Source organism: Ruegeria sp. CL6 (assembly GCF_056536465.1).
The window spans coordinates 110,758-213,843 of sequence record NZ_JBQFPR010000006.1 but is presented as its reverse complement, the minus strand read 5'-3'; the positions used below and the strand labels follow the sequence as shown (position 1 = coordinate 213,843).

Here is a 103,086-nt window from a genome sequence, read left to right as displayed (position 1 = left end):
ACCGAAATACTTGGTGATCGCTGCGGTCAGCGTCGTCTTACCATGGTCAACGTGGCCAATCGTGCCGATGTTGACGTGCGGTTTTGTACGCTCAAACTTTTCCTTTGCCATGATGGCCTCCTTTTTCGGTAATGAAGGGAGCCCGTGGACCGGGCTCCCTCAAATCTTCGCTTATGCGTATTTCGCCTGAATCTCGTCCGAGATGTTCTGCGGAACCGGATCGTAGTGGTCGAACTGCATGGTGAACTGGGCACGGCCCGACGACATCGAACGCAGAGTGTTGATGTAGCCGAACATGTTCGCCAGCGGAACGAACGCGTCGATCGCGATCGCGTTGCCGCGCGGTTCCTGACCAGACACCTGGCCACGACGCGAGGTCAGATCGCCGATGATACCGCCGGTATATTCTTCCGGGGTGATCACTTCGACCTTCATGATCGGTTCCAGCAGTTTCGCGCCAGCTTTGCGCATGCCTTCGCGCATACACATACGGGCCGCGATTTCAAACGCCAGAACGCTCGAGTCAACGTCGTGGAACTTACCGTCCAGCAGGGCAACCTTGAAGTCGATCACGGGGAAGCCAGCCAGAGGGCCGCTGTCCATAACCGACTGGATGCCTTTTTCGACACCCGGGATGTATTCCTTCGGAACGGCACCACCAACGATGCGGCTTTCAAACGAGTAACCTTCGCCCGGCTCTGTCGGAGTGATCTCGAGTTTAACCTCACCGAACTGACCCGAACCACCCGACTGTTTCTTGTGGGTGTAGGTGTGCTCGACCGGCATCGAGATGGTTTCGCGATAGGCCACCTGCGGTGCACCAATGTTCGCTTCAACCTTGAACTCGCGCTTCAGACGGTCAACCAGGATGTCCAGGTGAAGTTCGCCCATGCCCTTCATGATGGTCTGACCCGATTCCAGGTCGGTTTCCACGCGGAAGGACGGGTCTTCGGCGGCCAGACGGGCCAGACCCTGAGACATTTTTTCCTGGTCGCCCTTGGTTTTGGGCTCAACTGCGATCTCGATCACCGGATCGGGGAAGGTCATGGTTTCCAGAACCACCGGATCCTTCGCATCACACAGGGTGTCACCGGTGGTGGTGTCTTTCAGACCCGCCAGCGCGATGATGTCGCCTGCAAACGCTTCTTCGATCTCTTCCCGGTTGTTCGAGTGCATCATCATCATACGACCGATGCGCTCTTTCTTACCTTTGGTCGAGTTCAAGATCGAGTCACCCTTGTTCATGGTGCCCGAGTAGATCCGAGTGAAGGTCAGCGAGCCAACGAAGGGGTCGTTCATGATTTTGAACGCCAGACCCGAGAAGGCCATCTCGTCGTCTGCACGACGGGCGATGTCACGAACTTCTTCCTCGTCGCCGGGTTTGAAGCCCATGTAATCAACGACGTCCAGCGGGCTGGGCAGATAGTCGATCACAGCGTTGAGCAGCGGCTGAACACCTTTGTTCTTGAACGCAGAACCACCCAGAACCGGAACAAACGCGATTTCCAGAGTACCTTTGCGCAGCAGGGCGCGCAGGGTCGGAACGTCGGGCTCATTGCCTTCCAGGTATTCCATCATCGCGTCGTCGTCCATTTCGACGGCCGCTTCGATCATCTTGCCGCGCCATTCGTCAGCCATGTCCTTCAGGCTGTCGCGGATCGGAGCTTTGATCCAGCTTGCGCCCAGATCTTCGCCCTGCCACAGCCACTCTTCCATGGTGACCAGGTCGATCAGACCTTCCAGCTCGGTCTCAGCGCCGATCGGAATACCAACCGGAACAGCACGTGCGCCGGTGCGGTCTTCGATCATGTTGACGCAGTTGAAGAAGTCAGCGCCGATCTTGTCCATCTTGTTGACGAAAACCATACGCGGAACCTTGTAGCGGTCAGCCTGACGCCACACGGTTTCGGTCTGGGGCTCAACACCGGCGTTTGCGTCCAGAACGCAGACGGCACCGTCGAGAACCGCCAGCGAGCGTTCAACTTCGATGGTGAAGTCAACGTGGCCGGGGGTGTCGATGATGTTCAGGCGGTGCTTTGGGGTTTCGGCGGTCTTACCGTCTTCGGTGCGTTCCCAGAAGGTGGTGGTCGCAGCCGAGGTGATGGTGATGCCGCGTTCCTGCTCCTGCTCCATCCAGTCCATGGTGGCTGCACCATCGTGCACCTCACCGATGTTGTGGGATTTACCAGTGTAATACAGGATACGCTCCGAGCAGGTAGTCTTACCTGCATCGATGTGCGCCATGATACCGAAGTTACGGTATAGTTCGAGCGGATATTCGCGTGCCATTTTGGATAAGCCTCTGGATTACCAACGGTAGTGGCTGAAGGCTTTGTTCGCCTCGGCCATCTTGTGGGTGTCTTCGCGCTTCTTCACGGCAGTACCGCGGGACTGTACAGCGTCCAGCAGTTCACCGGCGAGGCGTTCTTCCATGGTGTTTTCGTTGCGGCCGCGCGCAGCGGTGATCAGCCAGCGGATGGCCAGAGCTTCGCGGCGCTCGGGGCGGACTTCGACCGGAACCTGATAGGTTGCACCACCAACCCGGCGCGAGCGAACCTCGACCGACGGTTTGATGTTGTCGAGCGCTTCGTGGAACACTTCGACAGGAGCGCGCTTTACCTTGTTCTCAACGCGGTCAAACGCGTTGTAGACGATGCGCTCTGCGACCGACTTCTTGCCGTCGATCATCAGGTTGTTCATGAATTTGGTCAGAACCTTGTCGCCAAATTTGGCGTCAGGCAGGACTTCGCGTTTTTCGGCGGCGTGACGACGTGACATATCAGCCTCTCCTTCTTACTTGGGACGCTTCGCGCCGTATTTGGAACGACGTTGCTTACGATCTTTGACGCCCTGAGTATCCAGAACACCGCGCAGGATGTGGTAACGCACACCGGGAAGGTCTTTCACACGGCCGCCACGGATCAGAACAACCGAGTGTTCCTGCAGGTTGTGGCTTTCACCGGGGATGTACGAGATGACCTCGAACCCGTTGGTCAGGCGCACTTTGGCAACCTTACGCATAGCCGAGTTCGGCTTTTTCGGTGTGGTGGTATACACACGGGTGCAGACGCCGCGTTTCTGCGGGCACTGCTCCAGGTGCATGGACTTCGAGCGTTTTACTTTGGGCTGCCGCGGTTTGCGGATCAGCTGTTGAATAGTTGGCATTCCGGTTTCTTCCCCGTTTTGCAACACACATGACATGCACGCGCATTGCGTGCGGTTAAACTTTGCTGCGCTCATGCGTCCACAAGCGCAAAACCCGCGAGCGTTCCCATTCCGAGGTGAACGTCGCGGTTGGTTATCAGAGGACGCGAACTGCAAAATTGTCCGGGTCTTGACCAGTCCATTACTGAGATCGGTTTTGGGGCGGCCCCCGGTACCGAGATGACGCGCGTAATAGGGGGAGTCGGCCCAAGTGTCAACAGCACACCTGACATGACACCGGTCCGGCCGGTTTGCATTGATTTATCCCGTTTCGCTGGATGGTTCCAGCACAACTGCCGTTGCAGGCAGCCGGTCGTGTCGGCATAGTCCGCAGCAACGCTCTGCCTTACGGATGAAACATGCAAGTCATCGGCCTGTGCCGCTTTTCCTATCCCGCATATGGTGGCTTTCAGATCGAACATGACTCGATCGAAGAACGCCGGGCCTATCTTTATAACCCGGATCGTCTGGAAGAGCGGTTTCGCCTGTTCGAGACGACCACTCTGCCCTGTTTCAGGGAACAGACCGACGAGGATTTTCAACTTCTCGTCGTGATTGGTGAATGCCTGCCGAAACCAGCCCTGGACCGGCTTCATGACCTGACAGCTGGCGTGAAACAGATCAGGATCATCGCCCGGGAACCCATGCGACAGCGCCGCGTTATGAAAGAGGTTCTGAACGCCGCACGCCAAAACCCCGACGCGCCTTGTCTGCAATTTCGTCATGACGACGACGACGCCGTTTCCGTTGATTTCATAGAACGGCTGCGCATTGCCTCAGAAGACGGCAAAGGCTTGATCGAAAAGAACAAAACCGTCGCCATAGACTACAACAACGGCTTTCTTGCGCGTTTCGGACCCGATGGAATACTGGCCGCTCAGAAATTCCAACCGCTGTTGGGCGTGGGGTTGGGTATGTATGTCCGCGGCGGGTGCGACCTGACGATCATGAACTTCGCCCATCACAGGATCGGGAACTTCATGCCGGTGATCAGCTATCCTGACGCGCCAATGTGGGTTCGGACCCTGAACCAGTTCAACGATTCGCCACATGCGCGCCACAACAGGGCGGAGCTTTCCCCCCTCACGCCGGAACTTGAGGGCGAATTCATCGCACGTTTTGCAATCGAACAGGACGCTGTCCGACGCGTTCACGGAACAGGGTGAACAATCCGGTTCCGACCACCAGCACGGCACCCAGCATAGTGATCGCGTCCGGCCAGTCGCCGAACACGGCCCATCCCAAACCCAAAGCCCAGATCAGGCTTGAATAACGGAAGGGAGCGATAAACCCGACCTCGCCTTCGCGCATGACCATGACGCTGAACAGGTACCCCATCAAAACAAAAACAGCCGCCGAAGCAATCAATATACCCGCATCAGCTGGAACAGGCTGCCAGCCCTTTACCAGCGTCACGAAACTTGCCGATACCGTAATGGTCAGGGTCGTCGCCAAGGTGACGACCAGCGAAGGGACATGGCTGGACATACGCCGCGTGATCAGGTCCCTAACAGTAACCGCTGCTACGGCAATCAGGGCATATATTGAATAGACGCTGAATCCGTCCGGCCCGGGACGCACGATTAGCAGCATCCCGGCAAATCCCATCATGATCGCCACTATTCTGCGCCAACCGATATGCTCGCGGAAAAACAGGGCCGCGCCCAGCGTCACGGTCAGCGGCAATGCCTGCAGAACGGCCGTCACGTTGGCCAGTGGCATGTGCAATAGCGCCGTCAAAAAGAAGAATGTCGCCGAAAGCTCGGCAAGGCACCGCGCGGCGACAAGCCATTTGTCATGACGCGGGAAATTCAGGTGAAGCGCACCAAAATGGCGAACCAGAATAAACACAAGAACAGTCGCCAACGCCCCGCGCATCGCCACCATCTGAAACAGAGGCACTTCTGCCCCCGCGACTTTGACCAACGTATCGTTGATAGTAAAGGCAGCCATGCTACCCATCATCAACAACGCACCTTTGACATTGGGCGTCATTCTTTTCCGGTCCCTTGCGGTTGAATCTGCGGCACTTGCCCGCTCTTTGATGATTACCCAAGCAAAGCGTAAAACGCGATAGCCTGACGCAATCCTCCACCACCCGGCAGGTATGACGCGGGACGAGAGGTCCACGCGCAAAAGAAAAGGCCCCGCGAAAACGCAGGGCCTGATCTTCATTTCTGAGCTTCGCTTACTCGCGGCTTTCCGGTGTCTCCACCATCACGTCCAGCTCGTCACCGACCATGTCGTCGTCAATGACCGGAGCAGCCAGAGCAGCGGCGGCTTCGGCCTCTTCCCGGCGGGCTTCGATCACTACGTTGTCACGCGATTGCGCAACCTGACGCACGGCCTGAGTCGCACCACCGGTACCGGCAGGGATCAGGCGACCGACGATGACGTTCTCTTTCAGGCCAACCAGCTTGTCCTTCTTGCCCTGCACCGAAGCCTCGGTCAGAACGCGGGTGGTTTCCTGGAACGACGCCGCCGAGATGAACGAACGCGTCTGCAGCGAGGCCTTGGTGATCCCCAGAAGGATCGGCTCGCCCTGTGCCGGACGACCACCGCGCGCGATGGTCTTCTCGTTGGCCGCGTCGAACTCTTGCTTGTCGACATGTTCGCCTTTCAGCAGGGTGGTATCGCCTGAATCCAGGATCTCCCACTTCTGCAGCATCTGGCGCACGATGACCTCGATGTGCTTGTCGTTGATCTTCACGCCCTGCAGACGATACACGTCCTGCACCTCGTCGATCATGTAATCCGCCAGCGCTTCGACACCCATGATGGACAGGATGTCATGTGGAGCCGGGTTACCGTCCATCAGGTATTCACCCTTCTGGATGAAGTCCCCTTCGGCCACCGGGATGTGCTTGCCCTTGGGTACCATGTACTCGATGGTCTCCATGGACTCGTCAGCTGGTTCGATGCTGATGCGGCGCTTGTTCTTGTAGTCGCGGCCAAAGCGCACGTAACCATCTGCTTCTGCGATGATCGCGTGATCTTTCGGACGACGAGCTTCAAACAGTTCAGCCACACGCGGCAGACCACCGGTGATGTCCTTGGTCTTGGCGCCTTCACGCGGGATACGCGCGACAACGTCACCGGCTTCGACGGTCTGGCCATCTTCAACCGACAGGATCGCATCCACCGACATCGGATAGTGAACCGGGTTGCCCGCATCGTTGCGGACCGGTTCGCCATCTTCGCCGACCAGAATGATCTCGGGCTTGAGGTCGCTGCCTTTGGGGGCCGCGCGCCAGTCGACCACGATCTTCTGGGTCATACCGGTTGCTTCGTCGGTCTCGTCACGAACGGCAAGACCCGAAACAAGGTCAACGTATTTCGCGGTACCGGCTTTCTCGGCGATGATCGGCAGGGTGTAGGGATCCCACTCGAACAGCTTGTCGCCACGGGCGACGGTTGCGCCATCCTTGACGAACAGCTTCGAGCCGTAGCCCAGCTTGAAGCTGGCACGCTCTTCGCCGTGTTCGTCGTTGATCACCAGCTTCATATTCCGGCCCATGACCAGGCTTTCGCCTGCTGCATTGACCAGAATTTGCGGGTTCTCGAACGCAACAACACCGTCTTGGTTGGCTTCCTGGAACGACTGCTGACCACCTTGAGCAACACCACCGATGTGGAAGGTCCGCATCGTCAGCTGCGTACCGGGTTCACCGATGGACTGGGCGGCGATGATGCCGACAGCCTCACCCGTGTTCACCATGGTGCCACGTGCAAGGTCACGACCGTAGCAGGTTGCACAAACGCCTTCCTCGGACTCACAGGTCAGAGGCGAACGGATGCGCATCGAGGCAACTCCAGCTTCGTCAATAGTGTCGGCCATACGTTCATCGATCAGCTGACCTGCGGCCACGATCACCTCATCCGTGCCCGGACGCAGAACATCATCAGCCGCCACACGGCCCAGCACACGTTCGGCCAGCGAGGCAACAACCTCACCATCGTTCACGGCGGCTTCGGCTGTGATCGCACGCTCGGTGCCACAGTCGATCTCACGAACGATGCAGTCTTGCGCCACGTCCACCAGACGACGGGTCAGGTAACCCGAGTTCGCCGTCTTCAGAGCGGTATCCGACAGACCCTTACGGGCACCGTGGGTCGAGTTGAAGTACTCGAGAACGGTCAGACCTTCTTTAAAGTTCGAGATGATCGGCGTTTCGATGATGTCACCGTTCGGCTTGGCCATCAGGCCGCGCATACCGCCCAGCTGTTTCATCTGAGTGACCGAGCCACGCGCACCGGAGTGGGCCATCATGTAGACCGAGTTCGGCTCCATGTCCGACCCGTCTTCGGCCTTGGCGACGTCCGAGATCGTGCTCATCATCGCGTCAGTTACGCGGTCGTTACACTTCGACCAGGCATCGACAACTTTGTTGTACTTTTCACCCTGAGTAATCAGGCCGTCCATGTACTGCTGTTCAAAGTCCTTCACCTGATCGCGGGTGTCATCGACGATGCCCCACTTATCGGTCGGGATGACCATGTCGTCCTTACCGAACGAAATGCCCGCCTTGAACGCTTCTTTGAAGCCCATCGACATGATCTGGTCACAGAAGATAACCGACTCTTTCTGACCGCAGTAACGGTAGACGGTGTCGATGACCTGCTGGACTTCTTTCTTCCGCAGCAGACGGTTGACCAGCTCGAACGGAGCTTTGTTGTTCATCGGCAGCAGGGCACCCAGACGCAGACGGCCCGGAGTGGTTTCATAACGCTTTTGAACTTCGTTGCCTTCCTCGTCGATCTGCGTGATCCGAGCGGTAATCTTGGTGTGCAGATGTACCTCGCCGGAATCCAGCGCGTGCTGAACTTCGTCGATCGAACCGAACACCTTGCCTTCGCCGGGCATGCCTTCGCGTTCCAGGGTCACATAGTAGAGACCCAGGATCATATCCTGCGACGGAACGATGATCGGCGCGCCGTTTGCAGGCGACAGAACGTTGTTCGTCGACATCATCAGAACACGGGCTTCCAGCTGCGCCTCAAGGCTCAGCGGGACGTGAACGGCCATCTGGTCACCGTCGAAGTCGGCGTTAAAGGCCGAACAGACCAGCGGGTGCAGCTGGATGGCTTTACCTTCGATCAGGACCGGCTCGAACGCCTGAATGCCAAGACGGTGCAGCGTCGGCGCACGGTTCAGCATGACAGGGTGTTCGCGGATCACCTCGTCGAGGATATCCCACACTTCGGGACGCTCTTTCTCGACCAGTTTCTTCGCCTGTTTCACGGTCGAAGACAGACCCTTGGCTTCAAGGCGCGAGTAGATGAACGGCTTGAACAGTTCCAGCGCCATCTTCTTGGGCAAACCACACTGGTGCAGTTTCAGCTCTGGACCGGTCACAATGACCGAACGACCCGAGAAGTCGACGCGCTTACCCAGAAGGTTTTGACGGAAGCGGCCCTGCTTGCCTTTCAGCATGTCCGACAGCGATTTCAGCGGACGCTTGTTAGCGCCGGTGATCACACGACCACGACGGCCGTTGTCGAACAGAGCATCCACGGATTCCTGCAGCATCCGCTTTTCGTTACGGACGATGATGTCAGGCGCGCGCAGCTCGATCAGACGCTTCAGACGGTTGTTCCGGTTGATGACGCGGCGATACAGATCGTTCAGATCCGAGGTCGCAAAGCGGCCGCCATCCAGCGGAACCAGCGGACGCAGTTCCGGCGGAATGACCGGGATCACGGTCATCACCATCCATTCAGGCCGGTTGCCCGACTCGAGGAAGGATTCAACAACCTTCAGACGCTTGATGATCTTCTTGGGCTTCAGTTCGCCGGTTGCTTCGGCCAGATCAGCACGCAGCTGCTCGGCTTCGGCTTCCAGATCGATCTGGGCCAGCATCTCACGGATGGCTTCAGCGCCGATATTGGCGGTGAACGCGTCCATGCCATAGGCATCCTGCGCATCCATGTACTCTTCTTCGGTCAGCATCTGGCCGTAGGTCAGGTCGGTCAGACCGGGCTCGATGACGACGTAGTTTTCAAAGTACAGAACGCGTTCGAGATCGCGCAGCGTCATGTCCAGCATCAGACCGATGCGGGACGGCAGCGATTTCAGGAACCAGATATGTGCGACGGGCGCGGCCAGTTCGATATGGCCCATACGCTCACGGCGGACTTTCTGCAGGGTGACTTCCACACCGCATTTCTCGCAGACAACGCCGCGATACTTCATCCGCTTATATTTGCCGCACAGACATTCGTAATCTTTGATCGGGCCAAAGATACGCGCACAGAACAGACCGTCACGCTCGGGCTTGAACGTCCGGTAGTTGATGGTTTCGGGTTTCTTGATCTCGCCATAGGACCAAGACAGAATCCGCTCGGGCGACGCCAGCGAGACCTTGATCTCGTCGAAAACCTTCGGGGGCGTCAGCGGGTTGAACGGGTTGTTGGTGATTTCCTGGTTCATTTGTTACCTCAAATCTTGCGGAAGGGGGGACGGGAGAAAGGGCAGCGCCCTTACTCCTCAACCTCCGCATCCAGGAGTTCCATATTCAGGCCGAGGCCACGGACTTCTTTAACCAGAACGTTGAACGATTCCGGTACGCCCGCTTCAAAGTTATCCTCGCCCTTGACGATCGACTCATAGACCTTGGTCCGGCCGGCGACGTCATCCGATTTCACGGTCAGCATCTCCTGCAGGGTGTAGGCGGCGCCGTAAGCTTCCAGAGCCCAGACTTCCATCTCACCAAAGCGCTGACCACCGAACTGCGCCTTACCACCCAGCGGCTGCTGGGTCACCAGGCTGTACGGCCCGGTCGAACGCGCGTGGATTTTATCATCCACAAGGTGGTGCAGTTTCAGCAGGTACTTGATGCCCACAGTCACCGGACGAGCAAACTGCTCACCGGTGCGACCGTCGAACAGAACCGACTGACCGCTTTCCGAGAAGCCCGCACGCACCAGCGCGTCGTTGACGTCTGCTTCCTTGGCACCGTCGAAGACCGGGGTTGCGATCGGAACACCGCGGGTCACGTTGCCCGCTGCCTCGATCAGACCATCCTCGTCCAGACCGGTGATGCCTTCTTCGTAGACATCTTCGCCATAGGCCAGCTTCATCGCTTCGCGCACCGGGGTCAGATCGCCAGAGCGACGATATTCACCCAGAGCGTCATCGATGTTCAGACCCAGACCGCGCGCGGCCCAACCCATGTGGGTTTCAAGGATCTGACCAACGTTCATACGCGAAGGCACGCCCAGCGGGTTCAGACAGAAGTCAACCGGAGTACCATCGGCCAGGAACGGCATGTCTTCCATCGGAACAACCTTGGAGATCACACCTTTGTTCCCGTGACGACCGGCCATCTTGTCGCCCGGCTGCAGCTTGCGCTTCACGGCGATGAAGACTTTGACCATCTTCATCACACCCGGCGGCAGGTCGTCGCCACGGCGGACCTTCTCGACCTTGTCCTCAAAACGGGCGTCCAGAGCACGCTTTTGCACTTCGTACTGCTCGTTCAGAGCCTCAACGATCTGTGCGTCCTGCTCACCTTCCAGTGCCAGCTGCCACCACTGACCACGGGTTAGGGTTTCCAGCAGCTCCTCGGTGATCACCGACCCTGCCTTGACGCCTTTCGGGCCTTTGACAGCGGTTTTACCCAGGATCAGACCTTGCAGACGCGCATAGATGTTGCGGTCCAGGATCGCCAGCTCGTCGTCCCGGTCACGGGCCAGACGTTCGACTTCCTCACGCTCGATCTGCAGCGCACGCTCGTCTTTCTCGACGCCGTGACGGTTGAAGACGCGGACCTCAACGACCGTACCGTAGTCGCCCGGCTTCACGCGCAGCGAGGTGTCGCGCACGTCAGATGCTTTTTCACCAAAGATGGCGCGCAGCAGCTTTTCTTCCGGGGTCATCGGGCTTTCGCCCTTCGGAGTGATCTTGCCGACCAGAATATCGCCCGGCTCAACATCCGCACCGATGTAAACGATGCCCGCCTCGTCGAGGTTGCGCAGCGCTTCTTCACCGACGTTCGGGATGTCGCGGGTGATTTCTTCCGGGCCCAGCTTGGTGTCACGGGCGGCGACTTCAAATTCCTCGATATGGACCGAGGTAAAGACGTCATCACGCGCGATACGTTCCGAGATCAGGATCGAGTCTTCGTAGTTGTAACCGTTCCACGGCATGAACGCGACGACCACGTTCTTGCCAAGGGCCAGTTCACCCATATCGGTCGACGGACCATCGGCAATGACTTCGCCCTTCTGGACGGTGTCACCCACCTTGATCAGCGGACGCTGGTTGATGCAGGTGTTCTGGTTCGACCGCTGGAATTTGCGCAGACGATAGATGTCAACGCCAGCGTCGCCCAGTTCCAGATCTTCGGTGGCGCGGATAACGATACGCTGGGCATCGACCTGGTCGATGATACCCGCGCGTTTCGCCTGAATCGCAGCGCCCGAGTCGATCGCGACCTTTTCCTCGATCCCGGTACCGACCAGCGGCGCTTCGGCGCGCAGCAGCGGAACCGCCTGACGTTGCATGTTCGAGCCCATCAGAGCGCGGTTGGCGTCGTCATTTTCAAGGAACGGGATCAGCGATGCAGCGACCGAGACCAGCTGTTTCGGCGACACGTCGATCAGATCCACATTCTCGCGCGGGGCGAGGGTGTAGTCACCGGCCTGACGGGTCGAAACCAGATCGTTGATAAACTTGCCATCAGCGTCCAGAGTCGCGTTGGCCTGCGCCACGGTGTGACGCATTTCCTCGGTCGCGGACATATAGTGAACCTCATCGGTCACCTCGGCGTCTTTGACGACGCGGTATGGTGTTTCGATGAAGCCATACTTGTTCACACGGGCAAAGGTGGCAAGCGAGTTGATCAGACCAATGTTCGGACCTTCCGGCGTTTCAATCGGGCACATCCGGCCATAGTGGGTCGGGTGCACGTCGCGGACCTCAAAGCCCGCACGCTCACGTGTCAGACCACCGGGGCCAAGCGCCGAGAGGCGGCGTTTGTGGGTGACTTCCGACAGCGGGTTGGTCTGGTCCATGAACTGCGACAGCTGCGACGAGCCAAAGAATTCACGAACAGCAGCCGCAGCCGGTTTCGCGTTGATCAGATCCTGAGGCATGACGGTGTCAATCTCGACCGACGACATACGCTCTTTGATCGCGCGTTCCATGCGCAGCAGGCCAACGCGGTACTGGTTTTCCATCAGTTCGCCGACCGAGCGCACACGACGGTTGCCGAGGTGGTCGATATCGTCCACGTCGCCTTTGCCGTCACGCAGTTCAACCAGCGCCTTGATGCAGGCCACGATGTCCTCGCGACGCAGGGTGCGCAGGGTGTCCGGCGCGTCCAGAGCCAGACGCATGTTCATCTTCACCCGGCCAACGGCGGACAGGTCATAACGCTCACTGTCGAAGAACAGCGTGTCGAACAGGGCCGAGGCCGCTTCGACGGTGGGCGGCTCACCCGGACGCATGACGCGATAGATGTCCATCAGCGCGCTTTCACGGTTCAGGTTCTTGTCCTGAGCCATGGTGTTGCGCATGTAGGGGCCGACATTGACGTTGTCGATGTCCAGAACCGGGATGTCGGTGATGCCCGCATCGATCAGTTCCTTGACGGTGCCGCCGATCAACTCTCCGTCTTTGTCGTATTCAAGGGTCAGCTCGTCACCGGCCTCGACATAGATCGCGCCGTTTTCTTCATTGATGATGTCCTTGGCGACAAACTTGCCAACGATGTGATCGAACGGAACCAGCAGGTCAGTGACCACACCTTCTTCGATCAATTTCTTGACCGCGCGCGGAGTGACTTTCTTGCCCGCTTCGGCAATCACTTCACCGGATTTTGAATCGACCAGATCATAGGTCGGGCGGGTGCCGCGCACACGCTCGGGGAAGAACGGGGTGACCCAGCCCTTCTTCTTGTCCAGCTTATAGGACACGGTGTTGTAATACGCGTCCATGATCGCTTCTTGATCCAGACCCAACGCATACAGCAGCGTGGTCACCGGCAATTTGCGGCGACGGTCGATCCGGGCGAACACGATGTCCTTGGCGTCGAACTCAAAGTCCAGCCAGCTGCCGCGATACGGGATGATGCGGCAGGCAAACAGCAGCTTGCCCGACGAGTGGGTCTTGCCCTTGTCGTGGTCAAAGAACACACCGGGCGAACGATGCATCTGGGACACGATCACACGCTCGGTGCCGTTCACGATGAACGTTCCGTTCGGCGTCATCAGGGGCATATCGCCCATGAACACGTCCTGTTCCTTGATGTCCTTGACCGAACGTGCGCCGGTGTCCTCATCGACATCAAAAACGATCAGACGCAGAGTGACCTTCAGCGGCGCGCTATAGGTCATATCGCGCTGCATGCACTCTTCAACGTCGTATTTCGGCTTTTCCAGATCGTATTTCACGAACTCCAGAACGGAGGTTTCGTTGAAATCCTTGATCGGGAAAACCGACTGAAACACACCTTTGATGCCCTCGCCATCGGTTGGCTGCTCTGCATCGCCGGAGCGGAGAAAAAGATCATAAGAAGATTTTTGCACCTCAATGAGGTTTGGCATTTCCAAAACTTCACGGATTTTGCCGTAATATTTACGAAGACGTTTCTGGCCAAGGAACGTTTGAGCCATGTCAGATGTCACCTTTCGATGTTCTCAGCGGGCAAAGACACCGTCGGGCCCCGGCATCTTGCACATTCGAGACGACACGTCCGGATCAATTCATGGCCACCGTCCCGAAGGCAGCCTCCCGATCCAAGAACCGCGTCTTAGAAAACACCCCAATTCATGAGGTCCTTTCTAAGACAGGTTCGGCTGGACCCGAATTTCTCCGGGCCCAGCCAAATTTCCGACGCATCAGCGATGCGCCATTGGACTGACTTAGGCCAGTTCGACCTCGGCGCCAGCTGCTTCCAGCTTGCCTTTGATCTCTTCGGCTTCGGCTTTGTCCACGCCTTCTTTGATCTTGCCGCCAGCTTCGACCAGCTCTTTGGCTTCTTTCAGGCCCAGACCGGTGATGCCGCGAACTTCTTTGATCACGTTGATTTTCGAAGCGCCGGCGTTCTTCAGAACGACGTCGAATTCGGTTTTCTCCTCAGCAGCTGCACCGCCGGCGTCGCCAGCTGCACCTGCGACCATGACGGCGCCGCCAGCTGCGGGCTCGATGCCGTACTCGTCTTTGAGGATGGTTTTCAGTTCTTGTGCTTCCAGCAGGGTCAGACCCACGATGCTTTCTGCGAGTGCTTTCAGATCAGCCATTGTATTAGCTCTTTCCGTTTTACAGTGTGTGTTCCAACGTCAGGGTATTCACCCCACGCAGATCATTCAGTGCCAACCGCTTACGCAGCTTCCGCCTTCTCTTCGATGGTGGAAAGGATGCTTGCGATATTGCTTGCAGGTGCGCCAATTGCACCGGCGATGTTGCTTGCAGGCGCGCCAAGCATACCAGCGATCGTAGCAATAAGCTCTTCACGCGACGGCATTTTCGACACGGCTGTAACACCAGCCCGGTCCAGAGCGTTCTCGCCCATTGCACCGCCAAGGATCTCGAACTTTTGGTTCTCTTTGGCGAAGTCCTCGGCCACCTTGGCTGCTGCCACGGGGTCCTCGGAATAGGTCAGAACGGTCATACCCGTCAGCAGGTCACCAATGCTTTCACATGGCTTTCCGTCGAGGGCGATTTTGGCGAGCCTGTTCTTGGCAACACGCACGGCACCACCCGCGTCACGAGCACGTGCGCGAAGGTCCTGCATCTCGGCAACTGTCAGACCGGCGTAGTGGGCAACCACTACGACGCCAGAGCTTTCGAAGATTTGGCCGAGTTCCTCGACCACTTTCTCTTTCTGGGCTCTATCCACAGTTCTCTCCAAGTTTGGGGCGATCACTCACCCCGGCTCATATTTGCCGTGGCATACGCCCCGGCGTTCAGGTCCGTTGTTACGGGATTGGCCAAAATGCGCCCGAGGATTGCGACCCTCAGAATTCTTTGGTCTTACCCGTCTCAGGCAGGAGATTAAGGGGCCGAATGGACCCACCCACCGTCTTGGACGAAACGAAATAAAGCGCACGACGAATCGCACGCTTTACTCCGCAGGTCTTATTAGGGCAGATGGCTGGGGTTTCCAAGGGGTAAATTGCTTTTGCAGGGCGGTTTTGATCGCTCTGTACAGCCTGTGCCCATGATCTGGTTTCCGCGCAAACCACGCATTGACTTGTCCAGCGGTCTGGGGTCCTGTCAAGCCACCCTTTCAACCCTATTCCAAGTCACTTTCACAATCACATGCCACGCCTTTCTGAACAAGAACACAAGCTGGCACGCGGCTACGTAGAGGAATTTTCCGAACAAGCGCTGACCGAAACCGTAAAAGGCTATCAGTGTATCTACAGATCTCACGATTTTGGCGACACACGGTTTTTGCTGAGGGTCGAAACCGCTTTCGGGGACTACGCCCTGAAAATTGATCTCGACTCCCCAATGACAGGACGATTGCGCAAGGAATATGAGCTTCTGACCAGGCTGGCGCGCTATTTTGAAGCCTCAAAAACGACCCGTGTCGTGCAACCTGTCTATGAATCGCTGGGCAACACATTTTTCGTGACCGAGTTCGTTGACCGGCCGACGGCTGCGGACATCATTCACAACAGCACCGACAATGAGCAGGTCGCGCAGATTTACCGGCGCGCCGGGGACTGGTTGCACGACCTGCACGGCCATCACCCCGCCAAAGACTATGGGTTTCGCCCCAAATGGATGACGGACAGCATTCAAGAGCTGCTGGACTTCGCCCCGAGGGACATTCGCACCGAGAGCCGCGAGATGCTTGGTGTCCTTTTGGCCGAAAGCCGAACCCTAAAGGGCACCCCCGAGACTCAGGTATTCTCGCACGGGGATTTTCACAGTCAGAACCTCATAGTCGGACAGGGCAAAATGATCGGCCTGGATTTCACCGAAGCGCGGGAAAAGCTGGCGGTTTACGACATAGTCGATTTCCTGAAGTCGGATATTTTCAGAAACGCCGAACCCAGTGAAGTTGATCGCAGTGGTATTCTGAAAATCAACAAGGACATGTTCTTTCGTCGTTACAGGCATCCGATCCACACAGGCATACTGGATTTCTGTATTCGGGGACGCCTTCTGAAAGACTGGCTCGTGCTCTGGCACGAAAATCACGACTGTAGCGCGTACGAAGAAGACCGGCGCGATCGGCTGGGTTACAGGCTGCGCATCGCCTTCGACATCGGGCGCTGACGGGCCACGTGTTCGCCCTCGATCGCTAGTCAGCGTGCTGAAGTATGTCTCGCAGGGCGGTTTGCGTGTCTGGACGATGTCCATTAGCAATCGCCGCACGAAAGCCCCTGCCCCATAGATGCAGACCGAACGTCGTAGGGGCCAGAAAATCGACCAGTTTGGAATCCGGTCGCGCCAAATCCGGCATCTGCTTGGCCGTTACGTTGTAAAACCCGGTGTGGTCATGCGCAAACGAGGCTTCACCTGTAGTATTCAATGCCTCGGTAAGAGCCATCGGCCCAGTTGCGCCCCACCTCAATTTCCCGAAGGGTTTCGGCTCTTGCTGGTCAACCGCATCGTTCAGCGCGAACAATCGCTTCAAACCGCTCCATGTATCCGAAATGCGTTCGTTCTCATCGAAAACTTCACCCAACATCAGCAGCGTTCGACTGTCGGCGGGTAGTCCAAAAACGGCATTGTTGAAGAATGAATGATACGAGCGGTTCTTGGGCGAGTCCTTCAACACAGCGCCGATGCAGAAACCTTTGCGGGCTGCAACAGAGTCCAACAACTCCGAGGCCGGTTTCACCATGAACATATCTGTGTCCAATCAAATCGCCCCGGTTTTCCTGACCATGTGGTAACGAAAAACGTCTGCGTGGATTGCAGGGCTATTATACCTGATGTGGCGAATGACCCGGTTCGGCTCGTATATCTCGCGCGCATCAACGACCTCGATGCCTTGAGGGACATTTTTCAGCGGAGAATAGGAATAAAGCAGCGGATTATATCCCTGCGACTGCATGGACTGCAGGCACGCGCGCTCTAAAAGACCCAGCTCATCGCCAAGCCATAATGTTCCAAAACCAGAAGTCTGCGCCGTCTCTGCTATCGGCTTGGCAGGTTGCGCAGTTGCAGGAACTTTCCGAGGCTTCAGGTGCAGCCAACGCATTGGGTACAGCCGACCTTCTGACGCCAAGATCCACGTCAGATCGTCAGGCAGCGCCAGTTCGGTACGAAGTTGCAATAGATCGCGCTTGGTGTCGTCGATGATTTCACAGTCAAAAAGGATAGCGGCATCCCGCAAAAGGCGTTCCTGCTTTTCAGCGTCCAGCCATTCGCCCCCGGCGTGAAGTTCAATCAGAAACTCCGAGGCTCGGTAGTTGGACAGAAATTCAAAGGTCAGCAGGTCAAACTCTGCGCCCTCAATATCAATGAGAAAGAAAAGTTCCTCGGACCGGTGTGTGTCGTGAAGGGCTTCGTCAATCGAGTTGCCTGTTGCCTCTCCGAACACAGAGACCTTGTCCGACACGCCATTCGCAGCCGCCGTTTTCTGGATCACACGACGGCCTCGCCGCTTTTGTTCAAAACAAATACTGCGCTCGAAATGTCCGGCCTGCACCAAGCCCACACCCCAATACCCATCCGCCGCGCCGAGATCGACCAGGGTAGGTTTCGAGCTTTGGGTAAAAATGTCCTGTTTTTGCTGCTCGTAGTACCCAATTAGCTTAGAGCAAAGATCCGCAGTGCCCCAACTGTGCTCATTCACGATCCGAAAACCGGTGAGACAGCCGCCCTGGACCACCCCTTCGACTTCCTCAAAGTACCGAAGGCTGACGTCGGTGCGGAACCGCGTGATTGTTCGCCGCAACTGCCTGAGTTCTTTAGCCGTTTTTTGAAGTCGCATCATGTCTTCTGCTAGCGAATAACCCTTAGACACCTGTAGTTGCTTTCTCGTCGGCGCGAAACCCCATTGATTGAATGCAAGCCCCGGGTCCGACTTAGATCGCCCACACCATGAATATAAGATCGCAAAAAGAAAAACGGGCGACACATGCCGCCCGTTTCAAAAAACAACAACTGCCTGAGGCTTATTCGCCCGCAGCGGCCGCCACATCCAGAGTCACGCCCGGGCCCATGGTCGAGCTCAGCGCGATTTTCTTCATGTAGGTGCCCTTGGCGCCCGACGGCTTGGCCTTGGCCACTGCCGAAACGAAAGCACGGACGTTTTCAACCAGCTTGGCTTCGTCGAACGACGCTTTGCCAACGCCAGCGTGCACAACGCCGCCTTTTTCCGCCTTGAACTGTACTTCACCGCCCTTGGCTGCTTCCACGGCCGCTTTCACGTCCATGGTCACGGTGCCAACCTTGGGGTTCGGCATCAGGTTGCGGGGGCCCAGAACTTTACCCAGACGACCGACGATCGGCATCATGTCCGGGGTGGCAATGCAGCGATCGAATTCGATGGTGCCGCCCTGAATGGTTTCCATCAGGTCTTCTGCGCCAATGATATCCGCGCCTGCTTCTTTCGCTTCGTCCGCCTTGGGGCCGCGAGCAAATACAGCAACGCGCATCGCTTTACCGGTGCCGTTCGGCAGGCCGACAACGCCGCGAACCATCTGGTCTGCGTGACGGGTGTCAACGCCCAGGTTCAGAGCGATTTCGATGGTCTCGTCGAATTTCGAGGTCGCGTTGGACTTAACCAGGGCAACAGCTTCTTCGATCGACAGGTTTTCCTTGCCGGCGACAGCTTCGCGCGCAGCGCGGGTGCGTTTACCAAGTTTTGCCATCTTACTTCACCTCGATGCCCATGGAGCGGGCCGAGCCCAGGATGATCTGCATTGCGCCTTCGACGTCGTTGGCGTTCAGATCTTTCATTTTGGCTTCGGCGATTTCGCGAACCTGCTTCGAGGTCACGGTGGCCACGGTCTCACGACCGGGGTTCTCGGCACCACGGGGGCGGTTACGCTTACCGACCGGCTTCAGGCCAGCTGCTTTTTTCAGGTAATAAGACGCGGGCGGCGTCTTGATGTCCATGGTAAAGGACTTGTCCTGATAATAGGTGATCACGGTCGGGCAAGGCGCGCCTTGCTCCATGTCTGCGGTCTTGGCGTTGAACGCCTTGCAGAATTCCATGATGTTGATGCCGCGCTGACCCAGCGCCGGACCAACTGGCGGCGACGGGTTCGCCTGACCTGCAGGAACCTGCAGTTTCATCGTACCAGCAAGCTTCTTGGCCATTTGGTTTTCCTTTCAACTAAGGCAGGACGCGTCCCACCCGGTTTATGTTGCGTGGTCCGGTCCGGGATCGCGATCCCAGCAACCTCCCACGAGAGAATCTCGCCCGAAGACGATAGAGGCGGCGTTTACAGGGGAATGGTGGGGTTGGCAAGTGGATACGCCATTTACCCCGCTTGCGCCCTTTCAACGTGAAGTAGCAACCAGCGATACCGACTTCCGTCGTCCGAAAGAGAATAGTCTCAGTCTGAGAAAATACCTAATGTAGGCGCAAATTATGATAGCATAGGGGCATAATGTTTATGAAATTGGCAGGTTCCATTTTGATAACCGTGCTCACGGTTGGTATCGTCGACCCCCTTGAGGCCGAAACAGTGACGCGCGAAGTTAAGAGCGGGAAATCGCCGCGAGAGGTAGTTGGTCGAGGGTTCCGGGATTTCGAGCGAGGAACTTGGCAGCCCGCCAAACCTTACGGCGCACAAATTGTGTCCGATCCGCCGGGTGGTCTCGATGGCAAGGCCCTTCGCATGGAGCTGCGGTATGGGGATTGCGGGCGTGAAAGGAAATGGGACGACTGCGCTCAAGGCAACGAGAGAGTAGAGTTTGCAAGGTACAACGCGTTTAAGCACGGACAGCGCAAAAAGTACCAATGGTACGTTTATTTTGCGCCGGGATTTACGGACAAAGGTTCTGAACAGATTGTTGTCACTCAGTTTTCAATGATGGGAGCCAATTCACACCCTTTCCAGTTCGCAGTTCGCGGCAATAAACTCATAGCTTTGAAACGTGTGGAGAGCACTGATTGGAACTATGAAAGTCTTGTCCGCACGATAATACCGGCGTCAAACCTGACCGGCCGGTGGCACAAGGTGAATGTAGATGTGAAATGGACCACTGGGGACAATGGTCACTTTCTGGTTTGGGTCAATGACGCTCCTGTTTATCAGTGGAAAGGGCGTACTTTGGGTACTGGAACCGAGGGAAAGGTTGCCATGGGCCTATATAGGAAAAAACCCCGAAGCCACGCACCACCAGCTGTGCTCTACCTTTCCGGGATCAAAGAAAATTAGAAAATGTATCTCTCCGGGAATTTGGTTTGCGCCCGAGGCCAAGAAATTGACTCAACAGAACGCCAAGTGCCAAAGCGTCCATTCGCAAAAGAGATCCCGGTACGACCAAAAAACTAGGCATCAAAAAAGCCGCGTGCGATTAGGCGACGCGGCTTTTTTGGAATTTTTCTCTGCCACTCAGCCCTGCTTGGTTACCTGCGTAAAGTCCAGCTCGACCGGCGTCTCACGACCAAAGATCGAGACCGAAACCTTCAGCTTCTGGTTCTCGTCGTCCACGCCTTCGACCATGCCGTCGAAATCCTCGAACGGGCCATCGTTGACTTTGACCTTTTCGCCGACCTCGAAGCTGATCATCAGCTTGGGCGCTTCTTCGCCTTCCTGAACGCGGTTCAGGATCTGGTTCACCTCGGCGTCGCGCATCGGCATCGGGCGGCCTTGTGGACCAAGGAATCCGGTGACGCGGTTGATCGAGTTCACTAGGTGATAGCCCTGATCCGACATCTCCATATGCACCAGCACGTAACCGGGCATAAAGCGGCGTTCGGTCGTGACCTTCTTGCCCCGGCGCACTTCAATCACCTCTTCGGTGGGCACCAGAACCTCGTCGATATCGTCCTCAAGGCCCTGCTCGGCGACGGACGTGCGGATTTGCTCTGCGATCTTCTTTTCAAAGTTGGAAAGAACGCTGACCGAGTACCACCGTTTCGCCATGAACCTGTCGTCCTTGTTTACCTTCGGCGCATCCGATCAATCAGACGCGGCCGTCATTGAAATTCCATCACGTGACCCGGAATAAAAAGCGGCGCACAGCCCGAATCGCCGCACGCCCATTCCGAATAGTCCCGCGTCACTACTCTGACATCGCGCGCGGTGCAAGGGGCAAGCGGTGTTTCCGCGCGCCTGAACGGGTTTACCCGAACGCACCCAGGATCAGCTGCAGACCGCCGCGAATGCCCAGATCGACCAGCGCAAAGAACACGGCGGTCAGGGCCGCCATGATGAACACCATGACCGTGGTCAGCAGAACCTCGCGGCGCGTGGGCCAGACGACCTTTGCAACCTCGGCGCGGACTTGCTGAATGAACTGGATCGGATTCATGGTAGCCATTTGGCGGTGTTCTCTCTGCTAGCGGATGGGCCGGACATAACCGGGCATTGCGGCAATTTCAAGGGCTGTCAGGGCTTGGGCTTGTCGTCCCATTCATCGCTGAGGATGCGTCGCGCGTCGCCTTCGGGATCGTCATACTGGTTTGAGCGCACCGTGTAGACAAACGCCACCAGCCCAACCCCGCCCAGAAACAGGGAAATCGGTATCAGATAGGCCAGAACTTCCATCGCTTTACCTTACACGCAGCGCGTTCAGAGACACGGTGATCGACGAGGTCGACATTGCCAAAGCCGCAATCAGGGGCGTGGCCAGACCGACCACCGCCAGCGGCACCGCGATGATATTATAGACGGTCGCGATGCGAAAGTTCTCGCGAATCCGTTTCGTTGCCTTTACCGCCGTGTCACAGGCGTCAGAGATCGGCGACAGGTCATTGCCCAGCAGCACGATGTCCGAGGCCACCCGCGCCGCATCCAGTGCCGAGGCCGGAGAGATCGACACATGGGCCGCTGCCAGCGCCGCCGTGTCGTTCAGACCATCGCCTACCATCAGCACATGACGGCCCTGATCGCTCAGGTTCTGCACGTGCTTGGCCTTGTCCTGTGGCAGAGCCTGCGCGATCCATTTCTGGATGCCCAACTTGTCCGCCAGCGCCTGAACAGCGCCTTGGGTATCGCCCGAAATCAGGATGACCTGTTTACCCGCATCGCGGAACGCCTGCACCGCCTCGGCAGCACCAGATCGCAGGCTGTCCGAGAACAGGAAGGCCACCGGTGGCTGCCCGGCGATGGAGAGCCACGCGGCGGCCTGATCCCCCTCCTCCGCGCCCGTCCATGCAGCCCGACCAAGGCGGACACGCTGACTGTGGTAAGTGCCTTCGGTGCCGTATCCCGGAACCTCGGTGATGTCTTTCAACGTAGCGGGCTTGATCCCAGCTTCGCGTGCCGCTTGTGTCAAGGCGACGGACAAAGGGTGCGACGACGCCTCGGCCAGAGCCAGCGCGACCTCAAGGTCAGCGCGGGAATGATCGCCCAGATTGGTCAGCTCGGGCGTGCCCGAGGTTAGCGTTCCAGTCTTGTCGAAAACGACCGTATCGACCTCGGCCAGACGCTCCAATGCGGTTGCGTGCTTGATCAGCATCCCCTTGCGGAACAACCGCCCCGAGGCCGCTGTGGTCACCGCAGGCACCGCCAGACCCAACGCACAGGGGCAGGTGATGATCAGCACGGCGGCGGCGATATTCAGCGCCGTCCGAACGTCACCGGAATAAATATACCACCCCACAAAGCTGAGCGCTGACAGGATATGCACCCCCGGCGCATAGAGCTTGGCCGCCTTGTCCGCCAACGACGTGTACCGCGACCGGCCAGATTCCGCGATGGCCACCAGATCGGCCATACGATGCAGCGAGGTATCCTCGCCTACCGCTGTCGCGCGAATGGTCAGGGGGCCGGTCAGGTTGACCTCCCCGGCACTGACGGTCAGGCCCGCTTCGGCAAAAACCGGCAGGGTTTCCCCGGTCAGCAGGGACCGGTCCAGTTGGGACTGGCCCGAAACAATTTCGCCATCAACTGGCATCCGCCCACCGGGGCGGACCAGAACCAGATCGCCGACATTAAGTGTCGCAACGGCGACTTCTTCCTCAACCCCGCTTACCACGCGGATTGCGCGGGGGACTTCCAACGCGGTCAGCTCCTCAGCCGCAGATCGGGCGGCGGCGCGGGTGCGGTAATCCAGATAGCGTCCGGCCAGCAGAAAGAAGGTCAGCGTCAGGGCGGCATCGAAATAAGCGTGCTTACCGCTGAGCGCGGTTTCCCACAGGGACGTGATCAGCGCCAGCAGGATCGCCAGCACGATCGGCACGTCCATGTTCAGACGGTGCACCCGCAAAGCCGACCACGCATTCGCAAAGAAGGGCTGCGCGGAAAAGGCGATCGCGGGCAATGCGATGGCCGCAGAAATCCAGTGGAACATATCCCGCGTTGCATCCGCCGCCCCGGACCAGACCGAGACCGACAGCAGCATCACGTTCATCGACGCAAACCCGGCCACCGCCAGCCGCATCAGCAGGTCCCGCCCTGCCTTGTCCGCTTGCGTCGCAGACAGCGCACCGGGGTCCAGCTCATGCGCTTCATAGCCTGCGCCTTCCAGAACCGGGATCAGGTCAGCCGCAGACAAGCCCGGTGCGGCTTTGACCATCGCGCGCTTCAGGGTCAGGTTGACACGCGCATCTTCTACGCCGGGGTGGGCATTCAGCTCACGCTCGACCGTGGCGATACAGGCCGAGCAATGGATGCCCGGCAGGGACAGCGCAATCTGCACATCTTCCGGGATCGGGCGCGCAGGTTCCGCAGGGCTTGCAATGCAACCCGGACAGGCGGCCGTGCCAGATGAAAGCTGCGCCGTCATTCCCTATCCCTTTACATACAGCGGCACGCGCTGAGCGAACTCGGCCCCGCTGTGATCTTTTGCGACCAAACGGATGTTCCAATTTCCCTTGCCCAGCGACGCGGGCGTTGCATAGGCAGTTCCGTCAAAGCTGAAGTCCGGAGAGAAGTCATCCTTTACATGCGTGGCCCGTCCAACGACGGCCTGCAACTCGGCCACTTCGACAGGCGCACCGGTCTGGTCTGTTATGTGCAGAATCAAAAGCCCACCGGACAGCTCAGCACGGATATCCCATCCCAGCGCCTGATGTTCTTGCAGGCGTTCGTTAAATTCCTGACTGGCGACGTAAGAGTTCTTGACCTCCAGCCCCGGAAAAGTCTTCACCGCGCTGTAGGCCAGTACAAGGTTTACCGTGATGATCACGCCAAATGCAGCCACAAAGACGGCCAGGGCATGTTTGCCGGTGAATTTACGTTCGGCCATGTTCAGTTCCCTTGCCCGTTAAAGGTTGTGTCCTTGAAGGCACGCTCTCCGCTTTGCAGGTCTTCGACCCAGATGCGCACCGGAGTAACGTCAGTTGACGCCGGGCCGGTTCCACCAGAGGCCACGATATAGACGCGCGTTAATTGTGCCGTATCTGCAGCGACATTGACAGTGTCACCGTCATTGCCTTCGATCTGAACCTGAAGGGCCGGGTCCCCTGCCAACGTCAGTTTGAACGGCCGCTCCTCGCCATGCTTGTTGCGCAGGCGCACGTCATAGGTGTTGCGGATCGTACCGTCGGACAGGGTCACAAAGGTCGGGTTCCGAACGGGTGCCACGGTCAGATCAATATCGGACCGGATGAACAGCGCAAACAACAGCGCAAAGCCGACCGCAGCCCACATCCCTGTGTACATGATCGTCCGGGGACGCAGAATGTGCTTCCAGACGTTCCGAGGCGGTTGACCCTCACGCTCGCGCGTTTCATCGCTCAGCGCCATATAGTCGATCAGGCCACGCGGCTTGCCGATCTTGGCCATCATGTCATCACAGGCGTCGATGCAAAGCGCGCAGGTGATGCATTCAAGTTGCTGCCCGTCGCGGATGTCGATCCCAACCGGGCAGACATTCACGCAGGCCATACAGTCGATGCAATCCCCCAACTCGGAATCAGCAGTACGCTTGCCCTTGCCGCGTGGTTCACCCCGCCATTCGCGGTAACCAACGACCAGAGTGTCCTCGTCCATCATCGCCGCCTGAATACGCGGCCAGGGGCAAGCATAGATACATATCTGCTCACGCGCGAACCCGCCAAACAGGAAGGTCGTGCCGGTCAGGATCAGCATCGTGGTATAGGCTACCGGGTGCGCATTACCCGTCACCAGATCGCGCAAAAGCGTTGGCGCGTCGGCGAAATAGAACACCCAAGCCCCACCTGTCGCCAAACCGATCAGCAGCCAGACGGTCCACTTCGTCACACGCAGCCGCGCCTTGCGGAAGTCCAGCTTCTCTTGCCGGTGTAGGCGCAAGCGCGCGTTTCGGTCGCCCTCAATCCAGCGTTCGACCAGAATATACAGGTCTGTCCAAACCGTCTGTGGGCAGGCATAGCCGCACCAGACACGCCCCAACGCCGAGGTAAACAGGAACAACCCCAACCCGGCCATGATCAATAGACCTGCAACAAAGTAGAACTCGTGCGGCCAAATCTCGATCCAGAAGAAATAGAAACGACGATTGGCCAGATCCAGCAGCACCGCCTGATCCGGCAGGCTGGGTCCGCGATCCCATCTGATCCACGGCGTCACGTAGTATATGCCCAGTGTGACAGCCATGATGATCCATTTCAGGTTGCGAAATGGCCCGGATACGCGCCGGGGAAAGATGGGCTCCCTTGCGGCGTAGAGGCTGGGGGCGGGGTCGGAATCGCTCACGGGCTGGCTCCAGATGTGGCAGTATTTGGCGTCTTTTTCCAGATCACAAAGGTAGGCTCTTTGACATGGGTCAAAAGCGCATCGTACAGACACCTTTTGTCACAGTCTGACGACTTGCCCCCTAAGCCAACTGACAAAGATTTTGGCGGCAGGACGAAGCGGTATTTCGCCCGTTACGATATAATAGCCGCTATTTTCAGGCTCGCAAAACAGTTCCACAAGCTGCCCAGAGGCGATGTCGCTCTCGACAAAATGCCGCGCCGTGACTGTCACGCCCTGACCGGCGCGCAATGCGTCCAGCAAAAGGTTTCCCGGCAAGGCGATCCGCCCGGCACCCGGGCCGTGTTCGACGCCATGTCGCGCCAGCCAGGTTGTTGCCTCGGTTGTGCCCAGTTCTTCCAGCCACGGGAGCTGGCTTAGCTCTTGCGGTGTCCACTCAACCCGACCCCCAAGCAAGTTCCGTGCAGCGACTATCACGATGGGGCTGCTCAGCAACAGGTCCGAGTCAATGCCGGACCAATCTCCGCTGCCGTACCGGATTGCCACGTCCACACCGCCGGGGCTTGGGTTGACCAGTTTCGGCGTCGGGTCCAGAGCCAGAGGAATGTTCGGAAATTCTGCTTGAAAGGCAGGCAGGCGCGGCATCAGCCAGGACGCAGCGAATGAGGGCGTCAGAGAAACGTGGACAGGACGGTCCTGATCTGTTTGCGTCAGGTCCGCAACGGCTGCTCCGATTGCGCCAAACCCCAGTCGGACTGCACGCGCCAGCTTTTCACCCTCGGGGGTCAGGGTCATGGATTTCCCTGATCGATCCAGCAACGAAACGCCCAAGTACTTTTCCAGCGTCCGCAACTGCTGACTGATGGCAGCGTGGCTGACATTCAACGCCGCACCAGCTTGGACAATGTTCTCAGCCTCGGCAAAGGCCGAAAATGCCCGAAGCGAGGCCAGAGGTGGCATTTTCATCCAGTTCATCTGTAAGCCCTGCTTACACAATAGAATTGTAATTGAGTCGCATTTTTCCGCCAGAAGTTCAATCTTTTCTGCATGCACAAACCGGAAAGGAGAGGCAAAATGCTCTCAATCCTTGCAAGAACCTTCATGGTCGCGACTCAAACCAGAGATCGCGATGAAAGTATCGACAAACCCCGCCTTGGGTCGCGGTCAAAGCACTGGTCGGCACATGATCATTGGAAAAGAAAAAGCCCAGCGCACGAAAAGGTGCATCTGGATTGCATCATTCGCGATTAGTAGTCTGGGAAATTAGCACCGGCTGTTCAGGAAACGCGCGAACAGATGGAACAGCCGGTGCCTCAACCTTCGGGCGGCGAACCGTCCGAAGGTATTCTTCAAACCTTACTGACCACCACCCAACTGGTGGACATAGGCAGTCACAGCGCGGATCTGCGCATCAGTCAGACGGTTTTCCCAGGCGGGCATCACACCGAAGCGGCTGTAAGTGACCGTCTCGGTCAGAGCTTCTTCGCTGCCACCATAGAGCCAGATCGCGTCGGTCAGGTTCGGCGCACCCTGGAACACGTCACCCGTGCCGTCTTCGCCGTGACACGCAGCGCAGTTGTCCTCAAAGACAACCTTGCCCGCTTGCGCCGCGACGTCATCCGTCTGAGCCTTGCTCAGAGACATGACGTACTGAACCACCTGCGTGATCTCTTCTTTCTCGAGAATCTCGCCAAAGGCCGGCATCTCGGAATAGCGTGCGTCGTCGCTTTCTTCGTTCCGAATACCGTGGGCAATGGTGAACTCGATATCTTCGAGCGTTCCGCCCCACAGCCACGCATCATCCAGCAGGTTCGGGAAGCCGGGCGCGCCCTGTGCACCGGAACCATGGCACTGTGCACACCAGGTGCGGAACACCGCGCCACCCGAGTTTACCGCGAATTGCTGCAATTCAGGATCCTTCGAGATGTCCTCAAGCGGTGTTTCCACCAGCTTGGCATTCCAAGGCGCGTTGGCCTCCTGGAAGGCAACCATTTCTTCCTGAACCATCCCACGAGAGGACCAGCCCAGAACGCCAGCGGTCGCGGATTGAACCAACGGCCACGCCGGATACATGATCGTATAAATCACGCCCCAGATAATTGTGACGTAGAAAGTCCACAGCCACCAGCGGGGCATCGGGTTGTCAAACTCTTCGAGACCGTCCCAGCTGTGTCCGGTTGTCTTCGGATCACCCGGCAGTTTTTCAGGTGTCTTGCTCATGGCCGCGCCTCCTTGGGTGTGGCGGGATTGTCGCCCCCTAGGGGCGCAGCTTTGTCGTCGCCCCGGAGGGGCGCTGGTGCGTCAGCGTGCCGGAAGGGGATGTTGGCAGTGTCTTTGTATTCCTTGCTGGCACCCGGGCGGAATACCCAGATCACGATGCCAACAAAGAAGGCAAACAACAGTAGCAACATCCAGCTATCCGCGAACTGCCTGAGGATTGTGTATTCTTCCATCACACCCTCCTTTAGCGGTTCGGATCCGGGGTGAAGGTCGAGAAATCGACCAGCGTTCCCAGCATCTGCAGGTAAGCGATCAGCGCGTCGGCTTCGGTCAGTTCAGGCTGACCATCAAAGTTACGCACGTTGACCTTGTCTCCATAACGTTCCAGCAGTCCGTCATAGTCGCTGTCCGGATCGGCTTGCGCACGGAAGTCCGCCTGGGCGTTGGCCAGCATTTCTTCTGTATAGGGCGTGCCCACGACCGCGTTGGCAGCCATGATGTCGCCGATATACTTGCCGTCCAGCTTTCGGTGCTCGAGGAAGCCATATTTGGGCATCACCGATTCCGGCACCACCGACTGTGCATCGCGCAGATGGTCCACGTGCCACTGGTCCGAGTAACGGCCACCCACACGGGCCAGATCAGGCCCGGTGCGTTTCGATCCCCACTGGAACGGGTGATCATACATCGACTCAGCCGCCAGCGAGTAGTGGCCGTACCGTTCAACCTCGTCCCGCATCGGACGGATCATCTGGCTGTGGCAGACATAGCAGCCTTCGCGCAGATAGACTTCACGACCCGCCATTTCGAGAGGGGTGTAGGGACGCATGCCCTCCACCTTCTCGATTGTGTTCTCAAGATAGAACAGCGGGGTGATCTGAACGATGCCACCGATGGTCACGACCAGAAAGCTGAATACCAGCAGGAGGGTCGCGTTGGTCTCGAGGATCTTATGTTTGTCGAGAATTGCCATTGCTCCGGCCCTCCTTATTCAGCCGGGACCGCGACGGACAGGCTGGCTTCTTTAGCCGGTGCCTTCCGCACAGTCATCCACAGGTTGTAGCACATGATCACACCGCCCGCGACGTAGAGCACACCGCCCAGCGCACGTACCACATACATCGGGAACTTGGCGGCCACGGTGTCAGCGAACGAGTTCACCAGGAAGCCGTTAGCGTCCACTTCACGCCACATCAGACCTTCCATGATACCGGTGACCCACATCGACGCGGCATAAAGAACGATACCGATCGTGGCGAGCCAGAAGTGCCAGCTGACCATCTGCAGCGAATACAAACGCTCACGCTTCCACAAGACAGGTACCAGGAAGTACAGCGCACCAAAGGTGATCATACCGTTCCAGCCCAGAGCGCCAGAATGCACGTGACCAATGGTCCAGTCGGTGTAGTGAGACAGGCTGTTCACAGCGCGGATCGACATCATCGGGCCTTCAAAGGTGGACATGCCGTAGAAGCCGACCGAGATGACCATCATACGGATGATCGGGTCGGTGCGCAGTTTGTCCCATGCGCCCGACAAGGTCATCAGACCGTTGATCATGCCACCCCAAGACGGCATCCACAGAACGATCGAGAACACCATGCCCAGCGTCGAAGCCCAGTCAGGCAGTGCGGTATAGTGCAGGTGGTGCGGACCGGCCCAGATGTACAGGAAGATCAGCGCCCAGAAGTGGATGATCGACAGCTTGTACGAGAACACCGGACGCTCGGCCTGTTTCGGGATGAAATAGTACATCATGCCCAGGAAGCCCGCAGTCAGGAAGAAGCCCACGGCGTTGTGGCCGTACCACCACTGGATCATGGCGTCCTGTACACCCGACCAGACGATGACCGATTTCGACCCCCAGATGCTGACCGGGATGGTCAGGTTGTTGACAACGTGCAGCATCGCGACGGTGACGATAAAGGCCAGGTAGAACCAGTTGGCCACGTAGATATGCGGCTCTTTCCGCTTGACGACAGTGCCCAGGAAAACGGCCAGATACGCAACCCAGACGATGGTCAGCCACAGATCGACGTACCATTCGGGCTCAGCGTATTCCTTGGATTGTGTTCCACCCAGAACATAACCGGTCGCGGCCAGTACGATGAACAGCTGATACCCCCAGAACACGAACCACGCCAGGTTGCCGCCCCAAAGACGCGCGGCACTGGTGCGCTGTACCACGTAGAACGAGGTTGCGATCAAGGCGTTGCCGCCAAAGGCAAAAATCACTGCAGATGTGTGCAGCGGACGCAAACGGCCAAAATTCAGATAGCCCTGCGCCCATTCAAAATTCAAAACGGGAAAGGCCAGTTGAAAGGCGATAAATGTTCCGGCGATGAACCCGATCACGCCCCAGAAGGCGGTGGCGATAACGCCATAGCGGATCACGCCGTCCATATATTCGGCCGAACGATCCACAAGAATATCTGGCTCGTCGGTGTTTCTAAGCGTCCAGATGAACAATCCGCCGGCGATCAGCATCACCAGAATTGCATGCACCTGATACGCCAAATCGCGTGCATAATTGGTCCCGATCGCGGCAAAAACCACGATAAGACCAAGCACGATCAGCTTGATGTAATTTGACATATTGCGTCCCTTTGCCATGCTCTGCGCGATTCTCTTATATCGCAGAACCTTATTGACTGGCTGCTCTTTTGTCGGACAGCCGCCTCAACTGCCTTGATCTGTGTCAAGACAAGCCGCCGAATACTATGACAATGCTATAGAAACGACTGGGCCAGAAAGTCGCATTTTGCAGTGGTCCGAAGGCAAGAGGTCAAAATGGCTTACAAATCTCTTCTTACTGTCATGACAAATACCGAACAATCGAACGCAGCGCTCACGCAGTTGGCGGCGCTTGCCTCGGCTCAGGATGCCCACGCCGAAGCCCTGTGCCTGGGGGTCGATCGCAGTCAGACAGGGTATTACTATGCGGGCGCAAACGCCCTGATCCTGCAAGAGACGCTGAGCCGCGCGAATGCAGAAGCCGAGGAGATCCTGGCCCACGCAAAAGAGTTTCTGGGCAAATCCGGCATCCGGTGGTCGGCCGAAAACGGAGTGGCGCAGATCGCGGACATCGGACGTCATGTTGCCCACCGTGCACGATTCTCTGATCTGGTGGTTTTGCCTCAGCCTTATGGCGAAGATCGTGGCGCAGAGTGTGAACCCATAGTAGAAGCGGCCATGTTCGAGGGTCACGCCCCCGTTCTCATCACTCCGGCAAACGCGCAACCGTTTGACCGGCCGGGCACCATACTGATCGGCTGGAACGAAAGCGTCGAGGCCATGCGCGCCATTCGTCGCGCCCTGCCCTTCCTGAAACAGGCCGAGCTTGTACGGATCGTCGTGATCGACCCGCCTCGCCACGGCCCGGACCGATCCGATCCGGGTGGGATGCTGTCGCAAATGCTGGCACGGCACGGCGTGAAATGTGAAATCGACGTTCTCAGCAAGACGATGACCCGTGTATCAGACATCCTGAATCGTCACGCCTCGGACACCGAAGCCGACATGATCGTCATGGGCGCTTACGGACATTCGAGATTCCGTGAGGCCATTCTGGGCGGCGCAACGCGAAACATGCTGGAACAATCGCCTGTTCCCGTATTTCTGGCGCATTGAGGCCAGCAAAAGAAAACCGCCCCAAGGGGCGGTTTTTTTATCCTCGCCGTACGAGACCGATCAGGAACAACAAAATGACTGCTCCGATCGTGGCAAACAAGATTGACGAGAACACACCGCCCCCAACCGAAAAACCAAGCGCCGGAAAGATCGTTCCCGCCAGAAACGCGCCGACAACCCCGACGATAATGTTTCCAAACAGGCCGAAGCCCCGGCCTTCCATGATCTTGCCGGAAAGCCAACCGGCTACGGCACCAATGAAGATCATGGCCAGTAGGCTGCTGAATTCCATGGTTTGCTCCTGAACTGTCTGCACTCAGCCCACTAAACCATGACTGATGCGTCAGGTCACGTCAGACCAGAAAACCACCGTCTGAGTCGTCGCCTGCTTCTTCCATCAGACGGCCCATGTCCGGGATGGTCACGTGGCGTTTGCCTTCAAGGCTAATGACGCCGTCCCGTTTCAGCGCTGAAATCTGGCGGCTGACCGTTTCCAGGGTCAAACCAAGGTAATCCGCCATAGCCTCACGCGTCAGCGGCAGGTCAAAGACAATCGGCCCGGCATTCCCCTTTGGACTGATCGAGGCATCCCGGCGGGCGATGATAGACAACAGGCTGGCGATCTTTTCGCGCGCAGTTTTGCGCCCAAGAACCAGCATCCATTCACGCGCTGCATCCAGCTCATCCAGCGTCATCTGCAGCAGGCGGTGGGCGATATGCGGGGTCTCGTTCATCAGTTCTTCAAAAGGCTTTTTGCGAAAGCAGCACATCACCAGATCAGTCGTAGCCTGCACATCGTAAGGCGCCGATTCGCGACCGGGCCGTCCGACAAAATCGCTGGGAAGCAAAAGCCCCACCATCTGTGTGCGGCCGTCTTCCATAGTCTGCGTCAACGACGCGATGCCAGACACGACCGATCCCACAAAATTCATCTGATCACCGGACCAGATAATCGTCTGACCAGCCTCAAAACTGCGGTAATACTTAATCGTTTCCAGCTCTTCCAGCTCATCGGCATCGCAATGCGCGCACACGGCCCGATGGCGGATCGGGCAGTCAGCACAGTTCGCATGGTCGATCTTGAATGTGGGTGTCATACACGTTTCCACTTGATCTCTATCAAGGTATCTTTGCGGGCCGTCCTTTAACGGTATCGCCATGATAGTTAAACCACAACTGGCACGGCTTGGACTATTTGACGCGAAAGTACCGCGTTACACAAGCTATCCTACCGCCCCTCACTTCAGCAATGACGTGGGGGCAAGTCTTTATGGGGACTGGATTTCCCGGATCAAGCCCGGTTCCGCCATCTCTTTGTACATCCACGTCCCATTCTGCCGCAGGCTCTGCTGGTTCTGCGCATGCCGGACGCAAGGCACCCAGACCGACAACCCAGTCATCGCCTATGTGGATGTGCTGAAAGCCGAACTGGATCTGCTGGCTGAACGTCTTCCACAAGGGGTGACCCTGTCGCGCTTGCATTGGGGCGGCGGCACACCCACCTTGCTGAGCCCGGATCTGATGCGTGATCTGGCAAAGCGTATTCTGGAAATTGTTCCCCTTGGCCCGAACGCCGAGTTCTCGGTCGAGATTGACCCGAACGAGATTGACGAAGCGCGTCTGGACGCACTGGCAGAGGCTGGAATGAACCGGGCTTCGATCGGGGTTCAGGATTTCGACGACGAAATTCAGAAAACTATTGGCCGGATTCAAAGTTACGACACCACGCGCAAAGCAGCGGAGATGATCCGCGCACGCGGCATTTCCAGCCTGAATGCAGACATCCTGTTCGGCCTGCCGCATCAGACCAAGTCGCGGATGACCGAAAGTGTGCAAAAGCTACTGTCGCTCAGCCCGGATCGCGTGGCGCTATACGGATATGCCCATGTTCCATGGATGGCCAAACGGCAGCAATTGATTCCGTCCGACGCGCTGCCCACCCCGGAACAGCGGCTGGACCTTTTCGACACGGCACGCCGCCTGTTCATGTGGGACAACTACGCAGAAATCGGCATCGACCACTTTGCGACGCAGGATGACGGCCTGACCCAAGCTCTGAAAACTGGGCGGCTCAAGCGGAATTTTCAGGGCTATACCGACGATCAGGCCGAAGTTCTGATCGGAGTAGGCGCAAGTTCGATCTCGCGCTTCCCGCAAGGCTACGCCCAGAACGCGCCCGCAACCTCGGCCCATACCAAGGCAATCCGCGAGGGGCATTTCTCGACATCCCGTGGACATGTGTTCAAGGGGCAGGACGTGCTGCGTGCCCGATTGATCGAGGCACTGATGTGTGACTTTCAGATCAACTCAGCCGAAATCCTGCGCGACCACGATATTTCTGCCGCTGAGTTGAACCAGATGTATCAGACCGCCAACACATCGTTTGATAATCTGCTTAGCGTTACCGAGGACGGCCTGTTCATCCCTACGGAAGCGCGGGCTTTGACCCGAATAATTGCCCGTAGTTTCGACGCCTATGACCTCAGCAAAGCAGGGCACAGTTCGGCGATCTGACGTCTTGCAGATTGCCCGGCTTTGCAGTCCGTCACCCTGAAATACGTGCAGGGGCTTGACGCAGGTATCCGATTTTCTCCACACTTGGGCTGTGCGATCCGCACCCTGAGGCAGGTGAATTCGCAGACAGTTCTTGCCGACGCATCCGCGTGGGACGGTCCTTTTCGTGCAGGTATTACTGCAACCTGAAAGAGGGACAGCACTCATGCGCGTTTTCACCGTCCTCGGCCCCAGTCAGTCGGGCAAGACAACCCTGGTCGAGGCCATTAGCCGCCTCGACGGTCGACCCACCACATTCGACGTATCCGGAACCGTGCACTTGCACGGTTTTTCTTATTTGGACGAACAATGGTGCGCCGTCGACGTCGATGGCGGAGGGGATAATCTGGGCTATGTCGGCCCGGCCATGGCCATTTCCGACGCGGCAGTTGTGGTTGTGCCTCCAGACCCGGACGCCGCCGTTCTCTGCGCCCCTTATCTAAGGCTGGTGGAGGAGGCCGGGATTCCCTGCTTTTTGTTCATCAACCGGATGGACAGCCCAAACGGGCGCATTCGGGACATCATCGCGGCACTACAGACCTATTGCGTTCATCACATCGCGTTGCGGCAAGTCCCCATCCGTGACGGAGACTCCATCGTTGGCGCGGTCGATCTGATTTCGGAACGGGCCTGGAAATACCAAGAGGGAAAGCCCTCGAATCTGATCGAGTTGCCCCAATCTGTGGAAGACCGTGAACAAGAAGCCCGAACCGAGCTTTTGGAAACTCTGTCCGATTTTGACGACAACCTGCTCGAACAACTGATCGAAGACGAACAGCCCCCCAGCGCCGAGATTTATGACCTTGCGGCGCAGGTGTTGCAGAACCATCAGCTTATCCCCGCCTGTCTGGGATCCGCCAGCCATGGCAACGGCCTGACGCGCCTGATGAAAGCCTTGCGGCACGAAGCGCCCGAGTTTGACATCGCAGCCGGTCGCGATGAGGCCGCCGAAAACGCGCGTGCGATCGCAGGGTTTGCCGATGTGAAAAAGCATATCGGCAAAATCATCGTCCTGCGCGGACTGGGAGACGGCGTAATAGCCCACGAGCCATTGGGAGGTGAAACCGTTGGAAATCTGACGAGTTTGGATGCAAAAACCCAGATCGACAAGCTGGACGCGGGACAGATCGGGCTGGCGGTCAAGTCTGACCACCTGAACCCCGGCAATCTCTATGACAGCAAAGAGGCCACGCCGCTGCCCGAGTGGGCCTCGTCCCATCCAGCGGCCCACCGTCAAGTGGTCTCGCCCGCGCACGAACGCGACGATGTACGTTTGTCCAATGCCCTGACCCGGCTGGTCGAGATTGACCCCGGCCTGCACATGGAACAGGACGAGCTGAGCGGACACTCAGTTCTGGGGTCTCAGGGTCCGCAGCATATGCGCCGTGTCAGCGCGAAATTGGCCGAGGATTTCGGGATCGAGATCGTCACCGACCCGGTTGAAACCGCATATCGGGAAACCATACGTACGCCGATTGAACATCGGCACCGCCATCGCAAACAGTCCGGCGGGGCCGGGCAATTCGCCGATGTCGTCATCTCGGTCGCGCCTATGCCGCGCGGGTCAGGATTCCAGTTTGAAGAGGTGGTCAAAGGCGGTGCCGTGCCGCGCAACTATATCCCCTCGGTCGAACACGGGGCCAAGGACGCGCTTGAACAGGGCCCCGAGGGGTTCCCGGTTGTAGATGTGAAAATCACGCTGAGCGACGGCAAACACCACAACGTGGACAGCTCGGACTATGCTTTCCGCACGGCCGGAAAAAACGCTGTGCGTGAGGCGCTGCCACAGGCCAAACCCGTGGTGTTGCAACCGATCCTGAACGCCGAGATTCACCTGCCGTCGGATTTCGTGGGCGATCTGGTGCCCACGATCAGCTCGCTTCAAGGTCAGGTTCTGGGCTTTGAGGGCAATCCCAACGCATCAGGGTGGGAGATTTTCAACGCGCAGCTTCCGGCGGTGGCCGAGGATGAACTGCACCGCAGTCTGGCCAGCGCCACACGCGGCACCGGTTGGGTCAAACTGAGCTTTGATCACTATGAGGAACTGCGTGGCCCGGTGCCAAAACAGGCGGCAAAGGAAAAAGCCAGCGCCTGAGCAAACGCAGGGCGGGCTTCAGCCCGCCGCTGCGATCAATTCCCGGGTGTAATCCGTCTGAGCGTTTTCAAACAAATCCTCGGCAGCGCCCATTTCAATCACGTCGCCATTTCGCATGACGATGACGTTATGGGACATGGCGCGCACGACTTTCAGATCGTGGCTGATGAACAGATAGGCCAGCCCGTATTTGCGTTGGAGGTCACGCAGCAGATCGACGATTTGAACCTGCACCGTCATGTCCAGCGCGCTGGTTGGTTCATCCAGAACCAGTAGCTTGGGCCGCAAGACCATTGCTCGCGCGATGGCGATCCGCTGACGTTGGCCGCCTGAGAACTCATGCGGGTACCGGTCCATTGCGGCCGGGTCCAGCCCGACTTCGGTCATCACCTCAGCCACCAGTTCACGCGGGGCGCGGTGCGGGTCAACTTTGTGGATCGCCAAACCTTCGGCAATGATCTGCTGGCACGTCATGCGCGGGCTGAGGCTGCCGAACGGGTCCTGAAACACGATCTGCATATCCTTGCGCAACCGGCGTAGCTGTCGCGTGGACCAACGCCGGACATCCTGATCGCGAAAGGTGATGCCACCTTCAGACGCGATCAGGCGCATGATCGCCAAAGCCAGCGTTGTCTTGCCCGAGCCGCTTTCACCCACGATCCCCAGCGTCTCACCCGCGCGCACGCTGAGCGTGGCGTCGTTGACCGCCTTGACGTGTCCCACGGTCCGCTTCAGGAACCCGCGCTGGATCGGGAACCAGACCTTGAGGTGATCAGTCCGCGCGACCTCTTCTGCATCCGAGGCCACCGCCTGTGGGTGACCGGACGGCTCGGCCGCCAGCAGCTTGCGGGTATAGGGGTGTTGCGGGTCGTCGAAAATCTCGGCCGTGGGGCCGGTTTCGACGATCTCACCATCCTTCATCACGCATACACGGTCCGCGATCCGGCGCACGATGCCAAGGTCATGGGTAATGAACAACATCCCCATGTTTTCGGATTTCTGCAACTCGGCCAGCAGTTCGAGGATCTGCGCCTGAATGGTCACGTCCAGCGCCGTTGTCGGTTCATCCGCGATCAGGATATCGGGCTTGTTGGCCAGCGCCATCGCGATCATCACGCGCTGCCGCTGTCCGCCCGACAGCTGGTGCGGATAGCTGTCCAGACGATCCTGCGGGTCGCGAATACCAACCTTTGTCAGCAGCTCGACAATTCGGTCACGCGCTGCATCGCCGGTCAGACCCTGATGCAAGGCCAGGGATTCCGCCATCTGTTTCTGGATCGTATGCAGTGGGTTGAGCGAGGTCATCGGCTCTTGAAAGATAAAGCTGATGTCGTTGCCGCGCACATCCATCAGCCTGTCCTCGGACGCGCCGATCATCTCATTCCCGTCATACCGGACGGAACCTTCGACGATCGCGCTATCGCCCAGCAGCGACACTGTCGACAAGGCTGTAACGGATTTACCCGATCCGGACTCACCCACCAAAGCCACCGTTTCACCACGGTCGACGGTGAATGACACCCCCTTCACCGCCGCGCTGACCTGCCCGTCCTGTTTGAACGAGACCTTGAGGTTGTTCACATCCAAAAGGCTCATGAGAAGGTCTTTCTGGGATCAAACGCATCGCGCACGCCTTCAAAGATGAAGACCAGCAGCGACAGCATGATGGCAAAGGTAAAGAACGCCGTGAACGCCAGCCACGGGGCTTGCAGGTTCTGTTTCGCTTGCAAGGTCAGCTCACCCAGAGACGGGGCTGAGGATGGAAGGCCAAAGCCAAGGAAGTCCAGTGAGGCTAACCCACCAATAGTGCCCGTGACGATAAACGGCATGAAGGTCAGCGTGGCGACCATAGCATTCGGCAGCATGTGACGGAACATGATGGTCATGTTTCCCACGCCCAGCGCACGCGCCGCACGCACATATTCAAGGTTCCGCGCCCGCAGGAATTCGGCCCGGACAACCCCGACCAACCCAGTCCAACTGAACAGGATCATCAATGCGACCAGCAACCAGAAACTTCGGCCCAGAATGGCAAACATGATGATGATCACATAAAGCGACGGGGTTGCGGACCATATCTCGATGATCCGCTGGAAAATCAGGTCCAGCCAGCCGCCAAAGAACCCCTGAATAGCTCCGGCGAAAATTCCGATCAGGCTGGCAACGCCGGTCACCATCAGGGTGAACAGGATCGACAGCCGGAACCCATAAATCACCCGCGCCAGCACATCGCGCTTGGTGTCGTCCGTACCCAGCAGGTTCTGGCCATTTGGAGGCAGCGGCGCGGCACCCGGCCGGTCAACGCTGGTGTTGAAGGAATAGGGGATCAAGGGCCAGATAGCCCAGCCGCGCTCGAACCCTTCGGCTTGGAACGTACCGGCGTCGATCTGCTCGATAATGCCCTCGGGGTCGTCGAAACACTGCTCCAACCCGCCGCTGTCGATCAGGCAACGCACTTCGGGATCGCGATAGATCGCTTCGGTCTGGAAGTCGCCCCCAAACTCGGTTTCGGCGTAGAAGTTGAAGACGGGCGTGTAGAACTCGCCCCGGTATTTCACGAGGATCGGTTTGTCATTGGCGATGAATTCGGCGAACAGCGACAGGCCGAACAGGATCGAGAAAATGATCAGCGACCAGAAGGCCCGGCCATTGCGCCGGAAATTGCGCCAACGACGTTGATTAAGCGGAGAAAGCGCCATCTAACCCTCCCGCTTTTCAAAGTCGATGCGCGGGTCGACCAGCACGTACATCAGATCACTGATGATACCGACTACCAGCCCCATCAGGCCAAAGATGAACAGCGTGCCAAAGATCACCGGGTAGTCGCGCGCAACGGCGGCCTCGAACCCCAATCGGCCCAACCCATCCAGCGAGAAGATCGTTTCAATAATGATCGACCCGCCAAAGAACACGCCGATGAACACAGCAGGAAACCCCGCAATCACGATCAGCATAGCGTTGCGGAACACGTGACCGTACAACACCTTGCCCTCGCTCAACCCCTTGGCGCGGGCCGTCATCACGTACTGTTTCTTGATCTCGTCGAGGAACGAGTTCTTGGTCAGCAGCGTCAGGGTTGCAAAGGCCGAAATGGTCAGGGCGATAATCGGCAACGTGATGTGCCAGAAATAGTCGGCGATTTTTCCCATCAGGCTTAGACTGTCCCAATTGTCCGATGTCAGCCCCCGCAGCGGGAAAATCTGCCAGTATGACCCACCGGCAAACAGCACGAGCAACAGGATTGCGAACAGGAAACCGGGAATAGCATAGGCCACGATGATCGTTCCGCTTGTCCAGGTATCAAAGGTCGATCCGTCCTTGATCGCCTTGCGAATGCCCAGCGGGATTGACACCAGATAGGCAATCAGCGTGGACCACAGACCCAGCGAGATCGAGACAGGCATTTTTTCGAGGACCAGATCAATAACGCTGATCGACCGGAAATAGCTCTCGCCGAAATCCAGTGTCAGGTAGTTGCCCATCATGGACAGGAAACGCTCCAACGGCGGTTTGTCGAACCCGAACTCTTTTTCCAGCTCTGTAATGAATTCCGGCGGCAAGCCACGGGCACCAACGTATTTGTCGTCGAACGAGCCTCCGGCGGGTTCGGCGGCGGCACCAGCATCTCCGGCACCCGCGAAGCCTGCGAAAACATCGCCCTGACCTTCGATCTGCGCGATGATCTGTTCGATCGGCCCGCCCGGTACAAACTGAACCAGCGTGAAGTTGACGATCATAATGCCCAGAAGCGTGGGAATAACCAGCAACAGGCGTCTTAGTATATAGGCGCCCATGTTACCGCAGCGCGCCCTTCGTCTTTAACGCAGCCTCTTTCTCGGGGTTGACCCACCAGAGATCAAGGTAGCCAAGCGAAAATGGCGGCAGGTTTTCGGGGTATTCATACATGTCGTAATAAGCCGTCCAGTAGTCCGCCACATATCCATCGGGAATAATGAAGAACTCATACCGCAGCACGCGATCCAGCGCCATAAGCGCGGCGTCCTGTTCGGCCTGATTTGTTGTGTCAAAAGACGCCTCAATCACGGCATCCACCAGCGGGCTGGCAAGCCCAGCCGGGTTGAACAAGCTGAACGCGGCTTCTTCGGAACCATACATCTGGCTCAAACCGCCGCCGGTCGACAGGAATGACCCATACCGGGTGGAATGAACCATGTCGTAGTCCCGCTCGCGCCTGCGCAGCGTGAACTGAGACGGGTCCACCTTTTCCGCCGAGGCGTCCACGCCGATCGACTGCAGGTTCTGCACAAAAGTTTCGATCATCGTCGCGGTCGAGGTTGGAATGCTGGACGCATAGGGGATGTTCACCTTGAGGGTTTCACCAGCCGCATTGCGGCGCAGATTGCCATCGCCCACAGGCCACCCGGCCTCATCCAGCAGTTTCGACGCCTTGCGCAGGTTGCGGCGGTCGTTCAAGCGCGCCGGGTTGGATTCATGCGTCGAAAGCGCCGGTTCGCTCAGAACATCTGCGGGGACCACGTCACCCAGCGCCTCCAGAAACGCCAGTTCCGCCCCTTCGGGCACGCCGGTTGCCTCAAGATGCGTCCCCTGAACAAATGAGTTCCGCGGCGAGTTCAATCCGAACATCAGCGATTCATTGGCCCATTCAAAATTGAACGCCAACGCCAAGGCTTTGCGCACGTTCTTATCCGCGAATTGCGGCTTACCCAGGTTGAAAACAAAGCCCGATGGCGTCGGAGGGCTGCCATCGACAATCTCATCTCGCACGACTGAACCTTCGCTCAGTTTTGGAAAATCATAGCTGGAGGCCCAGAGTTTGGGGTCACTTTCGATACGCATCGTATACTCGCCCGCCTTGAACCCTTCAAAAGCAGCAGTCTGGTCGGCGAAATACTCAACCCGGATGGTATCGTAGTTGTTGCGCCCAACATTTATAGGCAGGTCTTTCCCCCAATAATCGTCACGGAGCTTGTAAACGATGCGGCGATTGATGTCGTAACTGTCCAGCTTGTACGGCCCCGACCCTACCGCAACCTCAAGCCGGGGTTCATCCAGACGGCGGCTCTCGTCCGCTTCAAACCACGCTTTCGAGAATACAGGCGTTGATCCGACGGTCTCGATCAGCCCACGTCTTGTTACTTCGGGGCTAAAGGTAAATTTGACGGTGTGATCATCCAGCGCTTCGGACCCCGTAACCATCCGACCAACAGCTTGCGCATAAGATGGCAGGCCCTGCTCGATAAACAGGCGATGGCTATAGACCACGTCCTCGGCCGTTACCGGGGTGCCGTCCCAGAACGTCGCCTCGGGCCGAATGTGAAAGATCACGTAGTTGCGGCCTTCATCGTACTCCATGCTTTCAGCCAGCAGGCCGTAATACTGCCCGACGCTGTCCGCAGTGCTGTCGATCAGCGAGTCGTATTGCAGCGTCGTAAGCGCCCCGGCCCGGCCTTTGCGCGAATAGGGGTTCAGAGAATCAAACGTGCCGGAACCAGCCAGCGACAACTCTCCCCCCTTGGGGGCTTCGGGGTTCACATAGTTCAGATGCGGGTAGTCTGCGGGATAGTCGAGATTTCCGAAATACGAATAGCCGTGGCTTCGGGTTACATTTTCCTCGGCAGAATGGGCTTGGCTTCCAATGCCCAGCATGAACGCCGCTGTAATCCCCATCAGCGCCGCCCAAGGCCGAACATTCGATACGCGCGGTGCGGGCGGCAGGGGTTTCATGTGCTCATCCTCTGGATCGTTGACTTCTTTAACCTTGTAAGCGCCAGCTAAAAGACCAGCACTGTCATATGCAAGTTTAGAATGCGTGAACGCTTTGTGAAGTTCTTCTTAAACAAAAAATAAAGCCGCTGCGCGGGGCAGCGGCTTTGAATCTAGGCGATACCGAGTATGGGATCAGTTGCCGATTGTTTGCAGGTAAGCAATCAGGTCAGCGCGATCCTGCGGCTTTTTCAGGCCAGCAAAGCTCATGGAGGTGCCCGAAATATAGGCGCTTGGGCGTTCTAGGAACGCGTCCAGAGCTTCCGGCGTCCAGTTTCCGCCATGCGCCTGCATCGCGGCTGAATAGCCGGTAAACCCATTCGCCGAGGCAACCGGGCGGTCCACAACACCATACAGGTACGGGCCGGTGCCATTCGCGCCATCTTCCAGCTTGTGGCAGGCGGTGCATTTGCGGAACACCTTGGCGCCTTTTTCCACATCAGCGGCGGCCAGCATGTCTTCAAACACCACTTCTTCGCCGTCAGCGCTTTCGCCCGCGCTTTCGGTTTCGATGATATAAGAAGCCGTCTCGCCATGCGCATCGGCGTGATAAAGAACTTCGGCGCCCCATTTGGCCAGAAGCAGCACCAGGAAGGTGCCAAACAGGCCTGCGGCGGCCTTGGTAACTGTCATCGTGTCGAACATTGATCGCGAGTCCATTTCAGCTGTCTGCGGGGTGTCTAAGGCTTCCCCTGACAAGAGGCAAGGTATAGACACCGCGACTAAACGCCCAATTCGAGAACTTGTTGCACGGAATCGACCAAATGACCAAACGTATCGCATTTCAGGGAGAACCCGGCGCCTATAGCCACGAGGCTTGCCGCAATGCCCGCCCCGACATGGAGGCCCTGCCCTGCCGCACATTCGAGGATGTGATCGAATCGGTCCGCTCGGGCGAGGCTGATCTGGCGATGCTGCCCGTCGAAAACACGACCTACGGTCGGGTCGCCGATATCCACCGGTTGCTTCCCCACAGCGGTCTGCACATCATCGACGAGGCATTCGTGCGTGTTCACATCAACCTGCTGGCCGTTCCGGGGGCCACGCTTGCGGACATAACCGAAGCCCATTCGCATCTGGTATTGCTGCCTCAATGTGCGGGGTTTCTGAAAGAGCACGGGATTCGCGGACGGGTCAGCCCCGACAACGCCCGCGCCGCGCGTGAGGTTTCCGAGCAAGGTGATCTGCACTCGGCTGCGTTGGCCAGCGAACTTGCCGGGGAAATTTACGGCCTGAAGGTTCTGGCGCGCCATATCGAGGACCGTGACAACAATACCACGCGATTTCTCGTGATGTCCCGTCAGGCGGACATGTCCCGTCGTGGCGAGCACGGCATGATCACCAGTTTTGTCTTTCAGGTGCGCAACATCCCCGCGGCCCTCTACAAGGCGATGGGCGGCTTTGCCACGAACGGTATCAACATGACCAAGCTGGAAAGCTACATGGTTGATGGGTCATTCACCGCCACGCAATTCTACGCCGACATCGTCGGTCATCCAGACGACCGAAACGTAAAGCTGGCCATGGAGGAGCTGGAGCATTTCACCACAAATGTGGAGGTTCTGGGTGTGTATCCAGCCGCCCAACCGCGCGGATAAGACGCGTCGCGAAGTGAAACGCTTGACCTATCCACTATGGGCGGTGGGCCGCCCGCCAGCGGTCTCAGGCATTTCAGCGCGTCAGAGGCCGTGCCTGTGCCGTTCTTCCATTTCTCGGGCGAACTCACTCAACCGCGACTGAAAGCGCCGCCGGAACCGAGATTGCCCCAGTCTGAGTGACTGCAGAAAGAGGCGCGCCGGCAGGGATTTAGCTGCCAGGGTCATATCCAGTTTCAGCCTTGTTCTGCGCTGGGACAGAGCAAGGAATTCTATCACCGTCGTACCGCTGAGGCCTTTGCCGGTGGCCTCAAAGCGCATCTGGGACGGGGGCTCACACTCGGCCATCAATATTTCGACGTGGCGCGGCTTACCGCGCAGCCTGAACTCGGTTTCCCAAGTAGTACCGGGAACGACTCCCATGTGCCCCGACATCCGCCGCACCTCGATACCGCGACGCATGGCCATACGCTCAAAGCGTTCAAAATCAGCTACCATCTCGAACACTGAGTTGATCGGGGCTTCGATATCTTCGCGCGCCGTGAATTGCATTTCAGATTGTGGCTCTCATACTTTTCAGCCCAGTATTTTGTCAGTCCAAGGTGTCTGCAAGCCAGTTCTGCAAAAGGAAATGCGCGATGGCACCTTTGCGCGCAGGCAAAAGATTTGGATGCTCACCTGCGAACGCCTGCATCATCTCGGACTTGCTGACCCACATCGCATCTTCGATCTCAACAGGATCAATGATGATGTCCCTCGAAAGAGCTTCACCTGCGCACCCAAACATCAACGATGCTGGAAACGGCCAGGGCTGGCTGGACAGATACGTCACCTGACCTACCGGCACGCCTGCCTCCTCCATTACCTCGCGCCTGACGGCGGCTTCCAGCGTCTCGCCCGGCTCGACAAATCCCGCCAGCAGGGAATACATCCCTTCGGGCCACCCAGGAGACCGCCCCATCAAAACGGATTCGCCATGCGTGATCAGCATAATGACGACAGGATCCGTTCGCGGGAAATGCTGCCCACCGCAAGACGGACAACTGCGCTGCCATCCCGCCTGAGACATCTCGCTGGCCGCGCCACAGCGGGCGCAAAACCGATGCGTCTCGTGCCAGCCGATTACCGCCTTGGCGGACGCCGCCAATTCAGCGTCGCGCGCCGATAACCGGGTCATGATTCGACGCAGTTCAGCAAACACAAACCCTGCGGGTAGGTCAGGATGCTGTTGCTCTGACCGGTCAACAAAAGCGCCGACCTGAGATAAATCCAAATCATCTGCGGCCCAGTTTGAAATATCGACCGCGAACACTGGCGAGTCGTCGGAAATACCCAGAAAGATCGGTTCCTCGGTAATCCCGCCCGGTCCGTTTTCAACCAAGCCATGTGTCATCGGAACAAAGCCCAGCCGATCCAGCGCCTCGCCCTGGGCCAGCAGTTTACCCCGCCACAGCAACAGACACCGCGCCCCGGGGTTCGCCCGGGCCGACGCGATTTCATCAGCGTTTCCACGAATATGCGCCGCACGATCCAGGCCAGAACCACCAAATGTCACATGCTCAGCGTTTTTCATTGCAGTTCCTTTGGGTTGTCCGCACAGGGCTGCCATGACAACGATGGCGTTGCAATGGCAATTCATACCGACCGGAAAAAGAACCCGCGGCGTTAAATACCCGCGGCTCATCTTGATCTTTGCGCTGAATACTCTTTTTGTTGAAATTGATTAATAAAAAAACTGCCAAAAGTAGAGTTTTGAAACCTTCTTCCTCTTTGACGAAAGCGCGGGTCCGAATTCTGGCCACGACAGACCTGCATATGAATATGACCGGGTTTGATTACTACAGCGACAGCCCGGACCCTTCCATCGGCCTGACACGCACCGCAAGCCTGATCAAACAGGCGCGGGCGCAGGCCGAGGAGCGCGGAGACCTGGCTCTGCTATTCGACAATGGCGACGCGCTGCAGGGTGCTCCGATCGGAGAGTGGGCAGTTGGGCAAACAGATGAACGTCACATCCTGATGCAGGCGTTCGACATGCTCGGATATGACACGATTGGATTGGGTAACCACGATTTCGGGTTCGGACTGGATGTCCTGGATCGAGTGATGGGGCAGGCACCGTGCCCGGTTCTTTGCAGCAATGCCACCCGGCAGGACGCGGCTCCGATCTGGCAAAGCCAAGCGATTCTAGACCGCTCCATCAGCGCAAACGGGCAGATAGCCCCTTTGAAAATTGGCGTCTTTTCTGTCCTGCCTCCGCAAACGGCCAAGTGGGAGGCCAACCATTTGAAAGGTGTCGTGGACATAGACGACATCGTGACTTGCGCACGAACCAAAACGAAAGAGCTAAAGTCTGCCGGATGCGACCTGATAATCGCGCTGGCGCATACCGGGCTGGGCACTTCGGCGCCGGAACCCCTGATCGAAAACGCCATTATCCCCTTGGCGGCCGTGGGTGGCATCGACGCGATCATCGCTGGACATTCGCATCTGACGCTTCCCGGGGCTGCGCATGACGGATTGGAGCATGTCGATTGGCAAAAAGGTTTCGTCCATGGAAAGCCGGTCGTGATGCCCGGCGCTGCGGGGTCGCATCTGGGGGTGATTGACCTGAACCTCAGCGCGGAACAAAACGGAAAATGGAGGGTCACCAGCCAACGCGCAGACCTGCGCCCCATATCGCCCACCGCGCCTCTGAACCCGCCAGTAGAAGACCCGGAAATTCAACGCCTGTTTGCCGAAGCACATGCTGCTACGCGAAAGATATCTGACCAGCCTGTTGGGAAAACACGGCGGCATCTGCACAGCTACTTCAGTTTTTGCGCTGCGGATCGTGGGCTTGCGCTGGTGGCATCGGCTCAGGCTGCGGCCCTGCGGCCCTACCTGAAAGGCACCCCGCTCGAGAGCCTTCCGGTCCTATCGGCGGTTTCGCCTTCAAAATTCGGGGGCCGTGCCGGGCCGCGCTTTTTTACCGACGTGCCGCCGGGCCAGATCCGCTTGCGCCATGTTCACGACCTCAGCATTTTTCCGAACGAATTGATGGCCGTCATCGTCACGGCAGAGCAAGTGAAGGAATGGCTCGAAATGTCGGCCAGTGTCCTCAACCAGATGCAGCCGGGCCACCAGCGAGACTTATTGAGCCCCGGGCGCGCCGGTCACAACTTTGATGTCCTGCACGGTCTGACCTACCAGATCGACCTCAGCCACCCTGCCCGTTTCGATATGGGCGGCGACATGACCAACCCATTGAACAGCCGGATTCGCGACCTGCAGTTCGACGGCCACCCCATTTGCAAGTCGCAGTCTTTCGTAGTTGCCCTGAACAACTACAGGGCAAATGGCGGCGGGCATTTTCCATTTGTTGATAGCGCACCGCAAATTCCCCTGCCGGTCTTGCCAATTCAACGCACCCTGCGGGATTACCTGTCTGGAGTGACCGACCCTGATCCGCTGGACAACGCCAAACCTCCGTTCACGCTTGCGCCAGTGCCAGGCGCTTTTGCCATCCTGAGAACCGGGGCCAAAGCCCTGCAACACTTGGCCGAACTGGACGAATTCGACCCAAAACCAATCGAGCAGGACGACAGTGGGTTTACGCAAATTCGATTGACACTCTGACGGGTTGTCATTTGCGCGACAGATGCCTATATCGACCCCTGAGAGGTTGGCGCGGGCGAGCGCCTCGCCAACCTGGTCAGGTCCGGAAGGAAGCAGCCACAACGAGCCCCGCTTGGGTCGATGTCCAACCTCTCACTTCTCCAAACCGAATATTTGTTACCGCGTCAGGCGATCAAACGGGGCCAAATGGCGGCGCTTCGGCGTGCAAAGATTCCGATATGCCCAATCTGTTTCAATCCAAAATCTTGCGCTGACAACAGATTCCGACGTGCACTTGGACCATAAAGGTTGGCCAGACGCCACACGGCCTTTGGCGGCGCCAGTTGGTCGTCTTCAAGCGCAAACAATTCCACGGGCTTTCCGTGCTTGGACCAGTCCGCAGCCGGTAGGCTTTTTCCGATTTCGGGCAGGTAATTCTGGGGCGCAGTGCACCAATCGCGCCACTGCCAATACACACCTGACGGCAGATCAGCGCCAAACCCGGTGGCCTTGCCCGGAAGGTACCCCAAAGATTTTACAACCAGAGGCACGTGGCCGTACCAGAACATCGAAGCCAAGGCGCGGTAGGGCCACGGGTGATCTGACAAAGTCGCCAGACCCGAACAAATACAGATCATACGGTCGATCTGTTCACAATCGGGCGAAACGGGGCCGAGCATGCCACCAAGGGAATGACCGATGCTCCACTGTTGCGCGTTAGGGAACCGTCTACGCATTTCGGCGCGCGCCGCAGGCATGTCATTCAAGGCCCAACCCGCCATTGTCGCCTGCGCGTCCTGCCTCCGCCCTGTCAGGGAATCGCCGAAATCGCTGTAGTCGTAGGTCAGACAGGCGATACCCTGTTCGGCCGCCAGCCAGTGAGCGAAGTGCTGGTAGTAATCTCGCGGAACACCCGTCGCGCCGTGCACGACAACGGCAATCTCTGGCTTTGTCATCGGCAAATACAATCGCGCCGACAATTTTGCCTGGCCAGAGGGAATCAAGAAATCCTCGATCAGCACCGACTGCAAGTTATCCAACATGGGCCCTCTCGAAGCTACTGAACTGTTCGGTTCACTCTCCTATCGGGCCATTTGCACCCACAGAGTCAAGAGCGCGCAAGAGTGACCATGCGTCCGTTTGAATTCTACTGCACGCTTGACTCGGAAGGATTTCACCCGCTAGCGATGGCGTGATGGTTCTCGTTCCCGATCTCTGGGGGCGGGATGAAAAGGGAACACGGTGCGGTCCCAACCGGAGAAACCGGAACGGACCAAGGCCGCGACTGCCCCCGCAACTGTAAGCGGTGAGCAATGCCGAGACACCACTGGCCAAATGGCTGGGAAGGTCGGCAACGCGAAGACCCGCAAGTCAGGAGACCTGCCATCGAACCAAAACCGAAACTCGGGCGGGGCGTCCGGGCAGGTCTTCAGTTCGCTGAACCTTCCTGACCAATGCCCCGGCCAACGCGCGGAGGGCGCAGTATGATCTGGAAGACAAAAACTCACGAATTTTCGGCAACGGTATGCCAGAGGACCGGCAGACCCTGCCCGGCGCTGGCTCAGATGGCGCGCGCATTGGCGGATGCGATGGCGACCGCGCAGCCTGCGACCAACCGTGAATTCGAGGTGGAGGGCAGCGGCGAGCTGGCTCATTGCGCCGACGGGTGCACCGCACGTTTTCGCGCGGATCACGCTCAGATCAGGGTGTTTTGCGGCATCGGCTCTGACACGCCCGCCGCAATCTTAAATGAATACGCCGACCTGATGTTCGGTCAGGACACAACCTTCATGCCAGCCGGAGTTGTTTCTGAATTGCCGTGCGCAATGCTCGAAGTGACAACACTTGCGGCGCGACCAGCGTCCGACGCGCAGCATCAGCTCGGGGTGTGACGTCAAGCGCCACGCGGAACCGGTGCCGTCGCCCAGGCAAGCTGCGCGGCGGTTTCCACTGCGCATGGCCTTGCGGCCCGCAATCGGCGCAGAGCCTGCTCGGGGGTTTCGTCGCTTTCCACCATGAGGCGCAATACCGTCATTCCGGAACGCCCGCACCCGCCCCGGCAGTGCACCAGAACCTTGCCGCCACCTGAAAGTATCCGCAGCGCCGCAGCGCTGACTTCCGACCATTCTGTTTGCGACCCTGATGACGGGGCACCAAAATCTTCGATCGGCAGGTGAACCCATTTGACCGAATTGCACTGCAAATCGTGTCCCAGCCCGCTCGCCCTGGCATCTGCCATTTCGATGTCCGTCGTCATTGAGATCACCAGATCTGGCCGCCATTCAAGGAGTGTTCCCAGATCCCCAGCGTAGTCCCCATGCCGACCCGGTATCGGAGCCAAGGCCACCAAGCCGGAACCAATCGGTACGGGATAGATTTCAAACTTGTCCAAAAAAACCACGCAGCCTGCATAGAAAGCCCGCGAACGGGGCAAACATACTTACCGAAAGCTGTACCTCCTGCGATCTGCCATGCCAAATCGAAATTCATCGCACCCTGCTGTGGACGTAGGCGGCGGGGGTCACTACGCTGCAAAGCTGATACGAATCCGACAGAGCAGACATGACCGAAACTCCAAGCCCCGCCTATCAGGTGCTCGCGCGTAAATACCGTCCTGAAACTTTTGCCGACCTCGTGGGCCAGGACGCGATGGTGCGCACGCTGAAAAACGCATTCGAGGCCGATCGGATCGCGCAGGCATTCATCATGACCGGCATTCGCGGCACCGGCAAAACCACAACGGCGCGGATCATTGCCAAGGGCATGAACTGCATCGGACCAGACGGCGAAGGCAAAGCCACGATCGAACCCTGCGGCCAGTGCGAACACTGCGTGGCCATCATGGAAGGCCGCCACGTTGACGTGATGGAGATGGACGCCGCAAGCCGCACCGGAGTGAACGACATTCGCGAGATCATCGAAAGCGTCCGATATCGCGCCGCCAGTGCACGCTACAAGATATACATCATCGACGAAGTTCACATGCTGTCGAACAGTGCGTTCAACGCTCTGCTCAAGACCCTTGAAGAACCGCCCGAGCACGTGAAGTTCATCTTCGCCACCACCGAGATCCGCAAGGTTCCGGTGACGGTCCTGTCCCGGTGTCAGCGCTTTGACCTGCGCCGGATCGAACCCGAGGACATGATCGGCCTGCTGAATAAGATCGCAACTGCCGAGAACGCTCAGATCGCCGAGGATGCTCTGGCGCTGATCACCCGCGCGGCGGAAGGATCGGCTCGGGATGCGACCTCGCTGTTGGATCAGGCTATTTCACACGGTGCCGGGGAAACCAGTGCCGATCAGGTGCGGGCCATGCTGGGATTGGCCGATCGCGGGCGAGTGTTGGACCTGATGGACATGATCCTGCGCGGCGATACCGCCGGAGCTTTGACGGAGCTGGGCGGCCAATATGCCGAAGGTGCCGACCCACTGGCCGTGCTACGCGACCTTGCCGAGATCACGCATTGGGTCTCGGTGGTCAAGATAACGCCGGACGCTGCAGAAGACCCGACGGTCTCGCCTGACGAACGCGCGCGGGGCGTTCAGATGGCCGAAGCCCTTCCGATGCGCATCCTGACCCGGATGTGGCAGATGCTGTTGAAAGCGCTCGAAGAGGTTTCGGCCGCGCCAAATGCGATGATGTCGGCGGAAATGGCCATTATCCGGCTGACCCATGTCGCCGACCTGCCCACCCCGGAAGATCTGATCAGACGTCTTCAGGACGCGCCACCCCCTGCCCCCAACGGCGGACCCGGCGGCGGAATGCCAGCGCCGACGCACGGCACCGTTCAGGCACATGCACCTGCAGCACGGTCTTACGCGGCGCCAGCAGGTGGCGGCGCGGGCGCACCCAGCGCAGCTTTGGCGCGGGACACTCAGACCGCCTTGGCCCGGTATCCGACCTTTGAACATGTGGTCGAACTGATCCGCACAAACCGGGACGTGAAACTGCTGGTCGAGGTTGAAAACGGCGTGCGACTGGTTTCGTACCAGCCGGGACGGATCGAGTTCACTCCGGCCGACAATGCTCCGACGGATTTGGCGCAAAGGCTGGGATCGGCGTTGCAACGCTGGACCGGAAATCGCTGGGCGGTATCAGTCGTATCGGACGGTGACACGGCGACAATCGCCGAGGTCAGGGACGCGGCAGACCTCGCGCTGCGGGCGCAGGCCGAGCAGCATCCGCTGGTTCAGGCGGTGCTGGAACAATTCCCAAAAGCCCGGATCAAAAGGATCGAAACGCCCGAGGAACGCGCCGCCAAGGTCGAAACAGAAGCCTTGCCCGAAGTCGAAGACGAATGGGACCCGTTCGAGGAGGATTGAACCCTTCGCGAAATCAATACCCGCAATGCTCCCGCGCCCGCCACGGGTCATCGGCTGACGCCGATACCCCTGAGCGGACTTGGGCCCGGCAGCGCGGGCAAGGCCCGCGCTGCCGGGCCCAACGGGAGGAAAGGTCTTGCCAAAGACCTTGACGACGGGCGGGAGACCTACGGCCCTTGTGCCGCGCGGGTGCCGCCCGTATTTAGACTTCAAACTGACTTACAGGAGAAACACGATGCTCAAAGGACTCGGCGGTCTGGGCGACATGGCCAAGATGATGAAATCCGCACAGGATTTGCAGACCAAGATGACCGACATGCAGGAAGAACTGAACACCATCATGGTTGTTGGCGAATCCGGTGCCGGGCTGGTCAAGGCCACCGCCACTGCAAAAGGCGAACTGAAAGGTCTGGACATCGACCCATCGATCTTCAACGGCGACGACAAGGAAGTGGTCGAAGACCTGATCCTTGCCGCCATTAAGGATGCGCAGACCAAAGCGGCAGAGCGGTCGCAGGAAGAAATGGCAAAGCTCACCGAAAGCATGGGCCTGCCCGCAGACATCAAGCTGCCGTTCTGATAGACACTCCTGATGAAACACAGGCCGGGCGCCACTGCCCGGCTCATTTGCAGGAGCGCGCGCAGTGAGCTCGAACAGCGACATCGACAACCTGATCGACCTGTTGGCCAAGCTGCCAGGGTTGGGCCCGCGCTCGGCCCGCCGCGCTGTGCTGCACCTGATCCGCAAGCGCGCCCTGCTGCTGACCCCCCTATCCGATGCCATGCAGCAGGTCGCCATCACCGCCCGCGAATGTCTGAACTGTGGCAACGTGGGGACGACCGATATCTGCGATATCTGCAACAGCGAGGTCCGCGCGACTGGTGAGCTGTGCGTGGTCGAGGACGTCGCTGACCTTTGGGCGATGGAGCGTGCGGGCGTGTTCAAAGGCCGCTATCATGTTCTGGGCGGCACGCTATCGGCACTGGACGGCGTCGGCCCGGACGAACTGCGCATCCCCCGCCTCAAGGACCGGGTGATGGCTGAAGGAGTTACCGAGGTCATCCTAGCGTTGAACGCCACCGTCGATGGCCAGACCACAGCACACTACATCGCCGATCAGCTAGAGGGGCAGGTCCGCCTGACCTCGCTAGCGCAGGGTGTGCCGATTGGCGGGGAGTTGGACTATCTGGACGACGGGACGATTACGGCAGCGCTGAGGGCGCGGAAGGAGTTGTGAGCCGTTGCGGGCTGTAGCGCGTCAATAGAGCCCATCGGTTTCGTCAATCAGCACCGGTGGCCCCAAATAGTCCGCTTCAAACCGGACGCGCGCGCCACTGTAGTTCTCGAAATGAACCGTTAGTCCGAGGGCATCATTCCTAAATGATCCTTTCAAGTACCCGGCAAAGCTTTCGATACTTCCGACCCAACCATTCGCACTGGACAGCCTGAACTCCGTCCACTTTTTCAGTTCCGTGCTGCGCTCAGCGTCCAGCTTGTGTTCAGGCCAGCGCGTATTTTCGCACTGAAAAACCCCATAGTTCGCATAGGGTTTGGCTGCATCAATGGGCGGCCAGTCAAAGACGTGAAAACGCGCCAAGAAATTGCCTAGGACTACATAAATGCTGTGTTTGTCGACAGCCTTATCTTCAGTCGTGCCGCCATTCCACGCACTCTCATCTTTGGTCAAGAAATATCCCAGGCACGCGTCGGCCCCCCAAACCACCGGATCTGTACTTTCAAAGGGTTGCCATTCTTCCTCCTGAATTGGCGGATCAAGGATTGATGGACCTTTGCGACATCCGTGGGTCGCACAATAGGCGTTTGGGTCAAATCGGAAACCACTGGGTTTTTCAGGTAGCTCGCCTTCTGCCCAAACGACTGGTCCGACTACACAGCAAATTGCAGTGAGTATCCTAAAAACATAGACTCGAAGAGTAATAGGACCCGGAATCAAGTAGCCGCCGCCTCCGAAAGATGAAAATGTGGTTTAATCAACAAACGCACAACTGGCGTTTCAAAGTCAAAAGGAAAAATTCAACTTTGTGGCACCGATAAACCCTTTGTTCCGATTTGCGTGTCATTTAGAGTTCGAGAAGTTAATTCACAGTCTATGAAAAGAGATCATGACCCGCCTTCTCGCCCTCACCCTCGCCGCCTTCACCGCAACCGCCGCTTGGTCGCAGGAACTCATCGACAAAGGCTTTGCCGAGGGTTGGAACATCATGATGGACCCCGCGCTTGGCAACGGGTGCCTGATCCAGACGGTGTACGAGGATCTGTCGGTCGTTCGTCTAGGCTATGACGCTTTGGGCGACCGCGGGTATTTTACGGTTTTCAACAAGGCGTGGGGGGATATTGAACAGGGCCAAAGCTATCCCATCCGGTTCGAGCTGGACGGCAATAGCTTTGACGCCACCGCCATTGGGTTCAAACAGAACCGCGTGCCGGGTGCGACGGTGTTTTTCACCGACCGGAACTTTGTGAATGCCATTGCTCAGAACCGCACAATGACCGTTTACAATCCGGCAGGGGAAACCGTCATGGCCATAGACCTGAAGGGCACGGCCAAGGCGCTGGAATACGCGCGCGACTGCCAGAACAAAAAGCTCTAGCGAATCGGATCGAACAGGGCGTCTGTCGCCGCGCAGTCCCGGATCACATCCCGGCCACAGGGCACCGGTTCAAGATCGCGAGACAGGCACAGGCGGACCTCTTGGATATAGCCTTGTTTGCAGGTGATGGTGATCATGTCCGGCTGTAGCCCCGGATTGGCTTTCACAAACGCCTCTTCAACCACCGAGGCCGGAAGTTTGACGGCCTCATCCAGCTTGCGAAAGACCTCGGGCCGCACGACTTGCTCGTAAGCATGGCGCGACAGGGCGAAATAATCCGGCGCGGAGAGGCCCGAGCAGGTTCCGTGTTTCTTCCACTGATGCCACGCCAAACCGGACGTGCCCTGAATATCCGCCATTTCCCGCGTCATATGGCGCGACGGTGGAGCCTCGGCGGTTTGGCAATAGGACGGCCAGCCCTGATGAAACTGTGGCCACAACCCATGCAGAATCCAGCCGTGATCGTGGCGCGCATCGCATTGGTCCGAGCCGCGCGCATCCCCTTCGCGCGCGCACCAGTTGGGCGACCAGCTGAGGGCCAGAACATAGTAGTCGAATTCCCCAGCCTTTTCGCCCTCGGCCTGCGCCGCCGCTGCACTCAGAACCCATAACAACAGCCCCAGAATCCCTTGGCGCATTCGCCTCTTCCCTTCTTGACCTTGCGCGACTATATACGGGCCAAGTTCCCCGACAACGGAAACCTGCCCCAAGACCACGGGGCCGCCGAATTCCGGCGACGGGACAGATGTATTTAAAGGAGACGGGCTGATGGCAAAACCGCTTATGGCCAAGGCAACAGCCGTATGGCTGGTGGACAACACCACGATCAGCTTCAAGCAGATCGCGGATTTCGTAGGCATGCACGAGCTTGAAGTGCAAGGCATCGCCGACGGCGACGTGGCCGCTGGCGTCAAAGGGTTCGACCCCATCGCCAACAACCAGCTGACCCAGGACGAGATCGACGCCGCGCAGAACAACCCGCTGCACAAGCTCAAGCTCAAGTTCAACGCCGCTGCAGCAGGCGAAGAAAAGCGCCGTGGCCCGCGTTATACGCCGCTGTCCAAACGTCAGGACCGTCCGAACTCGATCCTGTGGCTGGTCAAGTTCCACCCTGAACTCAGCGATGGTCAGATCGCCAAGCTGGTCGGCACCACCAAGCCCACCATCCAGTCGATCCGTGAGCGCACGCACTGGAACATCGCCAACATGCAGCCGATCGACCCGGTCGCCCTGGGTCTGTGCAAACAGTCCGAACTGGATGCGATCGTTCAGAAGGCCGCGGCCAAAAAAGCCGCCGAAGGTGGCGTCATGAGCGATGACGAACGCCGCAAGCTGGTCTCGACCGAGCAGTCGCTGGAAATGGACGCCGCGCCAAAAATCCCGACCGCGATCGAAGGTCTGGAAACATTCTCGCTGTCCGACGACCCGGTCGAAGAAAAAGACGACGAGCCGGTCATCGACGCGGACAGCTTCTTCAACCTGCCCAAAGGCGGGGCCGAGGATGAAGACGAAGACGATCTGCGCCCCTAATGCACAGACAGCCCCTGCCTGAACGGGCCGGGGCTTTTTTAACGGGAACCACATGCTGAACGTATTGTCTGCCGTATTTGGTCCGCACCGAGCCGTGTCGATCTATGCCTTTATGAAGACCAAGGGTCTGGCTGTGCTGGGAGGTGTCGGAGTCGTTGCCGTTGCAGCGGCGCTCTTGCTGCTCAACGACGACGGGCGGCACGAGCACGAAGCGTTCATGACGGTCCCGGTCCTGTCTGCCACGCCGATCAACGGGGATCTCAAGAACGGGGTCATCGCCTCGGTACGGTTGCCGGATGGATCCGCGACATCGATCTCGTCCACCGAAGCGCCGATTTCCCAGACTGTTGGCGACAAAGCCTGCATAGAAAAACGCGTTTACATCGAAAGTGGCGAACCGCGATACCGCTTCAAGCTGCCGCGATATTGCGAAGCAAGCTGATCGCGCAAAACCGCCCGGTGACACCACCGGGCGGTTTTTCCTTTTAGGCGTTTCGGGTTCAGCTAGAGACCCCAACCGCACTAGATCATCTGAAATATGATCCCTGCGATAATGGCTCCGGTTATGCCCAGCCCCAGATAGGTCGCAAACACCTTCGGCTTGACCAGCGACCAGACGGCGGCCATGGCCGGGATCGAACTGACCGCACCTGCGACCATGAACGACATGGCGGCCCCGACACTCATCCCTTGTTCGGTCAGACCGGCCAGCAGCGGCGGTGCAACGTATGAGTTCAGGTAAGCAGGCATCCCGACCAGAGCCGCGATGACGATGGGCAAGACACCCTCACCACCAACCACCCGAGCGATTAGATCAGCCGGAACGTAGCTGACCAGCAGCGCCTCGAGCACATAGGCCAGAGCCAGCCATTTCAGCAGGAACAGGCCGTTGTGAACGAACTCGGACCGAAAGCGCTGGCGACGCTCGGGCTCTTGCCAGAACCGCCAGACGGGTTTGTCATCCTGCTTGGGGCCACACCCGCAGCAACCGGCTGGTTTGTATTCCCGTAGCGGCTGCGCGAATGCGCCGCTGCGCATCAGACCTCGCACGACGAAACCGCCGAATAGCCCCAGAGCGACAGCAGCCACGGCTTTCCCGATCGCGAACGGCCAGCCCAAAGCACCCGCTGTGATCAGCAAGGTGGGCGGGTCAATCAAAGGAGAGCTGAGCCAGAACGCCATCACCGCCGACAAGGGCGCACCCAGCGCCAGCAGTCCCGCGATGAACGGGATCACCTCGCAGGAACAAAACGGTGCCAACCCGCCAAACAGAGCGGCGAGGAAAATCATCCGTGTTTCGCGCCCTTCAAAGGCGCGGGCGACCATGACCTCGGCCCCTGTCGCCTTGAGGTAAGACAAAAGCAGGACAGCAAACAGAATATATTGCCCGGTATGCGCAAGTGCCTTGCCTGCGAAAGTGACAACCTCTACCCAGTTTCCGGGGTCCAGAACCGCCACGGCGATCAAAATCGCGACGATCACCGCCCATGGCGTTTTGATCACGTCCAGCGCAGCTTTTCCCGAAATCTTCGGGTTCTGTGTCAATTCAGCCATCGTTCGCGGCCTTTCCCACTTCGTCCGCGCAGCACTCGGACAAGATGAACTGCGCCAGATTTCTAAGCTCGTCATAGCTGGCGCGGTTGATCGTTGTGCGCCCTATTTTCTCTTGCTCAACGACACCACCGGCCGCCAGAAACCGCAGGTGATGCGCCAATGTAGACGGCGCGATACCCGTGCGTTCCTGTATTTCGCCAACGGTCAAACCGGCCTCACCTGCCCGGACCAGAGTTTTCAGAACTTTCAACCGGGCCTCGGATCCCATGGCCGAAAATCCTGCTGCGGCGGTTTCCCACATGTCGCATTCTCCATTAAACTAGATTTCTAGTTATTTAGGTGAGTCGAATTCCGTTGTCAACGCAAATAGACAAATCCCTGTAAGTCCAGATTGCTCACTCCATAAGTCCACCCTATAAGACCCTATGGGCATTTCGGTCGACACCTTCTTTCTTGAACTCAACGGACAAGGCACGCTGCAGGCACAGATCCAGCAGATGATTGCCGAGGGCATTCTGTCGGGCCGTTTTCACGTGGGCGAAAAGCTGCCCTCATCCCGCAAACTGGCCGCGCATCTGGGCGTCAGCCGGATTACGGTGACGCTGGCTTATACGGAACTGCTGGCCAATGACTACCTGACTGCCAAGGGCCGATCCGGGTACTATGTCTCGCAAAATGCCCCAGTGCCACCAAAGTACTCGCCAGTTCAGCGCGGGGATGAAACCGTTGACTGGAATACGGCACTGGCGCGACGCTTCTCGGACGGAGAAGTTTTGTTCAAACCCAGCGATTGGCGCGATTATCGCTATCCCTTTATCTACGGACAGGCAGATCGAACGCTTTTCGACCACGCCAACTGGCGTCTCTGCGCAGTGCGTGCCTTGGGTCACAAGGACTTTGACTCTCTGACCGGAGATTACGTCGATCAGGACGATCCGCTGCTGGTCGAGTTCATCGCCCGACACACCCTGCCCCGTCGGGGCATTGCTGCGCGACCGGAAGAAATCCTGATCACCATGGGTGCGCAGAACGCCCTCTGGCTGGCCTCGCGCATATTGCTGAATCGCAATCGCACGGCTGTGATCGAAGATCCCTGCTATTATGCGCTGCGCGATCTCTTGAATCATTCCGAGTGTAAAGTGGCTCCTGTCCCGGTTGACCGTGATGGTCTGCCCGCCCACGCGCTGCCGAAGGAGACAGACGTGATCTTCACGACACCCAGCCACCAAAGCCCGACCACCGCGACCATGCCCGTGGACCGCCGAACAGACTTACTGAACCGCGCGCGCGAGCTTGATGCGATGGTGGTCGAGGATGATTACGAATTCGAGATGGCCTTTCTGGGCGCGCCCTCTCCCGCGCTCAAATCGATGGACCGGGACGGGCGGGTAATCTATGTGGGCAGCTTTTCCAAATCGCTCTTTCCGGGGCTGCGCCTTGGCTACATGGTAGGCTCGGAACCGTTCATTCGCGAGGCCCGCGCCCTGCGCTCGCTGGCGCTCCGCCATCCGCCCGGACATATCCAGCGCACGGCCGCATACTTCCTGTCGCTTGGCCACTACGATGCGCAAATCCGAAGGATGTCAAAGGCGCTGGCCCAACGGCGCGATGCGCTGGACAACGCGGTGGATCAGCATGGCCTGACCGTTGCCGGACGTGGAATTCTTGGCGGGTCATCCCTGTGGATGTCTGCGCCGCCCCATGTGGACACGACGGAACTCGCGCAAAGGCTGCGCGGTCAGAGCGTTCATATCGAGCCGGGCGCGCCGTTCTTTTCCGGCCCTGAACGGCCGCGGAATTTCTATCGCCTCGGCTATTCTTCGATCGCCCTTGATCGCATTGCGCCCGGTGCGAAACTCATCGCCGACGCCATCGGTGCCTACTGAGTCAACTCTGGACCTATTCCGCCGTTCGTTCTGGCCCTAACGCCACCCGTTCCCTTGGGCCAAAACCGTATTCAAAGGCAGGGTAAATCGCCCGGCCATTCCACACATGCGCGGAGATCAGTCAGATGAAAATGACCACGGAAGAAGCCTTTGTTAAGGTTCTGCAAATGCACGGGATCGAACATGCGTTCGGGATCATCGGCTCGGCCATGATGCCGATCTCGGACCTGTTTCCCAAGGCGGGCATCATGTTCTGGGACTGTGCGCATGAGGGCAGCGCAGGCATGATGGCGGACGGCTATACCCGCGCCACCGGCAAGATGTCGATGATGATCGCGCAGAACGGCCCCGGCATCACCAACTTTGTCACCGCCGTCAAAACCGCCTATTGGAACCACACTCCGCTACTGTTGGTCACACCGCAGGCGGCGAACAAGACCATCGGTCAGGGCGGCTTTCAGGAAGTCGAACAGATGAAACTGTTCGAGGACATGGTCGCCTATCAGGAAGAGGTCCGCGACCCGTCCCGCGTGTGCGAGGTTCTGAACCGCGTGATCATGCAGGCGAAACGCACCAGCGCGCCCGCTCAGTTGAACATCCCACGTGACATGTGGACTCAGGTGATCGACGTAGACCTGCCCGCGATTGTGGAATTCGAGCGCCCCTCGGGTGGTGAAAACGCCGTAGCGCAGGCGGCAGACCTGCTGTCCAACGCCAAGAACCCGGTGATCCTGAACGGCGCGGGTGTGGTTCTGTCCGAAGGCGGGATCGACGCCTCGATTGCTTTGGCCGAACGTCTGGATGCGCCGGTCTGCGTCGGCTACCAGCACAATGACGCCTTCCCCGGCAGCCACCCTCTGTTCGCCGGTCCTTTGGGTTACAACGGCTCAAAAGCGGGGATGGAGCTGATCAGTGAGGCCGATGTGGTTTTGTGCCTCGGCACCCGTCTGAACCCGTTCTCGACCCTGCCGGGCTATGGCATGGAATACTGGCCCGCTGACGCCAAGATCATTCAGGTCGACATCAACCCCGACCGCATCGGCCTGACCAAGAAAGTCTCGGTTGGCGTGATCGGAGACGCCGCCAAAGTCGCCAAGGGCATCCTTGAGCAGCTCAGCGATACAGCCGGGGATGCAGGCCGGATCGAGCGCAAGTCTCGAATTTCGCAAAAGAAATCGGCTTGGGCACAGCAACTCTCGAGCATGGATCACGAGGATGACGATCCTGGCACCACATGGAACCAGCGCGCTCGTGCCGCCAAGCCAGACTGGATGAGCCCTCGCATGGCGTGGCGTGCGATACAGGCGGCACTGCCAAACGAAGCGATCATTTCCTCGGACATCGGCAACAACTGCGCCATCGGCAACGCCTATCCGTCTTTTGAGGCGGGCCGCAAATACCTGGCGCCGGGACTGTTCGGGCCGTGTGGCTACGGGCTGCCTTCCGTCGTCGGCGCAAAAATCGGCAACCCGGATACTCCGGTCGTCGGCTTCTCTGGGGACGGCGCTTTTGGCATCGCGGTAAACGAACTGACCGCAATCGGGCGCGAGGAATGGCCCGCGATCACGCAGATCGTCTTCCGCAACTACCAGTGGGGGGCCGAGAAACGGAACTCGACCCTTTGGTTTGACGACAACTTCGTGGGCACCGAATTGGACACCAAAGTCTCGTATGCCGGGATCGCGCAGGCATGTGGCCTGAAAGGTGTCGTGGCTCATACCATGGATGAGCTGACGGCGGCGCTGAACCAGGCGATCGAAGACCAGAAAAACGGGATCACCACCCTGATCGAAGCGATGATCAACCAGGAACTGGGTGAGCCCTTCCGCCGCGACGCGATGAAGAAACCGGTGGCGGTTGCGGGCATCAGCGCGGATGACATGACCCCGCAGGCCGGGGCGTAACCCGCGTGAAGCCTCTGCGCGCCATTCTCGGGACGGCCAGCGCGTCGGACAAAATCATCGCCCTTTCCGAGGGCGATGATCCCCGTGTCGTCGAGGGCGCGGTCATGGCGGTGAAAGAGAATGTCGCGCGGATCATTCTGGTTGGCGACACAGCCAAGGTTACACCTCTGTTGGAGGCGCAGGGCGAGTTCAACCGCGAACACATCGAAATCCACGATCCGGCAACATCTGCGCTGACACCCAAACTGGCAGAAGCCTTGTACGAGCGACGCAAGCACAAGGGCATGACGCTGGATGACGCGCGCCAGCGGATCACCAACCGCCTGACCTACGCAGCCATGCTTGTGCAACAGGGCATTGCCGACGGCACAGTAGGCGGCGCGGTCGAGACCACCTCGGACACTGTGCGTACCGCGTTGCAGATCATCGGCACGGCCCCGGACGCCGCCATGGTTTCAAGTTTTTTCCTGATGCTGTTCTGCCAGGACCACCACGAGGTAAAGGGAGCGCGCATATTCGCCGATTGCGGTCTGGTCGTGGACCCCGACGCGCAGGAAATGGCGGAAATCGCCCGCGCTTCGGCTGCGTCCTACACCACGCTGACAGGAGATACGGCGCGCGTGGCGATGCTATCCTTCTCGACATCCGGCAGCGCCGAGCACCCGAAGGTCTCAAAAGTTGTCGAAGCCACCCATATCGCGCGTGCCAAGGATCCGAACTTGTTGATCGACGGAGAGCTGCAGTTCGACGCCGCCTTCGTGCCCGAGGTCGCAGCGCAAAAGGCGACCGAATCGCCCCTGAAGGGCGAAGCGAACGTATTCGTGTTTCCCAGCCTGAACGCAGGCAACCTAGGGTATAAAATTGCACAAAGAATAGGCGGGGTCGAAGCCATCGGACCAGTTCTGCAAGGGCTGGCCAAACCCGCGAATGATCTGTCCCGTGGCTGTACGGCCGAAGACATACTGCACATGATCGCCGTTACCAGCGTTCAGGCGCAACATGGCCAGATTGGGAAATGAGCCGCCGATAGCCGCTAAAATGCAAAAGTTATTCCGGTTCTCGGCAAAATGTGAGAATGATCAGATCGTTAACTACAGGGGGCCGATTTGAACCAGCCAGTCATAGATACCTCGCCCAAGGTCTCGGATGAGGTTCGCAAGACCACCTGCTACATGTGCGCCTGTCGCTGCGGCATCAACGTTCATATGAAAGACGGAAAGGTCGCCTATATCGAGGGCAACCGCGACCATCCCGTCAACAAGGGCGTTCTGTGCGCCAAGGGCAGCGCCGGGATCATGCAGGTCAACGCGCCATCGCGCCTGCGCAAACCGCTGCGCAGGGTCGGACCACGCGGCTCGGGCGAATTCCGCGAGATCGAATGGGACGAAGCGATCAGCACCGCAGTCGGCTGGCTGAACGAGCTGCACGAGACCGCCCCGCAGAAACTGGCCTTCTTTACCGGCCGCGACCAAAGCCAAAGCTTTACCAGCTTCTGGGCACAGCATTTCGGCACGCCCAACTACGCGGCCCATGGCGGGTTCTGCTCGGTCAACATGGCCGCAGGTGGCATCTACACGATGGGCGGTGCCTTCTGGGAGTTCGGCCAACCCGACTGGGACCACACCAAACTGTTCATGCTGTTCGGCGTGGCCGAGGACCACGACAGCAACCCGATCAAGATGGGGATTGGCAAGATCAAGGCACGCGGCGCGCGGGTGATTGGCGTGAACCCGATCCGCTCGGGCTATAATGCGGTGGCCGATGACTGGGTCGGGATCACGCCCGGCACCGACGGTCTTTTTATCCTGTCACTGATCCATGTGCTGATGAAGGCGGGTAAGATCGACCTCGACTATCTCAGCCGCTACACAAATGCGCCGGTTCTGGTGAACGCCGCAGAAGGTCCGGAAAAGGGACTGTTCCTACGCGACGCAGACGGCAAACCTCTGGTGATCGACCGCGTGACTGGCGAACCAACCGCCTTCGACAAACCCGGCGTGCGCCCGGATCTGTCGGCCACCTACGACAAAGATGGCGTTACGCACCGCCCGGTCTTTCACCTGATGGCCGAGAAATACCTGTCGGACGATCACGCCCCCGAAGCCGTCGCCGACCGCTGCGGCATCCCCGCCAAACGCATCCGGGCCATTGCGGCCGAAATCGCCCGCGTCGCCTTTGACGAGGCGATCGAGCTGGATCACGAATGGACCGACTTCCGGGGCGAAAAGCACAGCAAAATGACGGGCCGCCCAGTCAGCTTTCACGCCATGCGCGGAATTTCCGCCCATGCCAACGGCTTCCAAACCTGCCGCGCTCTGCACGTGCTGCAAATCCTGTTGGGCACGGTCGAGGTCCCCGGCGGCTTCCGCTTCAAACCTCCCTACCCCAAACCGGTCGAGGCGCATCCTACCCCACACGGCGACCGCCGCCCCGGTCGACCATTGGAAGGGCCGCACCTTGGCTTCCCACGTGGTCCCGAAGACCTGCTGCTGGACGAAAACGGCAACGCGCAACGCATCGACAAGGCATTCACATGGGAAAACCCGATGTCGGCCCATGGGCTGATGCATATGGTGATCTCGAACGCCGCTGCCGGTGACCCGTACAAGATCGACACGCTGTTCATGTATATGGCGAACATGTCGTGGAACTCATCCATGAACACCAAGGGCGTGATGGAGATGCTGTCGGCCAAGACCGAAGACGGCAAGTATGTCATCCCCAAGATCATCTACTCCGACGCATATTCCTCGGAAATGGTGGCCTATGCCGATCTGATCCTCCCCGACACCACCTATCTGGAGCGGCACGACTGCATCTCGCTGCTCGACCGCCCGATCTGCGAGGCCGACGCCGCCGCCGACGCGATCCGCTGGCCCGTGGTGGAGCCCGACCGGGACGTGCGCGGCTTCCAATCGGTGCTGATCGAACTGGCAAACCGCATGAGCCTGCCGGGTTTCACCAACGAAGACGGCACGCCCAAATGGAAAGACTACGCCGACTACATCGTCAACCACCAACGCAAACCCGGTATCGGCCCCCTGGCCGGGTTCCGGGGCGAGGATGGCACCAAAGAAGGACGCGGAGAGGTCAATCCTGACCAGTTAAACCGCTACATCGAAAACGGTGGCTTCTACGTGGCGCATATCCCCGAGGGCGCGGACTACTACAAACCGTGGAACGCGGCCTATCAGGACTGGGCGGTGGGCATGGGCCTCTATGACCGCCCGCAACCCTACCTGTTCCAACTCTATTCCGAGCCCATGCGCAAATTCCAACTGGCCGCCGAAGGGCATGGCGACCGCCAGCCCCCCGAGCACCTGCGCCAGCGGATCAAAAACACAATGGACCCGCTGCCGATCTGGTACGAAACCGACCAGCAGGGCAACGAGGGCTTTACCGTTAACGCCCTGACCCAACGCCCCATGGCGATGTACCACAGCTGGGGCACCCAGAACGCATGGTTGCGCCAACTCCACGGCCGAAACCCACTCTACGTCCCCACCAAACTGATGCGCGAACACAACCTACAAGACGGCGACTGGGCCAAAGTCACCTCGCCTCACGGAGAAATTACAGTCCCGGTTATGGAAATGTCCGCGCTGAACGACAACACCGTCTGGACATGGAACGCCATCGGCAAACGCAAAGGCGCGTGGGCCTTGCAGGAAGACGCGCCCGAGGCCACCAAAGGGTTCCTCCTCAACCACCTGATCCACGAATTGCTGCCCCCCAAAGGCGATGGAATGCGATGGGCCAACTCGGACCCGGTCACAGGTCAGGCGGCGTGGTTCGACCTCAAAGTCAAAATCGAAAAGACCACCCCTCCGACCGAATCGCAAAGCCAGCCGGAATTCGGCCCGATCAACTCCCCCGTCGGCACCGGCCCAAAGGATATTGCATGGAAGGTTGGCAAATGACCGGGTCCGCGCTTCATCTGGCTAAAAATATCCCGGGGTCTGGGGCAGAGCCCCAGCCAAACCTCACCACACTCGCAGAGGCAAGCCCGTCATGACCCAGCTCCCCCAATCGACCGAGCGCAAAATGGGCCTCGTCATCGACCTTGATACCTGCGTCGGCTGTCATGCCTGCGTGATCTCGTGCAAAGGATGGAACACCGAAAACTACGGGGCACCCTTGTCCGATCAGGACGCCTATGGTGCCGACCCGTCGGGCACGTTCCTGAATCGCGTCCACTCGTACGAGGTTCAGCCCGCCGAAGGCCACGCCCAACTAATCCACTTTCCAAAATCCTGCCTGCATTGCGAGGACGCGCCCTGCGTCACCGTCTGCCCCACCGGGGCCAGCTATAAGCGGGTCGAGGATGGCATTGTGCTGGTCAACGAAAACGACTGCATAGGTTGTGGCCTCTGCGCGTGGTCCTGCCCTTACGGAGCGCGTGAGATGGATATGGCGGAAGGAGTGATGAAGAAATGCACGCTCTGCGTTGATCGTATCTACAATAAAAACCTTCCCGAGGTGGACCGAGTCCCCTCCTGCGTTCGCACTTGCCCCGCCGGGGCACGGCATTTCGGCGACCTTGGAGACCCCGAAAGCGATGTCAGCAAATTGGTTGCCGAGCGGGAGGGGATGGACCTGATGCCCGAAATGGGCACCAAGCCCGTGAACAAATACCTGCCACCACGCCCCAAAGACCAGGTGGAAGACCAGATTGATATTCTGGCACCGCTGCTGGCCCCGGTCGCCGAAGAACCCAAGGGTTTTATCGGCTGGCTCGACAAAGCTCTGGAGAAGCTCTGATGCATCCAGCCCCTTCCGTCATCATTTTCACCACCCTGTCCGGCCTGGGTTTCGGTCTCCTCTTCTTTTTGGGCCTTGGGTTGCCGGACGTCACCGGCTGGGTTGCGTTCGTTTTCTTTGTTATCGCCTATGGTCTGTCTGTGGGCGGGCTGATGGCCTCGACCTTCCACCTTGGACACCCGGAACGCGCTTGGAAGGCGTTCACTCAATGGAGGTCCAGTTGGCTTAGCCGCGAAGGATGGTGTGCAGTCATCGCACTGATCGTTATGGGCCTTTACGCGATCGGAGCCGTCTTTCTGGGACAACGGTGGAGCGTGCTCGGGCTTATCGGGTCTGCGTTTTCGCTGGCAACTGTTTTCACAACGTCCATGATCTATACCCAGCTCAAGACCATCCCGCGCTGGAACATGAAGCTGACACCGGCGCTGTTTCTGAGTTTTAGTCTGGCTGGAGGCGCGCTGCTTGCAGGTCAAACCGGGCTGGCGGTTCCTTTGTTGCTGGTCGCCGCGACTGTTCAAGCGCTGTATTGGTGGCAGGGCGACAAAGCGCTTGCCCAATCAGGAACCAACCTGGGCACAGCAACGGGTCTGGGGTCACGCGGATCGGTTCGGGCGTTTGAGCCACCTCACACAGGGACGAACTATCTGCTGCGGGAGTTCGTGCATGTCGTGGGGCGCAAACACGCCGAGAAACTGCGGATCATTTCGTTTCTGCTGGCTTTCTTCGCCCCAGTTGTTCTGCTGTTTCTGCCGTTCAACCACTTTTTTGCCCTGCTTGCGGTGCTCTCGCATCTGGCGGGTGTTGCCGTGTCGCGCTGGTTGTTTTTCGCGCAGGCCGAGCACGTGGTCGGATTGTATTACGGCAAACGGTAAGGAAGGGGGCCAGCCCCCTTCTTGGTCTTTCAGACCAATTCATCCCCCGGGATATTTCTAGCCAGATGAAGGGCGGATCCCGCCAAGGTTCAGCCGGATTATAGCAGACCGGCGTGGGCCATTGCCGCGTCAATCGCGGATTTGGTTCCGTCTTCCAGTTCTGTCAGGGGCGAACGGACCTCGGTACTGCAGAGGCCAAGTTTACTGAGGGCGTATTTTGCTCCCACCAGGCCGGGTTCAATAAAGATCGCCTCGTGCAATGGCATCAGCCGATCCTGGTATTCCAGCGCCTTGGCGTAGTCACCCGCAAGTGTCGCCTGCTGGAATTCGGCGCAGAGTTTCGGCGCTATGTTTGCTGTTACCGAGATGCAGCCCACGCCCCCATGCGCATTGAAGCCCAACGCGGTTGCGTCCTCGCCCGACAATTGACAGAAATCTGGCCCGCAGGTGGCGCGCTGCTGGCTTACGCGCGCCAGATCACCGGTGGCATCCTTGACGCCGACGATGCGCGGCAGCTCCGCCAGCTCTCCCATCGTCTCAGGGGTCATGTCGACGACCGAACGACCGGGAATGTTGTAGATGACAATCGGGAGATCCGCGCAGTCATGCAGCGCGCGGAAATGCGTGATCAGACCTTTTTGCGTCGGCTTGTTGTAGTAGGGGGTCACGACCAGCGCGGCGTCGGCACCGACCTTCTGTGCGAATCGCACGAAACGGATGGCTTCAACTGTGTTGTTGGATCCCGCACCCGCGATCACGGGCACTCGCCCGGCCGAGGCTTTCACGACCTCTGCGACGACGGTTTCGTGTTCTTCATGGCTGAGGGTGGGGCTTTCTCCGGTGGTGCCTACGGGCACTAGACCGGTCGACCCTTCCTGAATTTGCCATTCCACCAACCGTTTGAGCATATCCAAGTCCAACTCGCCGTTTGTGAACGGGGTGACCAGGGCTGGCATCGAGCCTTTGAACATGACACGCTCCTCAGAGTGCAGTTGGCAATTTTGGGCCACCAGCGATCACAATCTGAGCGATGTGAGTTGATCCCGGCGGCGCAAGGTTTATCCTGAATGGCTCTATCCTTGGTTGGTTGGGAAATGCAAGGCATGACACGCGTTCTGACGCTATTGATGGCAATGATTCTGGGATCATTCGGGCAGGCGCATGCCGATGCAGCGAGCGATCTGCGCGCCGGACTGTATGAAATGCGCAAAGGCGACTGGAACGCCGCTTTGCGCGAAGCCGGTGCTCGGGGGTCCGTGTCGCGTGACATAATCGTCTGGCATTGGCTGCGCGAAGGTTTTGGCAGTTCCGGTGATGTACTGGTCTTTCTGGACCGCCGCCCGGACTGGCCCGGTCTGACATGGCTGCGCCGGAAAAGTGAACCGGCGTTTACCGGTGCGGATCCTGACCGTGTTTTGAAATTCTATTCCGATGTGCCGCCGCAAACAGCGGAAGGCGCCTTGAACTATGCGGTGGCACTCAAAGCCAAGGGGCGTCAGGGGGATGCCGAGGCCGATATTGTTGCCGCATGGCGGACCATGCCGATGGGTAAAGGGCTGCAAAAGGATTATCTTGAAAACTTCGGAAAGCTCCTCAAGCCGCACCACGAAGCCCGGCTGGATCGGATGCTGTGGGACAACCACCTTGTCAGCGCGGGGCAGATGCTGCCTTTGGTCGCGTCTGATCACCGTAGACTGGCCGAAGCCCGGATCGCCCTGCAAAAGCGTCAGCCAGGTGTGGATGGTAAGGTGGCCGCCGTTCCCAAGTCGCTGGCAGAGTCTCCGGGGCTGGCGTTTGACCGGTTTGTCTGGCGGGACAAGAAGGAACTGGATGACAGCGCCATTGACCTGATGCTGGCGCGATCCACTGGCCCCGAGGCTCTGGGCGAACCGGACAAATGGGCAGAAGGCCGCCGTCGGCTGGCGCGGCTGGAGATGCGCGGGGGCAATGCCAACCGTGCCTATAAAATCGCCGCCAACCACCACATGACGCCTGAAATGGGCTATGGATATGCCGACCTTGAATGGCTGTCAGGGTTTCTTGCCCTGCGCAAACTGAACGACCCGGCAACCGCCGTTCGACATTTCCAGAACTTTTCGGACGCCGTTCAGTCGCCGATCTCGAAAGGGCGGGCCGGATATTGGCTTGGGCGGGCTTACGCGGCACAGGGCAATGCGGACAAGGCCTACGAAGCCTATGCGATGGGAGCGGACCATCAGACCTCGTTCTACGGTTTGCTGGCGGCTGAGCAGATTGGCCGCCCCTTCGACGGTGAGTTGGCAAATCCCAGACGCGCGCCGCATTGGAAACAGGCCGAATTCGCCGAGTCCAGTGTGCTGGAGGCGGGGTTGTTGCTGCTACAGGCCGGTGAAGCGAACCTGTCAGAACGGTTCCTGACACACCTGGTGGAAGACCTAGACTCGGTCGAGGCAACCCAGTTGGGTGATCTGGTGATCGAACTGAAAGAGCCTCATTTGGCGGTGATGATTGCCAAGCGTGCGGCCAAAACCGGTGTTGTCCTTCCTGCTGCCTATTACCCGGTGCATCCGGTGGCCGATCTGGGTCTGCCTATGGCGAAGGAGATGACTCTGGCCATTGCCCGGCGCGAAAGTGAGTTTGACCCGGTTGTCGTCAGCGGCGCAGGTGCCCGAGGTTTGATGCAGGTTATGCCTGCGACCGCTCAACTGGTTGCCAAGAACATGGGCATTCTCAGCGGTCACAAAACGGGCAAGCTGACGTCGGACTGGCAATACAATGCCAAGCTGGGGGCGAACTACCTGTCTGGGCTGGCGGCCGATTTCAACGGCAATGTCGTGATGATGGCCGCCGGATATAACGCCGGACCGCGCAGACCGATCTCGTGGATGGGCCGATATGGTGATCCGCGCGCGGGTGAGATCGACGTTGTCGACTGGATCGAGACGATCCCGTTCAGCGAGACCCGCAATTACGTGATGCGCGTCGCCGAAAGCCTGCCGGTTTACCGCGCCCGTCTGGGCCAACCGGCCCTGCCGATCCCGTTTTCGCAGGAGTTGATAGGCTCAACCTTGGCGGCGTTCGCGCCATAGGGTGAACAGACCAGCAGCGATGACCAGCCCGGCGCCGATGACGACGGCGGGCCGCAGGGTTTCGCCAAAAACCGAGATACCCAGAATCGCGCTCCACATCAGGTGGAAATAGGCAAAGGGCTGCACGGCGCTGGCTTCGGCCATTTCATAGCACTTGATCAGCAGCCAATGCCCCAGAACCCCGCTGAGGCACAGCAGCCCCATCCAGAACCAATCGCGGCTTTCCATCGGCTCCCAGAACCACATGCCGACCGCAGTCATGGCGACCGCTCCGGCGATACCGGTCCAGAAAAAGCTGGTTGCGGTGCTGTCCTGTCGGGCGACATACCGGGTCAGCAACCCGTAGACGGCGAACATCAGGGCCGAGATCAGAGGTATCACGGCCAACGGATTGAACACGCCCATGCCGGGTTGGAGGATAATCAGCACACCCATGCAGCCGACGCCAATCGCCATCCACCGCCGCCAGCCCACCTTTTCGCCCAATACCGGACCGCTGAGCGCAGCTATCAGAAGCGGATAACAGATGAACACGGCCTGGCTTTCGATCAGGCCCAGAACGGTAAAAGCATAAACCGCCACGCAAATCTCACCGGCCAGCAGAACACCGCGCAATATCTGCCATCCCAGTTGGCTGGTCCGCGCCGTCACCCCGATACCACCCGGAGCACGCAGGGCCAGTGCCACGACGAATGCGGCAAAGAACCAGTACCGGATCATGACGACCATGTAGGTGTTGTAAGTTCCGGCAAGGTGGCGGGACATGCCGTCCTGCAACGCAAACACAACGGTTGCGGCAATCATCAAGGCGATACCTGCGCGCGTATTGTTCTGTTGCGTCATGATCTGACCGCCCGCGTCATGTGACGTTTGCGGCCATATCCCGGCGCGCGGGTGACAGAAAAACCCGCCTCCTCCAATCCGCGGCGAACGAAACCAGCAGCCGTGTAGGTCGCAGCAGTGCCGCCGGGGGCCGTGTGGTCGGCCACATGCTGCATCAACTCAGCCCCCCACAGCTCTGGGTTCTTGGCAGGAGAGAACCCATCCAAAAACCACGCATCGGCAGATTTTGTCCATTTGGGCAGCGTCTCGCGTGCGTCCCCTTCGATAACCTCAAGCCGCAGCGTACCCAGATCGCACGACCCTCCGCGCCAGTGCTGCAGAAAACGCGTGCCCCAGGGGGCGATTTCGGGAAAAGCCTCCAATGCGCGGGACATATCCGCAGGGTCCATTGGGTAGGCTTCGAAACTGGTGAAGCTCAGAGGAGTTGTTTGCCCGGACTTCTCCCACTCTGACCACACGGTCAGCATATTCAGACCGGTGCCAAACCCAAGTTCGGCAATATGAAACCCTGGCGCGAAGCGCGCGGGCAGGTCGTTGCCGTCAAGAAAGACATGGCGCGTTTCAGCCAGCCCGTTCTGCAACGAGTAATACGGATCGTCGAACCGATCTGAAACGGGTATGTGATCGTCGGTCCAAGTCAGTTCGGCGCGCTGGTCTGCCATCGGGGAATCCTGTAGCTAAGCGGCGCGACACTGAACAAGGAAAAGGGGTTTGGCAATGGTCGATGTGACGGTACGCGGCGCGGGTATCTTTGGCCTGTCCATCGCCTGGACCTGTGCCCGGCGCGGCGCAAAAGTTCAGGTCGTTGATCCTTTTGGCGCAGGCGCGGGATCAAGCGGCGGGCTGGTCGGTGCCCTTGCCCCTCATGTCCCCGAGAACTGGAACGCGAAGAAAGCCTTTCAGTTCGAGAGCCTGATCATGGCCGAACCATTCTGGAAACAGATCGAGGAAACCGGCGGCGTTTCAGCGGGTTACGCAAGGCTAGGACGGCTGCAACCCATTACCGACGCCAGAACCCTGGACCTGGCTCACGCTCGTGCGGATACGGCGGCTGAACTGTGGCAGGGCAAGGCCGAATGGCGGGTCGTTGAAACCACAGAACTTGGATCGTGGTGCCCGCCCAGCCCAACCGGGTTCGTGATCCACGACACGCTTAGTGCCCGGATGCACCCACGGCGCGCCTGCGCCGCGCTGGTATCGGCGCTGGCCGTTATGGGCGTCGATGTGGTGACCGACGCACCGGACAAGGGGCAAGTCGTTCACGCCACCGGGTTGGCCGGACTGCTGGAACTCAACGACGCGTTTGGCAAGGTCGTCGGCAATGGCGTCAAAGGACAGGCCGCATTGTTGCGGTTCGACGCCGGAGAGGTTCCCCAGCTCTTTGCTGATACGGTTCATATCGTGCCGCATGCGGACGGCACGCTGGCCATCGGCTCAACCTCCGAGCGGGAGTATGACGATCCGACCAGCACAGATACCGCGCTTGAGGATGTGTTAGAGCGTGCCACGCGCGCGGTCCCTGTTCTGCACGGGGCCGAGGCAATCGAACGCTGGGCCGGGGTTCGCCCCCGCAGCAAAAGCCGTGCCCCGATGCTGGGCGCGCATCCCTTGCACAAGGGGCAGTTCATCGCCAATGGCGGGTTCAAGATCGGCTTTGGAATGGCCCCGAAGGTGGCCGCAGTCATGGCCGATCTGATACTGGACGGCCGCGATACGATCCCCGAAGATTTCCGGCCCGAAGCATCACTGTGATCGCGCGGTGGCATTGGCAATCATGCATTGCCGCCCGTCGGGGCCGCGGACCCACATGCTCTGACCGTTCCGGCACAAGGTCGCGGTTTCGGTATGCATCAACGGCGATGTCGCGCGGAACGAAAACCGTGCAAGCGGACCCATCACATCCTCGGCAAACAACATCAACAACTGGGCCAGCAGCGGCCCATGCACGACCAGACCGTCATACCCTTCGACCTGACGCGCATAGTCCAGATCATAGTGGATACGGTGACCGTTGAACGTCAGCGCCGAGTATCGAAACAATAAAGTAGAATCGAATGATACCTCGCGCCGATCGGTCTCATCGGTCCGTGCGACCGGCGGCGCGGGGCGCGGTTCTGTGTCCGACGGATCGTTGCGGTAAACGAGGTCCTGCCACTCTGTCAGACAATGCGTTGCATCCTGCCATATCTCATGGCGCAGCGTGACAAAGGCCAGCGGCCCGGTTCGTCCTGTTTTGGACACAAGGCTTTCCCGAACCGAGCGCCGTTCGGCTGCCCGACCCGCAACAAGGGGCGCATGAAACTCTAACCGTCCACCTGCCCACATCCGGCGTGGCAAACCCATATCGGGGATCAGGCCACCCCCGACCTTTGGATGACCGTCCCGGCCAAGGCCGTCCGGTTGTTGCGGCGTCCAGAAATAAAGCTGGTGGAAAAAGGCAGGCAAGGGTGTGCCTGCCCCGATGGTCCCGCCCTGCCCCAGCGCGATCAGAAGCGCGGCGGCGCGGGCCGGGTCCAGAACATCTGTCTGTGTTTCCTCCGTCATGGCAGAAGACTAGACAGACGAAGGTTCACCGACAAGCGGCCCGCGACGATCAGAAACCAGCCTCGGCGCGCAGCTTTTGCATCAGGGTTTGCAGAGTGCTTTCGTATCGTTCGCTGGTCAGCTTCCCTTGCTCATCGAACTCTTTGGAACTGCTGGCCAGATGAATTTCCGGCCCCTGCAGAATACGGGGCTGGAACGGTACCATATAACTGCGCAGGACCATCTGGGCCCGCTCACCGCCAGCGCGACCCGCGGCGGCGGACATCACGGCAACGGGTTTGTCCGCCCACGGCTTGCCCTTGGTTCGGCTCACCCAATCCAGCGCGTTCTTCAACACACCGGATGGACCCTTGTTGTATTCCGGCGTCGAGATGATCACGGCATGCGCCTGCGCAATCTGATCCGCCAGCAGTTGCACCCGGTCCGGGATACCTTCGCCGTCCTCCAGATCACCATCATAAAGCGGCAGGTTCAGGTCCGCCTCGACATATGTCCCCGGGTCAAACAACCGCGCAGCTTCGCGCAGCAGCTTACGGTTGGTTGCGCTCTGGCGCAGCGACCCGGACAGGCCAAGCAGGATCGGTTCAGACATGAGAGGGCTCCGTGATGGTGTCATTCACTAGTTAGCGCGACACATCTGCGCGCCAAAGCCCCCATGACGCGCAGTCAATGTGCAAAAAAGCCAAGGCACCTGACGGTGCCCCGTCAGGTTCAGGTGCGCCCGTTTGGAATGATCTCGATATCAACCCGACGGTTACGGGCTTTGCCTTCAGCCGTCAGGTTCGAGGCCGCAGGACGGTTCTCACCCAGTCCAATCGTGCTGATCCGGGCGCTGTTGACACCATTGGCCTGCAGAATATCGGCGACAGAGCGCGCCCGACGTTCCGAAAGGGCCTGATTGTACGACGCCTCGCCGTCGCTGTCCGTATGGCCGATGACCTGCACGGTTGAATTGGGGTAATTCACCAGGTTCTGCCCCACCCGCACCAGATCAGCCCGCAGCGCCGGGCGCACGGTCGAGCTGTCGGTGTCAAAGGTGATGTCGTTCGGCACGGTGACAATCAGCCGGTCACCTGCATTGGTCACGGTGATCCCCTGATTGGCCAATTGCTGGCGCAGTTCTGCGGCCTGCTGGTCCAGTTGATTACCGATCAGGCCACCGCCAGCCGCACCAATCGCACCACCGGCCAACGCGCCCAGAAGCGGATCGGAGCCATTCGCGATCGCCCCGACACCCGCACCGACCAGACCACCCAGAATCGCACCCTGTTTTGCGTTTTGGTTCGGATCATCAGGCAAGCTCAGCGTACCGGGGTCGGTGCACGCGCCCAAAAACATAGCCGAGCACAGCCCAGCGGAAACGACAAACTTTGAAATCGCCATGAAATCACCTTCTGCTCTGACACCCGTTCATCGGGTCCATATTGTTCGGTCCGGTATATCGCGCCCTGCGGTCGCAGGCTCAAGCAACAATCCGGTGATATCGGCAGTTACCCGCCGCTCAATGAATTCCTGTCGCGACACTCTGGCAGATTTTTCCACTGCAACCGCAGATTGCCACGGATTCGCGCGATTCAATGTCAGAAATCTGCGGCGGCCCGGAACTTCATCGACACCCCGCCCTCTGGATTCTTCAGACGGAGTTCTTCTGAATGCAGCATAAGACGCGGATAATCGCGCGCCGCTCCTTCCGCGTAAAAGGGGTCGCCCAAAATCGGGTGACCCAACGACTGCATGTGGACGCGCAACTGATGTGACCGCCCGGTTTTCGGAAACAGGCGCACTCGGGTCGTGGCGCCCTCGTATTTAACGACCCGCCAATCGGTTACCGCGGCTTTTCCGGTCTCATGACACACCATCTGGCGCGGGCGGTTGGGCCAGTCCACGATCAGCGGCAGATCAATGGTTCCGGTTTTGGGCTCAACCCGGCCAAATACACGTGCGATATAGGTTTTGCGGGTTTGGCGCTTCTCGAACTGCATGCTCAGATGCCGTTGCGCATGGGGCGTCTGCGCAAACACCATCACCCCCGATGTATCCCGATCCAGCCGGTGCACCAGCAATGCCTGCGGAAAAGAGGCCTGCACTCGCGCCAAAAGACAATCCGCCAAATGCTCTCCGCGTCCCGGAACCGACAGCAGGCCCGATGGCTTGTTCACCACGATCAACTGCGCATCCTCATGCAGGACATCCAGTGGCGTTTTCGGAGGATCATATGCTTCGCTCATGCGCGCTTGCCTAACGTACCGCGCAAAGTCCCGCAACGTCGTCCTTGCCTGAACCCAGAGGTTCCGCAACTCTGCGCAAAAACCGGAGGAGAGATCATGCACCCCACGATCGAGCGCATGCAAGAAGTCGTTGCCAAGGGCGACGAAAACCTAATTCACGAATTACTGGCCGAGGACGTTCGGTTTTCTCCGCCTACCTATTACAGCACCTGGACGGGGCGAGCTCCGGCGGCTGCGGTTCTGGGCCATGTGGCGCAGGTCTTCTCGGACTTCCGTTACCGCCGTGTCATGGGCGAAGGCAAAGACTGGGCGCTGGAATTCCAATGCAAGGTTGGCGATCTGGACGCGGTCGGCGTTGATCTGATCACTCTTAACGACGACGGGCTGATTCAGGAGTTTGAAGTGGTCATGCGCCCCTACAAGACCATCGGCGCCCTACGCGAAGCGATGATGGCCCGCGTCATGACTGATCCGCGTTTTCTGGAATTCAAAAACGCGCTGAGCTGATCATGCCCGTTGCTGCGGACCAACTGCTGCGCCTACCCTTGCTGCCGATACTCGCGGCGCAAGGTCTGTCTGTTCGCCGCAACGCCCGATTGCTGTCCGAGCCCATTGGTCCCCGAGAAGGACGCGACGGGCGAGGACCTCGGTTGCGGCTTTTGATCGCCGGAGACAGCTCAGCGGCCGGTGTCGGCGCAGGCACTCAGGCGCAGGCGCTTTCGGGGTATCTGGTTCGCGAACTCTCGCGTCACTACACCGTCGAATGGAGGCTCGAGGCCACAACAGGCCACACGACGCAGGATACGATCGACAGACTTCGAGGTTTGGACAATCAATTTGATGCGGCGGTTACAGCCTTGGGCGTCAATGACGTGACCCGGGGCGTTACCCGAAAGTCTTTCATTGACCGGCAAAGTCAATTGGTAGACTTGCTTGTCGGGCAGCTGGGGGTGAAGCGTGTGGCGATGACAGCCGTACCCGAAATGAGCCGTTTTCCAGCGCTCCCGCAGCCTCTGGCCTGGGTTCTCGGGCAGCAGGCGGCCCGACTTGATCAGGGGTTGCAACAGGTCGTTGCCCAGCATCGTCAGGCGTTTCATCTGCCATTGGACTTGCCGGACGATCCAGCTCTGGCCGCACCGGACGGGTATCACCCTAGCCCCAAAACCTACGCGATCTGGGCGGCAAAGGCCGCGCACCTACTCCGTCAGGGTTGAGCCCTCATCTGCCGGATCATAGGGATTGAATACACCACAAGCGCAGCCCAGATCAGCGGGAAGGCAATCATGCGCCCTTGGTCGATCTGCTCGCCGAAGACCGTGATCGCTGTGATGAATATCATGGTCGGTGCAATATACTGGAGAATTCCCATCGTCGACAGGCGAACAAGCTTGGCACCATTGGCATAGACCAACAGAGGAACAGCCGTAACCACCCCCGCACCAGCAAGCAGCATCGTATCGGTGGCAGCTATTCCAAAGTGGCCGTTCCCCTGCACGCCCAGCCAGGTTACGTAGGCCAAGGCCGGGATCAGCAGGATCAGAACCTCAAGCAAGAAACCCTGATTGGGACCGATTGGCAGAGACCGCTTGAAGAATGCGTAGAACCCCCAGCTCACCATGAGTCCCAATGCTGCCCAAGGGATGCTGCCGGCTTGAAGGACCAGAACCGCCACGCCTGCAGCGGCCAACCCGACCGCAATCAGTTGCGTCCGGTTTAGTGGCTCACGAAGCAATACCGCACCAAGCGCAATACTGAACAAAGGGTTGATGTAATATCCCAATGCGGCATCAAGGGCGTTTCCGCTGGCGATCGCCCAGACATAAATGGCCCAATTCACCGAGATCAGCCCAGCCGTCAAGCCAGCCATACCCAGCATTTTCGGGTTCCTCAAAGCAGCCTTCAGATCCCGCGTTCGCCCCAATGCAATTAGAAGCGCTCCTGCCACTGGTACTGACCAGATGATGCGGTGGGCAACGATCTCCACCGGACCGATATGCGCCATCGCCTTCATGTACAGGGGTAGGAATCCCCACAGAACATAGGCCGTAACAGCCAACACCAATCCCCTCGGTGTATCTGTATTCTGTAAAGGGGCAGCAGCGTTCACCATAGCGGGTCTCCAATCGACACTGGTTGTCTTTAGGCAAACTCTGCCATCAGGAAAACTGCGAAAATCGTGAAGGTTCACATAACAAATCGTTATGGGTTGAACACGCAACCGTTCCGCGAGCTGCGGTGCTGGCATGCGAGGCTCTGCCTCGCGCTCCGGGATATTTGGGGCCAGATGAAGCAGGGGATCCGTACTTCATCTGGCTGAAAATATCCCGGGGGAGACGCGGCTTGCCGCGGCGGGGGCAGAGCCCCATTTTCAAACGGTTCAGACCTTAACGCGCTCGGATTTAGGGTCATACATTGGCTTCAGCGACGCCTCGGCTTTGACCTTCACACCGCATACGTCTATCTCGTAGGACGAAGCCAGCACATCTGCCGCCTTCTCTCCCTCGCATGGTACATAGCCCATTCCGATTGCGCCTCCCAGCGTATGACCGTAGTTACCCGAACTTAAATAGCCAACATACTCACCATCCCGAACGATCGGTTCATTGTGAAACAGCAGCGGTTCGGAATCGGCTAAGCGAAATTGAACCAACCGGCTTTTCGGCCCGCTTTCCTTGCGCTCAATAACCGCCGAACGACCGATAAAGTCGCTGCCTTTGTCAGTTTTGACTGCAAAGCCAAGCCCGGCGTCGACGACGTTATCCTCACAAGTGATGTCATGTCCGAAATGGCGGAACCCTTTCTCGATCCGGCACGAATCCATCATGTGCATCCCGCACAGTTTCAGGCCCATGTCCTGCCCCGCCTCGTGCAATGTCTCGAACACATGACCCGCCATATCGGAGGAGACATAAATCTCCCACCCCAGCTCACCCACATAGGTGACACGGTGCGCGCGGGCGAGGCCCATACCGATCTCTATTTCCTGCGCGGTGCCGAACGGGTTTGCTGCGTTAGAGAAATCAGCGGGCGAGACCTTTTGAAGCAACGTGCGCGCGTTGGGACCCATGACGGCCAGAACGCCCTCGCCCGCGGTGACGTCGGTGATGACCACGTTGAACCCGTCCGCATGTCGCTGCATCCACGTTTGATCCGCCAGACGAGTGGCCGCGGGGGTGACGACCAGATAGGCGGTCTCGGTCAGGCGGGTGACGGTCACGTCAGCCTCGATCCCGCCCTGACGGTTCAGGAACTGGGTATAGACGATCTTGCCATTTGGCACCGAATAGTCTCCGCCGCCAACGTAGTTCATGAATGCTTCGGCATCCGGGCCTTCGACCCGGATCTTGCCGAACGAGGACATATCATACATGCCCACATTCTCGCGCACGGCACGGTGCTCGGCGGCTGAGTTTTCAAACCAGTTTTGACGTTTCCAGCTATACTGGTATTCGCGCTCTTGCCCCGGATTGGCGAACCAGTTGGCGCGTTCCCAGCCAGCAAGCTCTCCGAAAACCGCACCCTGATCCTTGAGGTGGTGGTGCAACGGCGTGCGCCGCACTCCGCGCGCGGTGGCTTTTTGGCGGTAGGGGTAGTGGTCGGCATAGAGCAGGCCCAGTGTTTCCTTGGACCGTTCAAACAGGTATTTCTTGTTCCCCTGAAACGGCTGCATCCGGCTGATATCCACGTCGCCCAGATCAAAGGGCTTTTCGCCCGAGTCCATCCATTCGGCCAGCGCCATGCCAGCGCCACCGCCCGACTGAATCCCGATTGAGTTGAACCCGGCGGCGACCCAATAGTTGTCCATCTCTGGCGCAAGGCCCAGATGATAGGCATCGTCGGGCGTGAAGGATTCCGGCCCGTTGAAGAAGGTGTGAATCCCCGCCTCGGCCAGCATCGGCATCCGGTTCACCGCCGCCTCAAGGATCGGTTCAAAATGGTCGAAATCCTCTGGCAGTTGGTCAAATTCGAAACTGTCGGGAATGCCGTTCATGGCCCAGGGCTTGGCGTTCGGCTCGAACGCGCCCAGCAGGATTTTACCCGCGTCTTCCTTGTAATAGGCGCATTCGTCCGGCACGCGCAGCACCGGCAACTGGGTCAGTCCGTCGATGCCTTCGGTGACGATATAGAAATGCTCGCACGCGTGCAGAGGGACGTTCACGCCTGCCATCCGGCCAACCTCGTGCCCCCACATGCCCGCGCAGTTCACCACCATGTCACATTCGATATGGCCCGAGGCGCTGCCGTCATCGGCGACCCAATCGACGCCTGTGACCTTGCGCCCCTGTTTGGTGATATCGGTGACTTTCACACGTTCCTTGACGATCCCACCGCGTTGCCGTGCGCCCTTGGCCAAGGCCAGCGCGATATTGGCCGGGTCGCCCTGCCCGTCCAGCGGCAGATAGACCGCGCCCTTGACGTCTTGGGTATTCAGGTGGGGGTACATCTCCTTGACCCGCTCGTTCGATATCTCTTCGATCTCGACGCCAAAAGCGCGGGCCATCGCTGCCTGACGATAAATCTCTTCCTTGCGCTCCTCGGTCAGCGCAACAGTGATCGAACCACAACGCTTGAATCCGGTGGCGACGCCTGTTTCTTCCTCGAGCGAGCCGTAAAGCTCCTGACTGTATTTCGCCAGTTTGGTCATGTTCGCCGTCGCCCGCAGCTGGGCGATCAGACCTGCGGCGTGCCACGTAGTGCCGCTGGTCAGTTGTTTACGCTCCAGCAGGACAACATCGTTCCAGCCCTTTTTGGTCAGGTGATACGCGACCGAACAACCGATTACGCCGCCGCCGATGATGACCACTCGGGCCTTGCTGGGAAGATCAACCATCCTGAAATCTCCGCTGTGTCAGGTTTGGGTCAACCTGCCACGGAAGATCGGCAATAAATGCATCAAAAGCGTCACAAAACGGGTAATTTTCACCGATGCGCCGCGCGCTTTTCCCGCCGCAGAACAAACGGGGTAACGCCGAAAAAGCTCTTGTAGACCGAGGAAAACCCGTTCGGGAAACCACAGGCCAGGCCGATCTCGCGTACGCTCATCGTCGTGTTCAAAAGCAGGTTGTTGGCCTTGGCCAGTCGCATCTCGCGATAGAAGCCGTTGGGCGTGGTGCCGAAGAACGTCTTGAACTTACGTTCCAGCGAGCGGTTGGACAGGTGCAGTTCCTCGACGATTTCGTGGATCGGCAGGGGGTCTTCAATATTCGCCTGCATCAGCTTGATACACTGGTCCAGCTTGGCATCCCCGGTTGCGGTCATGCGCGCGCCTGAAAACGGTTGCATCGAGGAAAAATCGCGGATGTTTTCGTGCAGCATGATATCGGCGACCGTCATCTTGGCTGGGCCAGAGATATGCCGCCCGATTACGGCCAAAGCGACATCCGTGGTCGCCTCCATCCCCGCGCAGGTCACAACCGCGCCCTGTTCGGTCGCAATCGACAGCTTGGCCTCGAACCGCGCACCCCGTTCCCGCAGGAACGACGCGTTTTCCCAATGGGTGGCCATGTCCGCCGTGCCTCTTTCGTCGATATAGCGGCTGGCGGCCTCGGCCAGCAGAAACACCTGCGCGCCGCGATAGGTATAGTCAGACACCACGCGACCCAGCGACAGATCGGGATGGTCGGGGTCGGAATTGCCGATGACAAAGAGGTAATCCGCCTTTGGCTGGGCGCTGACAGCCTCGGTCTGGATCAGTGCATCACTGCTGCTGAGGATCGCCCCACCTCTGAGCGACCGATAGGTATAGGTAAACGGCGGGTGAGGGCACACGCGGTTGGCCAGCCGCAGCACCTCGACCAGAGACGCCAGTTCAAGCAGCACAAAGCCGGGGGCGACGACGATGTCGAAATGCTGCTGTGCCCGTGACATGGCGTCAGACGATCCTATGCCCGGTCACGCGCAAAGCATGGGCCAGCGCCTCAATATGGTCCGGTCCAACCTCGCAGCAGCCGCCGACGATGGTGGCCCCGTGTTCGACCCAGGACATGGCGAAATCGGCATAGGCTTTGGGGGTCAGGTCATGGCGCTGTTCCAGCGCATCGACCGTGGGCGCGTCTTCCAGAAAATCCTGTGTGATGCCGGTGAAGCCGTTGGCATAAGCCCCATAGGGGCGGCCCATCGTCTTAAGGATCGTCAGCGCGGGCATCACCGATTCCGGCCGGGTACAGTTGATCAGAACCGCTTGCGGCGCGAACCTGTCCACTAGCGGGGCAACCTGCGCCAGTTGCTCGCCCGAGCGCAAACGGGTGCCGTCATTATCCATCACCGACAGCGCCAGCCAAACGGGTTTGGTCGCGCTTTCCGTCCCGCGCAGCGCGCCTTCAGCCTCTTGCAGGGACGAGACCGTCTCATGCAGGAACAGGTCCACCCGGTCGTTCATCAGACCGACAAGCTCGGCGTATTTCAGCGCGGCTTCCTCGACATCGGGTTTCAGGTCGGGCCGGTACGAGGCCAACAGCGGCCCCAGCGCCCCGGCGATCCGTCCGCCCGAAGCAGGCCGCGCGCCCTCGGCCTGACTCAGCGCCGTGTCGATCAGGGCAGGCAACTGGTCCTCGATCCCTTCGCGCACCAGACGTGAGCGGTGGACAGCATAAGTGTTCGTCGTGGCAACCGTCGCGCCACGTCGAAAGTAATCCGCATGGACCTGCCCCACCAGTTCGGGCTGGTCCATCATCACCCGCGTAGACCATAAAGGCGTGGGCTTTTCGCCGCCGCGTTTGACCAGTTCCTGCCCGATCGAGCCGTCCAACAAGGTGATATCCGCCATTGCCTTACCTTTCCTCAGGGAATGAGAACCAGTTTTCCCGCAAACGCCTTGGACTGAAAGTCCTCTTGCGCTTTGGCGATATCTCTTAGCGGGTAGGTTTTTGAGATCAAAGGTTTGATCTTGCCTGCGTTCATCAGTTCGACCAGTCGGCCGAAGACCTCGAACGCCTGATGGGTGCAGCCGTGGATGGTGATGTCGCGCAGGTAGATATCGCGCAGATCGGCCTGCACGATGGGTCCGGCGATGGCACCCGAGACGGCATATTGCCCGCCGGGTTTCAGCGACAGGATCAGGCCGGGCCATGCGGGGCCGCCGACCACGTCGACCACCACGTCGAACATATCTTTCGGCAAAGGCGCGTTTCGGTCGAACGTATCCGTGGCCCCCTGCCCCTTGACCACATCGGCCTTGGCAGGGCTGGCGACGCCCCACACGGTCGCCCCGCGCAGCCGGGCCAGTTGCACGGCGGCCAGGCCGACACCGCCGGACGCGCCAGTGATAAGAACCTTGTGCCCGGTGGTCACGCCCGCCCGAGTCAGCAGGTTCTCCGCCGTGCCAAAGGCGCAGGGGATGGCCGCGATCTCGACATCTGACAGGGGGGAGGCCGATACATCGTACAGATCAGACGCCTCAACCAGACAGTACTGCGCAAAGGCTCCGTCAATCTCGGACCCCAGCGCAATGAAACCGGTGGGATTGCCGGGGCGTGGACGTGGCAGGTTGATCGAACAGGTGACGCGCTGGCCTTGGGTGAAACCCGTCTCTGGCCCGGTGAGTTCAACGATACCGCACAGATCACCGCCCTGAATGCGCGGGAAGTGCAGCGCGCCGCCCCAGCCGCCTGCGTCGACATCCTGATTCACCGCATCTGTCGCGCCGGTCACGTCTGACGAATACCAGCCAACGCGCGTGTTGATATCGGTGTTGTTCACCCCCGCGGCAGCAACCCGGACCAGAACCTGACCGGGTCCGGGCTGTGGCACGGGGATATCCGCGCGCCATTCCAGCGCCTCTGGCCCGCCGTGGCGGGTCAGGTAAACGCCCTGCATGACGCGCGGAACAGCCATGGATCAGGCCCGCAGCCGTTCGTTGGCCGGATCCCAGAGGGGTTGATCTTCTTGCACTACGGCGGGGTATTTCTGGCCGTAAATTTCGACCTCAAGCGCGGTGCCGGGGTTGGCCAGTTCCGACTTGATCATGCCCAGCGCAATGGACTTGCCAACACGATAGCCCCATGCGCCCGAGGTCGTCTCACCCACGATCTGATCGCCCTGCCAGATGCAGGACATGTAGGGCGCATCGCAATCACCGGCCTCGACCGTCAGAGTGACAAAGGATTTTTTCACGCCCTGCTGCTTTTCGTTCAGGATTGCAGCCTTGCCGGGGAAATCCTGCGGCTTGTCCAGCTTGACAAAGCGCCCCAGCCCGCCTTCCAGCAGCGAATAGTCGGTGGACAGATCGCCCTTCCACGCGCGGTAGCCTTTTTCGATCCGCAGAGAGTTCAGGGCATACATGCCGAACGGCTTGGCCCCAGCTTCGAGGATGGCCTCATAGATCGCGGGCATATCCGCGTTCTCGGCGTGGACCTCCCACCCCAGTTCGCCCGCGAAGGACACGCGCAGCAAAGCAACCCAGCCCCCTTTGATCTCGCTTTCCTGAAAGCTGAGCCACGGCAGGCTCAGGTCCGCATCGCACAGTTTGGACAGCACCTCGCGCGACTTGGGGCCGGTGACGATCAGCGTGTCCATACGCGTGGTCCAGTCTTCCAGCGTAAAGGCTGCGTTTGCGGGCATATGGCGTTCCAACCATTCCCGATCATGCCATTGCGCGGTTGCGGCAGTGACCAGCACAAATAGGTCTTCAGCCTCACGGGTTACGGACATCTCGGTCAGAATACGGCCGCGATCATCCGAGAAATAGACCAGCCCGACGCGACCGATCTTGGGCAGCGACCCGGCCACTAGCCCCCGCAGCCATTCGTCAGCCCCCGGCCCTTGTACCTTGAACCGCGAGAACCCCGGCAGGTCGAGCACACCGCAGTTATCGCGCACGGCCTCGCATTCTTCCTTGATCCGCTGCTCCCACGGGCCGGACCGACCCCAGGTGTGGGTGGCCTCAAGCGAGGTATCGTCACCCGGCTTGGCGAACCAGTTGGCGCGTTCCCAACCGTTATAGGCGCCCATCACGCCGCCCAGTTCCTTGACCTTGGCGTGGACCGGAGACAGCTTCTTATCCCGCGCTGCAGGCCATTCATGGTGCGGGAAGTGCATAGCGTATTCGTTGCCATAGACCTCCATCCCCTTCTGGTTGCAGTAGTCCTGATCGGTGTAGTCGGTGTAACGGCGCGGATCGACGGCCCACATGTCCCACTCAGTCGCGCCATCGACGATCCATTCGGCCAGCACTTTGCCAGCCCCGCCGCCCTGCGCGATGCCGAAGGTAAAGCTGTGCGCCTCAAACGCGTTTGTCACGCCCGGCATCGGCCCGATCAGAGGCAGGCCGTCAGGCGCATAAGGGATGGGGCCGTTAATCACCCGACCCACACCCGAGGTCGCCATCAGCGGCACCCGCTCCATCGCGTCGGTGACGATGTCCTCGATCCGGTCCAGATCGTCGTTCCACAGTTGGAAACTGAAATCCTCGGGCATCGGATCGTCTTCGGTCATCCAATGACCCTTGCAGTTGGGTTCATAGGGACCAAGGTTGAAGCCGTTCTTCTCTTGCCGCAGATAGTACGAGATATCCACGTCGCGCAGCAGCGGCAGCTTGCCACCGTTTTCCTTCGACCATGCCTCAATCTCAGGCACTTCGTCGGTCAGCAGATACTGGTGACTCATGACCATCGCAGGCACGGTGCGGCCACCGTAGGGTTTGAACATCTCACCCACGCGCTGCGCGTAGTAACCGGCGGCGTTGACCACATAATCACAGACGATATCGCCCTTGTCGGTATGAACCGTCCACGTGCCGTTATCGTGCTGAGTCACGCCGGTTGCCGGGCAGAAGCGGATGATCTTTTGACCCAGATCGCGCGCACCCTTGGCCAGCGCCTGCGTCAACTGCGCCGGGTCGATATCACCATCGGTCGGGTCGTACAGAACGCCCTCAAGATCATGGGTTTCAAGGAAGGGATAGCGCTCTTTGGCCTCGTCCGGCGTCCACATCTCCATCGGGATGCCCTGATAGCGGCCCATGGACAGGGCGCGCTCGAACTCCTGCATCCGCTCTTTGCTGTGCGCCAGACGGATCGAACCCGAGACGTGGTAGTTCATCGGATAGTCAACCTCATCCGCCAGCCGCGCATACAGCTCGGTCGAATAGCGCTGCATGTTCATGATCGCCCACGAGGTCGAAAAGGTCGGCACGTTGCCAGCCGCGTGCCAGGTCGAGCCAGCCGTCAGCTCGTTCTTTTCCAGCAGAACGCAGTCGGTCCAGCCCTTCTTGGCCAGATGATACAGTGACGAACAGCCGACAACGCCGCCGCCGATGATGACCACACGGGCCTTGGTTGGAAAATCACTCATTGTCTTGATCCCCTGTTAATGTGCCCGCTGGGGCAGATCGTCCTGGATGTCATAGTAATCGCCCTTGTCCGCGACAAAGATATGCTGGGCGAGTTTCAAACCGGTGGGCTCGCTCAGAGACCCTACCGAAATCGCAATCGTGTCCTCGTCATTGTGCTGCCAGAACAGGAAAGAGCCACAGGCGCTGCAAAAGCCACGCTTGGCGATGTCCGAAGCGCGATACCAGCCCAGTGTATCACTGGCGGTAAAGCTGAGGTTGTCCTGATGCGTGACGGTTGAGGCCCAAAGATGCCCCGACTGCCTGCGGCACTGACCGCAGTGGCAGGCATTTGGCGGCGTGAGGTCTCCGTCAATCTTGAACGCGACCTTGCCGCACAGACAGGAACCGGTGTGCATATCGCTACCCCCTTGCTGCAGGCGTCGTGCTGGTGCCCAGCAACACGCCATAGGTGATGAAACAGGTCGCCATCACGCGACGGACCCAGACATTGAACACGGCCCCCAGCGCAGCCTTTCCCATCAGTGCGCCCAGCAGGGTAAACCCGGTATAGCTGAGCGTTGTGATGACCAGCACGGTCGGCATGATCACCCCCATCTGCTGCCAGACCGGTATGTCGGGCTGCACAAACTGCGAGAAGGCCGCCAGATACCCGGCCACGCTTTTGGGGTTGATCGTCGCTACGGCCAGCGCGTGCAGATAGACATGGCGCGCGGGCCGCTCGAACGCGGGCGTGGGTTTGCTGGCATTTATCCAGCCACGGATGCCCATCCAGATCAGGAACCCAGCACCGATCAGCTTGGCAATGAAGAACCCAGTAGGAGAGGCCGCGATCAGCGCCGTTATGCCCAGCGCCGAGAAGATCAGAAAGGCTGTGGCCTGTGTCAGGATCGCCAACACCCCCAGCATCGCCTTGGGAAATGGCAGGCTCATCCCGTTCGAGATGCAGTTGACTGCGTTTGGCCCCGGCGTGGTGACAAATACCAGCCAGAACAACGCGAATATGGTCCAGGCTTCAAAACTCATTCAATACACCGGTGGAGCGATGACCCAGATGGCCACGGCGGGCTCATCATAGGGGTTCGCCCACTTGTAAGGCACGTGCTTGATGCGAAAGCTATCGCCCGGCCCGACTGAGAATTGCCGCCCGCCAATCGTCAGGTCCAACCGACCGGAAACCATGTAGCCAACCTCTTGTGTCGGGCGGCTTGCAGGGGTCTGCATTTCAGAGCGTGGCTCGAAAGTAGAATGCACCATCTCAAAATCATCGGTCAGATCAGGAGAGAGCAACTCCTCGATCAGCCCTTCTTCGCCTGACCCCATGGGCCGCCGTGACCCTGCACGCACGATAAATCCCAGCTCATCCGCAGGGGCCGCGGAATGGGAAAACAGCATCGACATTGGAACACCAAGGCACTCGGCGATTTGGCGCAAATCCGAGATCGACGGGTCGGACATGTCTCGTTCGACCTGACTGAGCCACCCAACCGACCGATCCAGCCGTGCGGCGATCTCGGTCAAGGTCAGGCCGCGCGCCTTTCGCAGGGCGCGGATGTCGGCACCAAGGGTCGCACTGTTTGGGGCTTGGCTGTTCACCGGGCTCTCCAGAAGTCGTGAAATTTTGACCTACTTTTTCACGATGGCCTGAGTCGGTGAAATTTCCAAGCATTTTTTCACTTGGGTGATTGGCCGAGATTGTCTATTCGTCGCGCATGTGGATTGCTGTCGCGTATCTTTGGGTCATTAACCTACTGACCCTGCTGGCATTTGGATGGGACAAACTGCGCGCTAAACGTCGCAAACGCCGCGTACCCGAGGCCAAACTGCTATGGCTTGCCGTGGTCGGCGGGGGGCCGGGCGCTGTTTTGGGGCGCTGGATTTTTCGCCACAAGGCGCGCAAGCGGCGGTTTTCGATATACCTCTATCTGGTGCTCGGCTTACAGGTCGCCTTTTTGTACGTTCTGACCACGCAACTCCCGCTCTGAACCCCGCGGGTTTTCAATCAAAAAATAATCGGCAGCCAAAGAGGAAACTGTCTGTTACATTGACGTGAATACTGAATTCCTGAAATAATCTTATTTTGGCAAAGGGTTGGAAGAGACATGGAAAATGGCATCGGGTTTTTCGACATAGTTTGGTCGATCTTCTGGCTGTTCCTGATGGTGGCCTGGTTCTGGGTAATGATTTCGGTGGTAGCCGACGTGTTCCGCTCAAAAGACCTGAGCGGTTTCGGCAAGGCCGCATGGATCGCGTTTGTCATCCTCATTCCCTGGCTCGGAGTGCTGTCCTATCTGATCGCGCGGGGCGAAAAGATGCATGAACACAATGTAGCGGCCATGAACAAGATCGAGGAAGCGCAGAAGGACTACATCCGATCCGTCGCGACAGTATCGACCGCAGACGAGTTGGAGCGTTTGGCCGCCTTAAAAGACAAGGGCGTTCTGACAGACGAAGAATTCGCAGCCCAAAAAGCCAAGATCCTCAGCGCGTGAGGTATCAACTCCGGCCAGAGTCGCTCTTGTCGGAGTTAAGCCCCGAAAACGGCATTCAGAATTGCGCCAAGCGCGTCCGCATCTTGCTGCGTGAATGCGTCCGGTTGATCGCTGTCGATGTCGAACACGGCAATGACCTCGCCCGACGCGTTTCGCACCGGCAAAACCAGCTCTGATCGCGTGCTCGAAGCACAGGCGATATGGCCGGGAAAAGCATCCACGTCGGGCACAAGCTGAACCTCGCCCGTTCGTGCAGCAGCGCCACACACGCCACGCTCGAACGGGATAACCAAACATCCGTGACCGCCCTGATACGGGCCGATCTTCAACACGCCCGGTTCGGTCACGCGATAAAACCCGGTCCAGTCGAACCGGTCGTCGGAATGATGCACCTCGCAGGCGACGGTTGCCATGAGTGCGACCGCGTCAGTTTCCCCTTCGGTCAGGGATGAGATGGTTTTCGCAAGCAGGTCATAGTCAACGGTCATCATGGAACGTCCGGTATAAGTCGTGCAAAGCCACCTATGCCGAAACCACCCATGGGTCAAACACGTTCGATTGCAATCGCGGTGCCTTCTCCGCCACCGATGCAGATCGCCGCGACTCCCCGTTTCAGGTTGCGCTTTTCCAACGCGTTCAAAAGCGTCACCATTATCCGAGCGCCCGATGCGCCAATCGGATGCCCCAACGCGCAAGCACCGCCGTTTACGTTGACCTTGTCGCGCGGCAATCCCATCTCATGCATGAAGGCCATCGGCACAACGGCGAAGGCTTCGTTCACCTCCCACAGATCGACGTCATCCTTGGACCATCCGATGCTGGACAGCAATTTCTGTGCGGCGGGGACAGGGGCGGTAGTGAACAAGCCCGGAGCCTGAGCGTGGCTGGCATGCCCCAGAATTCGCGCACGTACTGTCAGCCCCTGATCTTTGGCCGCGTCCTCGGACGCCAGCACAAGCGCCGCCGCTCCATCCGAAATCGAGGATGAATTGGCCGCCGTCACAGTCCCATCTTTGCGGAATGCAGGCTTCAGAGTGGGTATCTTCTCGGATCGGGCAGATTGCGGCTGTTCGTCCGCGGCGTGCTGCACCTCACCTTTGCGGGTCTTGACCACAACCGGAGTGATCTCGTCCGAAAACGCCCCGCTTTCCTGCGCGGCCAGAGCATTGGACAGGGATTGCAGCGCGTATTCATCCTGCGCCTCGCGGGTGAACTGATAGGCTTCGGCGCAATCCTCGGCAAACGTGCCCATCAGCCGACCCTTGTCGTAGGCGTCCTCGAGCCCATCAAGGAACATGTGGTCCACGACCTGCCCGTGCCCGATCCGGGCACCACCGCGCATTTTCGGCAGCAGATAGGGGGCGTTAGTCATACTCTCCATTCCGCCCGCGACCATTGTGTCCGCGTGACCCAGCGCGATCTGGTCAAACGCCATCATCGCGGCCTTCATGCCGGAGCCGCACATCTTGTTCAGCGTTGTGGCGGGGACGTCTTCACCCAGACCCGCCGCAAACCCGGCTTGCCGCGCCGGTGCCTGACCCTGACCAGCCGGCAGGACACAGCCCATAAGAACCTCGTCTACCGTTTCGGTCCCGGCACCTTGCAACGCTGCGCGAATGGCACTGCCACCCAAATCGGCCGCGGCCACACCGTCGAACACGCCTTGAAATCCGCCCATGGGTGTTCGGGCCGCGCCTGCAATAACAACATGTTTCATCCGGGTGCTCCTCATGTTTTCCGGATTGATGGATACCGAATGGTAAGAATTGCCGTCTAGCGTATTTCTACGAGTGAATTTCAGTTTAAAGGATCACCGCGTATGAGCCTGACCAGCAAAACGACTGGCACGACACAGATCATTACAGTTCATTCTGACCGGATCGACGCGGCCATGGCCATCCAGTTCAAGGAAGACATGCGCAAAGAAGCCGAAGATGGCAGTACGCGGATCATTCTGGACCTGACAAAAGTGGAATTCATCGACTCAAGCGGCTTGGGTGCCATCGTTGCCTCTATGAAACAGCTTGGAAGTGATTGCAGGCTGGACTTGGCTGGCTCCACCCCTTCGTTGAAAAAGTGTTCCGGCTGACGCGCATGGATACTGTCTTCAAACTGTTTGCGTCGCTGGACGACGCGCTGTCGACCCTCAAAGACTAACTCTCCACACACGTGATTGGGCGCTCGAACATGTACAACGGTAACTGCCTGGATTTGAGCTTTGTAGCGACAGAAGCTGAGGCGAGTACCGGAATTGCCAAGCTAAGCACCTGTTTGGAAGCAAATGGATTGCCCCGAAACAAGGCAGGTGACGTAAAAATCGCACTGGCCGAAGCGATCAATAACGTGGTCGAACACGCATATGCCGGGATCACCCCCGCCAAGGTGCAAATACGCTGCCGCCTGAATCAGAACTGGCTGGACATCCTGATTTCCGACACCGGCAAACCCATGCCCGGTCTCAGCGTCCCGGACGGGATACCGGCTCCGCTGGGCACGACAATCGAAGAATTGCCCGAAGGCGGATTCGGCTGGTTTCTGATCCACCAACTGACCAGCGACATCCGCTATGAACGCATCGAGGGGTGCAACAGGCTGTCCCTGCGATTTGATTTGCCCGATGCCGTCTGACCCAAAATAGCCACAATCGCACCATTGTAGCGCCGCAAACGCAGGGCATAAGAGATTCTGTAGCTCAGATAGCTTCCCTCGGCGTCTAGTATCACAGCCCCCACCCAGTGATCGGCGCCGAGGAACTTCCCATTGATTTGACTGGACAATACCTGATCGCGCTATACTTTCGGCGCGTTCAAACAGGGAAGCAGCGCTATGCGGGATTTTCACACACCGGGCAGATCCGAAGTTTTGGCAACCGAAGGTATGTGCGCCACGTCGCACCCCTTGGCGGCGCAAGTCGCGTTGAACATTCTCCGGGACGGGGGCAACGCAATGGATGCCGCCATTGCCGGGGCCGTCGTTTTGAATATTTGCGAACCGCAGATGACCGGATTGGGCGGAGACTGCTTTGTTCTGTTCAATCGCGCGGGTGAGGATCGGATACGCGCCCTGAACGGCTCGGGCCGAGCGCCAGCAGCGGCCGATTCCCGGAAACTGCGAGAAAAGGGACTGACCGCGGTGCCGCTGAATACTCCGGACGCGGTAACTGTACCGGGTGCCGTGGATGCGATGTGTCACCTGGCCGAAACAGAGGGCAGGCTTGGGCTGGACGCCATTCTGCAACCCGCAATCCATTATGCCGACTCCGGTGTACCTGTGGCGGCGAGGGTTGCGTTCGACTGGAAGTCGGGCGCTGAAACACTCCAAGGCGCGGCGCGCACCCACTATCTGATGGACGGCAAGCCCCCCGAAATCGGGCAAATCTTTCGAGCGCCCGGTCAGGCTGAAGTTTTACGCCAGATAGCCCGAAAAGGGCGCGATGCGTTCTATTCCGGCGACATCGCTCAAGACATGGTAGACGCGCTGACCCAAATGGGGGGCGAACATACGCTGGCTGACTTTCAGAACACGCAATATACGGAAACCCAGCCTGTTAGCGGCCATTACAAAGGCTTTGACCTTGTCGAGCATCCGCCAAACGGCCAAGGCGCGACAGCGATCCTGCTGCTGAACATCCTGAAGAACTTTGATCTGGGCAGCATGGATCCGTTCGGAGTTGAAAGACTCCATATCGAGGCCGAAGCCTCGAAACTGGCATACGACGCGCGCAACCGGTTTATTGCCGACCCTGACTGTACCTCTCGCGCTGATATATTCTTCGATCAGGACGTTGCGAATAGTCTGGCGGCTTTGATCGACGTCACACGCGCAATGCCCGCAGCAGCGCCCCTGACTGAGGCGATACACAAAGACACCGTCTATATTACCGTCGTTGACCGGGACAGGATGGCTGTCTCTTTGATCTATTCCATCTTCCACAGCTTTGGTTCCGGCATTGCGTCCGAGAAATACGGAATTCTGCTGCAGAACCGAGGGGCTGGATTTACGCTTCAGGCCGGGCACCCGAATGAGATGGCTGCAGGCAAACGGCCAATGCATACCATCCTCCCCGGAATGATCACGCAGCAAGGGCGTATATGCATGCCTTTCGGCGTCATGGGCGGTGCGTTTCAACCGACAGGGCACGCGCGGCTGTTGTCCAACCTGACGGATCATGGGCTTGGACTTCAGGCAAGTATCGACGCCCCTCGCGCCTTTGCGGACGCGGGCGTTTTAAAGTTGGAACGCGGAATTCCGCGCAATGTCGCTCAACAATTGTCCGATATGGGACACAACGTTCAGATACCGGAAACACCGCTTGGCGGAGCGCAGGCAATACGAATCCGCGAGGACGGCGTTCTGGAGGGTGGCAGCGACCCCAGAAAAGACGGATGTGCACTTGGGTACTGACCCCGACGTCTGTCGGGTCAGGCACTAGTTCAAGTGGAAGTGCAGCGGATAGGCGCCGTTCTCGAACGGGCCGAACATGTCCGGAATATCAGGGTGTTCCACAGGCTCACCCGACTGATCCGCAACCAGATTTTGTTCTGAAACATAAGCGACATAGAAGGATTGATCATTCTCTGCCAGCAGATGATAGAACGGCTGATCCTTAATCGGACGGCTGTCTTCAGGGATCGCCTGATACCATTCTTCCGTATTTGAAAACTCAGGATCCACGTCGAAAATCACCCCCCGGAAGGGATGTTTTTTGTGGCGGACCACTTGGCCCAAACGGTACTTGGCGCTTGTCTTTAGCATTTTCTCAGCCCCCAAAAGTCTTACTACTCCTTTCCGGCGAAGAATGCCAATCATTGATCCGCAATTAAGGGAAACAGTCTGTGAACCTCTTACTGACAGTCTTTGAAATCGTGGCCCCAGTCTTTCTGTTGGCCGGCATTGGCTTTGTCTGGGTCAAGCTGGGATTTGAATACAGGTTGCAATTTGTAACACGTCTTGCGGTGACGCTGGCTGTTCCAAGCCTGATCTTCGTTGCCCTCATGCAAACCGAGATTCCACCCGGAGAACTTACACGGTTCACTCTGGCTGCCATCGCAGGTCACGTCGTTCTTGCCGTTACGTTCGGGGTTTTCGTGCGGTTTGGAAATCTTGATCGTCGAACCTATCTGGCCCCGCTGATTTTCGGGAATACGGGAAACCTTGGACTGCCGCTGTGCCTGTTCGCTTTTGGTCAGGCAGGGTTGGGGTTCGCGGTTGTGTTTCTTGCCGTTACCGCGCTGTTTTCCTTTACCTACGGGATCTATCTGGTTGCGGGAAAAGGCGCGTTTGGCAAGGTCGCACGCGAGCCTATGGTCTGGGCCACGCTGTTGGGGGCGCTGTTTCTTTGGCGCGGGTGGGAGACCCCGGTCTTTCTGACCAACACTCTGGAACTGCTGGGACAAATGGCGATTCCGATGATGCTGATCACTCTTGGCGTGGCGATTGCCCGCCTGACGACGGGCAAGCTGAGCCAGGCGATCTGGCTGTCGGTTTTGAAACTGGCTGTCTGCGCTGGTTTGGGCTGGGCGATTGCGGGCGCTTTTGCCCTTGATCCAATCGCGTTTGGCGTGCTGGTCTTGCAAATGTGCACCCCGGTGGCCGTAACCTCTTATCTTCTGGCGGAACGGTTTGATGCGGATGCAGATGCCGTGGCTGGCATGGTCTTGGTCTCGACCGTTCTGTCTGTCGGTGCTTTGCCTATAATTCTAGCTATCGTTCTGTAGCGATTGTGATTTCCTCAGAGCTCAATCTGCGCTAGAATAAAGAAAAAAGGCACGAGGCACATGAGCAGAATTCTTATCGTACTCTTCGGGGTGCTGTTTCTGGCATCCTGTGGGGGCGGGTCAAAGCAACCGCCCAGCAAGCTAAATGACGCGTGCAGCATTGCGCGCGAACGCCCTGACTATATCAAGGCGTTCAAGAGCACCGAGCGCAAATGGGGTGTGCCGGTACACGTCCAGATGGCGACGATCTATCAAGAAAGCCGCTATCGCCATGACGCCCGGACACCGCACCAATACGTGTTGGGGGTCATTCCGATGGGCCGTCAAAGCAGCGCCTATGGGTTCAGTCAGGCGCTGGACGGAACCTGGGATGAATACCAGAAAGAGACCGGAAAACGCCGCGCCAAGCGTGACCGCATCCGGGATGCTTCGGATTTCATCGGCTGGTACATGAACAAAAGCTATGAGCGGAACGGGATTCACCCCAGCGACACGCGAAATCAGTATCTGGCCTATCACGAAGGTCATAGTGGATATGCGCGCGGCAGCCACTACAGCAAAACATGGCTACTGAACGTCGCAAATGACGTCGATGCGCGTGCGAAACTTTATCAGGCTCAGTTGGCTGGCTGCCGGTACTAAGACATCAGCGGGTCAGCGATTGCTTGACCCGCTTCTTGCACGGTTGGAAAACAGGCTTTGATCCAACCTGTTATCCGTATCCAGTTGCCCCAGCAGCACAGTTGTCTGGCTACCGGCATTGTCGTGGATGACCCATTTGCGCAGCTCGATCGGATCGCCTGTAAACATCAGCTCGATCCGGCCAGACTCGGGGTTTTTGGGGTCCTGAGCGGTTACCACCGTGGCCGTTCCATCAAACTCATGCCCGACGACCATATTGGCCTGCCCCAGATTGACGTTGCGCGCCAGAACCAACGATAACGGCGTGCGCTTCAGCGGATATTGCTCGGGTGGCTGGTTGGATTTCGGGTCGAATATCTGAACCGTTCCGGCACGCGCCAGAACAACCGCGCTGTTTGGGGGATCGTATTCAAACCGCATCTTGCCCGGCCGCTCCATCCAAAGCTTACCGGTGCTCAATGAACCATCATCATTGACCTGCGTGAACGTGGTCTCAACGGTTTTCAAACCGTTCAGGTAGTTGGAGATCTGCGACAAAGGCAGTTTATCGGCGGCCCACGCAGCGGGCGCAGCCAGCGTCAGGGCCAGGGCAAAAGCAATCTGTTTCATGATCTACCAGATATGCGTTCCGCCCATGTTATTAAATATCCAAATCCGATTTCGGGAGCGCTTGAAATAAAAGACGCGCCGAAACCCATAATTTCAGCGCGTCACTTGATTTTTCTACGGCGGTATTCCGCAAAAGGGATTATTGCTCGGGCACTAGGATTTCGCGTTTTCCGACATGGTTTGCCGAGGATACAACGCCTTCATCCTCCATCTGCTCGACCAGTCGCGCGGCCTTGTTATAGCCGATGGCGAGTTTCCGCTGGATATACGAGGTCGAGCATTTGCGATCCTTGATCACAATCGCCACGGCCTGGTCGTACAAGGCGTCCTCGCCATTTGTGTTGCCACCCGTATTCAGGCCCAGAACGGCGTCGATATTGTCGGCCTTTTCCTCGGCCGGGCCATCGACCACGCCGCCCACATAGTCCGGCTGACCGAACTGTTTCAGGTGGGTCACGATCTCTTCGACCTCCTCATCCGAGACAAACGGACCGTGACACCGGGTGATCTTGGCACCGCCCGCCATATAGAGCATGTCGCCCTGCCCCAGCAGTTGCTCGGCGCCCATCTCACCCAGAATGGTGCGGCTATCGACTTTCGAGGTCACCTGGAACGAAATCCGGGTCGGGAAGTTCGCCTTGATCGTCCCGGTAATCACATCAACCGAGGGGCGCTGCGTGGCCATGATCAGGTGGATGCCCGAGGCCCGTGCCATCTGCGCCAGACGTTGAATACAGGCTTCGATTTCTTTCCCTGCGACCATCATCAGGTCGGCCATCTCGTCAACGATAACCACGATATAGGGCATCGCTTCGGGCGCGAATTCCTCGGTCTCAAACACCGGTTCGCCCGTTTCATCGTCGAACCCGGTCTGGACCGTGCGGCTGAACAACTCGCCCTTGGCCAGAGCGTCTTTCACACGGCCGTTGTAGCCTGCGATGTTGCGCACGCCCATCTTGGACATCTTGCGATAGCGATCCTCCATCTCGCCCACCACCCATTTCAGGGCCACAACCGCCTTTTTCGGGTCGGTCACAACGGGCGAGAGCAGGTGCGGAATGCCGTCATAAACCGACAGTTCCAGCATCTTGGGGTCGATCATGATCAGGCGGCATTCCTCCGGCGTCAGCTTATACAACAGCGACAGGATCATCGTGTTGATCGCCACCGATTTACCGGAACCCGTGGTCCCCGCAATCAGCAGGTGAGGCATCTTGGCCAGGTTCGCCACAACGGATTCACCGCCGATGTCCTTACCCAAGGCCAGCGGCAGCGCGTGGTTGCCATCGCCAAAATCGCGGCTGGCGAGGATTTCGCGCAGCACCACCATCTCGCGGTTTTCGTTGGGCAGTTCGATCCCGATCACCGAGCGCCCCGGCAGAGTCGAAACCCGCGCCGACAGCGCCGACATGGACCGCGCGATATCATCCGCCAGACCGATCACACGACTGGCTTTTAAGCCCGGAGCAGGCTCAAGCTCGTACATGGTGACAACAGGGCCGGGGCGGACGCTGACGATCTCACCCTTCACGCCATAGTCGTCCAGCACGTTTTCCAGCATCCGTGCGTTTTCCTCCAGCGCCTCATCGCTGAGGTGGTGGCGCTGAATGCTGGAGGGGTTCGACAACAGCCCCAAGGGCGGCAGTTCAAAATCGGAATGCTTTTCCTCGAAGGACAGCGCTGGCTGTGCCTCGGCCTGCGCGCGGCGCGACGGCTGCGGAGCACGGCGCACGGGCTGCGCGACGACCGGCTTGCGTGGCTCGGCAACCGGAATTTTCACGGCCGGACGCTGTTGCGGCGCGGGTTCGGCCACATCTTCAAACACGGCCTCATCCTCGTAATCCGCGCCGAAATCATCCGCCTGCTCCAAAGGCTCTTGCCAGGCGGTCGCCTGAGGTGCTGACATCATCGGCTCCACCGGCAGACCCGCTGACGTCATCGGAGGTTCAGGCGGCAAGTCGCCAGCCCCGCCTGCATTCAGGATAAGCGGATCGGGGCCCCTGCCGCGCCCTTTGGTCAGCGGCAGGTTCGGATCAGGTTCAGGCGTCATCTCACCGGCTGCGACCTTGCGGTTGCGCACGGCTGCGGAAATCTTTGAGCGAATGCGATCTTCACCCGGCATCTCGTCAAACCCGGCAACAGGCTCACGTTCCAGCAATTCGGGCTCGGGCATCGGCTCTGGCCGGCGGATCAAGGACGGCATCCGCGCAAGTAGACCCGTTTTCACAGGCTCCGGCGACTCGAGCGGGGGTTCGTCGAAAACGGGGTCAGCATAGGCCAGTTCATCTTCAAATACGGCTTCAGCGGCTTCCGCCCTTGCCGTTTTACGCTCGTCCCATTGCGCGCGGCGATCGCGGGCGGCCTGCGCTGTCGCAGCAGCGCCCCGGCCCAGCAGGTTCATCAACCCATCGTAGGATATGACCAGACCCAACAGGAACGCACGGAACCCTTTGCGCACATCATCCTTGGTGAACCCCAGAACAAACACACCGAGCGTCACCATTCCGACCGCCATAGCCAAAGACATCACCTTGACCATGAAATGCGACGAGATCGGCAACAGTGTCAGCAGAGCGCCCATGACCGTATCACCAAAAAGACCACCCAGCCCAAAGCTGTGCGTCGCACGCCACGCCTCGCCCGGGACTAGTGTTGCCGCATACACGGACACAATCGCGATCCAGATCGGGGCAAAGATCAGGCGGGCAATCGCACGTTCTTCGCCAAAGTGACCAGCAAAGCGCACACCCCAGCCGATAAGGACCAGCGCGATGCTCCAACTGCCCCAGCCGACAATCATAAACAGGGGCGCGGCAATCGACGCTCCGATCCGGCCCATCCAGTTCTGCACCGGCGCATCGGTCGACACCATCCAGTTTGGATCGTCCGGCGTGTAGGACCAGATCATCGCGGCTGCGGCCAGCCCCAGCAGGATCAAGGCGATGCCGATCAGCTCTTTGCTGCGCCGTTCAATGGCGGCTTGCGTCGTGCTGTCCAGCAAGGGATCGCGATTGCGCGCGTTATATGATGCCATTTTGCCCTCGTACGTCACGAATAGATGCAGTCGCGGAGCGTGATCAGCCCCCGCTGCAACTCTGTTTTTGGGGCCACCAACGCAACCCGGATAAATTGCTCGCCCGGGTTTTGCCCCGGATCGCCTTGAGAAAGATATGCGCCCGGCAGTACCCGCACACCGGTTTCCTGCCACAGCTTCAATGCGGTTTCTTCGCCATTATCGACTGGTAGCCAAAGGAAAAACCCGGCCTCGGGTGGCATATAGCCCTGCAGACCCGAGAACACCTGATCCGCAATGGCGTATTTTTCCTGATAGAGCGCCCGGTTCTCGGCTACGTGCGCCTCATCCGCCCATAGTTTTGCGGCGGCCGCTTGCAAAGGCAGCGGCAGGGGCGCGCCTGCATAGTTGCGCAGTTGTTTGACCCGTTTGATCGTCTCGGAGCCACCTGCGATCAGACCGGAACGCAAGCCGGCGACGTTGGACCGTTTGGACAGCGAATTGAACAGGGTAATCCGCTCAGGATCTGCACCCAGTTCCTGCGCGACGGTCAGAACGCCGGTCGGCGCCTCATCGCGGTAGATCTCGGAATAGCATTCATCGGCGAAAATACGGAAATCGTACTTTTCGGCCAGCCGGATCAGTTCGGCCCAGTAATCGCGCGACGCCACCGCACCCTGCGGATTGGCCGGGGAACAGATATAGGCCGCAACGGTGCGGTTCAGAACATCTTCGGGCAGACCCGCATAGTCTGGCAGATGACCGGTTGCAGCGGTGGCGGGCACAAATACAGGCTCGGCCCCGATCGAAATCGAGGCGACCATGTAGACCTGATAAAAGGGGTTGGGGCAAAGGATGACCGGTTTCTGCCCATTCTTTTCCTCGGGACACAGCGCCATTGCCGCGTTGTACAGCCCCTCGCGCGTGCCGTTCAGGGCCATGACATTGGCGTCTGGGTCCATCGCCACACCATAGCGGCGCTTGATCCAGTCGGTGATTGCGCCACGCAGCGCGGCGGAGCCCTCATTCGGGGGGTAACCCTGAAATCCGGCCGCATTTTCCATGATCACATCCGTCACCCATGTGGGAAAATCGTGCATGGGCGCGCCGATGGTCATGTGAATGACATCTCCGCCCGGTTGGTGATGATCCAACAGGGTGCGCAGACGCGGGAAAGCATATTCCGGTAGGTTCGAGAACCGCTCGGGAAAATTCATAACTACTGCCTCAATGCCGGGATCGTTTTCGCCCCGTTTTTTGGCAGATTACAGGTCGGATTCCGCTTCGTCCAGACAAAGCGACGGCGAATCAGGGGATTGTGGCATTCACGCCAGAGCCGTTTCGACCGCCGCGCCCACCCTCAAAAGCGCTTCTTCCGATCCCGGATACCCCATCATCATCAACCCGCACCCAGCCGTTCCCGTCGGAACGGTCAGCGCCGCCAACCCCATCAGATTTCCGATCCGGGTGTTGCGCAATGCCAGCAGGTTCTCGGTGACGTAATAGTCATGATCCGTCATCAGCCTCTCAAGATTCGGGGGAAGGATCGGCGCGGTTGGGGCCAGCACCGCATCAAAACCGGTTGTTGCTGCGTCCCATGCAGTCCGGCAGGCTTTCAACCGGGACCAGGCCGCGATGTAATCCGGCCCCGAGACGTTCTTGCCCGCGCGGAACCGCTCCAGAATCTCTGGGTACATTGCGTCCGGGTTGGCCTCGATCACATCGCGCCACAGGCCATAGGCTTCGGTCGTATAGAGGATACCGGACAGGCTCATGGCGTCGTTCAGTTCGGGCACCTCCAGCGGGACAATCTCGGCCCCGGCCTCTCGCAAACGGGCAAGGGCAGATTCGTAAGCCGCGCCCGGACCATCCCGAAGATCATCCTTGGCCACGTTGTGCAAATCGGCGAAACGGCGGCCTTGCAGCGTAGCACCGCGCAAGTCAGCAGGCGTGCCGCCTTCCAGCAGAGCCAGCAAATGGGCGGCATCTTCCACCGAACGCGCCAATGGGCCAATCGTATCAAACCGCAAACACAGGGGCACAGTCCCCTCAAGCGTCACGCGTCCAGCCGTGGTCTTCAGCCCAACGAGGTTGTTCCAGGCAGAAGGGATGCGGACCGACCCACCCGTGTCTGACCCAATACCGCCCGCAGCCAGCCCCCACGCGACCGAGGCCGCAGCGCCAGAGGAAGACCCGCCCGGCACAGCGTCCACATCGTCGATACAAGGCGGCGTCCCGGTGATCGGGTTCAAACCCAGCCCGGAAAAGGCCAGCTCGCTCATATGGGTCTTGCCCAGACAAACCGCCCCCATCGCCGTCGCGTTTCTGACAACAACGGCATCCGTTTCAGGGACGCGCCCTTTCAAAAGGGCTGATCCGGCTTCGGTCTTCGTTCCGGCAGTATCGAACAGGTCTTTCCAACTGATCGGCACCCCATCCAGCAGGGACCGGCGCAGGCCCAGTTTGGCCCGCGCACGCGCGGCCTCAGCCTCGGCCCGAGCGCGTGTTTCGGTAACGCGGGCATAAATGCGGTCCCGGTGAGGGTGCGCGGCGATCGCAGACAGATAGGTTTCGGTCAATTCAACAGGGTCGATCTGGCCCATGCCAATGCCTCGGCCCAGATCACACGCGGTCATGGTCAACCAATCCTGCATCCCTACCCCCTTGGAAAAAATCGCTTTGAGGGACGGTAGCGACAGGACCGCACATGGACAATCCCGAAAGGGCGCGCATATTGCACCGCATGGAACACACGTCCGATATCCTGATCGTTGGTGGCGGTCTGAACGGCCCCGCCTTGGCACTGGCATTGGCTCAGACAGGGCATACCGTCACGATCGTCGACACCTTGGCCCAGAAAGTTCGGAAAAACGCCGCGTTCGACGGGCGTGCCTATGCGCTTGCGCTGGCCTCTCAGCGCTTGCTGCAAACGATTGGCGTGTGGGACCGTGTCGCCGAACACGCCCAGCCGATGCTTGAGATCAAGGTCACCGATGGGCACGCAGGGACCGGGCCATCACCCTTCTTCATGCATTTCGATCACGCCGAGATCGAAGAAGGCCCAATGGGATACATGGTCGAGGACCGTCATCTGCGCCGCGCCTTTTTGGATGCGATGGACCCAGACAGCAACATCACTCAGATCAGTGGCAGAACAGTCATTGCGCAGGATCAAGACGCAACGGGTGTTACCCTTACTCTGGATGATGGCTCGACCCTGACAGGCAGCCTGCTTGTGGGCTGCGATGGCCGCCGCAGTGGTACGGCTGCGCGTGCAGGCATCAAGCGCAGCGGATGGGATTACGGCCAGACGGCGCTGGTCTGCGCCATCGAACATGACCTGCCCCATCACGGTATCGCGCATCAGTTCTTCATGCCACCCGGTCCGCTTGCGATCTTGCCATTGACCGGCAACCGCAGCTCGATTGTCTGGAGCGAACGGACCGACACCGCAAAACGCATCAACGCCCTGCCCGAAGGGGAATATCTGCAAGTCCTGCGCCCTCGCTTTGGCGACTTCCTCGGCGATATCAAACTGGCCGGGGATCGGTTCACCTATCCGTTGAACCTGACCATCGCGAACGTTTTCATTGGCGAACGAATGGCCCTAGTCGGAGATGCCGCGCACGGCATGCACCCGATTGCCGGTCAGGGGCTGAATGCCGGGTTGCGTGACGTCGGCGCGCTGGCCGAGGTCCTGACGCTGGCCGGACGGCGCGGCGAGGATATCGGATCGGTTCTGGTGCTGGAGCGCTATCAGGAATGGCGCCGATTTGACACGGCTGCGCTGGCCATGGCGACGGATGTGTTCAACAAGCTGTTTTCAAATGACAACCCCCTCTTGCGCGTTGGGCGCGACATCGGGATGGGGATCGTCGGATCACTTCCGGGCCTGCGGCGGGGTTTCGTGCGCGAAGCCGCCGGACTGACCGGGGATCTGCCAAAACTGCTTCAGGGGCGCGCGATTTAATCCAGTTCCCGCGCCTCGTCGACCAGCATCACCGGAATGCCATTGCGGATCGGAAAAGCCAACACTGCAGCCTTTGAAACCAGTTCCTGCTTTTCTGCATCATAGTGCAGGGTTGTCTGCGTCTGCGGGCAAATCAACGCCTCAAGCATTCGGCGGTCAAAGGCATGTTCGGATGTGGTCATTGCAGCTTTTCCTCGCTCGATCCGCCGCGCATGGCGAATTCGATCAGTGTTACCAGAGTTTCGCGACGGGTACGCAGACAGGGCGCCTCTAGCAAGGCTTGTTTTTCTTCCGGGTCAAAGTCCAGCAGCATGGAAAGAGAGTTGACCAGCAACTCATCATCCGCGTCCTTCAACGAGTCCCAGTCGGTCGATAGCTGCCGGGACGAGAAAAACCGCTCTAGCAGCGTCAGAAAGTTTGTGCGGTTGAACCCGTCATCATGTTCAGCCCGGCCCAAATCGCGTTCAAACCCATCCCAGGACACCTGACAGCGACGGTAAGGGGTAAAGGCGTCCAGCTCGGACTTGACGCGGAACCGCGAAATCCCGGTCAACGTAATCAGGTATCGGCCATCTTCGGTTTCCGAAAACTGCGTCACGCGCCCCGCGCAGCCGATCTGGTGCAGCTTGTCATCGTCGCTTTGGCAGGGGTTCGGCTGAACCATCCCGATCAAACGCTCGGGCGTTTTCAAGGCGTCGTCCAGCATCTGCAGATAGCGCGGCTCGAAAATGTGCAGCGGCAGGCGCGAGCGGGGCAACAGCAGCGCCCCGGGCAAAGGAAAGACGGATACCGTTTCCGGCAGGTCAGCGGGATGCATCATGTACCCGAGTGTAGCTCTGATCAGAGATTAGGCAAATATCATCGAGCTGAGTTTGCGCCG

Annotated in this window: 97 protein-coding genes, 1 other RNA gene, 1 pseudogene and 1 riboswitch (1 of these 100 only partly in view); of the genes and pseudogenes, 34 read left to right on the top strand and 65 right to left on the bottom strand. The window is 58.8% G+C overall.

Annotated features, from left to right (window positions below; all coding sequences use genetic code 11):
- The 4 genes from ACR0LH_RS17280 to rpsL form a co-directional block, all read right to left on the bottom strand.
- Positions 1 to 111: GTP-binding protein (locus ACR0LH_RS17280; RefSeq protein ID WP_170744588.1), on the bottom strand; the 111-nt coding region annotated here is incomplete at its 3' end.
- Positions 112 to 171: 60 nt separating this feature from the next.
- Positions 172 to 2,289 (bottom strand): elongation factor G, encoded by a 2,118-nt coding sequence (gene fusA, locus ACR0LH_RS17275; protein ID WP_170385928.1) that lies wholly within the window; start codon positions 2,287 to 2,289, stop codon positions 172 to 174.
- An 18-nt stretch (positions 2,290 to 2,307) separates the two neighbouring features.
- Positions 2,308 to 2,778: a 30S ribosomal protein S7 gene (gene rpsG, locus ACR0LH_RS17270; RefSeq protein ID WP_010441203.1), complete on the bottom strand. Its 471-nt coding sequence runs from the start codon at positions 2,776 to 2,778 to the stop codon at positions 2,308 to 2,310.
- 15 nt (positions 2,779 to 2,793) lie between these two features.
- The gene (gene rpsL / locus ACR0LH_RS17265) at positions 2,794 to 3,165 is read right to left on the bottom strand and encodes a 30S ribosomal protein S12 (protein WP_005621086.1); all 372 of its coding nucleotides are present in this window, start codon (positions 3,163 to 3,165) and stop codon (positions 2,794 to 2,796) included.
- A gap of 398 nt (positions 3,166 to 3,563) precedes the next feature.
- On the opposite strand from rpsL, the gene ACR0LH_RS17260 reads away from it, so the two are divergent.
- The gene (locus ACR0LH_RS17260; RefSeq protein WP_480721849.1) at positions 3,564 to 4,370 is read left to right on the top strand and encodes a putative rhamnosyl transferase; all 807 of its coding nucleotides are present in this window, start codon (positions 3,564 to 3,566) and stop codon (positions 4,368 to 4,370) included.
- On the opposite strand, the gene ACR0LH_RS17255 is transcribed toward ACR0LH_RS17260, so the two are convergent.
- The 5 genes from ACR0LH_RS17255 to rplJ form a co-directional block, all read right to left on the bottom strand.
- Positions 4,312 to 5,199 carry a DMT family transporter gene (locus ACR0LH_RS17255; protein WP_480721848.1) on the bottom strand — a complete coding sequence of 296 codons (888 nt, stop codon included), beginning with the start codon at positions 5,197 to 5,199 and terminating at the stop codon, positions 4,312 to 4,314. The two genes, ACR0LH_RS17260 and ACR0LH_RS17255, sit on opposite strands and share 59 nt — an antisense overlap.
- Positions 5,200 to 5,392: 193 nt before the next feature.
- Positions 5,393 to 9,634: a DNA-directed RNA polymerase subunit beta' gene (gene rpoC / locus ACR0LH_RS17250; RefSeq protein WP_480721846.1), complete on the bottom strand. Its 4,242-nt coding sequence runs from the start codon at positions 9,632 to 9,634 to the stop codon at positions 5,393 to 5,395.
- 50 nt (positions 9,635 to 9,684) lie between these two features.
- Complete coding sequence (gene rpoB, locus ACR0LH_RS17245; RefSeq protein WP_480721844.1) at positions 9,685 to 13,821, bottom strand: DNA-directed RNA polymerase subunit beta; 4,137 nt, start codon at positions 13,819 to 13,821, stop codon at positions 9,685 to 9,687.
- 249 nt (positions 13,822 to 14,070) lie between these two features.
- The gene (rplL, locus tag ACR0LH_RS17240; RefSeq protein WP_170485701.1) at positions 14,071 to 14,448 is read right to left on the bottom strand and encodes a 50S ribosomal protein L7/L12; all 378 of its coding nucleotides are present in this window, start codon (positions 14,446 to 14,448) and stop codon (positions 14,071 to 14,073) included.
- 80 nt (positions 14,449 to 14,528) lie between these two features.
- A complete protein-coding gene (gene rplJ / locus ACR0LH_RS17235) occupies positions 14,529 to 15,047 on the bottom strand; it encodes a 50S ribosomal protein L10 (RefSeq protein ID WP_170355300.1) in 519 nt (172 codons plus the stop codon).
- A gap of 422 nt (positions 15,048 to 15,469) precedes the next feature.
- On the opposite strand from rplJ, the gene ACR0LH_RS17230 reads away from it, so the two are divergent.
- Positions 15,470 to 16,438 (top strand): phosphotransferase family protein, encoded by a 969-nt coding sequence (locus ACR0LH_RS17230; RefSeq protein WP_480721842.1) that lies wholly within the window; start codon positions 15,470 to 15,472, stop codon positions 16,436 to 16,438.
- 25 nt (positions 16,439 to 16,463) lie between these two features.
- Here the strand turns inward: ACR0LH_RS17230 and ACR0LH_RS17225 are convergent, their stop codons facing one another.
- The 4 genes from ACR0LH_RS17225 to rplK form a co-directional block, all read right to left on the bottom strand.
- Entirely contained in the window at positions 16,464 to 17,015 is a 552-nt protein-coding gene (locus ACR0LH_RS17225) for a hypothetical protein (RefSeq protein ID WP_480721841.1), read from the bottom strand.
- 12 nt (positions 17,016 to 17,027) lie between these two features.
- Complete coding sequence (locus tag ACR0LH_RS17220; protein WP_480721840.1) at positions 17,028 to 18,107, bottom strand: hypothetical protein; 1,080 nt, start codon at positions 18,105 to 18,107, stop codon at positions 17,028 to 17,030.
- Positions 18,108 to 18,288: 181 nt separating this feature from the next.
- Positions 18,289 to 18,987, bottom strand: coding sequence for a 50S ribosomal protein L1 (gene rplA, locus ACR0LH_RS17215; RefSeq protein WP_170385957.1), 699 nt, complete (start codon positions 18,985 to 18,987; stop codon positions 18,289 to 18,291).
- A 1-nt stretch (position 18,988) separates the two neighbouring features.
- The gene (gene rplK / locus ACR0LH_RS17210; RefSeq protein WP_037314971.1) at positions 18,989 to 19,438 is read right to left on the bottom strand and encodes a 50S ribosomal protein L11; all 450 of its coding nucleotides are present in this window, start codon (positions 19,436 to 19,438) and stop codon (positions 18,989 to 18,991) included.
- Positions 19,439 to 19,731: 293 nt separating this feature from the next.
- Here rplK and ACR0LH_RS17205 point away from each other — a divergent pair, with 293 nt between their 5' ends.
- Positions 19,732 to 20,505 (top strand): heparin lyase I family protein, encoded by a 774-nt coding sequence (locus ACR0LH_RS17205; RefSeq protein ID WP_480721839.1) that lies wholly within the window; start codon positions 19,732 to 19,734, stop codon positions 20,503 to 20,505.
- 177 nt (positions 20,506 to 20,682) lie between these two features.
- Here the strand turns inward: ACR0LH_RS17205 and nusG are convergent, their stop codons facing one another.
- The 11 genes from nusG to ccoN all read right to left on the bottom strand — a co-directional run bounded on the left by nusG (position 20,683) and on the right by ccoN (position 30,729).
- Positions 20,683 to 21,216 carry a transcription termination/antitermination protein NusG gene (gene nusG / locus ACR0LH_RS17200; protein WP_170385962.1) on the bottom strand — a complete coding sequence of 178 codons (534 nt, stop codon included), beginning with the start codon at positions 21,214 to 21,216 and terminating at the stop codon, positions 20,683 to 20,685.
- Positions 21,217 to 21,415: 199 nt separating this feature from the next.
- Positions 21,416 to 21,613 carry a preprotein translocase subunit SecE gene (secE, locus tag ACR0LH_RS17195; RefSeq protein WP_058272489.1) on the bottom strand — a complete coding sequence of 66 codons (198 nt, stop codon included), beginning with the start codon at positions 21,611 to 21,613 and terminating at the stop codon, positions 21,416 to 21,418.
- A 68-nt stretch (positions 21,614 to 21,681) separates the two neighbouring features.
- Positions 21,682 to 21,840, bottom strand: a complete 159-nt coding sequence (ccoS, locus tag ACR0LH_RS17190; RefSeq protein WP_170355309.1) for a cbb3-type cytochrome oxidase assembly protein CcoS — start codon at positions 21,838 to 21,840, stop codon at positions 21,682 to 21,684.
- Positions 21,841 to 21,844: 4 nt separating this feature from the next.
- Positions 21,845 to 24,022 (bottom strand): heavy metal translocating P-type ATPase, encoded by a 2,178-nt coding sequence (locus tag ACR0LH_RS17185; RefSeq protein WP_480721837.1) that lies wholly within the window; start codon positions 24,020 to 24,022, stop codon positions 21,845 to 21,847.
- Positions 24,023 to 24,025: 3 nt separating this feature from the next.
- On the bottom strand, positions 24,026 to 24,484 hold the full coding sequence (locus ACR0LH_RS17180) for a FixH family protein (RefSeq protein WP_170385967.1): 459 nt from the start codon (positions 24,482 to 24,484) through the stop codon (positions 24,026 to 24,028).
- A gap of 2 nt (positions 24,485 to 24,486) precedes the next feature.
- Positions 24,487 to 25,914, bottom strand: a complete 1,428-nt coding sequence (gene ccoG, locus ACR0LH_RS17175; RefSeq protein ID WP_170485708.1) for a cytochrome c oxidase accessory protein CcoG — start codon at positions 25,912 to 25,914, stop codon at positions 24,487 to 24,489.
- Between the two features lie 99 nt (positions 25,915 to 26,013).
- Entirely contained in the window at positions 26,014 to 26,889 is an 876-nt protein-coding gene (locus tag ACR0LH_RS17170; protein WP_480721836.1) for a LysR family transcriptional regulator, read from the bottom strand.
- A gap of 381 nt (positions 26,890 to 27,270) precedes the next feature.
- Entirely contained in the window at positions 27,271 to 28,134 is an 864-nt protein-coding gene (gene ccoP / locus ACR0LH_RS17165) for a cytochrome-c oxidase, cbb3-type subunit III (RefSeq protein WP_480721835.1), read from the bottom strand.
- Complete coding sequence (locus ACR0LH_RS17160; protein WP_170385980.1) at positions 28,131 to 28,367, bottom strand: cbb3-type cytochrome c oxidase subunit 3; 237 nt, start codon at positions 28,365 to 28,367, stop codon at positions 28,131 to 28,133. Before ACR0LH_RS17160 ends, ccoP begins: the two co-directional genes overlap by 4 nt.
- A gap of 11 nt (positions 28,368 to 28,378) precedes the next feature.
- Positions 28,379 to 29,107 (bottom strand): cytochrome-c oxidase, cbb3-type subunit II, encoded by a 729-nt coding sequence (gene ccoO, locus ACR0LH_RS17155; protein WP_170385983.1) that lies wholly within the window; start codon positions 29,105 to 29,107, stop codon positions 28,379 to 28,381.
- 14 nt (positions 29,108 to 29,121) lie between these two features.
- The gene (gene ccoN / locus ACR0LH_RS17150) at positions 29,122 to 30,729 is read right to left on the bottom strand and encodes a cytochrome-c oxidase, cbb3-type subunit I (protein WP_480721834.1); all 1,608 of its coding nucleotides are present in this window, start codon (positions 30,727 to 30,729) and stop codon (positions 29,122 to 29,124) included.
- 195 nt (positions 30,730 to 30,924) lie between these two features.
- Here ccoN and ACR0LH_RS17145 point away from each other — a divergent pair, with 195 nt between their 5' ends.
- Positions 30,925 to 31,764 carry a universal stress protein gene (locus tag ACR0LH_RS17145; RefSeq protein ID WP_170485711.1) on the top strand — a complete coding sequence of 280 codons (840 nt, stop codon included), beginning with the start codon at positions 30,925 to 30,927 and terminating at the stop codon, positions 31,762 to 31,764.
- 37 nt (positions 31,765 to 31,801) lie between these two features.
- Here ACR0LH_RS17145 and ACR0LH_RS17140 read toward each other — a convergent pair whose 3' ends face one another.
- Both ACR0LH_RS17140 and fnrL read right to left on the bottom strand, forming a co-directional pair.
- Entirely contained in the window at positions 31,802 to 32,056 is a 255-nt protein-coding gene (locus tag ACR0LH_RS17140; protein WP_170385992.1) for a GlsB/YeaQ/YmgE family stress response membrane protein, read from the bottom strand.
- A 61-nt stretch (positions 32,057 to 32,117) separates the two neighbouring features.
- Positions 32,118 to 32,861: a transcriptional regulator FnrL gene (gene fnrL / locus ACR0LH_RS17135; RefSeq protein WP_170385995.1), complete on the bottom strand. Its 744-nt coding sequence runs from the start codon at positions 32,859 to 32,861 to the stop codon at positions 32,118 to 32,120.
- Positions 32,862 to 32,922: 61 nt separating this feature from the next.
- Here fnrL and hemN point away from each other — a divergent pair, with 61 nt between their 5' ends.
- Entirely contained in the window at positions 32,923 to 34,278 is a 1,356-nt protein-coding gene (hemN, locus tag ACR0LH_RS17130; protein ID WP_480721831.1) for an oxygen-independent coproporphyrinogen III oxidase, read from the top strand.
- A 205-nt stretch (positions 34,279 to 34,483) separates the two neighbouring features.
- Positions 34,484 to 36,412 carry an elongation factor G gene (locus ACR0LH_RS17125; protein WP_480721829.1) on the top strand — a complete coding sequence of 643 codons (1,929 nt, stop codon included), beginning with the start codon at positions 34,484 to 34,486 and terminating at the stop codon, positions 36,410 to 36,412.
- Between the two features lie 18 nt (positions 36,413 to 36,430).
- Here the strand turns inward: ACR0LH_RS17125 and ACR0LH_RS17120 are convergent, their stop codons facing one another.
- The 5 genes from ACR0LH_RS17120 to ACR0LH_RS17100 all read right to left on the bottom strand — a co-directional run bounded on the left by ACR0LH_RS17120 (position 36,431) and on the right by ACR0LH_RS17100 (position 42,802).
- A complete protein-coding gene (locus ACR0LH_RS17120; protein WP_480721827.1) occupies positions 36,431 to 38,008 on the bottom strand; it encodes an ABC transporter ATP-binding protein in 1,578 nt (525 codons plus the stop codon).
- Positions 38,005 to 39,111: an ABC transporter permease gene (locus tag ACR0LH_RS17115; protein WP_170386007.1), complete on the bottom strand. Its 1,107-nt coding sequence runs from the start codon at positions 39,109 to 39,111 to the stop codon at positions 38,005 to 38,007. Before ACR0LH_RS17115 ends, ACR0LH_RS17120 begins: the two co-directional genes overlap by 4 nt.
- Positions 39,112 to 40,206 (bottom strand): microcin C ABC transporter permease YejB, encoded by a 1,095-nt coding sequence (locus tag ACR0LH_RS17110; protein ID WP_480721826.1) that lies wholly within the window; start codon positions 40,204 to 40,206, stop codon positions 39,112 to 39,114.
- A 1-nt stretch (position 40,207) separates the two neighbouring features.
- Positions 40,208 to 42,118 (bottom strand): extracellular solute-binding protein, encoded by a 1,911-nt coding sequence (locus ACR0LH_RS17105; protein WP_480721825.1) that lies wholly within the window; start codon positions 42,116 to 42,118, stop codon positions 40,208 to 40,210.
- A 174-nt stretch (positions 42,119 to 42,292) separates the two neighbouring features.
- Positions 42,293 to 42,802, bottom strand: a complete 510-nt coding sequence (locus ACR0LH_RS17100; RefSeq protein ID WP_170386730.1) for a c-type cytochrome — start codon at positions 42,800 to 42,802, stop codon at positions 42,293 to 42,295.
- Between the two features lie 119 nt (positions 42,803 to 42,921).
- On the opposite strand from ACR0LH_RS17100, the gene ACR0LH_RS17095 reads away from it, so the two are divergent.
- Complete coding sequence (locus ACR0LH_RS17095) at positions 42,922 to 43,755, top strand: prephenate dehydratase (RefSeq protein ID WP_170554114.1); 834 nt, start codon at positions 42,922 to 42,924, stop codon at positions 43,753 to 43,755.
- 81 nt (positions 43,756 to 43,836) lie between these two features.
- Here ACR0LH_RS17095 and ACR0LH_RS17090 read toward each other — a convergent pair whose 3' ends face one another.
- Together ACR0LH_RS17090 and nudC are read right to left on the bottom strand one after the other, a co-directional pair.
- Positions 43,837 to 44,304 (bottom strand): SRPBCC family protein, encoded by a 468-nt coding sequence (locus ACR0LH_RS17090; RefSeq protein WP_170485718.1) that lies wholly within the window; start codon positions 44,302 to 44,304, stop codon positions 43,837 to 43,839.
- Between the two features lie 40 nt (positions 44,305 to 44,344).
- Positions 44,345 to 45,325, bottom strand: coding sequence for an NAD(+) diphosphatase (nudC, locus tag ACR0LH_RS17085; protein ID WP_480721823.1), 981 nt, complete (start codon positions 45,323 to 45,325; stop codon positions 44,345 to 44,347).
- A 137-nt stretch (positions 45,326 to 45,462) separates the two neighbouring features.
- On the opposite strand from nudC, the gene ACR0LH_RS17080 reads away from it, so the two are divergent.
- Both ACR0LH_RS17080 and ffs read left to right on the top strand, forming a co-directional pair.
- Entirely contained in the window at positions 45,463 to 47,370 is a 1,908-nt protein-coding gene (locus ACR0LH_RS17080) for a bifunctional 2',3'-cyclic-nucleotide 2'-phosphodiesterase/3'-nucleotidase (protein ID WP_480721821.1), read from the top strand.
- 39 nt (positions 47,371 to 47,409) lie between these two features.
- Positions 47,410 to 47,508, top strand: an RNA gene (ffs, locus tag ACR0LH_RS17075) — signal recognition particle sRNA small type.
- A 26-nt stretch (positions 47,509 to 47,534) separates the two neighbouring features.
- Here the strand turns inward: ffs and ACR0LH_RS17070 are convergent.
- Positions 47,535 to 48,392 (bottom strand): alpha/beta hydrolase family protein, encoded by an 858-nt coding sequence (locus tag ACR0LH_RS17070; protein ID WP_480721820.1) that lies wholly within the window; start codon positions 48,390 to 48,392, stop codon positions 47,535 to 47,537.
- A gap of 136 nt (positions 48,393 to 48,528) precedes the next feature.
- Positions 48,529 to 48,751, top strand: a riboswitch (cobalamin riboswitch).
- 163 nt (positions 48,752 to 48,914) lie between these two features.
- On the opposite strand from ACR0LH_RS17070, the gene ACR0LH_RS17065 reads away from it, so the two are divergent.
- Entirely contained in the window at positions 48,915 to 49,241 is a 327-nt protein-coding gene (locus ACR0LH_RS17065; RefSeq protein WP_480721819.1) for a hypothetical protein, read from the top strand.
- 2 nt (positions 49,242 to 49,243) lie between these two features.
- Here ACR0LH_RS17065 and ACR0LH_RS17060 read toward each other — a convergent pair whose 3' ends face one another.
- Positions 49,244 to 49,741 (bottom strand): protein-tyrosine phosphatase family protein, encoded by a 498-nt coding sequence (locus tag ACR0LH_RS17060; protein ID WP_480721818.1) that lies wholly within the window; start codon positions 49,739 to 49,741, stop codon positions 49,244 to 49,246.
- Positions 49,742 to 49,911: 170 nt separating this feature from the next.
- Here ACR0LH_RS17060 and ACR0LH_RS17055 point away from each other — a divergent pair, with 170 nt between their 5' ends.
- The 3 genes from ACR0LH_RS17055 (at position 49,912) to recR (ending at position 52,910) form a co-directional block, all read left to right on the top strand.
- Positions 49,912 to 51,672 carry a DNA polymerase III subunit gamma/tau gene (locus ACR0LH_RS17055; protein ID WP_480721817.1) on the top strand — a complete coding sequence of 587 codons (1,761 nt, stop codon included), beginning with the start codon at positions 49,912 to 49,914 and terminating at the stop codon, positions 51,670 to 51,672.
- A gap of 235 nt (positions 51,673 to 51,907) precedes the next feature.
- The gene (locus ACR0LH_RS17050; protein ID WP_170386032.1) at positions 51,908 to 52,252 is read left to right on the top strand and encodes a YbaB/EbfC family nucleoid-associated protein; all 345 of its coding nucleotides are present in this window, start codon (positions 51,908 to 51,910) and stop codon (positions 52,250 to 52,252) included.
- Positions 52,253 to 52,316: 64 nt separating this feature from the next.
- Entirely contained in the window at positions 52,317 to 52,910 is a 594-nt protein-coding gene (gene recR / locus ACR0LH_RS17045; protein WP_480721815.1) for a recombination mediator RecR, read from the top strand.
- 21 nt (positions 52,911 to 52,931) lie between these two features.
- On the opposite strand, the gene ACR0LH_RS17040 is transcribed toward recR, so the two are convergent.
- Positions 52,932 to 53,360, bottom strand: coding sequence for a hypothetical protein (locus tag ACR0LH_RS17040; RefSeq protein ID WP_480721814.1), 429 nt, complete (start codon positions 53,358 to 53,360; stop codon positions 52,932 to 52,934).
- Between the two features lie 436 nt (positions 53,361 to 53,796).
- Here ACR0LH_RS17040 and ACR0LH_RS17035 point away from each other — a divergent pair, with 436 nt between their 5' ends.
- On the top strand, positions 53,797 to 54,285 hold the full coding sequence (locus ACR0LH_RS17035; protein ID WP_170386039.1) for a hypothetical protein: 489 nt from the start codon (positions 53,797 to 53,799) through the stop codon (positions 54,283 to 54,285).
- Here the strand turns inward: ACR0LH_RS17035 and ACR0LH_RS17030 are convergent.
- Positions 54,282 to 54,923, bottom strand: a complete 642-nt coding sequence (locus ACR0LH_RS17030; RefSeq protein WP_480721812.1) for a ribonuclease T2 family protein — start codon at positions 54,921 to 54,923, stop codon at positions 54,282 to 54,284. The genes ACR0LH_RS17035 and ACR0LH_RS17030 overlap by 4 nt on opposite strands.
- A 130-nt stretch (positions 54,924 to 55,053) precedes the next feature.
- Between ACR0LH_RS17030 and ACR0LH_RS17025 the strand changes: the two genes are divergently transcribed.
- Together ACR0LH_RS17025 and ACR0LH_RS17020 are read left to right on the top strand one after the other, a co-directional pair.
- Positions 55,054 to 55,815 carry a DUF1013 domain-containing protein gene (locus tag ACR0LH_RS17025; protein WP_480721810.1) on the top strand — a complete coding sequence of 254 codons (762 nt, stop codon included), beginning with the start codon at positions 55,054 to 55,056 and terminating at the stop codon, positions 55,813 to 55,815.
- A 52-nt stretch (positions 55,816 to 55,867) separates the two neighbouring features.
- The gene (locus tag ACR0LH_RS17020; protein ID WP_170796679.1) at positions 55,868 to 56,257 is read left to right on the top strand and encodes a hypothetical protein; all 390 of its coding nucleotides are present in this window, start codon (positions 55,868 to 55,870) and stop codon (positions 56,255 to 56,257) included.
- A gap of 80 nt (positions 56,258 to 56,337) precedes the next feature.
- On the opposite strand, the gene ACR0LH_RS17015 is transcribed toward ACR0LH_RS17020, so the two are convergent.
- Both ACR0LH_RS17015 and ACR0LH_RS17010 read right to left on the bottom strand, forming a co-directional pair.
- Complete coding sequence (locus tag ACR0LH_RS17015) at positions 56,338 to 57,369, bottom strand: permease (RefSeq protein ID WP_480721809.1); 1,032 nt, start codon at positions 57,367 to 57,369, stop codon at positions 56,338 to 56,340.
- Positions 57,362 to 57,670 carry a metalloregulator ArsR/SmtB family transcription factor gene (locus tag ACR0LH_RS17010; RefSeq protein WP_170386056.1) on the bottom strand — a complete coding sequence of 103 codons (309 nt, stop codon included), beginning with the start codon at positions 57,668 to 57,670 and terminating at the stop codon, positions 57,362 to 57,364. The genes ACR0LH_RS17015 and ACR0LH_RS17010 overlap by 8 nt, the downstream gene beginning before the upstream one ends.
- Positions 57,671 to 57,794: 124 nt before the next feature.
- Here ACR0LH_RS17010 and pdxR point away from each other — a divergent pair, with 124 nt between their 5' ends.
- The 6 genes from pdxR to ACR0LH_RS16980 all read left to right on the top strand — a co-directional run bounded on the left by pdxR (position 57,795) and on the right by ACR0LH_RS16980 (position 66,792).
- Positions 57,795 to 59,255 (top strand): MocR-like pyridoxine biosynthesis transcription factor PdxR, encoded by a 1,461-nt coding sequence (gene pdxR, locus ACR0LH_RS17005; protein ID WP_480721808.1) that lies wholly within the window; start codon positions 57,795 to 57,797, stop codon positions 59,253 to 59,255.
- Between the two features lie 125 nt (positions 59,256 to 59,380).
- Positions 59,381 to 61,159, top strand: a complete 1,779-nt coding sequence (gene xsc, locus ACR0LH_RS17000) for a sulfoacetaldehyde acetyltransferase (protein WP_480721806.1) — start codon at positions 59,381 to 59,383, stop codon at positions 61,157 to 61,159.
- A gap of 5 nt (positions 61,160 to 61,164) precedes the next feature.
- The gene (pta, locus tag ACR0LH_RS16995; protein WP_480721804.1) at positions 61,165 to 62,178 is read left to right on the top strand and encodes a phosphate acetyltransferase; all 1,014 of its coding nucleotides are present in this window, start codon (positions 61,165 to 61,167) and stop codon (positions 62,176 to 62,178) included.
- Positions 62,179 to 62,265: 87 nt separating this feature from the next.
- Positions 62,266 to 65,079, top strand: coding sequence for a molybdopterin oxidoreductase family protein (locus tag ACR0LH_RS16990; RefSeq protein ID WP_480721802.1), 2,814 nt, complete (start codon positions 62,266 to 62,268; stop codon positions 65,077 to 65,079).
- 91 nt (positions 65,080 to 65,170) lie between these two features.
- On the top strand, positions 65,171 to 65,920 hold the full coding sequence (locus ACR0LH_RS16985) for a 4Fe-4S dicluster domain-containing protein (protein WP_480721801.1): 750 nt from the start codon (positions 65,171 to 65,173) through the stop codon (positions 65,918 to 65,920).
- On the top strand, positions 65,920 to 66,792 hold the full coding sequence (locus ACR0LH_RS16980) for a dimethyl sulfoxide reductase anchor subunit family protein (RefSeq protein WP_480721800.1): 873 nt from the start codon (positions 65,920 to 65,922) through the stop codon (positions 66,790 to 66,792). Before ACR0LH_RS16985 ends, ACR0LH_RS16980 begins: the two co-directional genes overlap by 1 nt.
- A gap of 98 nt (positions 66,793 to 66,890) precedes the next feature.
- Here the strand turns inward: ACR0LH_RS16980 and dapA are convergent, their stop codons facing one another.
- On the bottom strand, positions 66,891 to 67,763 hold the full coding sequence (gene dapA, locus ACR0LH_RS16975) for a 4-hydroxy-tetrahydrodipicolinate synthase (protein ID WP_480721799.1): 873 nt from the start codon (positions 67,761 to 67,763) through the stop codon (positions 66,891 to 66,893).
- A gap of 132 nt (positions 67,764 to 67,895) precedes the next feature.
- On the opposite strand from dapA, the gene ACR0LH_RS16970 reads away from it, so the two are divergent.
- A complete protein-coding gene (locus ACR0LH_RS16970) occupies positions 67,896 to 69,860 on the top strand; it encodes a lytic transglycosylase domain-containing protein (protein ID WP_480721798.1) in 1,965 nt (654 codons plus the stop codon).
- Here ACR0LH_RS16970 and ACR0LH_RS16965 read toward each other — a convergent pair.
- Entirely contained in the window at positions 69,834 to 70,703 is an 870-nt protein-coding gene (locus tag ACR0LH_RS16965; protein ID WP_170485739.1) for a DMT family transporter, read from the bottom strand. The two genes, ACR0LH_RS16970 and ACR0LH_RS16965, sit on opposite strands and share 27 nt — an antisense overlap.
- Positions 70,700 to 71,365 carry a tRNA (5-methylaminomethyl-2-thiouridine)(34)-methyltransferase MnmC2 gene (gene mnmC2 / locus ACR0LH_RS16960; protein WP_480721797.1) on the bottom strand — a complete coding sequence of 222 codons (666 nt, stop codon included), beginning with the start codon at positions 71,363 to 71,365 and terminating at the stop codon, positions 70,700 to 70,702. Before mnmC2 ends, ACR0LH_RS16965 begins: the two co-directional genes overlap by 4 nt.
- Before the next feature lie 55 nt (positions 71,366 to 71,420).
- Between mnmC2 and ACR0LH_RS16955 the strand changes: the two genes are divergently transcribed.
- A complete protein-coding gene (locus ACR0LH_RS16955; protein WP_170697491.1) occupies positions 71,421 to 72,455 on the top strand; it encodes an NAD(P)/FAD-dependent oxidoreductase in 1,035 nt (344 codons plus the stop codon).
- Here ACR0LH_RS16955 and ACR0LH_RS16950 read toward each other — a convergent pair.
- The 4 genes from ACR0LH_RS16950 to ACR0LH_RS16935 form a co-directional block, all read right to left on the bottom strand.
- Positions 72,447 to 73,247, bottom strand: coding sequence for an HTD2 family dehydratase (locus tag ACR0LH_RS16950; RefSeq protein ID WP_480721795.1), 801 nt, complete (start codon positions 73,245 to 73,247; stop codon positions 72,447 to 72,449). The genes ACR0LH_RS16955 and ACR0LH_RS16950 overlap by 9 nt on opposite strands.
- 49 nt (positions 73,248 to 73,296) lie before the next feature.
- Positions 73,297 to 73,839 carry an NADPH-dependent FMN reductase gene (locus ACR0LH_RS16945; RefSeq protein WP_480721793.1) on the bottom strand — a complete coding sequence of 181 codons (543 nt, stop codon included), beginning with the start codon at positions 73,837 to 73,839 and terminating at the stop codon, positions 73,297 to 73,299.
- Between the two features lie 119 nt (positions 73,840 to 73,958).
- A complete protein-coding gene (locus ACR0LH_RS16940) occupies positions 73,959 to 74,630 on the bottom strand; it encodes a YiaD family glycine zipper/OmpA-like lipoprotein (RefSeq protein WP_170386099.1) in 672 nt (223 codons plus the stop codon).
- A 197-nt stretch (positions 74,631 to 74,827) separates the two neighbouring features.
- Positions 74,828 to 75,475, bottom strand: coding sequence for an RluA family pseudouridine synthase (locus ACR0LH_RS16935; RefSeq protein WP_480721791.1), 648 nt, complete (start codon positions 75,473 to 75,475; stop codon positions 74,828 to 74,830).
- Between the two features lie 96 nt (positions 75,476 to 75,571).
- Between ACR0LH_RS16935 and ACR0LH_RS16930 the strand changes: the two genes are divergently transcribed.
- Complete coding sequence (locus tag ACR0LH_RS16930; protein ID WP_170415662.1) at positions 75,572 to 75,982, top strand: nuclear transport factor 2 family protein; 411 nt, start codon at positions 75,572 to 75,574, stop codon at positions 75,980 to 75,982.
- A gap of 2 nt (positions 75,983 to 75,984) precedes the next feature.
- On the top strand, positions 75,985 to 76,689 hold the full coding sequence (locus tag ACR0LH_RS16925) for an SGNH/GDSL hydrolase family protein (protein WP_480721789.1): 705 nt from the start codon (positions 75,985 to 75,987) through the stop codon (positions 76,687 to 76,689).
- On the opposite strand, the gene rarD is transcribed toward ACR0LH_RS16925, so the two are convergent.
- From rarD to ACR0LH_RS16880, 9 genes are all read right to left on the bottom strand, one after another.
- A complete protein-coding gene (gene rarD, locus ACR0LH_RS16920) occupies positions 76,680 to 77,585 on the bottom strand; it encodes an EamA family transporter RarD (protein WP_170567181.1) in 906 nt (301 codons plus the stop codon). The two genes, ACR0LH_RS16925 and rarD, sit on opposite strands and share 10 nt — an antisense overlap.
- A gap of 267 nt (positions 77,586 to 77,852) precedes the next feature.
- The gene (locus ACR0LH_RS16915) at positions 77,853 to 80,306 is read right to left on the bottom strand and encodes a GcvT family protein (protein ID WP_480721788.1); all 2,454 of its coding nucleotides are present in this window, start codon (positions 80,304 to 80,306) and stop codon (positions 77,853 to 77,855) included.
- Positions 80,307 to 80,395: 89 nt separating this feature from the next.
- Positions 80,396 to 81,343, bottom strand: coding sequence for a helix-turn-helix domain-containing protein (locus ACR0LH_RS16910; protein ID WP_170778562.1), 948 nt, complete (start codon positions 81,341 to 81,343; stop codon positions 80,396 to 80,398).
- Between the two features lie 4 nt (positions 81,344 to 81,347).
- On the bottom strand, positions 81,348 to 82,241 hold the full coding sequence (locus tag ACR0LH_RS16905) for a homocysteine S-methyltransferase family protein (RefSeq protein WP_480721786.1): 894 nt from the start codon (positions 82,239 to 82,241) through the stop codon (positions 81,348 to 81,350).
- 14 nt (positions 82,242 to 82,255) lie between these two features.
- The gene (locus ACR0LH_RS16900) at positions 82,256 to 83,308 is read right to left on the bottom strand and encodes a zinc-binding dehydrogenase (RefSeq protein WP_480721784.1); all 1,053 of its coding nucleotides are present in this window, start codon (positions 83,306 to 83,308) and stop codon (positions 82,256 to 82,258) included.
- Positions 83,309 to 83,311: 3 nt separating this feature from the next.
- Positions 83,312 to 85,765, bottom strand: coding sequence for a GcvT family protein (locus ACR0LH_RS16895; protein WP_480721783.1), 2,454 nt, complete (start codon positions 85,763 to 85,765; stop codon positions 83,312 to 83,314).
- Between the two features lie 15 nt (positions 85,766 to 85,780).
- Positions 85,781 to 86,161, bottom strand: a complete 381-nt coding sequence (locus ACR0LH_RS16890; RefSeq protein ID WP_480721782.1) for a GFA family protein — start codon at positions 86,159 to 86,161, stop codon at positions 85,781 to 85,783.
- A 4-nt stretch (positions 86,162 to 86,165) separates the two neighbouring features.
- A complete protein-coding gene (locus ACR0LH_RS16885) occupies positions 86,166 to 86,789 on the bottom strand; it encodes a LysE family translocator (RefSeq protein ID WP_480721781.1) in 624 nt (207 codons plus the stop codon).
- Entirely contained in the window at positions 86,790 to 87,359 is a 570-nt protein-coding gene (locus tag ACR0LH_RS16880; RefSeq protein ID WP_170388754.1) for an XRE family transcriptional regulator, read from the bottom strand.
- Between the two features lie 89 nt (positions 87,360 to 87,448).
- Between ACR0LH_RS16880 and ACR0LH_RS16875 the strand changes: the two genes are divergently transcribed.
- Positions 87,449 to 87,748 carry a DUF1294 domain-containing protein gene (locus tag ACR0LH_RS16875; RefSeq protein WP_480721780.1) on the top strand — a complete coding sequence of 100 codons (300 nt, stop codon included), beginning with the start codon at positions 87,449 to 87,451 and terminating at the stop codon, positions 87,746 to 87,748.
- A gap of 117 nt (positions 87,749 to 87,865) precedes the next feature.
- Positions 87,866 to 88,255 carry an SHOCT domain-containing protein gene (locus ACR0LH_RS16870; RefSeq protein WP_170485757.1) on the top strand — a complete coding sequence of 130 codons (390 nt, stop codon included), beginning with the start codon at positions 87,866 to 87,868 and terminating at the stop codon, positions 88,253 to 88,255.
- A 35-nt stretch (positions 88,256 to 88,290) separates the two neighbouring features.
- Here ACR0LH_RS16870 and ACR0LH_RS16865 read toward each other — a convergent pair whose 3' ends face one another.
- Both ACR0LH_RS16865 and ACR0LH_RS16860 read right to left on the bottom strand, forming a co-directional pair.
- Positions 88,291 to 88,743: a GAF domain-containing protein gene (locus ACR0LH_RS16865; protein ID WP_170571011.1), complete on the bottom strand. Its 453-nt coding sequence runs from the start codon at positions 88,741 to 88,743 to the stop codon at positions 88,291 to 88,293.
- Between the two features lie 56 nt (positions 88,744 to 88,799).
- A complete protein-coding gene (locus ACR0LH_RS16860; RefSeq protein ID WP_480721779.1) occupies positions 88,800 to 89,972 on the bottom strand; it encodes a thiolase family protein in 1,173 nt (390 codons plus the stop codon).
- A gap of 102 nt (positions 89,973 to 90,074) precedes the next feature.
- Here ACR0LH_RS16860 and ACR0LH_RS16855 point away from each other — a divergent pair.
- The 3 genes and pseudogenes from ACR0LH_RS16855 (at position 90,075) to ggt (ending at position 92,659) form a co-directional block, all read left to right on the top strand.
- Positions 90,075 to 90,412: pseudogene (locus ACR0LH_RS16855) on the top strand (STAS domain-containing protein).
- 30 nt (positions 90,413 to 90,442) lie between these two features.
- Complete coding sequence (locus ACR0LH_RS16850; protein WP_170485759.1) at positions 90,443 to 90,883, top strand: ATP-binding protein; 441 nt, start codon at positions 90,443 to 90,445, stop codon at positions 90,881 to 90,883.
- Between the two features lie 198 nt (positions 90,884 to 91,081).
- Positions 91,082 to 92,659, top strand: a complete 1,578-nt coding sequence (gene ggt, locus ACR0LH_RS16845; protein ID WP_480721778.1) for a gamma-glutamyltransferase — start codon at positions 91,082 to 91,084, stop codon at positions 92,657 to 92,659.
- A gap of 24 nt (positions 92,660 to 92,683) precedes the next feature.
- Here ggt and hspQ read toward each other — a convergent pair whose 3' ends face one another.
- Positions 92,684 to 93,010 (bottom strand): heat shock protein HspQ, encoded by a 327-nt coding sequence (gene hspQ / locus ACR0LH_RS16840; protein ID WP_170388761.1) that lies wholly within the window; start codon positions 93,008 to 93,010, stop codon positions 92,684 to 92,686.
- A gap of 80 nt (positions 93,011 to 93,090) precedes the next feature.
- Between hspQ and ACR0LH_RS16835 the strand changes: the two genes are divergently transcribed.
- Both ACR0LH_RS16835 and ACR0LH_RS16830 read left to right on the top strand, forming a co-directional pair.
- Complete coding sequence (locus ACR0LH_RS16835; RefSeq protein ID WP_480721776.1) at positions 93,091 to 93,972, top strand: AEC family transporter; 882 nt, start codon at positions 93,091 to 93,093, stop codon at positions 93,970 to 93,972.
- A 60-nt stretch (positions 93,973 to 94,032) separates the two neighbouring features.
- Complete coding sequence (locus ACR0LH_RS16830) at positions 94,033 to 94,614, top strand: transglycosylase SLT domain-containing protein (RefSeq protein WP_170388763.1); 582 nt, start codon at positions 94,033 to 94,035, stop codon at positions 94,612 to 94,614.
- 12 nt (positions 94,615 to 94,626) lie between these two features.
- On the opposite strand, the gene ACR0LH_RS16825 is transcribed toward ACR0LH_RS16830, so the two are convergent.
- From ACR0LH_RS16825 to ACR0LH_RS16810, 4 genes are all read right to left on the bottom strand, one after another.
- Complete coding sequence (locus ACR0LH_RS16825; protein WP_170697509.1) at positions 94,627 to 95,223, bottom strand: outer membrane lipoprotein carrier protein LolA; 597 nt, start codon at positions 95,221 to 95,223, stop codon at positions 94,627 to 94,629.
- Between the two features lie 139 nt (positions 95,224 to 95,362).
- Entirely contained in the window at positions 95,363 to 98,257 is a 2,895-nt protein-coding gene (locus ACR0LH_RS16820) for a DNA translocase FtsK (RefSeq protein ID WP_480721774.1), read from the bottom strand.
- Between the two features lie 14 nt (positions 98,258 to 98,271).
- Positions 98,272 to 99,453, bottom strand: a complete 1,182-nt coding sequence (locus ACR0LH_RS16815; RefSeq protein ID WP_480721772.1) for an aminotransferase class I/II-fold pyridoxal phosphate-dependent enzyme — start codon at positions 99,451 to 99,453, stop codon at positions 98,272 to 98,274.
- Between the two features lie 108 nt (positions 99,454 to 99,561).
- Positions 99,562 to 100,890 (bottom strand): amidase, encoded by a 1,329-nt coding sequence (locus ACR0LH_RS16810; RefSeq protein ID WP_480721771.1) that lies wholly within the window; start codon positions 100,888 to 100,890, stop codon positions 99,562 to 99,564.
- 53 nt (positions 100,891 to 100,943) lie between these two features.
- On the opposite strand from ACR0LH_RS16810, the gene ACR0LH_RS16805 reads away from it, so the two are divergent.
- Complete coding sequence (locus tag ACR0LH_RS16805) at positions 100,944 to 102,206, top strand: FAD-dependent monooxygenase (RefSeq protein WP_480721769.1); 1,263 nt, start codon at positions 100,944 to 100,946, stop codon at positions 102,204 to 102,206.
- Here the strand turns inward: ACR0LH_RS16805 and ACR0LH_RS16800 are convergent.
- The 3 genes in view from ACR0LH_RS16800 to ACR0LH_RS16790 are tightly spaced (at most 27 nt apart) and all read right to left on the bottom strand, a layout consistent with a single transcriptional unit that may run on beyond the window.
- A complete protein-coding gene (locus ACR0LH_RS16800; RefSeq protein WP_480721767.1) occupies positions 102,203 to 102,388 on the bottom strand; it encodes a Trm112 family protein in 186 nt (61 codons plus the stop codon). The two genes, ACR0LH_RS16805 and ACR0LH_RS16800, sit on opposite strands and share 4 nt — an antisense overlap.
- Positions 102,385 to 103,026, bottom strand: a complete 642-nt coding sequence (locus ACR0LH_RS16795; RefSeq protein ID WP_170644945.1) for an LON peptidase substrate-binding domain-containing protein — start codon at positions 103,024 to 103,026, stop codon at positions 102,385 to 102,387. Before ACR0LH_RS16795 ends, ACR0LH_RS16800 begins: the two co-directional genes overlap by 4 nt.
- 27 nt (positions 103,027 to 103,053) lie before the next feature.
- On the bottom strand, positions 103,054 to 103,086 hold the end of the coding sequence (locus tag ACR0LH_RS16790; RefSeq protein ID WP_170485766.1) for a thioredoxin family protein. The gene runs 885 nt beyond the window's last position; the window shows 33 of its 918 coding nt (coding positions 886-918); the start codon falls outside the window, past its right edge; the stop codon is at positions 103,054 to 103,056.

What these genes read in the sequence shown, in the direction of transcription:
- fusA (WP_170385928.1), bottom strand. Translation starts at nt 2,289, where the DNA reads ATGGCACGCGAATATCCGCTCGAACTATACCGTAACTTCGGTATCATG.
- rpsG (WP_010441203.1), bottom strand. Translation starts at nt 2,778, where the DNA reads ATGTCACGTCGTCACGCCGCCGAAAAACGCGAAGTCCTGCCTGACGCC.
- rpsL (WP_005621086.1), bottom strand. Translation starts at nt 3,165, where the DNA reads ATGCCAACTATTCAACAGCTGATCCGCAAACCGCGGCAGCCCAAAGTA.
- ACR0LH_RS17260 (WP_480721849.1), top strand. Translation starts at nt 3,564, where the DNA reads ATGCAAGTCATCGGCCTGTGCCGCTTTTCCTATCCCGCATATGGTGGC.
- ACR0LH_RS17255 (WP_480721848.1), bottom strand. Translation starts at nt 5,199, where the DNA reads ATGACGCCCAATGTCAAAGGTGCGTTGTTGATGATGGGTAGCATGGCT.
- rpoC (WP_480721846.1), bottom strand. Translation starts at nt 9,634, where the DNA reads ATGAACCAGGAAATCACCAACAACCCGTTCAACCCGCTGACGCCCCCG.
- rpoB (WP_480721844.1), bottom strand. Translation starts at nt 13,821, where the DNA reads ATGGCTCAAACGTTCCTTGGCCAGAAACGTCTTCGTAAATATTACGGC.
- rplL (WP_170485701.1), bottom strand. Translation starts at nt 14,448, where the DNA reads ATGGCTGATCTGAAAGCACTCGCAGAAAGCATCGTGGGTCTGACCCTG.
- ACR0LH_RS17230 (WP_480721842.1), top strand. Translation starts at nt 15,470, where the DNA reads ATGCCACGCCTTTCTGAACAAGAACACAAGCTGGCACGCGGCTACGTA.
- ACR0LH_RS17225 (WP_480721841.1), bottom strand. Translation starts at nt 17,015, where the DNA reads ATGTTCATGGTGAAACCGGCCTCGGAGTTGTTGGACTCTGTTGCAGCC.
- ACR0LH_RS17220 (WP_480721840.1), bottom strand. Translation starts at nt 18,107, where the DNA reads ATGATGCGACTTCAAAAAACGGCTAAAGAACTCAGGCAGTTGCGGCGA.
- rplA (WP_170385957.1), bottom strand. Translation starts at nt 18,987, where the DNA reads ATGGCAAAACTTGGTAAACGCACCCGCGCTGCGCGCGAAGCTGTCGCC.
- rplK (WP_037314971.1), bottom strand. Translation starts at nt 19,438, where the DNA reads ATGGCCAAGAAGCTTGCTGGTACGATGAAACTGCAGGTTCCTGCAGGT.
- ACR0LH_RS17205 (WP_480721839.1), top strand. Translation starts at nt 19,732, where the DNA reads ATGTTTATGAAATTGGCAGGTTCCATTTTGATAACCGTGCTCACGGTT.
- nusG (WP_170385962.1), bottom strand. Translation starts at nt 21,216, where the DNA reads ATGGCGAAACGGTGGTACTCGGTCAGCGTTCTTTCCAACTTTGAAAAG.
- secE (WP_058272489.1), bottom strand. Translation starts at nt 21,613, where the DNA reads ATGGCTACCATGAATCCGATCCAGTTCATTCAGCAAGTCCGCGCCGAG.
- ccoS (WP_170355309.1), bottom strand. Translation starts at nt 21,840, where the DNA reads ATGGAAGTTCTGGCCTATCTGATACCGATTTCCCTGTTTCTGGGCGGG.
- ACR0LH_RS17185 (WP_480721837.1), bottom strand. Translation starts at nt 24,022, where the DNA reads ATGACGGCGCAGCTTTCATCTGGCACGGCCGCCTGTCCGGGTTGCATT.
- ACR0LH_RS17180 (WP_170385967.1), bottom strand. Translation starts at nt 24,484, where the DNA reads ATGGCCGAACGTAAATTCACCGGCAAACATGCCCTGGCCGTCTTTGTG.
- ACR0LH_RS17170 (WP_480721836.1), bottom strand. Translation starts at nt 26,889, where the DNA reads ATGAACTGGATGAAAATGCCACCTCTGGCCTCGCTTCGGGCATTTTCG.
- ccoP (WP_480721835.1), bottom strand. Translation starts at nt 28,134, where the DNA reads ATGAGCAAGACACCTGAAAAACTGCCGGGTGATCCGAAGACAACCGGA.
- ACR0LH_RS17160 (WP_170385980.1), bottom strand. Translation starts at nt 28,367, where the DNA reads ATGGAAGAATACACAATCCTCAGGCAGTTCGCGGATAGCTGGATGTTG.
- ccoO (WP_170385983.1), bottom strand. Translation starts at nt 29,107, where the DNA reads ATGGCAATTCTCGACAAACATAAGATCCTCGAGACCAACGCGACCCTC.
- ccoN (WP_480721834.1), bottom strand. Translation starts at nt 30,729, where the DNA reads ATGTCAAATTACATCAAGCTGATCGTGCTTGGTCTTATCGTGGTTTTT.
- ACR0LH_RS17145 (WP_170485711.1), top strand. Translation starts at nt 30,925, where the DNA reads ATGGCTTACAAATCTCTTCTTACTGTCATGACAAATACCGAACAATCG.
- ACR0LH_RS17140 (WP_170385992.1), bottom strand. Translation starts at nt 32,056, where the DNA reads ATGGAATTCAGCAGCCTACTGGCCATGATCTTCATTGGTGCCGTAGCC.
- fnrL (WP_170385995.1), bottom strand. Translation starts at nt 32,861, where the DNA reads ATGACACCCACATTCAAGATCGACCATGCGAACTGTGCTGACTGCCCG.
- hemN (WP_480721831.1), top strand. Translation starts at nt 32,923, where the DNA reads ATGATAGTTAAACCACAACTGGCACGGCTTGGACTATTTGACGCGAAA.
- ACR0LH_RS17125 (WP_480721829.1), top strand. Translation starts at nt 34,484, where the DNA reads ATGCGCGTTTTCACCGTCCTCGGCCCCAGTCAGTCGGGCAAGACAACC.
- ACR0LH_RS17120 (WP_480721827.1), bottom strand. Translation starts at nt 38,008, where the DNA reads ATGAGCCTTTTGGATGTGAACAACCTCAAGGTCTCGTTCAAACAGGAC.
- ACR0LH_RS17115 (WP_170386007.1), bottom strand. Translation starts at nt 39,111, where the DNA reads ATGGCGCTTTCTCCGCTTAATCAACGTCGTTGGCGCAATTTCCGGCGC.
- ACR0LH_RS17110 (WP_480721826.1), bottom strand. Translation starts at nt 40,206, where the DNA reads ATGGGCGCCTATATACTAAGACGCCTGTTGCTGGTTATTCCCACGCTT.
- ACR0LH_RS17105 (WP_480721825.1), bottom strand. Translation starts at nt 42,118, where the DNA reads ATGAAACCCCTGCCGCCCGCACCGCGCGTATCGAATGTTCGGCCTTGG.
- ACR0LH_RS17100 (WP_170386730.1), bottom strand. Translation starts at nt 42,802, where the DNA reads ATGTTCGACACGATGACAGTTACCAAGGCCGCCGCAGGCCTGTTTGGC.
- ACR0LH_RS17095 (WP_170554114.1), top strand. Translation starts at nt 42,922, where the DNA reads ATGACCAAACGTATCGCATTTCAGGGAGAACCCGGCGCCTATAGCCAC.
- ACR0LH_RS17090 (WP_170485718.1), bottom strand. Translation starts at nt 44,304, where the DNA reads ATGCAATTCACGGCGCGCGAAGATATCGAAGCCCCGATCAACTCAGTG.
- nudC (WP_480721823.1), bottom strand. Translation starts at nt 45,325, where the DNA reads ATGAAAAACGCTGAGCATGTGACATTTGGTGGTTCTGGCCTGGATCGT.
- ACR0LH_RS17070 (WP_480721820.1), bottom strand. Translation starts at nt 48,392, where the DNA reads ATGTTGGATAACTTGCAGTCGGTGCTGATCGAGGATTTCTTGATTCCC.
- ACR0LH_RS17065 (WP_480721819.1), top strand. Translation starts at nt 48,915, where the DNA reads ATGGCGCGCGCATTGGCGGATGCGATGGCGACCGCGCAGCCTGCGACC.
- ACR0LH_RS17055 (WP_480721817.1), top strand. Translation starts at nt 49,912, where the DNA reads ATGACCGAAACTCCAAGCCCCGCCTATCAGGTGCTCGCGCGTAAATAC.
- ACR0LH_RS17050 (WP_170386032.1), top strand. Translation starts at nt 51,908, where the DNA reads ATGCTCAAAGGACTCGGCGGTCTGGGCGACATGGCCAAGATGATGAAA.
- ACR0LH_RS17035 (WP_170386039.1), top strand. Translation starts at nt 53,797, where the DNA reads ATGACCCGCCTTCTCGCCCTCACCCTCGCCGCCTTCACCGCAACCGCC.
- ACR0LH_RS17030 (WP_480721812.1), bottom strand. Translation starts at nt 54,923, where the DNA reads ATGCGCCAAGGGATTCTGGGGCTGTTGTTATGGGTTCTGAGTGCAGCG.
- ACR0LH_RS17025 (WP_480721810.1), top strand. Translation starts at nt 55,054, where the DNA reads ATGGCAAAACCGCTTATGGCCAAGGCAACAGCCGTATGGCTGGTGGAC.
- ACR0LH_RS17020 (WP_170796679.1), top strand. Translation starts at nt 55,868, where the DNA reads ATGCTGAACGTATTGTCTGCCGTATTTGGTCCGCACCGAGCCGTGTCG.
- ACR0LH_RS17015 (WP_480721809.1), bottom strand. Translation starts at nt 57,369, where the DNA reads ATGGCTGAATTGACACAGAACCCGAAGATTTCGGGAAAAGCTGCGCTG.
- ACR0LH_RS17010 (WP_170386056.1), bottom strand. Translation starts at nt 57,670, where the DNA reads ATGTGGGAAACCGCCGCAGCAGGATTTTCGGCCATGGGATCCGAGGCC.
- pdxR (WP_480721808.1), top strand. Translation starts at nt 57,795, where the DNA reads ATGGGCATTTCGGTCGACACCTTCTTTCTTGAACTCAACGGACAAGGC.
- xsc (WP_480721806.1), top strand. Translation starts at nt 59,381, where the DNA reads ATGAAAATGACCACGGAAGAAGCCTTTGTTAAGGTTCTGCAAATGCAC.
- ACR0LH_RS16985 (WP_480721801.1), top strand. Translation starts at nt 65,171, where the DNA reads ATGACCCAGCTCCCCCAATCGACCGAGCGCAAAATGGGCCTCGTCATC.
- ACR0LH_RS16980 (WP_480721800.1), top strand. Translation starts at nt 65,920, where the DNA reads ATGCATCCAGCCCCTTCCGTCATCATTTTCACCACCCTGTCCGGCCTG.
- dapA (WP_480721799.1), bottom strand. Translation starts at nt 67,763, where the DNA reads ATGTTCAAAGGCTCGATGCCAGCCCTGGTCACCCCGTTCACAAACGGC.
- ACR0LH_RS16970 (WP_480721798.1), top strand. Translation starts at nt 67,896, where the DNA reads ATGACACGCGTTCTGACGCTATTGATGGCAATGATTCTGGGATCATTC.
- ACR0LH_RS16965 (WP_170485739.1), bottom strand. Translation starts at nt 70,703, where the DNA reads ATGACGCAACAGAACAATACGCGCGCAGGTATCGCCTTGATGATTGCC.
- mnmC2 (WP_480721797.1), bottom strand. Translation starts at nt 71,365, where the DNA reads ATGGCAGACCAGCGCGCCGAACTGACTTGGACCGACGATCACATACCC.
- ACR0LH_RS16955 (WP_170697491.1), top strand. Translation starts at nt 71,421, where the DNA reads ATGGTCGATGTGACGGTACGCGGCGCGGGTATCTTTGGCCTGTCCATC.
- ACR0LH_RS16950 (WP_480721795.1), bottom strand. Translation starts at nt 73,247, where the DNA reads ATGACGGAGGAAACACAGACAGATGTTCTGGACCCGGCCCGCGCCGCC.
- ACR0LH_RS16945 (WP_480721793.1), bottom strand. Translation starts at nt 73,839, where the DNA reads ATGTCTGAACCGATCCTGCTTGGCCTGTCCGGGTCGCTGCGCCAGAGC.
- ACR0LH_RS16940 (WP_170386099.1), bottom strand. Translation starts at nt 74,630, where the DNA reads ATGGCGATTTCAAAGTTTGTCGTTTCCGCTGGGCTGTGCTCGGCTATG.
- ACR0LH_RS16935 (WP_480721791.1), bottom strand. Translation starts at nt 75,475, where the DNA reads ATGAGCGAAGCATATGATCCTCCGAAAACGCCACTGGATGTCCTGCAT.
- ACR0LH_RS16930 (WP_170415662.1), top strand. Translation starts at nt 75,572, where the DNA reads ATGCACCCCACGATCGAGCGCATGCAAGAAGTCGTTGCCAAGGGCGAC.
- ACR0LH_RS16925 (WP_480721789.1), top strand. Translation starts at nt 75,985, where the DNA reads ATGCCCGTTGCTGCGGACCAACTGCTGCGCCTACCCTTGCTGCCGATA.
- rarD (WP_170567181.1), bottom strand. Translation starts at nt 77,585, where the DNA reads ATGGTGAACGCTGCTGCCCCTTTACAGAATACAGATACACCGAGGGGA.
- ACR0LH_RS16915 (WP_480721788.1), bottom strand. Translation starts at nt 80,306, where the DNA reads ATGGTTGATCTTCCCAGCAAGGCCCGAGTGGTCATCATCGGCGGCGGC.
- ACR0LH_RS16910 (WP_170778562.1), bottom strand. Translation starts at nt 81,343, where the DNA reads ATGTCACGGGCACAGCAGCATTTCGACATCGTCGTCGCCCCCGGCTTT.
- ACR0LH_RS16905 (WP_480721786.1), bottom strand. Translation starts at nt 82,241, where the DNA reads ATGGCGGATATCACCTTGTTGGACGGCTCGATCGGGCAGGAACTGGTC.
- ACR0LH_RS16900 (WP_480721784.1), bottom strand. Translation starts at nt 83,308, where the DNA reads ATGGCTGTTCCGCGCGTCATGCAGGGCGTTTACCTGACCCGCCACGGC.
- ACR0LH_RS16895 (WP_480721783.1), bottom strand. Translation starts at nt 85,765, where the DNA reads ATGAGTGATTTTCCAACCAAGGCCCGTGTGGTCATCATCGGCGGCGGC.
- ACR0LH_RS16890 (WP_480721782.1), bottom strand. Translation starts at nt 86,161, where the DNA reads ATGCACACCGGTTCCTGTCTGTGCGGCAAGGTCGCGTTCAAGATTGAC.
- ACR0LH_RS16885 (WP_480721781.1), bottom strand. Translation starts at nt 86,789, where the DNA reads ATGAGTTTTGAAGCCTGGACCATATTCGCGTTGTTCTGGCTGGTATTT.
- ACR0LH_RS16870 (WP_170485757.1), top strand. Translation starts at nt 87,866, where the DNA reads ATGGAAAATGGCATCGGGTTTTTCGACATAGTTTGGTCGATCTTCTGG.
- ACR0LH_RS16865 (WP_170571011.1), bottom strand. Translation starts at nt 88,743, where the DNA reads ATGACCGTTGACTATGACCTGCTTGCGAAAACCATCTCATCCCTGACC.
- ACR0LH_RS16860 (WP_480721779.1), bottom strand. Translation starts at nt 89,972, where the DNA reads ATGAAACATGTTGTTATTGCAGGCGCGGCCCGAACACCCATGGGCGGA.
- ACR0LH_RS16850 (WP_170485759.1), top strand. Translation starts at nt 90,443, where the DNA reads ATGTACAACGGTAACTGCCTGGATTTGAGCTTTGTAGCGACAGAAGCT.
- ggt (WP_480721778.1), top strand. Translation starts at nt 91,082, where the DNA reads ATGCGGGATTTTCACACACCGGGCAGATCCGAAGTTTTGGCAACCGAA.
- hspQ (WP_170388761.1), bottom strand. Translation starts at nt 93,010, where the DNA reads ATGCTAAAGACAAGCGCCAAGTACCGTTTGGGCCAAGTGGTCCGCCAC.
- ACR0LH_RS16830 (WP_170388763.1), top strand. Translation starts at nt 94,033, where the DNA reads ATGAGCAGAATTCTTATCGTACTCTTCGGGGTGCTGTTTCTGGCATCC.
- ACR0LH_RS16825 (WP_170697509.1), bottom strand. Translation starts at nt 95,223, where the DNA reads ATGAAACAGATTGCTTTTGCCCTGGCCCTGACGCTGGCTGCGCCCGCT.
- ACR0LH_RS16820 (WP_480721774.1), bottom strand. Translation starts at nt 98,257, where the DNA reads ATGGCATCATATAACGCGCGCAATCGCGATCCCTTGCTGGACAGCACG.
- ACR0LH_RS16815 (WP_480721772.1), bottom strand. Translation starts at nt 99,453, where the DNA reads ATGAATTTTCCCGAGCGGTTCTCGAACCTACCGGAATATGCTTTCCCG.
- ACR0LH_RS16810 (WP_480721771.1), bottom strand. Translation starts at nt 100,890, where the DNA reads ATGCAGGATTGGTTGACCATGACCGCGTGTGATCTGGGCCGAGGCATT.
- ACR0LH_RS16805 (WP_480721769.1), top strand. Translation starts at nt 100,944, where the DNA reads ATGGACAATCCCGAAAGGGCGCGCATATTGCACCGCATGGAACACACG.
- ACR0LH_RS16800 (WP_480721767.1), bottom strand. Translation starts at nt 102,388, where the DNA reads ATGACCACATCCGAACATGCCTTTGACCGCCGAATGCTTGAGGCGTTG.
- ACR0LH_RS16795 (WP_170644945.1), bottom strand. Translation starts at nt 103,026, where the DNA reads ATGATGCATCCCGCTGACCTGCCGGAAACGGTATCCGTCTTTCCTTTG.